Source organism: Methylobacterium sp. P3_A11, assembly GCF_056403155.1.
This window is the reverse complement of sequence record NZ_JBFUGA010000009.1, coordinates 1-95,038: the sequence shown is the minus strand read 5'-3', so window position 1 is coordinate 95,038 and position 95,038 is coordinate 1. Positions and strand designations below refer to the sequence as shown.

Here is a 95,038-nt window from a genome sequence, read left to right as displayed (position 1 = left end):
GTAGAGCGCGGCGTCTTCGGTCCCATCGCCGCGTCATGCACGAAGGCTCGCTTACGCCACTTCGCGACTGTCTTGGGGTTCAGTCCATGCTGGGCGGCAAGATCTTTGAGCGGAGCTTTCGATCGCTGTAGCGTTGCTCTGACCGCGTGCGTGGTCGTGGCGCAGCCGTGAAGAACCTGTCCCATAACGCCTCCCGGTGTGCGGCGGTTACAGCTAAATTGATGCCACCACACCGCGGGACTGCACAGTTAGGCACCGAGCGCGGCCTTGCCGGCGGCGGTGTGGACGGCGTCGGCCTGAGGCCAATGGATGCGGGCGCAGAGCACGTCGCGCAGGTGGCGCTCCAGCGGGTTCGCCCGCGAGAGGCCGGCATTGCCGCACAGTTCCGCGGCACGCTGCACGGCGGCGATGGCGCCCTCCGTCACCGTCAGCTTCACGAAGCCGGCTTCCCGCGGCGCCGGGGGATGCCCCGCATCGACCTCTGCGGCGAGGCCGGTGACGAGGCGCGCGTTGACAGCGAGCAGGCGCTCGTTCTCGCCGACCGCTTCCTGGAAGCGCGGCAGGCTCGCGAGCGGCGCCCCGAGGCTGCCCGGCACGCGCTCGCGCAGGTAGCGGACGAACCAATCCTGTGCCGCCCGCGCGACCCCGTCGTAGAGAGCCGACAAGAGAGTGCAGCTCCAGGCCTGCTGCCACGGGTCGGGGCGCCATTCGCCCGGAGCGCGCAGATCCAGGGCGAAATCGGCGGGAACCCACACGTCTTCGAGCACCACGTCGTGGCTGCCCGAAGCGCGCAGTCCCAGATGGTCCCAGCTTTCCTCGATGCGCATGCCCGGCGCGTCGAAGGGAACGAGAACGTTGCCCGTGCGCGGGTGGGCTTCGTCGGTGCGGACGAAGACGACGCCGTAGGCCAGGCCGGGCGCCCCGGTCGAGCAGATCTTCCGGCCGGCGATGCGCCAGCCCTTGCCGTCCCGGCTGGCGACGGTCGCGGGCAGGCCGCCCCGCGAGGGTGTCCCAAGCTCCGGCTCGACCCGCAGGGCGTTGATCAGAGCGCCCGCGGCGACGGCCTCCTCGCCCACCTTGTCCGCGACCCCGCGGGACCAAGCCGAGTCGGGCCTATGGATCAGGGCATGCTGGAGAAGCTGCATCGACAGGACAAGTGCCGTCGCTGGATCACCGCGGCCGATGGCGCCCACCACCTCGGCGGCCCGTGCGAGCCCAGCTCCACCGCCCCCGAGGCGCCTCGGCACCGTGAGCCCGAGAAGCCCGGCCTCGCGCAGGTCGGCGATGCTGTCGTGCGGGAAGGATCCCGTCCGATCGTACCCGACGGCCCGTCCGGCGAAGGTCTCGGTGAGGGCACTGGCTATGTCGGTGGGCGGGACGGCGACGGTCATGGACGATAATCGTCCACTCCGCGGCGTCGCGGGTCAACGAAAGCTTATTCCGTTTTTCTCAAACGCGGGAAGACAAACTCGTCCACCCGCGGCGAAAATGGGAAAAAGCGTTTCGTTGACTTGGCATTCACCGTAATGAATAGTTTGTGGGCCGATTCCGCAGAGGACGGGCACTTTCAAAATACGAGCGTGCGGATGCCGTACGGCCGTGGGGCCGGATCGATGGCACGCGCGTCCATGCTCTGCGCCGTGTGCACCAAGGAGATCCTGTCGACATGAGCGACGAGCCCTCAAGTCCGGGCGGCATCCGATCCGGCGGCCTGCCCTCGCGTCGCCTACTGCTGCGGACCGGCGCGGCCGCCGTAGCAATGCCCTTTGGCCTTGGGCTCGGTACCGGGCGCGCGTGGGCGCCGGGTCCATCCGCGCTCTTCGATCCTGGCCCGCTCTGCCGGCCGGCGGCGGCCGAAGGGCCGTCCGGTCCGCTGCGGCCGATCAAGCTTGCCTGGAACGCCTCGGCCATCTGCACCGCGGCAGCGCCGCTCGCCAAGGAGCGAGGCATTTTTGCCAAGCACGGCCTCGAGGTCGAGTTCGTGAATTTCGGCGGCTCGACCGAGGCGCTGCTGGAGGCCATCGCCACCGGCAAGGCCGATGCCGGCATCGGCATGGCGCTGCGATGGCTGAAGCCCTTGGAGCAGGGCTTCGACGTGAAGATCACGGCCGGACTGCACGGAGGCTGCCTCCGTCTCCTGGGCTCGAAGGCCGCCGGAATCACCGAGGTCGGCGCCCTCAAGGGCAAGACCATCGCGATCAGCGATCAGGCAAGCCCGGCCAAAAACTTCTTCGGCCTCGTCCTCGCCAAGGCCGGAATCGACCCGGAGAACGGGGTCGAGTGGCGGCAGTATCCAGCCGACCTCCTGAACCTTGCGGTCGAGAAGGGCGAAGCGCAGGCGCTGGCCGATTCCGATCCGCGCACCTGGATCTGGCTGAAGGACCCGCGCTTCGCCGAGGTGTCGACCAACCTCGCCGGCGACTACGCCACGCGTACCTGCTGCGTCGTCGCGGTCCGCGGGAGCCTGATCCGCAACGATCGGGCGGTCGCCACCGCCCTCACACGAGCCATCTTGGAAGGCGGCCATGCCGTCCATGTCGACCCGGAAGCCGCAGCGCGGGCCTTCTCGGGCTACGGCGGCAAAGGCTCGATCGACGATCTCCCCGCGATGCTGCGCAGTCAGCAACACGGCGACAGCCCCGTCGGCGCGAGCCTCAAACAGCAACTCGCCCTTTATGGCGACGAGTTGAAGCAGGTTAACGTCCTCAAACGGTCGACCGATTCGGCGAAATTCGCCGAGCGGATCTACGCCGACGTCCTGAGCTGAAGGGGAACGGAATGGCCGGCAGCCTCACCGTCACCGCAGCGCCCGACGCCGCCTGCGCAACGCCTCGCCGTCCGCTGCGGCCGTCCTGGTCGGGGCTGATCGCCGGGCTGGCCTGGCTCGCCCTCGCGGCGGTCGCCCTCGGCCTGCCGGAGGCGGGCGACTTCCCGCGGACCGGTGCATTCGCGCAAGGCGCCGCCGTGCTCGGCGCTGTGCTCCTCCTGTTATCGCTCATCGTCTCCCGGCTTGGGACACCGGGCGCGCGAATGCGTCACTGGAGCCCGTGGCTTGCCGTCCTCGCCCTCGCGCTCGTCGCGTGGGAATTCGCCACGGCGAAACTCGAATGGCTGCCGATGCCGTTCTTCCCGCCTCCACAGGCGATCCTGGAAGTCTTCCTTGACGATTGGCCGAAGCTCGGCGGCAGCATCCTCAACTCTCTGATCCTGCTTTCCGGAGGTTACGCTTTCGGGGCAGCGGTAGGGTTCACGCTCGGCGTCGCGATCGGCTCGTCGCGGGCGGTCGGCTACTGGGCGCATCCGGTGCTGCGCTTCGTCGGGCCGCTGCCGGCCACGGCGTGGCTGCCACTGGCGTTCTTCGTCTTCCCGTCCTCGTGGTCGGCCAGCACCTTCCTGGTGGCGCTCGCAACCGGCTTCCCGGTCACGGTCCTGACATGGTCGGGGGTGGCGGGTGTCAACAAGGCCTATTTCGACGTGGCGCGCACACTCGGCGCCTCGCGCAGCTTCCTGATCCTGCGCGTGGCGATCCCGGCAGCGCTGCCGCACGTCTTCGTCGGCCTGTTCATGGGGCTCGGCGGCTCGTTCGCGGTGCTCGTGGTGGCCGAGATGCTCGGCGTGAAGTCCGGCCTCGGCTGGTACCTGCAATGGGCTCAAGGGTGGGCTGCCTACGCCAACATGTACGCCGCGCTGATCGTGATGGCGCTGATGTGCTCGTCCCTGATCACGCTGCTGTTCCGCCTCCGCGACCGCCTGCTCGCGTGGCAGAAGGGGCTGGTGCAATGGTAGCCACCGCGACCCGAGAACAGGCTGCTCAAGCCGCCGGGGGGCGCCTGACTGTGGATGCCGTCAGCCACGCCTTCGCGATCCGCGGCGCGCCCCTGCCGGTGCTCGACCGGGTGAGCCTTGAGGTGGAGCCCGGCGGCTTTGTGGCGCTGCTCGGCCCGTCGGGCTGCGGCAAGTCCACCCTACTGCGGCTCGTGGCCGGGCTCGAACTGCCCAATCAGGGCACCATCGCGATCGACGGCGATCCAGTCGAGGACCCGGACCCGTCGCGGCTCCTCGTCTTCCAGGACCCAACCCTCTATCCCTGGCGCACCGTGCGCGCCAACGTCGCGCTCGGCCTGGAGGCCCAGGGCGTCGGCCGAGAGCGGGCCGCGCTGGCCGACGCGGCGCTGCACCTCGTCGGGCTCGACGGCTTCGCCGAGGTCTATCCGCACCAGCTCTCGGGCGGCATGGCCCAGCGCGTTGCGCTTGCGCGCGCCCTCGTCAACGAACCGCGCCTGCTGCTCCTCGATGAGCCGCTGGGCAAGCTCGACGCGCTGACCCGGCTTGCCATGCAGGCCGAGATCCTCCGCCTTTGGCAGGAGAAGCGGTTCACCGCACTCCTCGTCACCCACGATGTCGAGGAGGCGCTTGTCCTGGCCAAGCGCGTGATCGTGCTCTCTGACCGCCCGGCGGCGATCCGAGCCGAGTTGCCCGTGCCCGCCCCTTATCCGCGTCACCGTGACGACCCCGAGATCGTGCGTCTTCGCCGCGAGATCCTGGGTATCCTCGGTCAACAGACTTGACCGGACGCGCCTTTCCTGAGTTCTCCCAAATACGCCTTATCCGTAGGGCGATGCACACCAAGGTCTTGTCCATGTCCGCATCCCGCAGAGTCCTCCTGGCCGCCGGCCTCGCCCTGGCGACCCTGACGGGACCGCTCGGGCAAAGGGCCTTCGCCGAGGATCCCAAGGAGATCCGTCTGGACTGGGCGACCTACAATCCGGTCGGCCTCCTCCTGAAGGAGAAGGGTTTTCTGGAGGAGGCCCTGGCGCCGAAGGGCATCAAGGTCCGCTGGGTCCAGTCGCTCGGCTCCAACAAGGCGCTCGAATTCCTGAACGCGGGCGCGATCGATTTCGGCTCGGCGGCGGGTGCTGCGGCCCTCGTGGCGCGGATCAACGGCAATCCGATCCGAGCGGTCTACGCCTTCTCGCGCCCGGAATGGACCGCCCTCGTCACCCGCAAGGACACCGGCATCGCCAAGCCCGCCGACCTGAAGGGGAAGCGCGTCGCCGTCACCCGGGGCACCGACCCCCACATCTTCCTGATCCGCGCGCTCCAGAGCGTCGGCCTCACCGAGAAGGACGCCAAGCTCGTCCTACTCCAGCATCCGGACGGACGCACGGCCCTCGACCGCGGGGACGTCGATGCCTGGGCGGGTCTCGACCCGATGATGGCGGCGGCCGAGATCGAGAACGGCGACGTGTTGTTCTACCGCGACGCGGCGGCCAACACCTGGGGCTTGCTCGACGTGCGCGAGGATTTTGCGCAGACCCATCCCGACCTGGTCCGGGCGGTGATCGCGGCCTACGAGCGTGCCCGCGCCTACGCGCTGGCCAACCCGCAGGCTCTCAAAGCGGCTCTGATGGCCTCCACCAGGCTGCCTGAACCGGTGATCGCCCGCCAGTTGGAGCGCACCGACCTCTCCCAGCCGACGATCGGTCCGGCCCAGGCTGAGGCAATCAGGGCGGCCGGCCTCGCCCTCCAGCAGGCCGGCGTGATCCCGGCCGGCACCGAGGTGGCGGCGGCGGTCGACGGCCTGCTCGACGCGCGCTTCAATCCCGTCGCGGCCCGTTGAGGCGGGGATGCCGGTGCTGCGGCAAGGTGGCCGCCTCGGTCTCGGGATCGTCCTCGCACTCGCGCTCCCGGTAGCACTCGCGACCGGATGGGAGGTCTCGGTCGATACCGGGCTAGCCTCCGGGCGCCTTCTGCCGCCGCCGAGCCGGATCGGCGCAACGCTCTGGGAACTCGCCGCATCGGGCGACCTCCTGGCCCATATCCAAGCGACGCTGATCCGGGTCGGCCTCGGTTTCCTCGGCGGCGCCGCAGCCGGGATTCTGATGGGCACCGCGGTCGCAGTGCTGCCGCTCGTGCGCCGGATCTGCGACCCGAGCCTGCAGGCTCTGCGCGCGGTGCCGTCGCTTGCCTGGGTCCCGCTCTTCATCCTCTGGTTCGGCATCCTCGAGACGCCGAAGATCCTGCTGATCGCCGTGGGGGTGTTCTTCCCCGTCTATGTCGGGGTGTCCGGCGCGATCGCCTCGGTCGATCGCAAGCTCGTAGAGGTCGGGCGCATCTATCGCCTGTCGCGCGGCGCCATGGCCCGCCGGATTCTGCTGCCCGCGATCCTTCCGGCGACGCTAGTCGGCCTGCGCACCGGCCTCGGCCTCGGGTTCCTGTTCGTGGTCGCGGCCGAGCTGATGGGGGCCTCCGAAGGGCTCGGCTACCTGCTCGTCGATGGTCAGCAACTCGGCAAGCCCGACCAGATCCTGGCGGCGATCATCGCCTTCGCGCTCGCCGGGAAGCTGGCCGATACGCTCTTCGTCGTGATGACGCGGCCCTTGACGCGCTGGCAGGATACGGTGCGGGAGAGCCTGTGAAGGCCGGGTCTTTTCCCGGCCTCCCACCCGCTCGCTTGCCCAAGGGTTAGGTCCCCGTGCTCATCATCGAAGCCCTCTCGAAGACCTACGCGGACGGCACGCAGGCGCTCTCGGGCATCGGGCTGTCGGTAGCGCCCGGCGAGATCGTCGCGCTCATCGGCGGATCCGGCTGCGGCAAGACGACCCTACTGCGACTCATTGCGGGGCTCGATCGGGCCAGCGCCGGGAGCGTCGCGGTCGACGGCGAGACGATCCGCCAGCCCCATCCGTGGATCGGCGTCGTCTTCCAGGAACCGCGGCTGCTGCCGTGGCTGAGCGTCGCCGACAATGTCGGCTTCGGCCTCGCCGGGCTCGGCCGGTCCGCCTATCGCGCGCGCGTCGATCAGGCCCTGGAGCGGGTCGGCTTGTCCGAGCACGGCCGCCGCTGGCCCCGGGAGCTGTCGGGCGGCCAGCAGCAGCGCGTCTCCATCGCCCGGGCCTTCGTCCCGCAGCCGCGCGTGCTGCTCCTCGACGAACCCTTCTCGGCGCTTGATGCGTTCACGCGCCGGGACCTGCACGCGCAGTTGCTCGACCTCTGGGCGGAATCGAAGCCCACGATCCTGATCGTCACGCACGACGTGGGCGAGGCCGTGACGTTGGCCGACCGGGTCGTGGTGATGCGGCCAAGGCCAGGCCGGCTCGACGAGACTGTCGCGATCGAGCTGCCGCGCCCGCGCAATCCCGCCTCGCCGCGCTACGAGGAAGCGGTCCGACGGGTCATGGCAGCCCTCGATCGCTCTCTGCAGCCCGCCACGACGCGCCGCGACCTCGCTGCCGAGATGAGCGCCGGCTGGTGGTAGATCCTCCCGCTGCAAATTGGAGACCTAGACGACATGATGCAGCCTTCACGGTAGTCCACCACTCCGGCTGCACGTGCTGGCAGAGCCCGTTCGCAACGGATGCGGAGGCGCATGCTGCCTTTATCGCGATGGTTAAGGTCGCTGGCTTCGAATGCTTCCTCGGAGATCGTTCAGCGGCCGTGAATCGACCGCGCGGTGTCAGAGCGCGAAAAAGCCCGTTCCGGCTGACCGGGCGTGCTTCTCACCAGAGGCCGTCGTGTCAATGCGGCGCTCCCGGCTCAGAGCGCCAGCTGTTGAGATGGGCACCCAAGCAGCAAGGTAGCACGCTGGCGATGAACGGGTAGACGCCGCGCTGGCTAGCCGCTCACTCTGCTGCGGCAACGACCTTCTTTCGGCCTGGGACCGGTTTTTCGGCCGGTGCAGCTGCAGGCTCAGCAGCCTTCTTCCGCCCGCGGGACTTGGGCGCCTCGGAGATTGTCTCGGCGACCTCGGCCGCCCTCGGAGCCGCTTTCTGACGCAGCTGACCAAGGCCCGCATTTTTCGCGAGCGCAGAACGTTGGGCCGAGTAGTTGGCCGCCGTGGAGGGGTAGTCGCGCGGCAGGCCGAAGCGCTCGCGGTACTCCTCGATCGTCATGCCGGCGCCGCTCAGGTGCCGCTTGAGCGTCTTGTACGGCTTGCCGTCGATGAAACTGATCAACGCGTCCGGCGTGATGGATTTCCGGATCTGCGAGGGTGACGCCTTATCCGCCTTGGGCTCGGCGGAAGCAGACGTCCCTGCGAGCCCGGATAAAGCCGTGTGAACCTCGGCCAGGAGAGCCGGAAGGTCGGCCGGCCGAACCGAGTTCTTCGACACGTAAGCCGCAACGATCGCGGTGGTGAGCTCGATGAAGTCGGTTTGGTCCGACCTAGGAATTGAAGTGCTCTCGTCCATTTGGATCTCCTCGATATGCTGCCGCAACGAACGAGGCCAATGCGAACGTTAGTCAAGTGGTGTTTCAATATTTTTAGAACGCTAGGTCAAATATATACCGATTTCTTGTCAGAGTGCTGATTTGTCCGTCATGCCGCCCCGCCGAAGAACTGATCCTCCCTCGTCCTCGCGGACACCTCTGATACCTTCATGCTGAGTGGGGAAGGTGTCGGATGGCGAAGACGAGACGGGAGTTCACGCCCGAGTTCAAACGGGAAGCCGTTGCCCTGCCGGGGAGCAGCGGCCGGCCGCAGATGCAAGTCGCGGCCGAGCTCGGGATCCAGCCCTCGATGGTGCAGCAGTGGCGTGCAACGCTGAACGGGGCTGAACCCTAACCGCGGCCGCCAGGATCGACCGGGGCCGCTCCGCCAAGCCCGGTCGCCCGCCGTCCGACCAGGCCGCCGAGATCGCCCGTCTGCGGCGTGACCTCGACCGCACGCGCATGGAGCGCGACGTGTGAAAAAAGCCATCGGCATCTTCGCGGAAATGCCCAAGTGACCTTCGCCCTCATCGAGCAGCATGCGTGGACCTGGCCGGTGCGTCTCATGTGCCGCGTGCTCGGAGTCTCTCCCAGCGGCCTCTACGGTTGGCGGTCGCGGCCCGAGAGCGCCCGCTCGGCCTCCAACCGCCAGCTCCTGGACGACGTCCGGCGCATCCATGCCGCCCACCACCGACGCTACGGTGCCCCACGCGCGCATGCTGCCCTGCTGGCCGAGGGCCGGTCTGTCAGCCGTGGGCGGGTAGAACGTCGCATGCGCCGGCATGGCATCCGTGCCCTGGCGGGGCGTCGGTTTCGGCCCTGCGCGACCGACAGCCGTCACGATCTCCCGATCGCGCCCAATCGCCTGAAGCAGGACGTCTCGGCCGCGCGGCCGAACACGGTCTGGCTGGCCGAACCGAAGGACCGCGGAGCGACATCACCGACCTGCCGACCGGCGAGGGCTGGCTCTACCTGGCCGCCGTCCTCGATCTGGCCGCGCGCAAGAGCGTCGGCCGGTCGATGCGCGATCACATGCGCACCGAGCTGAGCGTGGCGGTGCTGATGACGGCCGCCCAGCGGCAGCGACCGGCCGCCGGGCTCATCTGCCACTCGGATCGCGGCAGCCCGTACGCGGCAGAGGCCTACCGGAGGCAGCTTGCCAGCCTGGGGGCGAGGCCTTCCATGAGCCGGCCGGCCCGCTGCTACGACAATGCCCCAATGGAGAGCTTCTTCCACACTCTCAAGGTCGAGCTCGTCCATCAGCGACGATGGTCAACCCGGGACGAGGCCCGACGCAACCTGTTCGCTTACATCGAGGGCTACTGCAATCGGCAACGCATCCACTCGGCGCTCGGCTATCTCACGCCCGAGCAGGCCGAACGGACCGCAAGCTGATCTCCCCGTGTCCGCGAATTCAGGGGGGATCACAGGGCGAATTCCTCCGGCAAACCACACAGCCCGTGGCGCCGCATCACCTTGCCCAGGGCGGGCAGGCTCGTCGTGACTGCGAACGGAATGCAGAGCATGGGACCCGACAGCAGCGGAAGGCTCCACAGGAACGCGGTCGGACTGAACCAGAGCGTCCAGAGACCGAGCACCAGCCCGAAGGCGCAGCAAGGCCAAAGGCGCCTGCTGGCCGTGCCGAGCGCGACACGGCCTCCGTCTCGATCCTGGCAGCCCCATGCCGCGGGCTGCCCCGCCAAGCTCCGGACCATGGCCATTGTTAAACAGCAGCAGAGCACAGAGAAGAGGTTGAGCGAGACTACAAGCTCGACGATGGCGCCTGCGGCGAACCGCACCCGACCGCCGTATCTGCGCGACGCCGAAGCAGACGCGAGGATCTCGGCATAGCCGGCAAGCTTCGGTGCCATAGAGGCGGCGAGCCACCCCAGATAAAGCGCCGCCGCCAAGCCGGAGGGAAACGGATCCACCGCCTGCAGCGCCGCGAGGGGCATCAGCAGCAGCGCGAGGACCAGCGCGGGCGCGGTGAGGAACATCATCACGGCCGCCACGAGCTGGAAGCGGCTCGTCGCAGCCAGCCGGGGCAGAGCCAGTAGCCGGACGTATTGCAGATTGCCCAGGCACCAGCGCGCCTCGCGCTCGACATGGTCGAGCAGCGTCGGGGGGTTGTCCTCGAAGCTCCCGCCCTCGACCGGCAGCACCCTGACCTCGTAGCCGGCCCGGCGCATCAGCACCGCCTCGATCTGGTCGTGCGACAGGATCGGCCCGCCGAAGGGACCCGCCCCGAGAACCGGCAGGCGGCACGATTCGGCGAAGGGGGCAATGCGCACCAGCGCGTTGTGCCCCCAGAACGGGCCGCAATCGGCGGCCCACCACGCCGCCCCCATCGTGTAGGGGCGCATGCCCTGGCGCATACCGAACTGGAAGATCCGCGCGAACGGGCTGAGCGCGGGTGTTCCGACGACGAGGCTCTGGAGGATGCCGATCCGCGGATGGGCCTGCATGATCCGCACGAGGTCGAGGATCCGCTCCCCATCCATCACGCTGTCGGCGTCCAGGGGCAGCATCAGCTCGTAACGCCCGCCCTCCGCCTGGCAAAACGCCTGCAGGTTCCCGGCCTTGAACCCGGTATTGGTCGGGCGGCGCCGGTACGCGATCCGGTCCCGGGCCTCCGGATCCCGCGCGCGCCACGCCGCCACCGCACGCTCTTCGGCTGCGGCAGCCGGATCGTTGCTGTCGCTGAGAACGTGGTAGGCGAAGTGGGCTCCCCATCCGGTGGCGTCGAGGGCCGCCTTGACCTGCTCAAGCCGCGCCAGCGCACGGCCGGGATCCTCGTTGCGCAGCGGCATGACCACCGCGGTGGCGACGTTGATCGGCTCCGACGACGGGATCCGGAAGGGCGCCACGGCCGCGAGCCCTGCGGAACCCCGAGCGCGCAGACACAGACCGATCAGCGCGTTCCAGACGCCCAGAACCGTCCAAGGAAGCATGACCGCGCAGCAGGCGAACAGGGCGAGGTCGACGGCGCTCCAGCCCCCGGCTCCCAACACGACCCCCGCGAGGCACAGCACCGTGAGGCAACTCGTCACGTTCAGGACAAGAAAGGCCCTGCGACGACGATGGAGAATCGCGGCCGATTGTAGGCCCGCCGGTGTCGTGGAATGAAGGCCCTCCTCAAGCTCCACAGCTTGGGACGGGGGTGGGACGTGAAGCATTCTCGGGAATCCGACGCGGCAATTCAGAGCGGAGGGCAGACGCGGGCACTCTGGTATACCGCCGCGGGCCGCGCCGAACTGCGGCACGAGGCGCTGCCGCCCGCCGCGCCCGGCGACGTAGCCGTTGAGACCCTGTGGACCGCCCTCAGCCGCGGGACGGAGAGGCTGGTCTTCCACGGCCTCGTTCCGGACGCGGTCCAGGCGCGCATGCGCGCCCCGGCGCAGGAAGGCGAGTTCTCCTTCCCGGTCAAGTACGGCTATTGCGCGGTCGGCCGGATTTACGCCCCCGGGGAAGGATCTCCGGTTCATGTCTTCGCGCTGCGGCCCCATCAGGAGCGGTTCGTCGCGTCCCGCGACAGCCTCCATCCGATCCCGCCCGGCGTCCCGCCGCGCCGGGCCGTCCTGGCCGCCAACATGGAGACCGCGCTCAACGCGATCTGGGATTCCGGGGCCGGGCCGGGGGATCGCATCGCGGTTGTCGGAGCCGGGGTGGTCGGGCTGCTCGTGGCCTATCTCGCGGCGGGCATCGTCGGCTGCGAGGTCACGGTGATCGACCGCCTGCCCGAGCGGGCTCCCCTCGCCCGACGGTTCGGCGCCGCCTTCGCCGATCCCGGCGCCGCGCCTCCGGGCGCGGCGGATGTGGTGTTCCACACCAGCGCGAGCGCGACAGGCCTCGCCGAAGCCCTGACCCTGGCGGGCGACGAAGGCCGTTTGGTCGAGCTGAGCTGGTACGGCAACCGCGCCGTGAGCGTGCCGCTCGGGGCGGATTTCCATGTTCGGCGGCTCAGCATCGTCTCAAGCCAAGTGGGCCAGGTGTCCGCCTCGCGCCGCCCACGCTGGAGCCACGCCCGTCGGATGGGCAAGGTCCTCGAGCTGCTCGCCGACCCGCGCCTCGACGCGCTGATCTCCGCCGAGGTCGCCTTCGCGGACCTGCCGCAGGCCCTGCCGCAGCTACTCGCCCCCGAGGCGGGCGGGCTCTGCACCGCCGTCCGCTATCAGTCCTGAACCGCAGAAGCCGTCACGGGAGCCCCATCATGTATGCCATCGAGGTCCGCGATCACGTCATGATCGCCCACAGCTTTCGGGGGGCGCTGTTCGGACCGGCCCAGGCACTGCACGGCGCCACCTTCGTGGTCGACGTCGCCTTCTACCGGCCGACCCTGACCGAGGACGGCGTCGTGGTCGACATCGGCCGGGCCGGCGAGGCGCTCAAGCGCATCCTGGCGCCGCTTACCTACCAGAACCTCGACGCGCTGCCACAGTTCGCGGAGATCAATACCACCACCGAGTACCTGTGCGGGCACATCCACCGGGAGATGGCCGCCGTTGCCCAGGCCGGCGGCCTCGGTCCGGGCGGGGACGGCATCGTCCGGATCCGGGTTACGCTTCACGAATCGCACATCGCGCGGGCATGGTTCGAGGGGCCGGTCGCGGCGTGATCGCGGCGAGCCTCTGCGTCCCGGGCGACATCGCCACGCCGACGGGGGGCTACGCCTATGCCCGCCAGCTCCTTGCGCGTTTGCCGCGGGCAGGTGTGGCGGTCTCGCTGCTAGCCCTGCCGGCCTCCTTCCCGTTCCCGGACGCGGCCGACCTTGCGCAGACCACCACCCTGCTGGCCGCGGTTCCCGCTCGGACGGTGCTGCTCGTCGACGGCCTCGCCTACGGCGCGCTGCCGCCTTCCGTGATCGCCGCGGCTGGCCCGCACCGCATCGTGGCCCTCGTCCACCATCCGCTCGGCCTGGAGGCGGGCCTCGATCCCGCGGCATCGGAACGGCTTCTCGCCAGCGAGCGTGCAGCGCTGGCGCTCGCCGCCCGCACGGTGACGACGAGCCGCTTCACCCGCGACCTCCTCGTCGCCGCGTTCGGCGTTTCGCCGGAGCGGATCGCGGTGGCTGAGCCCGGCACCGAGCCGGCCCGGCGGGCGGCAGGGAGCGGGACGGGGCCGGTGCACCTCCTGGCGGTCGGCGCCGTTACCCCACGCAAGGGTTTCGATCTGCTCGTGGACGCCCTCGCCCGTCTGACCGATCTCGGTTTCGCGCTCACCATCGTGGGCGCCCTGGACCGCGCTCCCGACCATGTTGCAGCCCTGCGCGGACGGATCGCGGCCAGCGGCCTTGAGGCGCGGATCTTCCTGGCGGGTGCCGTCTCCGCGGACCGGCTCGCGGCTCTCTACGACCGGGCCGACATCGTGGTCTCGCCCTCCCACTTCGAGGGCTACGGAATGGCCCTGGCGGAGGCCCTGGCGCGGGGCCTGCCAGTGGTCGCCACCACGGGCGGCGCGGCCGCCGACACGGTGCCGCCCGCGGCCGGACGGAAGGTGGCGCCAGGGGATCCGGCCGCCCTCGCCGAGGCTCTGCGCGTCCTGATCGACGATCCAGACCGTCGGGCGGCGGCGGCACAGGCGGCCTGGGAGGCCGGGCAACGTCTCCCGACCTGGCACGACACGGCACGCATCGTTGCGGAAAGCCTTAAGCAGGTGCATCCATGAGCGGCTTCAGCAGTGAGTGGCTCGCCCTCCGGGAGCCGGCCGACCTTCGCGCCAGGGACCCCGCCTTGGTCGAGGCGCTCGCCGGCATCCTCGCCGCCAGGCTCGCGGAGGGCTCGCACAGGGCAGGGGCGCTCGCCGTCGTCGACCTCGGATGCGGCACCGGATCGAACCTGCGCGCCATGGCCCCGAAGCTCGGACCGAGGCAGGCCTGGACCCTCGTCGACAACGACCGCACCCTGCTCGCCGCGGCCCGGGAGGCGCTGTCGGCGTGGGCCGACCGATCGGAGACCCTGGCCGAGCAGTTGGTCCTGGAGAAAGGCGGCCGGGCGATCACGGTGAGCTTCGCGACGTGCGATCTCTCCGCGGATCTAGGGCGGATCCTCGACCCCACGCCCGACCTCGTGACCGCCGCAGCCCTCTTCGACCTCGTCGCACAGGACTGGCTCGACCGCTTCGCCGCAACCGTCGCGGCTTCCGGCGCCATCTTCTACACGGCGCTGAGCTACGACGGGTTCGAGGAATGGCAGCCGCCCCACCCCGCCGACGCCGCGCTGCAGGCGGCTTTCCTGGCCCATCAGGCGCGCGACAAAGGCTTTGGCGCGGCGCTCGGTCCCGATGCCACAGCGGCGCTGGCGCGGGCGTTCGGCCGGGCCGGCTACGCGGTGCGAACCGCCGCGAGTCCTTGGCGCCTGGGACGGGAAGACGAAGGACTGATCAGACAGCTCAGGGACGGCAAGGCGCGGGCCGTCGCGGAGACGGGCCTCGTCCCCGCAGAGGCGATCGCCGCTTGGACCGGGGCGCGGAGCGCGCCGGGGACCGGCGCGGTCGTCGGCCACCTCGATCTGCTGGCCGCTCCGGGATCAGCCGCGGACGAGCATCCGCCGTAGGGTGCCGTCGCGGCGGACGACGTGGTGATGTAGCGCCGCCGCGACGTGGAGGCCGACGAGGGCGACCAGCGCGAAGGCCGAGACAGCATGGGCCTTCAGGATCGCCTCGCCCACCGGCATGCCGCCGGAGATCGGCAGGGTCAGCGGCAGCCACCAGAATAGGTTCACGGGGGCGCAGCAGGCGGAGGTGCCAACCCAGCCAAGCAACGGCACCAGCAGGATCAGCAGGTAGAGCCCGGCGTGGGACGCGCCCGCCGCGCGCCGCTGCCAGGCAGGGATGCCGGCCTCGGGGATCGGAGCCCCGCGCGAGAGCCGGATCAGCAGCCGGGCCAGGACCAGGGCCAAGACGACGAGGCCGAAGGACTTGTGCCACTCGTAGAGCTGGTTCTGCAGCGGCCCCTCGCCGACATTCGTCATCGCGAGGGCTACGGCTACCTGCTCGACGATCAGAAGGGCGACGGCCCAGTGGAGCAGTTTCTGGGTCGCGGAGTAGGCGGCCGGATGCGTCATTACGCGTCTCCTCCCTCTGCGCGGCGGCGCAGGTCGCAATCGAAGAGAACTTCGCCCCCGCCCAGATGGTAGCTCGTGGTGAGGGGCCGCATCGCCTCGCTCAAGGCGGAAATCGGCCGCAAATCGAGGCCGCAGCGGCCCGAGCCCATGAGCATCGGCGCCACCATCAGGTGGAGGCGGTCGATCGCCCCGGCGTCGATGAAGGACGACACGGTGCGAGCGCCGCCCTCGATGAGCACGCGCGCGAAGCCGAGGGATCCGAGCCGCGCCACGATCGCGCGCGGACAGAACGCGGCGTGGTCGGCCATCCGCACGGCCTCGGCGGATCGGGGCACCGCCGCGTTCGACCGGCAGACGACGAGGCGGCGCACGCCGTCCTCCGCGAGGCAGCGGGCCGTCGGTGGGATCCGGCCCGACGGATCGATGACCACCCGGGCGGGGCTCGCCCCGTCCACGCGGCGGACCGTCAGCAGCGGGTCGTCGGCGAGGACCGTGCCGATGCCCACGACGACGGCATCGACCTGCGCGCGGATGCGGTGCAGGTGATCCAGCGCCGGACAGAGGTTGATGTACTTCGAGTCGCCCGAGCGGGTGGCGATCCGGCCGTCCAACGACTGGCCGAGTTGCGCCACCACGAAGGGACGCTGCGCCGTGCCGGCCCGAAACGGCGCGAAGATCGCGCACGACGTCGCACCCATTTCATCGCTGCGCACGCGCGATACATCAAGCGTGGCCGGAGACGGCGGGTGGGCTGCGCCAATCCACTCTGAACCCGTCACGATGGTCATTCGCCGAGCCCCAATCACCGCGCGTGAAGCGGGCTTCCGTGTCAGAGGTATTCGATGGCCACGCTTTGGAAGTATTTAGAACGACGCGATGATCGCGAACAGGCGACGATTGCGCGCGCGATCGCGGAGCTGCGGGCCGGGCGGCCGATCCTTCTCGCCGGGGAGTCCCTCGCGCTGGTGGCCTGCGCGGAGTCGGCCGATGCCACCCTCATGGCGCTCCTTGCCGAGCGGGATGGCCCGGCGCGTCTGGTGCTTCCCGCGCCGCGGCTGCGGCGGCTCGGGCTCGAGGGCCGGTCCGAACCAGGAACCATCGACCTGCACACCCTGGCTCCTGACCGGATCACCGGTCTCGTCCTGTCGCCTGAGGCACGCCTCGACGCGCCCGTCGCGACGGCCTCGTGCCTCGACGAGACCGCGCTCGACCTCATGCGCCTCGCGCATGTATTGCCTGCCTGCATCGTCATGCTCCTGCCCGACGGGGAGCAGGGTCCCGTGGACCTTCTGACCGTCGAGACGGCCGCGATTCACGCCCGTCATCGCCTCGGCGTCCGGATCGTCAGCCGCGCGCCCGTGCCCCTGGAGGGTGCACGGGACAGCGAATTCGTCGTGTTTCGCGGAGGCGACGGTCTGCGCGACCACGTCGCGATACGGGTCGGGCAAACGGCTTCGGACGCCCCCGTAGCGGTGCGTCTGCACTCGGCTTGCTTGACCGGGGACCTCTTCGGATCGCTGAAATGCGATTGCGGCGATCAACTTCGCGGGGCCGTCAGGGACCTCGCGGCGAACGGCGGCGGGATCCTCCTTTATCTCGATCAAGAGGGGCGCGGGAACGGGCTCGCCAACAAGATCCGCGCCTACGACCTCCAGGCGTGTGGCTTCGACACGTTCGAGGCGGACGAGATCTTAGGCTACGGTCTCGACCAGCGCCGCTACGAGTTCGCGGCCGCGATGCTTCGGGATCTCGGTGTGCAGCGGGTCCGGCTGCTCAGCAACAACCCCGCCAAGATCGCCGGGCTTCGGTCCGCCGGCCTCGAAATCGTCGGTTCGCAACCGAGCCTCGGACGGGTCACCGCCGAGAACCTGTTCTACCTGACGCGGAAGCGCGACCGCACCGGACACACCCTGGGCGGCGACATCGCCGAGCGGATCGCCGCGGACATCACCTAGAGCATGTTGTTTTCAGACGGCAGCATATCCTGAGTTGACGAGGTCGTTTGCGCATTCGCTCGGAGCGACGAGATCGACGAGTTGGCCGATCGAGACTTGAACCGACTGGGACACCGAGCGGTGACGACATCTACGCGGCGAGGCCTGTTCTCGCTTGCGGCCGGTGCCGCGTCGCTCCTCGGATCCCGGCCCGCAGCGGCGCTCTGAGATGCTACGGTGCGCGACCGCGATCCCGCGTTCGAGATCCTCAATTCAAGCTTCGCTCGATACAACCCGCGCAGTGTCGGTCGGCTCGCCAAGTCGCACGAGAATTTCGGCCCGAAAATCTACACGCGGGCCGGGCCAACGCGACGAGGACGTCGAGGAGAGGCGAAGGATGACCTGTCGTCGTCGTGCGGGCCGTCCGAACGCCAAGGCTCAGAGCTTCACGCCTTCGAGATAGCCGCGGTTCCAGGTGGGGCTCATCAGGATCTCGTTGACGCAGACGGTCGCCGGCAGACGGGCGACGAACAGGATCGTCTCGGCGAGATCCTCTGCTTGCAGCATCCGGCCCTTGTCGTCGGCAGTCACGGGGACCGGCCGCTTGTCGAGGAGGGGCGTGGCGACCTCGCCGGGGCAGATACAGCAGGACCGGATGCCGTGCCCGCATTCCTCTTGGTTCAGGCTCTCCGACAGCGCCACCAGCCCGTGCTTGGCGGCGGAATACGCGGGTCCGGTGAGTTTCGAGACGTAGCGACCGGCCCAGGAGGAAACGTGAATGATCAGGCCGCTCCGCTGAGCCCGCATCGTCGGTAGCACGGCCCGCGAAGCGTAGAATGGACCGTTGAGATTGACGCCGACGACGGCGTCGATGCCGGCCGGCGTGATCTCGCTCCAACCGCGCTGCGGTACATTGAGGCCCGCCGAATTCACCAGCAGGTCGCATCGCCCGCAGGCGGCCTGGACTGCATCCCAGGCGCGCTGGACCTCGTCAGCCACGCCCATGTCGGCCGGCGCGACCAAAGCCTCGCCGCCCGCCCCGCGGATGAGGTCCGCAGTGTGTTCGAGGGCGTCCCGCCCACGGCCTGTGAGCGCGAGACGCACCCCGGCCTTCGCCAGCACGAGTGCGGCCGCCTGTCCGATTCCGGACCCGGCGCCCGTCACCCAGGCCACCTGTCCCGCGATGTCGCGCATCATGGTGAGCCTGTCCCTACGGCTTGCCGACAAGGGGGCAGCCGCCCTCGCTCATCGGTCGGAATGCCTGATCGGCGGGGATCGTCTCCAACACCTTGTAGAGATCCCACTCGCCCTTCGACTCCGACGGCGCTTTCACCTCGAACAAGTACATCGGATGTATCTTGCGCCCATCCGCCCGGACCGTCCCCTTGCCGAACAGCGGATCGTCCGTCGGGTTGGCCTTCATCCAGGCCATCGTCGCCTGCGGGTCCGTCGACTTCGTCGCAGCCACTGCCTTCAGGTAGTGCAGGAGGCCGGCATACACGCCCGCATGGTTCATCGTCGGCATGCTGTTGCCGTTGCGCGGGTAGAAGCGTTCGGCGAATGCCCGGGTCCCCGGGCTGAGGTCCCAGTAGAACGACTCGGTGAGCACCAGACCCTGCGCCGTTTGCAGGCCGATCGCGTGGACGTCGACGGCGTAGATCAGCAGGGCAGCGAGCTTCTGGCCGCCATCGGTCAGTCCGAACTCGTGCGCCTGCTTGACCGCGTTGACCGTATCGCCACCCGCATTGGCCAAGCCCACCACCTTCGCACCGGAGGCCTGCGCCTGCAGCAGGAACGAGGAGAAATCGGTGGCCGGGAACGGAACGCGGGCGGCGCCCAGGATCCGCCCGCCGCCTTTGTCGATGACCGCGGTGGCCTCGTTCTGCAGCGAGAGGCCGAATGCGTAGTCGGCGGTGAGGAAGTACCACGTGTCACCCCCGCGCTTCAGCATGGCGCCGGCGGTGCCATGCGCCAGGGCGTAGGTGTCATAGGTCCACTGGATGGTGTTCGGGGAGCATTGCTTGCCGGTCAGTTCCGTGGTCCCAGCCCCCGAATCGACGAAGACCTTGTTCTTCTCGCGCGTGACCTGGCTCACCGCCAGAGCCACCGAGGACGTCGGCACGTCGAGGATCGCGTCGACGCCGTCGCGATCGTACCACTGGCGGGCGACGGCGGCACCGACATCCGGCTTGTTCTGGTGGTCGGCCGAGACGATCTCGACCTGCAGATCCGTGTTCGTCTTGCCGAAATCCTCGACCGCCATCTGCGCGGCCACGACGGAGCCTTTACCGCCTGTATCCGCATAGACCCCGGACATGTCGTTGAGAATGCCGACCTTGACGTGGATCGGCTGGGCGGAAGCAGGACCCATCAGGGTGGCAAGGCTGATCGCGGCCGAGAGTAAGCTAGACCGGATCAACGCCATGGCAGACCATCCCCCGCTGCGAAATATTGATTGAGGCAAGGAGGGCACGCTGCGCGTCCCAGCGTCAAGCGCCGTTGCACAGTACGATTCGGCCCGCGCGAAACACAGGGGGCCTTCAGTGCCCTGTAGCTGACGCCGCCCGGGATCACCTCGGGCGGCCTACCGAAACCGCCGACCACGCGCGCCAAGGGGAAGACCCGATGCGGCCGACGGTGGTCCGACAGGTCGTGCAGACACCCGATCAACGGACGTCCTGCGACCGGAGGAATGCCATGACCTCCTCCGCGAACATCTCGGGTTTCTGAAGCTGAGGAACGTGAGCGCAGTCCGGTAGGATCACGAACTTGGCGTCGGACAGACCGTCGGCGAGCTCGCGCGCCATGGCCGGGGGCGTCGCCTCGTCGTGTTCGCCCACGAGCACGAGAGCCGGCACGCGGATCTCGGAGAGGCGCGGGCGCAGATCGAGACTCGCCAGGGCCGCGCAGGCCCCCTGGAAGACGGTCAAATCCGTCCGCAGAAAGGCCGCCCGTCGATCCGCCATCAGGGCCGGATGCGCGGCCTGGAATGCGGGGGAGAACAGGCGGCGCATCGCCGTGTCGGCAATCGCCTGCAGACCCTTCTCGCCGGCCACACCCGCCATGCCGCGAAAGGCATCGCGGCCTGGCTCGGAGAAGCAGGCGCCGCAATCGGCGAAGACGAGGCGGTCGAAGAGGTCTGCGTGGCGGAGGGCGCAGAGCAGCAGCACGAAGCCGCCATAGCCATTGCCGAGCCCAGCCGTCGGACGGCCCCCCGTCGCCTCGCGCACGGCCTCGGCGATCCGGTCGGCAATCGCCTCCAGGCCGCCCGGAACGGGCGCCGAACCGCCGAAACCGGGGAGTTCGGGAACGAAGATCCGGAAATCGCGGCCCAGGTCCGGGACAACCAGGTCGAAACTGGTGGCATCGGCGAGCAACGAGTGCAGCAGGACCAGGGGCGGTCCCTCGCCGGACGCGCCTACCGCAACCTGTCCTCCAGCGAACATCGCCTGCATTCCAGACCTCCCCAACTGCATCGACCGACGGTTGCATGCCGCTGTCGCATTCGGCGTGTCCGGCGGCAATCCGGTTGACGTGATATTTCACGAATGGCACCATGAGTCGATCGAACGAGGCCTTTCGTGCTGCTCCGTGACAACATCTACGCGGCGATCCGCGCCGACATCCTGGCTTGCGTCCTGCGGCCCGGTGCGGAGGTTCGCGAGCAGGAGCTGGCCCAGCGCTACGCCGTGAGCCGCCAGCCGGTGCGCGAGGCGCTGCTGCGCCTGGAGCGGGAGCGGCTGGTGACCGTTCACGCGCGGCAGGGATATCAGATCAACGCGATTTCAGTCGCGGATGCCCGCGATCTGCTGCGCATGCGCCTCGTGCTGGAGCCGGCCTGCGCCGCGGAAGCGGCAGCCGAGGCTTCGGAGTCCGTGCTCGGCGCGCTCGACGATTTCCGCGTCGTCGCCGAAGGCGCCGACTTCATCGCGGAGAATCGCGCCTTCCACATTGCCCTGGCCGAGGCGTCGGGCAATCGGCGCATGGCCGCCACCGTGCGCGATCTCGTCGAACAGGCCGACCGGCTGGTGCGGGTCAGCCTCGATGGCATCCGCGGACGCGATCCGGCGCAGCTGGTGGCCGAACACGTGGGCATCATCGACGCGCTCCAGCGCCGCGATGGGCGCGGCGCCCGGCGTCTCGTGCGCGAGCACGTTGCCCAGGCCGAGCGTCGCATCCTGACCGCGCTGGAGCGCAGCGCGATCGTCCTCTGAACGCCGCGACCCGCCTGAACCGGGGCGCGGCGAGCCACATATGGGAAGAGACGCCATGAACATGCGCGAGCCGGCTCCGTCGATCGAGACGCGGGGCAACTTCATCGATGGGCGGGAGGTCGAAGCCGGCGACGGCACGCTGATCGACGTGCGCAATCCCGCCACCGGCGCGGTCATCGCGCGGATCCCGAATTCCGGCCCGGCCGACGTTGACCGCGCGATGCGCTCGACCCGCGCCGCGTTCGAAGGCAAGGCATGGGGCGGGATGGATGTGCGCGCCCGCGCGCGGCTGGTGAACCGGCTGGCCGACGCCTTCGAGGCCAATCTCGACGCGCTCTATCGCCTGGAGACCACCAACAACGGCCGGCCCGTCAACGAGACCCGGGCTCAGCTGTCGCGGCTGCCGGACTTCTTCCGCTACTTCGCGGGCGTGGCGCTGGCGCGGCGCGACGACGTGATCCCGGTGGAGGGCAACTACCTCAACTACACGCGGCGCACGCCGATCGGCGTCGTGGCCAACTGCACGCCGTTCAACCACCCGCTGATGATCCTGTGCAAGTCGCTCGCCGTCGTGCTGGCGACCGGCTGCACCACGGTGGTCAAGCCCTCCGAGTATACCCCGCTCACCACGCTGAAGCTCGCGCAGATCTTCACCGAGGCCGGCCTGCCGCCCGGCGTGTTCAACATCGTGCTGGGGCTGGGCGCCTCCACCGGCAAGGCGCTCGCCGAGCACCCCGACATCAACAAGCTGGTGCTCACCGGCGGTACCGAGGCCGGCCGGATCGCCGGCTCGGCCGCCGCCAGGGTCTTCGCCCACCAGACCATGGAACTCGGCGGCAAGACGCCCGTGATGGTGTTCGACGATTTCGACGTCGAGCGGGCGGTGAACTACGCGGCCTTCGGCGCCTTCATCGGCGCCGGACAGACCTGCGTGTGCGGCAGCCGCCACCTCGTCCAGGCCTCGATCTACGACGAGTTCGTGGAGCGGCTCGCCGCCAAGACGGCCTCCATCCGCCTCGGCGACCCCTTCGACACCGCGACCCAGCTCGGGCCGGTGATCTCCGAGCGCCAGCGCGAGCGGGTGCTGGCTTACGCCGGCTACGGGCGTGACGAGGGCGCCCGCGCAGTCGCCGGCGGCCGGGCCGCGCAGGTGCCGGGCTTCGAGGGCGGCTATTTCGTCGAACCCACCGTCTTCGCGGACGTGCGCTCCGACATGCGCATCTTCCAGGAGGAGGTGTTCGGCCCGTTCACGAGCGTCACCCGCTTCGAGGACGAGGCGGACGCCCTTCGCCTCGCCAACGACTCGCCGTTCGGCCTCGCCGCGGCCGTCCGCACGCGGGACGTCGCCCGCGCCCACCGGGTGGCCCACGCGGTGAAGGCCGGCATCGTCTGGATCAACGACCACCACCGTCTCGACCCGGCCTCCCCCTGGGGCGGCGTGGGCGACAGCGGGCTCGGACGCGAATGCGGCATCGAGAGCTTCAACGACCACTTCGACGTCAAGAGCATCATGCTGGCGACCGGCGACGGTCCCTTCGACTGGTACCGCGACACGGCCGGCCAGCGTCGCCTGAACTGACCGACGACGGCGCTGGGGGATGAGAGGTCCGCGCAAGACGGACCCCTTCCGCGCCGACCCTGATCCCGCGGAAGGAAACGCCCCATGCCAGAATCCGTGAGTCCGGCCGTCAACGCCGGAGGCCGCCTCGACCGTCTGCCGATCGGCCCGTTCCATCGCCGCATTATGTGGCTGATCGGGATCGGGATGTTCTTCGACGGCTTCGACATCTACATCGCCGCCACCGTGCTGGGGGCGACCCTGAAGAGCGGCTTCTCCACCCTCCCGCAGAACGCGTGGTTCGTCTCGGCCACCTTCCTGGGCATGATGGCCGGCTCGTTCCTCACGGGCTTCTTCGGCGACCGCTACGGACGGCGCTTCACCTACCAGGCCAACCTGCTGGTCTTCGGGCTTGCCGCCATCGGCGCGGCCTTCGCGCCGAACATGACGGTGCTGATCATCCTGCGCTTCATCATGGGCGTGGGACTCGGCGCTGAGAATGTCGTGGGCTACTCGACCATGACCGAGTTCGTCCCGGCACGCTCGCGCGGGCGCTTCCTGGGCCTCATGGCGGTGTTCGTCGTCACGGGCCTGCCGGCCGCCTCCCTGCTCGGCTATATCGTGATCCCGGCCTTCGGCTGGCGGGCGATGTTCGCCCTCGGCGGTGTCGGGGCGCTGGCGGTCTGGTACGCGCGCAAGAGTCTGCCGGAATCGCCGCGCTGGCTCGAAGCCGTCGGGCGCCACGCCGAGGCCGAGACGCTGATGCGGTCGATCGAGGCCGAGGCGAGCCGCGGCGCGCCCCTGCCTCCGCCCGTGGCCATGGCTCCCGTCGTGCAACTCGGTCTCGGGGCGCTGTTCCGGCCGCCGCTCCTGTCGCGCCTGCTGCTGGGCTGCCTGTGCCTCGTGGTGATCAACACCCTGCTCTACGGCTTCGTGACCTGGCTGCCGACCTTCTTCATCCGGCAGGGACTCTCCGTGGCGACCTCCTTCGGCTACGCGCTGCTGATGGGGCTCGGGGCACCGGTGGGCAGCGCCATCGGCGCCCTGACCGCCGACCGCTGGGGCCGCAAGCCGACGATCATCGGGGCTTCGGCGGCAGCGATCGTCTTCGGCATCCTCTACCCGATGACCCTGGATCCGATCCTTCTGCCGCTGGTGGGCTTTGGCCTGACGGTGCCGATCTACGTCCTCGTGGCGCTGCTGTTCGGGATCTACATTCCCGAGTTGTTCCCGACCGAGATCCGGCTGCGGGCCTCAGGCCTGTGCAACACGGTCGGGCGCGGGGCCACGATCGTGACGCCCTTCCTGGTGATCACCTTGTTCGAGACCTACGGCATCGCGGGCGTGACCGGCCTGATGATCGGGCTGCTCGCGTTGCAGATCGTCGCGGTCGCCCTGTTCGGTGTCGAGCCGCGCAGCCAGAGCCTCGAGAGCCTCGAGGCCGGGATCGTGCCGACGGGTGAGACGACGGCGCGGGATGCCGTCCCCCGGCCGGTCGCATGAGCCGATGAGCGCGTCGATCGGTGCCGGCGCCGAGTCTGGGAGCACGCAGGCCAGCCCGCGTTCGCGTCGTGGCGGTGCCTGCGGCGGGCATGTCCTCGCGGGCGCAGGCGGAATGCCGACGACGGCCGGGTCCGCGAACACCGGATCTCGTGGTCGGCGACAATGAGCGAAGGGAGCAGACAGATGAGGTCACGGGTTGCCGGAGCGACGGGCTTGGCCTTCACCGCCATGGTGTCGCTGGCCGGGCTGTCGACGGCAGGCGCGCATGGGCCGGATGCACCGCCCCATCAGCTTTACGCCATCGGCGACCTGCCCCTGGAGAATGGCGAGGCGATCCACGACTTCGCGATCTCGTACGTCACGCACGGGACGCTGAACGCCGACAGATCCAACGCGATCCTGATGGTGACGGCGATCAGCGGAAATCACCACCGGATCGACTTTCTGATCGGCCCGGGCAAGGCCCTCGACACCAACAAATACTTCATCGTCGCGACCGACGCGATCGGCAACGGATTGAGCACCAGCCCGAGCAACAGCGTGCGCCAGCACGGGCCGGCCTTCCCGCATTTCTTTATCCGCGACATGGTGGAGAGCCAGAAGCGGCTGCTCGATCACCTCGGCATCACGCACCTCGTGGCGGTCGCGGGCGCCTCGATGGGCGGCATGCAGGCGCTGCAATGGGGCGTGAGCCATCCCGGCCTGATGGATGCGCTGGTGGCGATCACGCCCATGGCCCGCACGGCGCCCTGGTCGATCGCCGTCAACGAAACGACCCGCAGGGCCTTGATGCTCGATCCGGCGTTCAAGGATGGCGCCTACGGGTCGCAACCGGAGCTGGGCTGGCGCCTGCGTGCCGACATCCTCCAAGTCCTCGCCACCCGCACACCGGACGCGCTGGCCGGCATCGCGCCGCAGGCGCTCGACATCCTGCCCTGGATGCGCGCGCAGGAGGAGGCGGTTCTCAAGACCGGCTTCGATGCCAATGACTGGATCGCGCAGACCTGGGCGTACGACCGTCACAACATCGGCGACACGCCCGGCTATGGCGGCGACCACCGCAAGGCGCTCTCCGCGATCAAGGCCCGGACCCTGATCATCACCGGCGGCGATCTCGACCTGTACAACCCCGTCGCCGAGGCGCGCGAGGCGGGCGCCTACATCCCGAACGCGAGCGTGCTGGCCATTCCCTCCGTCCAGGGTCACACCGCCGGCAGCGCCGCCAAGCCAGCCGACGTCGACTTCATGAACGCGGCGGTGCGCCCCTTCCTGGAGAGCGTCGCGGCCGGGCGCCCGCGATGAGATCCGGGAGCCTCGGAACCGACCCGCACCGTCCTGCCCCCCCGCCGGGACGTCGATGGCCTGAAGTCCCATCCTGCCTGCCTCCCTTCGCTCGGCGGCGAGACGGCGGCCGCTGGGCCGAGACGCGTTTTCCGATACGGCTTCGCCAGCACAGCCATCCCGGCGGCGACTGGGCGGGCTTCGGAGGCGCGGAGCGACCTGTCGCCGCGGCGCTGTGTGCGTGAAGGGGTTTGCTGACGCCGATTGCATCCGCGGGACAGGAGCGTTTCGCAGGCCCGTCGCGATCACGAGGGGGCGGCCTTTACATTCCGGCGCATGGCGGTTCTGATGGAACCCCGCGATCGATGGGCTACCAAAAGCTCGCGACGCACAGGCACCGGGAGGGGGACGATGCAGAACATTGCTTCGTCCGAAGGCCATTGGGGTGAGAATTCTCCCCCCGAGACCGAGCGGGCGGCGGAAGCGCGTCAACTCTACGCACGCAAACGCGCCGCCGAAGCCGCCAGAGAGCGTTGCCTGGTTCTGGGGCAGGTCGTTCAGGCCGAAATCCTCCCGCAACTGATGCTGCTGCATCGCGGTTTCGTGTCCGCCGAGACCAAACCCGTCTTCAAGCCGAACGTGGAACAGGTCGCCGCCTTCACCAATCTGGCACTCGCAGCGGAGGACGCGCCGATCATCGAGGCCTTCACGGCGCTGATGGCGAAAGGCCATCCGTTGGATCGCCTGTTTATCGATCTTCTGGCGCCGGCGGCGGCACTCCTCGGCCGCATGTGGGACGATGATCTGTGCGATTTCGTCGAAGTGACGACGGGGGTCGCGCGACTGCAGAACCTGATCGCCCGATTCCGGGTCGACGGCGATGCTGTTCAGCTTGACGGGAAACGGCGTCTTTTGCTGATGAGCGCCCCCGGCGAGGAGCACACGTTCGGCGTGCGCATCGTCGAGCAGTTCCTGCGCAGGGCGGAATGGTTCGTGTCGATCGGTCTCTCGTCCAGGCCGGACGAGATCGCCGATCTGGTCGCGTCCGAATGGTTCGCCGTGGTGGGCCTGACCCTCAGCAACGAGACACGGCTCGAGCCGCTCGCGCGGGCGATCCGTTCCGTGCGCCAAGCGTCGTGCAACCGAGCCATCGGTGTCATGGTCGGCGGGCCGGTATTCCTGAAGCGTCCCGCACTCGTCGAACAGGTGGGCGCGGACGCCTCGGCAGTCGACGCGGCGACGGCAGTCCTCCTCGCGCAACGCCTGCTCGAATTCGGCACCGACATCGCCAAGCGCGCTTAGCTTCGGCGTCCGGATCCCGAGACCAGGCCCCCGCTCCATCGCCGGCGCGGTTCAGGGCGTGACATTCCCAGCGTCGATTCGCCGTGCTTCCAACCCGGGCTACCGGCGCCGCATCCAAATCGGCCTTCGTGGCTCCTTAAGATCCAGTCGGGCTAGCGACCGACCAGGATCCGGTGGTCGACGTGCGCGTCGAGCGACTGACCGACACGACAAAATTCTGCACCCGCGGTCGAATAAGGACTTCGCGCGGCATTGCCTCGTTCGCGGCCCCCCCGTCGCACAGGGCCGAATCCAAGGCGCCAGGATATGCAGTCGGCGACACGAATGTAAAGCCGTCTTGACGTAAACTCAGATTTACACTCATATCGCGCTTGCAGTGATCCCGGCTGTCGGTCACAGGATTCCCTGTCACCTCGGCGGTACCGGCGACCCTCTGCGATCTGTTGACGTACCCGGCGCACGGATCGGTCGACGATGTCCAAGACCCGTACCTTCGGTGATCTCGCCGTGCCACGCGCCCATTGCGACGCGATAGCGAGCGTCCTCGGCGCCGACGCGTTCGTGAGGCTCAAGGGTCTCCGCGGGTTCGCCAGGAGAGGCCAGGAGGGCGGCGTGATGGCCCTCACATCAGCGACTGACGATCTGGAAGACCGGCTGGAGGGTGTCCAGACACAATTCGCAGCCTAGACTTTCTTACGGCCTGACATCATGGACGCGCCTTCAGGTTCCGAATCCGCAAGAATTCTAGCGCGAGCCTTCGTGGATGGAGTCGTGGAGTCATGCATTCAGAGAGGCGTGCCGATTGCGGCTCGGCTCAGGAAACTGCAGGCCGACCAGGAATTGATCGTCGACGTCTGTCAGATATCCGGCAATCGTCGAGACATTTATCAATTGATACTATCTGAAATAGCAGACCGTTTGAAAGCGCCATGACTTGTAAATCGACATTGAAATTATCCGCCTTTATTTGATCGATTGCGAATATTCTATCGAAATCAGCTTCATGCGAAGTGCGGCCGATGGCGGAGTGCCGCGACAGTGTCGAAAACTCAGTGGTCAGTGTCGCCCGCGATGCTGTGTACCGCGACGTCAGCCTGAATCGTGTTTCGGATCGCGACCCGTATCGTCGTGAAGCGGCGTCGCGTGGGTGATCGACGAGCGTCACTGTCGATGCACCCTCATCAAGATGTCATGGGACCATTTCGAGCGTCCTGCGTTATCGGTCGGTTCGTCATTCCATCAATGGCGTCCCTAAGCCAATCACCCGGCGGCCGGAGGCCGTCTCCCCATCGTGGTACCTATGCCTGCTGAGCGACCGACGCCTGCCTCCCCCTTCGTGCGGGAGATCCTGTCGACCGGCTTGGAAGGATTGGACGACGTCCTGTCGGGGGGGCTCACACGCGGGCGCCTCTACCTCCTGGAAGGCACCCCCGGCACCGGCAAGACGACGCTGGCTCTCCAGTTCTTGCTCGACGGCGTGGCATACGGGGAGAAGGGCCTCTACATCACGCTGTCCGAGAGTGCCGACGAACTCCGCGCCACGGCCGCTTCGCATGGCTGGTCCCTCGACGGGATCGAAATCTACGAACTCGTCAACGAACTCGGCCTCGACCCGGACAGCGAACAATCGGTCCTGCATCCCTCCGAGGTCGAACTCGGCGAGACGGTGCGGGAGGTCATCGACCGGGTCGACGACCTCAAGCCGGATCGTGTCGTGTTCGACAGCCTCTCGGAGCTGCGTCTGCTCGCGCAGAATCCGCTCCGGTATCGCCGTCAGATCCTCGCCCTGAAGCAGATGTTCGCCGCGCGAAACTGTACGGTCATCCTGCTCGACGACGGCACCGCCGACGTGCAGCTCCACAGCATCGCCCACGGCGTGATCCTGCTGGAGCAGTCGCAGCGGGAATTCGGTGCCGAGCGCCGACGCCTCAACATCCTGAAGATGCGCGGCGTGAAGTTCCGCGGCGGCTATCATGACTTCGTCCTCGATACCGGGGGTATCGTAGTCTTCCCGAGCCTGGTCGCGGCCGAGCACCATGCCGCGTTCGATGCGCGATCCGCCTCCACCGGGTCACAGGAACTCGATCTTCTGCTCGGCGGCGGGCTGGTGGCCGGCACCAACACGCTGCTTCTCGGCCCGTCCGGCGTCGGCAAGTCCACCACGGCCGTCCGGTGCATGCTAGCCGACCTGGAGCGCGGCGGACACGCGACGTACTTCCTGTTCGACGAGGGGCAAGCGACGATGCTGACCCGCGCGCGACGACTCGGCATGGACCTGCAGCCTCACCTGGACAGCGGCAACCTTGCCATCGTCCAGATCGACCCGGCGGAGCTGTCGCCGGGCGAATTCGCGTGCCGGGTGCGCGAGGCGGTCGAGGAGCGCCGATCGCGCTTCATCGTCCTCGACAGCCTGAACGCCTACATCCATGCGATGCCGGGCGAGGAATACCTCGTGCTGCAGATGCATGAGCTTCTGAACTATCTGAACCAGCAGGGCGTCATGACGCTCCTGATCCTGGGCCAGCACGGCGTCATCGGCGATGTGAGGTCCGATATCGACCTGAGCTACCTCAGCGATGCCATCCTGCTGTTCCGGTATTTCGAGGCGAAGGGCGAGGTCCGGACCGCGCTGTCCATGGTCAAGAGCCGGATCAACGCCCACGAGCGGACCATCCGGGAGCTGAAGCTCTCGCCCGCCGGCATGCAGGTCGGCGAGGCTCTGACGGACTTCCAGGGCGTCCTGTCCGGCCTGCCGACTTACGGCGGTGCGGTGGACATGCTCGAAGGGAGCGCGGCCGGCGCGGGCACCCCGTGATGGCGCCATCGGAGGACGACGAGGATCGCGTCCTCATCCTGGCCCCACGCGGCCGCGACGCGGCCGTAATGGCCAAGCTGCTGGACAAGGCCGGCGCCGCATCCGTGATCTGCGCCGATGTCGCGGCGTGGCTGGACGGCCTGAAGGCGGCCGCGGGCATCTCGATCGTCACTGAGGAAGCCCTACTCGAGGTCGATCCGGCCGCGTTCGATGCCTGGGTCGAGGCCCAGCCCCCCTGGTCGGACTTTCCCTTCATCCTGCTCGCCACCCGCCAAGCCGGGCGGCGGACGGGCAAGGCCGCGGCCATGATCGAACGGCTCGGCAACGTCGTCCTGCTGGAACGGCCGATCAACGCGGAGACCCTGGTGAGCGCGGTGGGATCGGCCCTCCGCGTCCGGCGACGGCAATACCAAGCCCGCGAGCACATCCGGGAACGCGAGGAAGCCCAGGAGCGCTTGCGGGTCGCCAACGAGACGCTGGAACGCCGCGTCGCCGAGCGCACCCGCGAGGTCGAGGCGGCGCGCGAGACCCTGGCGTTCGCCCTCGACTCGGCCGGGATGGGATCCTGGGACCTCGACCTCGTCCACGACACCGCGCGGCGTTCAACCCGTCACGACGCCATCTTCGGCTACGACCAGCCGCTTCCATCCTGGGGCCGGTCCGATTTCCTGTCCCACGTGGTGCCTGAGGACCGATCAGCGGTCGAGGCGACCTTCGCCCAAGCGATGGAATCCGGCGCCTTGACTCTCGAATGCCGGATCATGCGCCCGGATGGCGCGGTGCGCTGGATCGCAGCCAAGGGCCAAGCCGAGTACCGCCCCGACGGCCAGCCCGTCCGCTTGGCCGGCGTCGTCCTCGACAGGACCGATCAGCGGAACACCGAGGAGGCGTTGCGCCAAGCCCAGAAGATGGAGGCGATCGGCCAGCTGACGGGCGGCGTGGCGCACGATTTCAACAACCTGCTGACGGTCATCGTCGGCGGCCTCGACATGGTCATCCGCAGGCCTGAGAAGACCGAGCGGGTTCTCCGCTTGGCGGAGGCGGCAATGACCGCGGCACGCCGCGGAGAGCAACTCACCCAGCAGCTCCTGGCCTTCTCGCGGCGACAGATGCTGCGGCCGCAGACGCTCAACCCGAACCGCCTCCTCTTGGACTTCAGGCCCCTGGCGGAACGGGCCGCCGGCGGTGCCATCGAGCTGGTCTTCGACCTCGATCCTGCGCTTGACCCCATCAGGATCGATCCCGCGCAGTTCGAGGCCGCGGTGCTGAACCTTGTGGTCAACGCCCGCGATGCGATGGACGGGGAAGGCCACGGCAATCGCATCGTCGTGCGCAGCCGAAACGTGCATCTCGACACCGCGGCGGTGGCCGACCGGGGCATCGCACCGGGCGCCTTCGTCGAGGTCTCGATCATGGACCTCGGGAGCGGGATCGCGCCCGAGAACCTGGCACGCGTGTTCGAGCCCTTCTTCACCACGAAGGAGGTCGGCAAGGGCACGGGCCTCGGCCTGTCCCAGGTCTATGGATTCACCCGGAGCGCCGGCGGGTTCGTCGGCATCGACTCCAAGGTCGGCGTCGGCACGACATTCCGCATCCTGATCCCGCGCTCGGCCGATCCGGCGGGGGAGGAGACAGGCTCGGGCCGGGAGGGACCGCTTCCGCTGCGCCGCGCCGCCGAGGGCGACACGGTACTTCTCGTCGAGGATGACGAGCAGGTTCTGACCATGGCCGTGGAAAGCCTCGAGGAACTTCACTACCGGGTCATCATCGCCCGCAACGCCGTCGAAGCCCTCGATCATCTGAAGGGGGTGGAGCGCATCGACATCCTGTTTTCGGACGTGATGATGCCGGGCGGCATGAATGGGTCGCAACTCGCTGTCGAGGCGCAACAGCTCCGCCCCGGCCTGAAGGTGCTCCTGACCTCCGGCTACGTCGCCGACCTCGACGAAGGCCAGGTCATCGGGCGCGGAGAGCTTCCGGTCCTCAGCAAGCCCTATCGGCGCGACGAACTTGCTCGTTCGCTCCGTCTCGTCCTTGGCGGCAGAACGTCGTGACATCCCGCACCGCCCACTCGCAAAATTGATTTTCCGCCAGACCAGGCTCGCTCGTCGATCTGAAGACAAAGATCGGCGTCCGTTATCTTGCCGTCACGTTATGATCGTTGATCTATCATATTTAGCCTGATGTCGAAATTAGACGGTCAATATGTATCAAATTACATCGATCTAGACTATAAGCAGATTGAATTATTCCCGATAACCGGCATCAGCACACATCGGGAGATCAGAGCTGTCATAGCGCCTCCGGACACACGCTCGAAGCGGGGCGCAAGACGGGTGTGAGCGCCGAGCCGCGCAGGTCTGGCCGAAGGCCGCAGAGGTGTTTCGGCATACAGATCGAAGCCGGCATACGCCCTCTGGCAGCCGCTTCAGCTCGCAATCAGTTCCCGGATGCGGACGGCCAGGGTGTCGACCGCGAAGGGCTTGGTCAGGATCCCCATGCCGGGATCCAGCCGGCTGTTGCCCAGCAACGCATTCTCGGCGAAGCCGGTGATGAACAGAACCTTGAGGTCCGGCCGGTTGACCCGCGCGGCATCGGCCAGCTGACGACCGTTCATGCCGCCAGGCAGCCCCACATCCGTCACCAGAAGGTCGACGCGCGCATCCGACTGCAGCACCTTCAGGCCGCCGCCGCCATCCGCGGCCTCGACCGCCGTGTAGCCGAGATCCTTGAGGACGTCGGCCACCAGCATGCGCACGCTCGGCTCATCATCCACGATCAACACGGTCTCGCCCGCCTCGGCCATCGCCAATGGGCGCCGCTCCAGACCTATGCCATCCGCATCCGCCTCGCCGCGATGCTGCGGGAGATGGATGCAAACCGTCGTTCCCCTGCCGACCTCGGAGATGATCCGCACCTGACCGCCCGATTGCTTGGCGAACCCGTAGATCATCGACAGGCCCAGGCCCGTGCCTTCACCCATCGGCTTGGTCGTGAAGAAGGGATCGAACGCCCTGGCGACGATCTCCGGCGACATGCCGGTCCCGGTGTCGGACACGCAGAGAGACAGATACTGCCCCTCCGGCAGGTCCTGTGCTTCAGACTGGAGGGTGTCGATCCAGCGGTTGCCGGTCTCGATCGTGATCCTGCCGCCGCCGGGCATCGCGTCCCGCGCGTTGATGCACAGGTTCAAGAGGGCATTCTCAAGCTGCGACGGATCGACCAGCGCGAGCCAGAGGCCGCTCGCACCCACGTACTGCACGTCCACGCTCGGGCCGACCGTGCGCTGGATCAGGTCGAGCATGCCACCCACCAGCCTGTTCACGTCGACGGCCTTGGGCGCCAGCGTCTGCCGGCGCGAAAAGGCGAGGAGGCGGTGCGTCAACGCCGCGGCACGTTTCGAGGCGCCCTGAGCGACCGCGATGTATTTCGCGACATCCTTGAGACGCCCCTGGCCGATCCGGGTCTCGATCAGTTCCAGCGAGCCGGAGATGCCCGCGAGCAGATTGTTGAAGTCGTGCGCCAGTCCACCGGTGAGCTGGCCCACCGCCTCCATCTTCTGCGATTGGCGCAGGGCCTCTTCCATGCGCGTGCGGTCCTCGCCGGCCTGCTGGAGGCGGTCGGCGGCGGCCCGCAGGTCGCGGGTCCGTTCTTCCACCCGCGCCTCCAGCGAGGCATTGAGCAGCCGGATCTCGTCCTGCGTGCGGCGTTGCCGGTACGCGGCGAAGGCGAGCAAGGTGGTGGCGAACAGTCCCCCGCCGCAGAGGAGCCAGATCTCCGGAAACGCCGCCGTGCGTTGTGGGGAGACGCGCTCCTCGAAGCGGACGGTCCACGTGCGACCGCCGAGGTCGAGCGTCGCCTCGCGGGTGAGGCGGCCGGCCTTCGCAACCGAGGCGCGTGCCGACCGATGCAGCAGCGTCGCCTCGCTCGGCGTGCCGTCATAGACCGCGAAGGCGGCGTCCTCTTCTGCCTCGGCCGCCACGATGCTGCCGAAGAGGTCATCGGCCCGGAAGGCGCCGAAGACGAAGCCCAGGAATTGCCGCCGCCGCTCGTCGACGTCGGGGGGCACGACTCCGTCGGTATAGACCGGTACGGCGACGAGGAAGCCGGCCTGCTTGTTCGCGTCGATCTCCTGAACGAGTTGGATCCGCGCAGAAGCGGCCGGCTGGCCCGTGTCGCGCGCGCGCTCGACCATGTTGCGACGGATCGGGTCGGACATCACGTCGTACCCGATCGCCGCCCGGTTGCGCGGGTTCGGCGGCTCGGCGAACAGGACCGGGCTGATCGTCGGGTTGTCCGTCGAGGGACGCACCCGAAAGTCGGCCACACCCAGGGCCTCGGCGCGCACGGCGAAGCGCTCCCGCTCGGAAGCGGACAGACTTGGCGTGAAACCGATTCCCAGAAAGCCGGGATACAGGCTCTCCAGATCGAGGCGCCGGACATACGCTCGGAAGTCGGCCAGCGTGACGGCGTCGCCCTTGGCCGCGAACAGGCCGGCGCCGCCGCGCAGAAGGGCGGTGTAGGTGCGGAACTGGTCCTCGATCGTGCGCAGCTCGATCTCGGTGGCGTGCAGAAAGGTCAGGCGGTCCCGCAACTCCGCCGAGCGCCAGAACAGGGCCGTGCTCAGCCCCGTCGCGAGCAGGCCAGCGGCCAGGATCGACGGCGGGATCCACCGCGCCGCCCGCGCCGGTCGAGAGGTTGTGCGAACTGGATCGCCGACGCGATTCTGCGATGGAAAAAATCGAGGCAAGGAATGGGTCCGGACGTACGGAGCGGCCGGTCGTGCCCGGGCGAACGCCCTGGCATGCCAGCCCATGATGGCGTCACCGGGGCAATTCCGACCGGGCCGTGCAACAGTCGCCGGCGAACCGGCCGCGTCGGGTCATCCGCGCGCCTGGCAGGCCGAGGGCGGCAGAGTCGATCGATGCGCCCGGCCACGGGTCCATCCCATGCGGCGTCCCGGGTCACGGCCGCTCTGACCATGGCCCCGCATTCGCGGACCGATCCGTGCAGGCCCCGACCGCGGCTTTCGACGCGCGGTGCCGCCCGGGAAACGGATCGTCAGAGTACCTGCGAGAGGAAGCGGCGCGTCCGCTCATCCTGCGCGGACGCGAAGAAGGTCGCGGGCGGCCCGTGCTCCACGATCACGCCGCGATCGGTGAAATAGATGTGGTCGGCCACGTCGCGGGCGAAGTTCATCTCGTGCGTGACGAGCATGCAGGTCATGCCCTCTTCGGCGAGTTCGCGGATCGTGACCAGAACCTCCTTGACCGTCTCGGGGTCCAGGGCGGCGGTGACCTCGTCGAACAGCATCACGTCGGGCCGCATCGCCAGCGAACGGGCGATGGCGACGCGCTGCTGCTGGCCGCCCGACAGCTCGCCGGGATAGGCGTCCTCCTTGCCCGCCAGCCGCACCTTCGCGAGCAGAGCCCGGGCTCGGACCTCGACCTCGCGCCGATCCTGCCCAAGGACGTGGACGGGGGCCATCATGACGTTTTGCAGCGCGGTCTTGTGCGGGAACAGGTTGTACTGCTGAAACACCATGCCGACCTTGCGGCGCAGCGCCAGCTTGTCGAGCCGCGGATCGGTGACTTCGATTCCCTCGACCTGAATCGAGCCCGCAGTGACGGGGACCAGCGCGTTGACGCAGCGGATCAGCGTCGACTTCCCGGAACCCGAAGGCCCGATGATGCAGACCACCTCGCCCTTGCGCACATCGAAGCTGATCCCCTTCAGGACTTCGAATGTCCCGAAGGATTTGTGCACGTCGACGACGCGGACGATCGGCTGATCGGGTGTCCAGCCGTCGGACGGGGTAACGGCCATCGTCGCAGGCGTCATGCTTTCAACGAGTCTCGAAGCGGCGTTCCAGGGCGGCGGTCAGCCGGTCGATCGGATAGCAGTACAGGAAGAAGCACAGCAGGGCGAAACCGTAGAGCGGCGCGAACAGCTCCGGGCGCCCCCCCTCCGCCGCGTGCACCTGCGCGGTCAGCGTCAGCATCTCGGTCACGCCGACGATCGACGCCTGCACGGTCGCCATCGCGATCAGCGCGTAGACGTTCATCCAGGGCGGCAGCATGCGCTTCAGGCACTGGGGTAGAATGATCCGCCACATGGTCTGGCGTCGGGTGAAGGCCAGGGACTCGGCGGCCTCCCACTGCGTATTCGGGACCGAGCGCACGGCGCCGCGGACGATCTCGGCGACGTTGGCCATGACCGGCAGGCTGAAGCCGAACGTCGCCTTCACCCAATCGGGCAGCGGCACGCGAAATCCGAACACCGTGACCTGAAACGGCACCAGGAACATCACGAAGAACAGCAGCACCAGCCAGGGCACGTTGCGGAAGAACTGGGTGGCCGACCACGCGATGCCGCGCACCACCCGGCCCTCTGAGAGCATGGCAAGCCCGAGGCCGATGCCCGCGAGGGTGCCGAGTGCCATCGCCATCAGCGAGATGGCGACGTTGAAGGCGAAGCCGGTGAGCAGGAGGGGCGCCCACTTGATGACGACCTCCAGCGGCGAGAGGACGGCGACCCCGCCCTGTGCCCAGGCCGGGAGCGCGACGACCGCGACGCCGCACAGCAGCCAGCCATGGACGGGCCGAAGGCGCGCGCCCTGCCCTGCCCCGGCGTGGGCGAACGGCAGCAGCACCGGCAGGTCACCCGGCCGTCCGGCTGGGGCCCTGTCGCCGGGACGATTCGGATCGGCTGCGCTCATCGGCCGTAACCGGGGATGCGCAACGTCCGCTCGACGCGGTGCATGATCCAGACAAGGACGCCGACGAAGACCGCGTAGGTCGCGAGCAGGACGAGCATCATCTCGAGGACGTTCTGCGACTCGGACCAGATCTGCTTGACCGCGTACAGGGTCTCGGGGACCGCGATGGCGTAGGCGAGTGTCGTGGTCTTCAGGAGATTGATCAGGTTGTTGTTCAGCGCCGGCAGGCAGACGCGCAGCGCCAGCGGCAGAACGATATGGCGGTACGCCTTCAGGCGGGTGTAACCCAGGGCCTCCGCGGCCTCGATCGTTGTCCGGGGCACGGCCTCGATGCCCGACCGGAAGATCTCGACGTTGAAGGCGCCCGCGAACAGAGACAGCGAGACGATGGCCCATTGCACGTTGCTGAGGAGCGGGGCGCGCAAGCCATCCGCGGTGCGCAGGTCCGGCAGGATCGTGCCGAGGCCGAAATAGAAGAAGAAGATCTGCACGAGCGGCGGCGTGTTGCGAAACACCACCACGAAGCCGTTCACCAGCCCGCGCAGCAGACGCGACGGCCCGCTCTGCAGGAGCGCGCCGACCGCCCCGATCACGAGGCTGACCAGGATCGTGCTGACCGCGAGCAACAGCGTCATCCGGAGACCGGAGACGTAGCGGTCCCAGTCGTACGGATCGTAGAAGACGGTGAAGTTGAAGCCCGTCGTCTCGTAGAGACGCTGGAACCAGGCCTGGACCGCCTCGATCATCGCAGCCGGTGGCTCGGCTTCGTCGTACGAACCGCCATCAGTTGGTCGCGTTCTTGTACTTCTCGTGCATCGCCTTCGAGTAAGCGGTCGGCTCGATGCCCCACTTTTTCTCTTCGTCGACGATGAAGCCGGTCTTCATCCAGTCCTTGGTGGCGTTCTCGACCATCGCCTGAAGGGTGGCGTTGCCCTGCGCGACCGCCATCATCCACGGCGCATCGAGGATGCCCTTCAGGGGCAGCGCGTAGCCGGCCTTCCAGTCGTCGTCGAGAAGTTTACCCTGGAGCATGCTCTGGTCGTAGACGTAGCCGAGGCAATTGCCTTGCTTGAGCGCGAAGAGCGGCTTCTCGGAACCGTCGAAGGCGATGATCTCCGCCCCATAGGTGCGTGCGACGTCCTTGTTGTACCACGCCCCCGAGGTTGCGCAGAGCGGCTTACCCTTCAGCTGCGCCCAGTCGGTGATGCCGGAGGTCTTGGGCAGCAGCACGTTGACGAAATCCGAATAGTATTGCGGGTCGATGGCCTGCACGACGCGGCGGCGCTCCGGCTTGTCGGAAAGCGTGGCGATCAGCAGGTCGACCTTGCCCTGCTGCAGGAACTCGATCCGGTTGGCCGAGACCACCGGCACGAGTTCGAGCTTCACGCCGAGCCGCTTGGCGAGGTCGGCGGCGAGGTCGGGCTCAAGCCCGATGATCGTCCCGCTCGGGTCGCGGAAGCCGAAGGGCTTGTAGTCAGCCTTGACGCCGACGATCAGGGTGCCCCGCTGCTTGATCGCGTCCACGCCGTCGGCGGCCGCACTCCGGCTGGGCACGGAGAGGGTCGCAATCGCCGTGAGGGCGGCCAGCGCGCCGGCGGCCAGGGTGGTGCGGACGGTGTATCGCATCGGATCGTTCCTGCGCGGATGAACTGATCTTGGCATGGATTCAAGCAATCCACGAGCCATTCGAGCACCCGTTGTCGACGGGAGTCCCGGTTTGAGCAGCTGGAGGCGTTTCCCCGGGGCTCATCTTGCGAAGCGCGCGAGGGCGAACGGTCTCAGGTCGATCCGACCGGCATCGCCGGCCAGTTCCGCCGCGACAGTTTCCCCGATCCCGGCCGAGTGCTTGAAGCCGTGTCCCGAGCAGGCCGACACCACGAGCACCCGATCCAGGTCGGGATGGCGGTCGATGATGAAGCCGCGATCGGGGGTCACCGTGTAGACGCAGGCCGCGGCCCGGACGACCTCGGGTGTTGCGCCGGCCAGCCGGTTCGCGACGCGCAGCCGATACATCGCGTCGGATTCCGACGCGTCGACGACGCGGTTCACCTCGTCGGCGGTGGTGGTCGTGCTGTACTGCTCCGTCGCGACCTTGACGGCGTGCTCTCCCGGCATCGGCGGGAAGCCGTAGAGGTATTCCGTATCGCTCGTCCCGTACATCCAGATGAAGACCGGTGCCGACGGCCCGTACGCGGTTTCATCCGCCAGGGCATACCAGTGCAGGAGCTGGCGCCGGACCGTGAGCAGACGGTCGAACGGGCGGCCGAGCAGCGGTGCCGTCCAGGCGCCGGCGGCAACCACGGCGCGGTCGGCCAGGATCACGCCGTCCGTGGTCTCGATCCGGAGACCGGACCCGTCCTCCCGAAGCCCGAGCACTTCGCAGCCCGTCCGGATCTCGGCCCCGGCCGCGGCCGCGGAGGTGAGCTGCGCCGCGATGCAGCGCTCCGGGAACACGTAGCCGCCGCCCGGCTCGTAATACGCCTTCTCGTCACCCGCGAGATTCAGGAATTGCGGGAACCGGCGGGCGACCTCGGCGCCGTCGAGCACCTCGTGGGCGATCCCGGCGTCCTGCGCGGCGCCGATCGAGCGGCCGACGAAATCCGGCTTGCCATGGTGGGAGGAGACGCCGTGGCCGGGCGCCATGACGAGGGCGCCGCAGGCGTTCAGGAGGGTCTCTCCCGTCGCGGCCTCCAACTCGCGCCAAATGCGATGCGAGGCGGTGACGAAGGGGACGTAGTCGCGCCCCTCACCCACGGCCTGCCGGGTGATCCGCGTCTCGCCGTGGCTCGACCCGAGCGCATGCGGCGGCGCGAAGCGGTCGAGCCCGATCACTGCGGCCCCGCGCTTCGCCAGCTGATAAAGGGCGGCGCTGCCCATCGCGCCGAGCCCCAGCACGGCAACGTCGACCCGGCGGCTCACGGGCGCACGTCCATCGCTGCGCCGTGGCGGGGATCATCCGCGTCGCGGGAGGGCGGCAGATCGGCGGGTCGAGGCATCCTGGATCGATCTCGGACGACGCAACGGGAGATTTCGAGCATGACGCGTCCGCGTTGTTGCGCTTGACCAAAACAGACGGTTTCTTGACCCGATGAGACGCCAGACACCCCAGATGCGTGATGCCGACCGCCCGGCGCCGGGCGACACGCTGCAGGAGATCGGCTTCATCCTCGTTCCGGGTTTCGCGCTGATGTCGTTCGCGTCGGCCTGCGAGCCGTTCCGGGCGGCCAACGATCTCGCGGGACTCCCCCTCTACCGGCTGCGCTATTTCGGTGAGGGCGGGGGTCGGGTGGCCTCGTCGTCCGGAACCGAGGTTCCCATCGAGGATCTGCCCCGCACCCGCGGGCATCTTCATACGGTCTTCGTCTGCGCCGGTGGCGAGCCGACCGGCTGGGACCGGCCCGTGATCCACGCCGCCCTGCGGCGGCTCGCCCGCTTCGGTGTCCGCATCGGCGGCATCTCGGGCGGCCCCTACCTGATGGCCGCCGCGGGATTGCTGTCTGACCGCGCATTCACGGTCCACTGGGAATATGCGGGTGCCACCGTGGAGGCGTTCCCGGATGCGCGCCTGAAACGGGCGCGGTTCGTCGCCGACGTCGATCGCCCGACCTGCGGCGGCGGCGTCGCGCCCCTCGACATGGCTCACACGCTGATCGCCGAACGCCTGGGGCCAGCCTTCGCGCGCCGCGTCTCCGACTGGTTCCTGCATACGGCGGTCGGGGCCGCGGACGATCCGCAGCGTGCATCCGCGGTCGAACGCTACGGCGTCCACCATCCGGCTCTGCTGGCGGTCATCGAGACGATGGAGAAGACGGTCGAGGCGCCGCTCGGCCGCCAAGCCATGGCACGTCTCGCCTCGGTCAGCCCGCGTCACCTCGACCGCCTGTTCCTCGAGAAGCGCGGACTGAGCTTCTCAGCCCAGTACAGGGCCATCCGCCTCGCCCATGGCCGGCGGCTGCTGCGCCAGAGTCCACTCAGGATCGGTGAGATCGCGACGGCCTGCGGCTTCGCGAGCACGGCCCATTTCTCACGGTGCTACCGATCGCATTTCCGCTGCAGCCCCTCTTCCGAACGCTCCCGAGGCGGTCAGGTCGCGCACGCGCAAGACGCGGTGTCGGCTCCGGAACACGCCTGAGAGCGACTGTCCCCCGCTGAGCCTCTGACCGGTCAGCTGCCTCCTGTCGAAGCGGGTGAGCGGACGAGACCATCGCGGAGAACCACGCCACCGTCCCCCGGCTCAAGGCCTCTCTCGACAGGCCCGGAAGCGCCCTCTCGGGCGGCGCATGGCAAGTGCCGGCGCTGGCCCGCTGTCTGTGCAGCGCGCCGACCATTCTCCTGCCCGACGAGCCGACGGAGGGAATCCTGATCCTGCAGACGGGGGTCATCAAACGCGAGGTCCCGACCGAAGTCACCCGCGACCGCTCGCTGATCGACGCGTTCGTCGGTATGACCGGAGCCGCCACCGCAATCCTTTTCTCCCTGGCCAAACCCGGAGCTCTCCGATGGATGCCGCCCCGATCGACGCGCCCGACCTCGCCGGGATGCTGACCGAGATGACCGTGGCCGACGTTCAGGCTGCCTTCGCCCGGGGCGTGACGGCCGAGGCCCTGACCCGGGCCTTCCTGGCGCGGATCGAAGACCTCAACCCGCGCTACAACGCGATGATATTCCTGAACCCGCACGCCCTCGAGGAGGCGCGGACGATCGACCGGCGCCGGGCCGCGGGCGAGCCGCTGGGACCGCTGGCGGGCGTGCCGGTGGCGATCAAGGACAYGATGGACGTCGCCGGCCTGCCCACCACCGCTGGCTGGCACTTCCTCTGCGCCAAAGCGGGGGGCGTCGACCTGATGCCCGCGACGGACGCGCCCGTGGTTGAGCGCATGCGCGCGGCGGGCTGCGTCATCCTCGGCAAAACCAACGTGCCCGTCCTCAGCGCCACGGGCAGCCACGCCAACGACAGCTGGGCAGGCCCGACGCTCAACGCCATGGCGCCGGACCTCCTGCCCGGCGGGTCGAGCGCCGGCACCGCTACCGCCGTCGCCGCCAGCCTCGCGGTGCTGGGGCTCGCCGAGGAAACCGGCGGCTCGATCCAGAATCCCGCCTCGGCGCAGGGCCTCGTCGGCATCAAGCCGACCTTCGCCCTGGTGCCCAATACCGGCGTGGTCCCCCTCGCCGGAAGCACCCGCGACGTGGTCGGACCGATCGCCCGCTGCGTGCGCGACGCCGCGCTGACACTGGATGCCCTGGCGGGCTACACGGCCGGCGACCCGAAGACCGTGGCCGGGATCGGCCGCCGTCCGAAGGGGGGCTACGCCGCCGGGCTCTCCGGGACGGCCCTGCGGGGCAAGCGCCTCGGCCTCTACGGACCGGGCTGGCGCGATCGCGCCCTGTCCCCCGAGACGACCCGGCTCTACGCCCGGGCGCAGGGCGAGATCGCGGGGCGAGGCGCCACCCTGGTGGCCGATCCGTTCGCCGGCAGCGGCTTCGCCGCGCTCGGTCAGCCCGTCGCGGGCCTCGACCATTACGATGCCCGAGGCATCGAGAGCGTGCCGTTCGACCTTCACCTCTATCTGCAACGGCTCGGCCCGCAGGCCGCGTACCGGTCCTTCGCCGCGTTCGCCGCAGCCACGAAGGCGGAGGACCCGTTCGCGCCGGGCGGCGTGCTCGACTGGATGAACCAGGTTCCAGCCTTCGCGCCCTGCCTCGCCGACCCGCTCGCCCCGCCCGACCTGTCGGATTTCCTGGCGGCACGCGAGCGCTACCTGGAGATCTTCACGGACGTGATGACGGAGCACCGTCTCGACGCCCTGGTCTTCCCGCAGACCCGGGACGCGGTACCGGCCCTGCACGGATCGGAGCCGATCCACGAGACGACCGTGTGCGAAATCAACATCGCCGGCCTTCCGGGCGTGGTCGTCCCGGCCGGCCGCTACGTCTCGGGCTCGCCCTTCTGCCTGATCTTCGTCGGGCCGCTCTGGAGCGAGGCCGGCCTCCTCGCGCTGGCTTACGACTACGAGCAGGCGACCCGCTACCGTCAGGCCCCCGCTCTCCCGGCCTGACGCCCCGCGCCGCCGGCCCGGCGGGACCTATCCTGCCGGAAGGGACGGCGCCGGCGGCGCGACGAGGCTCTCCCGGCGCAGGCCGACGCCGCTCGTGCCCTGCGCCAGCATCGCCCGCAGCAAGGCGTCCATCTGATCGGCGGCCGCCTCGATCGCGAGCCCGTCCTGACGGATGTTCGAGATGCAGTTGCGCCGGGAATCGGGCAGGCCCGGCTGCGGACCGAATGTGATGTAGCAGCCCAGGCTGTCGGAGGCCGACAGACCTGGCCGCTCGCCGATCAGCACGACGACGCAGCGCGCCCCGAGGCGAGCGCCGACGGAATCGCCGATCGCCACCCGTCCCTGCCGCGCGACCACGACGGGGGCGAGGCTCCAGCCGGCCCGGCGCACCCGCGCGGCGAGCGCGGCGGCGGCCGGCACGGCGTTGAGAGCGACCGCCGTGGCCGAAAGGCCGTCCGCGATGACGATGGCGACGTCGGAACCCCGTTCGAGCCCGTCGAGGGCCGCCGCCGAGTCCGGGTGAAGCGTCCGGCCCCGGTCAGGCCGGCGCAGGTACTCGGCCCGATCGACCACGTTGGATCGGACCTCCACGGCGTCGAGACCCTGTTCCCGGAGGCCGTCGCGGATCGCGTCCGTGTCGAGGGGGGTCCAGACCGCCTCGCGGGCACGGGCATGGTCGAGGCCGAAGGCGAGCGCCGCCCCGGTCGGCAGACCGGCGCCGTGCGCGCCCAGGGCGATGCGGGCCTGGGTCAAGGCGCGCAGGTCACGCAGCGACGGCGCCCTGGCGCGGGTGGGCTCGGCGGGTTCGCTCATGCCGCCCGTCCGGGCAGGAGCCGGGACGCGGCGGCGAGGGCCTCGGGCAGTTCACCCGCCGCACCGGCGAGCCGGCCCTGCGCGTCCGTGATGCGGACGTCGCGCAGCCACGCCTCGAATTCCGGAGCCGGCGGCCGTCCGAGGGTCTCGCGGGCGAAGACTGCATCGTGATGGGACAGGGACTGGTAGTTCAGCATCACGTCGTCCGCTCCCGGCACGGTGATGACGAAATTGACGCCGGCCGCGCAGAGCAGGGTCAGGAGCGCGTCCATATCCTCGCCATCGGCATCGGCATGGTTGGTGTAGCAGACGTCCACACCCATCGGCAGGCCCAGCAGCTTGCCGCAGAAATGGTCCTCCAGTCCGGCCCGGATGATCTGCTTGCCGTTGTAGAGGTATTCGGGGCCGATGAAGCCGACGACCGTATTGACGAGCAAGGGATCGAACTCCCGCGCCACGGCGTAGGCACGCGCCTCCATGGTCTGCTGGTCGACGCCCCAATGGGCGTCCGCCGAGAGGGCCGAGCCCTGGCCGGTCTCGAAATACATGACCTGCCCGCCCGCCGGGCAGCGGCCCAGCGCCCGCGCCGCCGCGGAGGCTTCGCGCAGGAGGTCGAGGTCCACGCCGAACCCGGCATTGGCTTTCTGCGAGCCTGCGACCGATTGGAACACCAAGTCCACCGGGGCACCCTGGGCCATCGCCTCGATGGCGACGGTGACGTGGCCGAGGCAGCAATGCTGGGTCGGAACGCCGAGGCGCAGGCGCAGCGTCTCGAGGAGTTCGACGATCCGGATGTAGTCCGGCAGCGAATCGGTGGCCGGGTTCACGCCGATCACCGCGTCGCCCGAGCCCATCAGCAGACCGTCGAGGGCCGAGATCAGGATGCCTTCCGATGAATCGGTCGGATGGTTAGGCTGGTTGCGGGTCGCGAGGCGGCCGGGCAGGCCGATCGTGGAGCGGAAGCGCGTCACCACCGGCCGCTTGGCGGCGATGGCGACGAGGTCCTGCAGCCGGCAGATCTTGGAGACCGCGGCGACCATCTCCGGCGTGAGGCCGGGCGACAGGGCGGCGAGCGCCTGCGCGTCGGCGGCGGGGGAGAGCAGCCACTCGCGGAAGGCGCCGACCGTCAGGGAGGAGACCGGCGCGAAGGCACCCGCGTCGTGCCGGCGGGCGATGAGGTCGGAGACCTCGTCCTCCTCAGAGGGGATCAGCTCCTCGGCCAGGAAGGTCTTCAGCGGCAGGTCCGCCAGCGCGATCTGCGCGGCCAGACGCTCCACCGGCCCCTCCGCGCAGAGGCCGGCGAGCTGGTCGCCCGACCGCTCCGGCGTGGCCTTGGCGAGGAGGCTGCGCAAGTCGGGAAAGGTGAAGCGTGTGCCTTCGATCGTCGACGCATAGGCCATGGCGGGCACTCCCGGCGCGCTGTCGGACGTCAGGTAGCCCGATCGTGCCGGATTTCGAGTCCGCCGGGGAGCGGGGACGGCGCCCGCCCCGCGCGGACCTTGCCCGCCCTCAGGCCGGCAGCACGACCACCTTCGTCTTCACCGGAGTCCGGGCGTAGAGGTGGATCATGTCCTGGCTGAGCAGGCCGACGCAGCCGCTGGTGATGCCCGTGCCGATCGATTCGGCGTCGCTGCTCGCGTAGATCGTGTACAGCGTGTAGGCGCCGTTCTGGTAGAGATGGAGCGTGCGGGCGCCGAGCGGGTTGTCGAGGCCGCCGGGCATGCCGCGGGCGTATTTCGCGGCCTCGGGCTGGCGGCGGATCATCTCCTTGGGTGGGGTCCAGGTCGCCCATTCGGACTTGCGGCCGACATAGGCGTCGCCGTTCCACAGGAAGCCCTGACGGCCGACATTGGCGCCGTAGCGCGTGGCGGCGCCATCGCCCTCGATGCGGTAGACGTAGTAGTTGGCGGGATCGACCACGATCGTGCCGGGCGCCTCCGACGAGGCGTACTGGACGGTCCGTCGATAGTATTTCGGGTTGACCTTGCTGACGTCGACCGCCGGGATCGGGAACTTCTCGTTTGGCATCGGCCCGTAGGTCTTCGCCGCCTCGGCCATGAGCAGGGTGTCGGTCGTCCCGCACCCGCCGAGCGAGAGGGCGCCGATCCCGAGGGCCGAGCCGGCCAGGAACGATCGGCGGCTGAGAATCCCCGCCTCGCGCCGCGCCTGCCCGTCGAGGCCACCGACCATGCGATCGTCCGTCATCATCGCCCTGGACTTCCCTGTCCTGCAGCCCGGCGCGGCCACGCGACGTGTCCCCGTCGCGCGAACGGCCAAGCTTGAGAGTGCCGCGTGCCAGCGCGCGCGGCAAGCTTGTCTTTACAGAGTCGAGAGCGGCCGAAATGCGTCGCAAGTGTGGTGGGTCCTCGCGATCTCCGGACTTGGTTGCTGAACGACCGTGCTGAATGAGCCGAGTGTGCTTCGGACGTCGCAGGCGTCCCGGCGCGGGGCGAGGCCGGTCGGCGGCGTCAGAACTGCACGCCGCGGGTCAGGCTGCCGTCCACCACGAGGTTGGTGCCGGTGATGAAGCTCGCGGCCGGGCTCGCCAGGAAGACGGCCGCGCGGGCCACCTCCTCCGGCCGCGCCATGCGTCCGGTCGGGTTCAGCCGGAGCGCCTCGGCGAACAGCGCCGGGTTGCCGGTCTCGATCTGGTGCCAGACGCCGCCCGCGAAGTAGGTGTTTCCGGGGGAGACCGAGTTGGCGCGAATGTTCCGGGGCGCGAGCTGGAAGGCCAACCCCTGCGCGTAGTGGATCAGCGCCGCCTTGAAGGCGCCGTAGGGACCGGCCGCGAAGTCGATCTCGCGCCCGGAGACGCTGGAGATGACGACGATCGCGCCGGCCTCGGAGCGTTCGAGGAACGGCATCGCCGCCTCGACCGCCGACACGGTGCCCATCATGTCGACGGCGAAGCCGCTGCGCCACGCCGCCTCGTCGCTGCCGACCGCCAGGGCGCTCACGTTCGGCACCACGATGTCGAGGCCGCCGAGTTCCTCCGCGGCCTCGGCGATCCAGCCGCGCAGGGCGGCGGAATCGGCGACGTCGAGGGCGCGCCCGGTCGCCGCCACGCCCTTCGCGCGCAGGGCGTCGACCTTGGCGGCGACCTCCGCGGCGTTGCGGGCGCAGAGGGCGACGGACGCCCCCTCGTCCGCCAGCAGGTCCACGATCGCCGCGCCGATCCCCTTGGTGCCGCCGGTCACCAGCGCCCGGCGGCCTCTGAGCCCGAGATCCATGCCATCCTCCTTCGTCGCCGGTCAGGCGTGGGCGATCGCCTTCGTGATCGAGGCGCCGAGCGTGTATTTCGGATCGACCATGTTGCCGAGCCGCACGCGCCCGCACTGCGTGAGCAGCATGTAGGCGTCGATCTCGTCGAAGCCGAAATCGGCCGCGAGCCAGCGGATCAGCTCCCGGTAGGCGATGCGCGCGGCGTCCTCCATCGGGCGGGACGAGCCGATCGTCATGTAGAAGTCTTCGGTCTCGAGCCGCGGCCAGCGGAAGGTCCAGCCCTTGATCAGGTCGATCTGCACCGTCGTGTGGGTGGGGTGCTCCACCGCGACGCCGCAGAGCTCGCCGTCGCCCTGCGCGGCGTGGCAGTCGCCGAGGTAGAGGAGCGCGCCCTTGGCATTCACCGGCAGGTAGATCACCGCGCCGACGCCGACGTCCGGCAGGTCCATGTTGCCGCCGTAGTAGTCCGGCTGCAGCGAGGAGATCGCCTCGATCTCCGGCGAGGTGCCGATCGTGCCGATGAACGGCTGGTAGGGCAGCGTGATCCGGTCGTTCCAGCGCACGCCGTGCTCGGCCGTGACCTCGAGCTTGCGCACCCGCTCGGGGAGCGGCGGATTGAGGAGCGCGGTGTCGCCGGTGGCGACGAGGCCGCCGAATTCCGGCATGATCAGCGTCGTGCCGCAGGGCTGCGGGCCGCGCGGCCGGATCGAGCGGATCGCCACCGCGAGGCAGTCGCCCTTCTCGGCGCCGTTGACGTAGATCGGCCCATTCTGCGGGTTGAGGTAGGGGAAGTTCAGGATCTGCGTCGGGCTGTCGGTCTCGTGGCGGATCTTGCCCTCGAAGGCGTCGTGGGTCTCGACGGTGACGACGGCGCCGGGATCGACGGTCAGCACCGGCTCGGCGAAGGGGCCGTAAACGTAGTGATAGCGGCCCTGCTCGGCCTCGGTGATCGTGTGCTCCCGGCCGGGCTTGCCGCCGGCGACACCCTTGCGGGCCATGATGGACTGGTCGAGCCACTGCATGGTCGTCTCTCCCTTGGTTGTCGGACTTTGTTCTCAGACGGCGAGGTGGCGCCGCACGAGGTCGCGGTCGTCGAGGTCCCGGGCCGTCAGCTCCGCGACGATCCGGCCCTTGTCCATGACGTAGCTGCGCTGGGCCATGGCGCGGATCAGGTCGAGGTTCTGCTCCACGAACACGATCGTCACCCCGGTGCGGCGGTTGAGATCGACCAGGGTGCGGCCGATCTGCTGCACCACCGAGGGCTGGATGCCCTCGGAGGGCTCGTCGAGCAGGATCAGCGCGGGTCCGCCGACGAGGACGCGGCCGATGGCGAGCTGCTGCTGCTGCCCGCCCGAGAGCGTCCCCGCCCGCTGCCCGCGCCGCTCCCGCAGGATCGGGAACGGCCCGAAGGCGCGCTCGTAATCCGGCCGCTCGCCCTTCGGCAGCAGCGACGCGCCGACCGTCAGGTTGTCGGCGACGCTCATGCGCGGGAACACGTCGCGGCCCTGGGGAACGTAGCCGATGCCGAGGCGGGCGCGCCGGTGGGCGGCGAGCCCCTCCACGGCCGCGCCGCGGAACGCGATGCCACCCGCGGAGGCGGGCAAGAGCCCGACGAGGCTGCGCATCAGCGTCGACTTGCCGACGCCATTGCGGCCGATCACCGCCACGATCTCGCCGGGCCGGACCGCGAGGTCGACGCCCTGCAGCACGGGCTTGCCGCCGTAGCCGGCGCGCAGGCCGGTCGTCGCGAGGAGCGGCTCAGGCATCGGCGACGCTCCGCAGCGGCGGCGCGTCCGCCTCCCCGAGATAGATCGCGGCGACCCGCTCGTCCGCGATGATCGCGTCGGTGGTCCCCTGGGCGAAGATGCGCCCGACATGGAGCACGGTCACCCGCTGGGCGATCTGCCGGACAAAAGCCATGTCGTGCTCGATAGCCAGCACCGCGACGCCGTCGCGGTTGAGCGCCTGCACCATTTCGCCGGTGGCGAAGGTCTCGTCCGGCGACATCCCGGCGGTGGGCTCGTCGAGGAGGAGCAGGCGTGGCCTGAGGCTGATCGCCATGCCGATCTCCAGCCACTGCTTCTGCCCGTGGCTGAGGTTGCCGGCGCGGTCGGAGGCCGCCGCACCGAGGTTGAGGAAGGCGAGCAGCCGGCGGATCTCGGCGCCGAGCGAGGCGCCCTCCAGGTGGTGCTGCAGCGCGATCTCCAGGTTGTGGGCGACCGACAGGCTCGGGAAGATGCCCGGCACCTGGAACTTGACGCTCATGCCCCGCCGGATCCGCGCGAAGGGCTTGAGCGCGGTGATGTCCTCGCCGGCGTAGAGGATCTGCCCCCGCTCCGGCGTGTACTCGCCGAGCAGCAAGCGGAAGAAGGTGCTCTTGCCGGCGCCGTTCGGCCCGATCAGGCAGTGGATCTCCCCCGCCGCGAGGGCGAAGTTCACGTCGTTGGTGACGTGCAGTCCGCCGAAATGCTTGCTGAGGGCACGGGTCTCGAGGAGCGGGGTCATCGGCCGGCCTCCCGGCGGCGCAGGCGACCGAGCCGGCGCATGGCCGCCACCACGAGGCCGTCAGGCGCCGCCAGCACCACCACGACGAGGAGCAGGCCCATCACCACGAGGGCATACTGGCTGCCGTAGATCGTCAGCGCCTGGAAGCCGCCGAGCACCACGAGGGTGCCGATGAGCGTGGCCGTCAGGTCGCCGCGGCCGCCGACCGCGACCCAGATCACCGGCAGCGCGGCGGCGGTCAGCCCCATGCTGGAGGGCGTGATGTACTGGCCCCAGGCGGTGTAGAGCGTGCCGCTCAGCCCCGCGAGGGCCGAGCCGATCACGAAGGCGGCGAGCTGGTAGCGCCGCACGTCGTAGCCGAGCATCTCGGCCCGTTCCGGGTTCTCGCGGATCGCCACCAGCACGTTGCCGAACCGGGCGTTCACCAGGATGCGCAGCGCGAGGTAAACGACGATCAGGAGAGCCAGCAGCCCGTAGTAGAGGGCGACGTCGGGAAACAGCACGACGTCGCCGTCGAGCCACGGCACGGTCAGGGGCGGCATGCCGCTCATGCCGTTGTAGCCGTTGAGCCGCGCCGCGCCGATCTTCCATTCCGGGCCGGCGGTCTGCGCCATGAAGCGCTCCAGTGCGAGCGTCACCGACAGGGTGATGATGCCGAGGAAGACCCCGCCGATCCGGCCGAAGAACAGGAAGTAGCCGAGGAGCGCCGCCATGACGGCCGAGAGGGCCACGGCCAGCACCAGCGCCGCCAGGGTGAAGCCGTAGGCGGCGCCGACATTGAGGGTGAGCACCCCGTAGGCGTAGCCGGACAGGCCGAAGAAGGCGGTCTGGCCGAAGCTCAGCGCGCCGCCGTAGCCCCAGATCAGGCACAGGCCGAGCGCCATGAACACCCAGCAGAAGAAGTAGGCCGTGTTGCCGACCGTGTAGCCGTCCGCGAACCACGGGTAGGCGATGGCGGCGGCGATCGCGAGGGCGAAGGCGGTCCAGAAGGCAGGGCCGCGTCCCAGGGTCTGCGGGCCTTCGAGGCGCCGGAGAAGGGTCATCGCCAAAGTCCCCGCCATGGCCTCAGGCCCGCTCGCGCAGGATCAGGCCCGAGATGCCCCGCGGCAGCACCCGGATCACCAGGATCACCGCGAGGAGGAGCCCGATCTGCCCGAAGAGCTGGCCCTGCCAGGTGGTGAGGAGCGCCCGCACCGTGCCGAGCACCAGAGCCGCCGGCGCCGTACCGAGGAAGATGTCGGCGCCCCCCACGACCACGGTCACGAAGGCCTCCATGATGAAGGTCGTCCCCATGGTCGGCACGATCGTCATGGTCGGCGCGTAGAGCCCGCCCGCGAGGCCCGCCAGCGCCGCCCCGAGGCCGAAGGTCAGGGCGTAGACCGTGCGCGTATCGACGCCGAGGGCCTCGGCCATGTGCGGCACCTGGATGGTGGCCCGCGCGAGCGTGCCGAAGCGGGTGGCGTTGAAGGCGAGGTAGAGCCCGGCCAGCACCGCGACGGCGGCGACCATCAGCACCACGCGGTAGGTCGAATAGGAGTAGCCGCCGACCGTGAAGCTGCCGAGCGGCGTGCCGATCCCCGGCATGCTGGAGCCCAGCAGGATCAGCGTGCCCTGCGTCGCCGCGAGGCTGATGCCCCAGGTCGCCACGATCGTGTCCAGGGGTCGCCCGTAGAGGTGGCGGATGACGAGGCGCTCCATCACCATGCCGACGGCCCCGGCGACGAGCGCGCCGGCCAGGATGCCCAGCGGCAGCGGCAGCCCGGCCCGCGTGGTCGCCGCCGTGACGTAGGCCCCGCACATGATGAGTTCGCCGTGCGCGAGGTTGATGACGCCCATCATGCCGAACACCACCGCGAGACCGCAGGCGGAGAGCACGAGGAAGGAGAACGCATCCCCGATCTGGTAGAGGAACGTGAAGGCGTGGGTCAGCAGGTCCATCCGGAGGCCCGATCGTGATGGCTGGGGGCCGGAACCCGGGCTCCGGCGGTGTCGCGTCGTTTCCGGGCCCGGGGCCGCGGCGGCGCGTCTCACGAGCGCGCGCCGGCCCGGTTCAGGCCGCCGCGTCCGCGACGGCGCGTTGCGCGGCGCGCGGACGACCGGCCCGGCGGCTCAGGGCTTCGGCGGGTTGCTCGGCGTGTACTGCGCTATCGGATCCTTCTGGGTCAGGTCGCAGCCGGCCTTCCCGAGCCAGTAGGGCTGGATGTTCTCCCAGGTCTTCGGGAACGAGATCGCGTGCTTCTCGTCGACCTTGGCGAGGTAAATCGTATGGGAGACGTGCTGGCTCTTGGGATCGATGCAGACCTTGCCCTCCGGCGCGTCCACGCAGACGTCGCCCGCCGCGATGACCTTGCGCAGGTCGGCGCGCTTGGTCGAGCCGTTCGCCCGCTCGACCATCTGCTTGTAGAGGTAGACCGCGAGATAGGAGTTCTCGGCCTCCTGGTTGACGTAGGGCTCGTTCGGGAACTTCGCCTTCCACTTGGCGAGGAACGCCTTGCTCGACGGGCTGTCGACCTCCTCGATGTAGTTCGTGGTCACGTACATGTTGGCGAGGCTCGGGGGCTGGAACCGCTTGTGCTCGTAGCCCTGGCCGACATTGACCGACGAGCCCATCGGCACCTTCAGGTTCGCGGCTGCCGCCTGCTCGTAATAGGAGGCCTGCGCGGTCCCGACGAGCAGCGTCATCAGGATGTCGGGCTTGGCCTTCTGGATGTTCTGGATCGTCTGCGAGAACTGCGACACGCCGAGGGGGATGAACTCCTCGCCGACCATCTCGCCGCCGTTCTCTTTGACGATATTGCGCACCCACTCGGCCGAGATCTGACCGAAATTGTAGTCGGCCGCGATCGTGTAGACCCGCTTGCCGAACTTCTCCATCATCCACGGGATCAGCGTCGAGAACTGCTGCTCGGGCACCGCGCCGGTGACGACCATGTGCCCGTCGCAGACGCCGCCCTCGTACTGGTTGTTGTAGAAGGCGAAGCCGTCGAGCTGGTCGACGATCGGCCGGTAGGCCTCGCGCGACGCGCTGGAGAAGCCTGCGAAGACGGCGTTGACCTTGTCGCGCTGGAGTACCCGGCGCATGAATTCCTGATAGCGCGTGTTGTCGGACTGCGTGTCGTAGATCACGAGTTCCAGCTTGCGCCCGGCGATGCCGCCCGCGGCGTTGATCTCGTCCGCGGCGAGCTGGATACCGTGGACCTTTCCGATCGTGGCGATCGCGAAGTCGCCGGACTGATCCTCGAGGACGCCGAGCTTGATCGGGTCGGCGGCCCGAGCCGCCGGTGCGGCCAGGGGTGCGCTCAGGAGCAGGGCGGCCGCCAGGGCGGACAAACGTGGTCCGCGGGAGGGTGTCGGCATCGGGGCGTCCTCGTCTTCGGGGGTTGCTGGGAACTTCACGAGCGGGCGAGGCGCGCGGGCGCGATGGGCGCCGCGATCGGCGGGCGCGCCTGCACCAGGGCTTCGCAATAGGTTTCGAGGGGCTGGCGGGCGCGCATCGCGTCGCGGCGCAGCGCCTCGTAGGCCGCATCGTCGTCGAGGCCGTGCTCGTGCATCACCCGCAGGATCGCCTTGACGACGTGGCGCCGGCCGCGCCGCCGCTCCTCGTGACGCGCGAGGCGCTCCTCGAGGACGCGCCGGCGGTTGTGCTCGTTCACCGCGAGGAACAGGGCCGCATAAACCGAGGCGCCGTGGATCGGCTTGCGCAGCAGCCCGGTGGCGCCGAGCTGGAGCAGGCCCTTGAGGCGGCTCGGAGCCTCCACGCCCACGAGGCCGACCACGGGGACCGGCGGCAGGTCGGAGACGGCGCTCGCCGCGATGCCCGGCAGCGGCAGGTCGCCGTCCACGATGACGATGTGATGCTCGGGATCGAGGATCGCGAAATTGAGCCAGGGCGCGTCACCGGCCGGGAGGACCGAGGCCACGGTGAGCCCGAGCTTCATCAGCGTGCCGGCCAGAACCTCGGTGGCGGTGGTGGGCGGCGCGATCAGCAGGGCGTGCGCGCCGCTGAAATTCTGGATCAGGCGGGGATTGGTCATGGCACCACCCGCAGGTGCGGGCGCCGGCTCACCGGCACCACGCGCGGGTCGCTGCGCACCAGATAGGGGTCGGGCGCCACGGGTTCTGCTGCCTGCGCCACGATGGTGAAGCGGGCGGCTGCCGTCGAGAGTCCGATACGCGGCGTCAGGCAGGCATGCAGGGTCGTCTCGTCGAGGCGCACCCGCCCTTGCGGCGCCTCGAAGTCGCCCGCGCAGGCGGCCCGGCGCACCGCTGTGGCGTCCTCCGTCCCGGCCCGTGCCAGCGCCCGCGCCAGCAGATGGACCGCGAGATACGAGGATTCGGTGTCGGCCGACGCGGTCGGACCTTCGGGAAAGCGCGCCGCATAGGCCGCCGTGAAGGCACGGTTGCGGGGCGTGTCGATCGACGTGAAGTAGACGCTCGAGGACAGGTGCCCCTCGACCGCCTCCGGCCCGAGGGCCTCCAGCTCCGGCTCGGCGAGGCTGCAGCTGGCGACCGGCATCGTCCGCGGCTGGTCGATGCCGCGCGTGCGGCAGGCGCTGCGAAAATCGCGGAAGAACCGGTACGCCGAGGTTCCGATCAGGGTGTTGAACACGAAGTCCGGCCGCGCGGCCAGGATCGCCTCGATCACTTGGTTGAAGGCGGTCTCGCCCACCGCGAAGTAGCGCTCGCCCGCGACCCGGCCTCCCGCGATCGCCAGGGTCTCGCGCAGGATCCGGTTGTTCTCCCACGCCCAGATGTAGTTGGCCCCGACGCAGAACGCCGTCCTGCCGCCCTGGGCGAGCAGGTGCTGCACCAGAGGCACGATGTGCTGGTTCGGTGCCGCTCCCGTATAGATCACGTTCGCGGAGGTCTCGAAGCCTTCGTAATGCGACGGATACCAGAGCAGAGCTTCCCGCTTCTCGAAGATCGGGATGATCTCCTTGCGGCTCGACGACGTGTAGCAGCCCACCACGTGCCGGATCCCCGCGCCGAGGAGCCGTTCGGCGCCGGCGACGTAGCCGGCGAGAACGCCCTGCGGATCGACGAACACCGGCTCGAGGACGACGTCGCCCTGCGCATTCACCTCCTCGACGGCCAGGGTGGCGCCGTTCAGCATCGCCCGCCCGAGAAGGCCATACGGACCGTCCGCGGAGAACAGGATGCCGATCCGGTGATGGCTGTGACCCATGCAATCCTTCAGAACGCAAAAAGCCCGCCAGTGCGTGAGCACTGCGGGCGGCATCGCCAGGACAGTTCGAGATAGATTGGCGCGAAACTGGGCAGCTTTGCCCCACGCCTGAAAACAAGGCTCTTCGGTTATGGCGCCGGTGTCAAGCCCGGGCCGAAGCTTTCGGAAGTCGTGTCCGGCGCGGCCCTCGACCGGGGGCGGCCGAACGGCCGAACGACGGGACGGACCCCGTGTGCGCCGCGGCCGGGGCCGGCTCAGCTGCCGCGGTAGGTGGTGTAGCTCCACGGGGCGATCAGCAGCGGGACGTGATAGCGCCCGTCCGGATCGGAGACCCCGAACCGGACGGGTACGACATCGAGGAACGGCGGCTCCCCGGTCACGCCCGCCCCGGCGAAATAGGCGCCGACATGGAAGGTGAGCTCGTAGATGCCGACCGCCAGTGCCGTGCCTTCGAGCAGCGGGCGGTCGGTGCGCCCGTCGGCATTGGTGACGGCCGACGCAACGAGCTCCGCGGCTCCGCTGGGGGCCAGACGGTTCAGTGCGACGGCGACGCCCGCCGCCGGCCTGCCCGAGGCGGTGTCCAACACGTGGGTCGAGAGATGGCCCATGGCGAAGCTCCTTGCGGGAATGGGGGAACATCGCGTCCGGTGGCCGCGGGGGATGCGGAGGCGGACGCGACACGCGAGACGAGCATGCAAGAACGCGCCCGCGCAACCCGAGAGGGACTGCCAAGTCCCGCACGGGGCGGACGATCCTTCACCGTCAGCCGACCGCCGGCACCGTGTCGCGCACCGCGTCCAGCCAAGCTGGGACGTTCGCGTTGGGCCGATCGGCCTTCGCCGAGGATGGCGGTGCAGGCAGCGCGACCCTGGGCGGATCGGTTCCAAGACCAACCGATGGAGCGATCGTCTTCCATCGAATGCTGTTGCAGGATATCAATATCTCTATCATCATCGATGGTCTAAATTATTGTCTGCATGAGTGATCGATGAATATCTCGTTCGTGCTTGCCGCATCTGCGATTGCCGTCGCGATCGCGACGCCGGCTCAATCCCGCTCCAAGGCGGCGGCTTACCTGATCCAGCAGGAAATCGCGGATGGATGCGAAAGTCGTCACGGCACGATGGACGAGTCCGGAGCTGTAGAACGCGACCTCGACGGTGACGGCTTGCCGGACCTCATCATCGCACACGATGCCATCCGCTGCTCGGGATCGTCCACGCGCAGCCAGAATTGCGGCATGCAGGTCTGCGCGGTGACGTTCTACATGCGGCGGGGTCAGCTCCTGCAAAATGTTCACACCATGCTCGGCGCCGGCATCCGGGTCGGCCCGGAACGGATTCCGAAGGTGCACATGTTTGCCCATGGCGGCAGCCGTGGCTTCGTCCGTTGGAACGGTCACGGCTTTCAGTGACGCGGTCTGGTGAGATCGGCACCACGCACGGATTATTCCGCAAACCGGAATTTTGTACTGTCCAGAACGCGCATTCTGTCAGAAGCGCAGTCGCGGCATCCTGTTCCAACGGCTCGGGGCGAACCCCGACCCCGACGGAGGCCCGCACCCATGAAGCTCTATCACCATCCTCTCTCGGGCCATGCCCACCGCGCGCGCCTGTGCCTGGCGCTGATCGGTGCCCCCCACGAGCTGATCGAGGTCGATCTGAAGGCCGGCGCGCACAAGACGCCGGGCTTCCTCGCGTTGAATCCGTTCGGCCAGGTTCCGGTGCTCGATGACGACGGTACGATCGTGTCCGATTCCAACGCGATCCTCGTCTACGTCGCGAAGCGCCTCGGACGCTCCGATTGGCTGCCCGAAGATCCGCGGGGCGCGGCCGCGGTCCAGCGCTGGCTGTCGGTCGCCGCGGGTGAGATCGCCTATGGTCCGGCCGCGGCACGGCTGATCACGGTCTTCGGGGCCGGATTCCGTCCCGAGGAGGTGATCGCCCGGGCGCATACGCTGCTCGCGCGGATCGAGGCACACCTCGCCGACCGGGACTGGCTGGCGGCCGAGCGGCCGACCATCGCGGACGTGGCGGTCTACAGCTATGTGGCCCGCGCACCGGAGGGCAATGTAGACCTGTCCGGCTACCCGAACGTGCAGGCGTTCCTGCGCCGGACCGAGGGGCTGCCGGGCTTCGTCCCCTTTGCCGAAACCCAGGCCGGCCTCACGGCGGCGGCATGACGGGCGGGTCCGGGCGCGCCCGCGCACCGGACCGGACAGGAGCGGAGGGCGCGGACATGGATCACGGTCGGACCCTGCCGAAGCTGCCGACTTGGCATGCCGGCGAAATATCCATTCAGGAGACGGTCGGCGTCGCCGGGCGGATGGAGGCGATCGGTCGGCAGGTGGTGCGGGACCATATGCCCGATCAGCATCGCGCCTTCTACGCGCAGATCCCCTTCGTCGTGCTTGGAACCGTCGACCGGCAGGGAGACGCGTGGGCCACGCTCCTGGCCGGCGGACCCGGCTTCGTCAGCGCGCCGACACCCACCGCCCTGGACATCGATGCGCGGCCCGACCCCGGAGACCCCGCGGCCGAGGGGATGCGCGACGGGGAGGCCGTCGGTCTCCTCGGCATCGAACTGCATACCCGCAGGCGTAACCGTGTGAACGGGATCGTGCGGTCGTCTGCCGGCGGGGCGTTGCGCGTCGAGGTCGACCAGAGCTTCGGGAACTGTCCCCAATACATCCAGCTCCGCGACATGACCCTCGCCAGGGATCCCCGCGCGCCGGCCGCGGCCCCGGTCGAGGAGATCGCAAATCTCGACGGAGCGGCGCGCGTCATGATCGCGGCCGCCGACACGTTCTTCGTGGCCTCCTACACCGAGCGGGAGGGTCGCCGTCAGGCCGACGTCTCGCATCGCGGCGGCAAGGCGGGGTTCGTCCGCGTCGCCGCGGACGGCACGCTGACCATTCCCGATTTCGCCGGCAACCTGTTCTTCGCCACCCTCGGCAACATCCTCCTGAACGGGAAGGCCGGGCTGGTCTTCACCGATTTCGAGACCGGCGAACTCCTCCATCTGACCGGCGAGGCCGCGGTGATCCTGGATTCGCCCGAGATCGCAGCCTTCCAGGGCGCCGAGCGGCTCTGGACCTTTCGGCCGCACCGGGTCGTGCGAAGGCGCGGCGCGCTCCCGCTGCGCTGGTCGTTCCGGGCAGATAGCTGGTCACCCAACACGCTGACGACCGGCGACTGGACGGAGGCAGACGACCGTGTGCGGGCGGCCGACCGCGCGGCTCGCTGGCGGCCGTTCCGAGTGACGCGGATCGTCGAGGAGAGCCGTGCCGTCCGCTCCTTCCATCTGGCGCCGGCCGACGGCGCCGGCCGGATTGCGCACCAAGCAGGCCAGCATCTTCCGATCCGGGTGATGCTGCCGGGCACGGAGGCGGCGGTCATCCGAACCTACACGCTCTCGGTCGCGCCCTCCGACCCGACCTATCGAATCAGCGTGAAGCGCGACGGGGCCGTCTCGTGCCATCTCCACGACGACGTCCGGGTCGGCGACCTCATCGAGGCGCGCGCACCGGACGGACGCTTCACCCTCGACGCCCATGAGCCGCGCCCGGTGGTCCTCCTGGGCGGCGGAATCGGGATCACACCGCTCCTCGCGATGCTCCGACACGTCGTGTACGAGGGTCTGCGCACCCGCAAGCTCCGACCGACCACGCTGTTTTACGCCGCCCGCTCGAAAGCCGACCGACCGTTCGACGCAGAGCTGTCCGATCTGGCCGCAGCCGCGCAGGGTGCCGTCAGGATCGTGCGCGTCCTGAGCGACGTCTCCGACGCCCGGGCCGGCCTCGATTACGAGGCCGCGGGCCGGATCGACATGGTCCTGCTGACACGCGTTCTGGCCTTCGCCGATTACGATTTCTACCTGTGCGGGCCGTCAGCCTTCACTCAGGCGCTCTACGACGGGCTGCGCGGCACCAACGTGCCGGATGACCGGATCCACGCGGAGGCGTTCGGTCCCTCGACACTGGTCAGGACGGGCGGGCCGGCGGTCTTCGCCCCACCCCGCCCGCCGGCCTCGGCCGAGTCGGTGCCCGTGGCCTTCCTCGAAACCGGGAAGGAGGCGCGCTGGATACCGGGATCGGGCAGCCTCCTCGATCTCGCCGAATCCCGGGGGCTCGCGCCCGAGTTCAGTTGCCGCGAGGGGACCTGCGGGACCTGTCGCACCACGTTGCTCGCCGGCTCGGTGACCTATCTCAAGGAACCGAGCGCCGCCGTGGCGGAGGACGAGGTGCTGATCTGCTCGGCGGTGCCGGCCGACGGGACGGAGCGGATTCAGCTCGCCCTGTGACGCGCGTCGCAGCCCGCACGATCCGCTCTCTCCGGACTTCGCCGACCGGGGCGGCGCACTACGCCTATGAAGACCACCACGGCAGCGGGCGCGGGTTTCGGACCTTCGGGACCGAGAACGGGGAATTCGCCGAAGACGGGCTGATGCACAGTCGGCACAGCAGCATCGACGCGTTGCCCGTCGCGGTATCCGACCGCAGATTCCGCTGGCCCCTCGGGCGCCGGCCGGACGATCATCCGGGGCTCAGTCCTCCTGGCTTCTGATCGCGCCCGGTCCGAGGGGGCGAGCAGGCCTCCTCGGGTCTCAGGGGCGTGGCCGGTGCGCGACGGCGAGGAGCGTGGTCATGGATCGTTGGCAGGCGATGCGGGTCTTCGCCAGGGTCGCCGAAACGGCGAGTTTTGCCGAGACGGCCCGCCTGCTGCACATGAGCCCGCCGGCCGTGACGCGCGCCGTGGCCGCCCTCGAGGAGGCCATCGGAGCCCGGCTCCTGATCCGCACGACGCGTTCCGTGAAGCTCACGGAGGCGGGCGGCCGCTACTACGCGGATTGCCGTCGCATCCTGGCCGACATCGCCGAGGCGGAATCGGCGGCGGCCGGCTCCAACGCGACGCCGTCGGGGACACTCGCGGTCACGGCGTCAGTCCTGTTCGGCAAGATGCACGTGCTCCCGATCGTGACCGATTATCTCGATATCCACCCGACGATGTCGGCGCGGACCCTGTTCGTCGACCGGCCGGTGAACATCGTCGAGGAAGGCATCGACGTGGCGATCCGGATCGGCCACCTGACCGATTCCGGCGTCACGGCCGCCCGCGTCGGCTCCGTGCGCCACGTCATCTGCGGCGCGCCGGCCTATTTTGCGCGGCACGGCGTTCCGACGACGCCGGCCGACCTCAAGCGTCACCGGATCGCGATCTCGACCGGCGCCTGGGCCTCGCCGGAATGGCGGTTTGGGGGCGGCGAGCGCGTCGTCGTCCACCCGGCCCTGGAGGGCAACACCAACGAGGTTTCCATCGGCGCCGCCCGGTCGGGCTGGGGGCTTGCGCGGGTACTGCATTATCAGATCGGCCCCGACCTGGAGGACGGGAGGCTCCAGATCGTGCTCTCCGACTACGAAGAGGCGCCCCTTCCGGTCCACGTGCTCTATCCCGAAGGCCGGCACGCACCCGCGAAGGTGCGCACTTTCGTCGACCTGGCGGTATCTCGCCTGCGCGCCAACCGGACGCTGAACTGAGACCCTGCCCGATGCGCCGCCCGGGCGGACCGGATCCGTCGGGTGCGCCGGGTCACGCGTGGGACGGGGCGCCGCCTTGTCCCTGCGGGCCGTAGGCGATCCGGAACGCGGTCGGGAACGGCGTACCCCCGTCCTCGACAGGCCCCTCGGCCCGCAGCCCGTCGCGGAGCAGGATGCGGCGCAGGATCTCGGGGATCATGGCCCCCGCTACGTATCGGCCGAGGCACGCGTGATGCCCGAGGCCGAAATGGAGATAGGCGTGATCCGGCCGGGTCGGATCGAACCGCTCCGGATCCGGGAGCCAGTCGTCATCGAACATCGCGGACAGGCTGAGCGGCAGAACCACCCGCCCCTTCGCGAGCGTGGCCGCATCGGCGGTGCCGCGCCCGAGAACGTGGTCGGTCTCGACCTGGCGGAACATGAAGGCCACGATCGGCGCGAAGCGCAGCGCCTCCCAGACATACCCGTCGAAGGCTGCCGAACCGGCCGCTGCGGCCGCGCGCGCCGCCTCCAGCACGGCGGGCCGCCGCAGGAGTTCGGCCAGGGCGTTCACCACGGCTTCCGAGGTGGTCTCGATGGCGCCGATCAGCAGCCCGCCGACATTGATCACCACGCGGTCCATGCCGAAGCCCGCCGCCGCCGGCAGGTGCAGCCGGAGCAGCCGGGTCAGGACATCGTCGGGCAGATCGGCGCCCGCCTCGATGGCCGCGACACGGGCCGGGATGAGGGACGCGAACGCCGCGCGCATCTCCTCGCGGGCGCGCGCCGCTTCCGTCTGGATCGCATCGGCGTCGGGCCGCTGGTCGAAGGGCAGGTTGTTGAACTGGTCGAACTGGTTCGCGTAGGACCAGCGCAGCAGGTCGGCGTCGGGGGCCGAGAAGCCGAAGACCTGCTGGACGATCCGCAGGGGCGCCTGGCGCGAAATCGTCGCCACGACGTCGGTCGCGCCGCCTCCGGCATCGAGGGCCGCATCGGTGATGGCACCCGCGAGCGCGCGGATCCGGGCGAGGTCGTCCCAGGCCATCACGGCGCGCATCACCGCCTTGTCGCGGTAATTCACCTCGGTCTCGTCGAGGGCCAGCATGAACGCGCCCATCTTGGGCCTGTAGAGCGCCACCGAGAAGACACGCGGCAGGGACAGGATTTCGGCGACCGCGACGCGGCGGGCGACCAGGACGACCGCGCCGCAATCGAGGACCGGCCGACGCGCCCGGAGTTGCGCGAAGAACGGTCGCGGCGCCTGCCGGATCCAGGCACGCGCGAGCGGCCAGCGTTCCGGCATGGGCAGCGCCTCCAGATCGTCCAGGCAGGGCGCATCGTGGCGGAGGTCATCCGGAACGGCCGAATCCATGCGAATCCTCCATGCGGCCGTGGCTCGGCCCCGGATGGGCCGGCCGGTCGTCGGCCGTCAGTTCAGGGAGATGTCCAGGCCCTCGCGCAGGCGCGCCACGAGTTCGCCCTGCCGGTGCGTCTCCGTCTTCGCGAAGAGAGCCCGCAGTTGCGTCCGGACGGTCGAGATCGCGATGCCGCGATCCCGGGCGTGGGCGTCGAGGGAGCGCCCCGAGGCCACGGCGTTGGCGAGGTGCGCCTCGGCTCCCGTGAGCCCGAACAGGCGCTGGAGACGGATGGTGGCGCCATCCTGGGCCTTGGCCGCACCGGTGCGGATCACGACCGCGAGTTCCGCCTTCACCCGGCTGCCCGTACCGGTTGGACGCCTGGACAGCGGGTGCAGCGAGACCCGATACGGCGTTCCGGTCTCGCCGCAGGTGATCGCGATGGGCTCGGCCTGTGTGATGGTGACGTCGCCGCTCGCGGCGGCCAGGGCCTCGCTGGCGGCACGCGCGAATCGTCGGGAGCACTGGCCGTCCTTGAGGACGAGGCTGCCCTTGTCGAGGGACAGGCCGGTCCGCGTCTGCGCCAGCGTCTCGGCGGCGCGGTTGGCGTGGGCGACGCGCAGTCGGGAATCGGTCAGGATCACCGCAGCATCGAGCAGATCGAGGGCCGAGGCGAGATCGGAGGAGCGCTCGGACGCCTGCCGCAGCAGCGCATAGAATTCGAAAGCCCGGCGCAGGTGCGGGACGAGCATCGCTAGCCGCCGCACCTCTCCGGACCGGAACGGTCCCGCCTCCTCGTCACGCATGGCCGCCAGCGTCGCCATGACGTCGGCCTCCCGGGCGAAGTAGGTCACGAGGCTGTGCTCGATCCCGAAGGGACGAACGACCTCCTTGAACAGCGCGGTCTCGCGGAACTGCGCCGGATCGACCCCCTCCTCCGCGCGGATGACCTTCCCCTGATTGGAGAGGATGTAGGGGAGACGCGGATCCTCCGTGGCGTGGCGGTAGAGGAAGGTGCGATAGGCCGACCGGTCGAAACCGGATACGGCCCACATGGGCTTGCGCGACCCGTCGAGGCTGAAGACGGCGAGCTGTCCGACCCGGCCGCCGACGAAATCCGTCAGATCCTCGAGAAGGGCGGACCATTCTTCCGGCTGGCCGACGCGGTCGTAGATGGATCCGACAAGATGCGAATAGGCTTCGAGATCCTGCATCGCCGTGCTCCACGAAAAGGGATGGTGCGGACGCGAACCAAGCTCGCCGCAGCGGGCTCCTTGCCGATGGTCCGGGGTCACCGGACCTCAAAGAACGTTACAATCGACGACAAACGAATACGCGCGTCGAAAGTAATTAAGGCGATATTGCCGCGCTTCTACAGCATGCGCAAGTATTCCAGCAGCTGGCGGCGCTGCATACCGTCGAGCCGGTCGGTTCCGTAGGCGGGACCCTCATGGCCGCGGTTGGAATTGCCCGGCAGGGTGGTGTCGAACAGGAACGGTCCGAGATCGGAGCGGAAACCGATCCGCTCCTCGTCGAGGATACGGCTGCCGACACGGAATGCCTCGGAGCGCTGGTCGGCCGGCAGGAGGATTTCATACAGGTTCGGCACCGAGCCGTTGTGGAGAAACGGCCCCGTCGCCCAGATCCCGTCGAGGGGACGCGCCTTGTAGACAAGGGGATCGCGATCCGTCCGCTTGGCCAGGAAGGTGGCGACGAGCCCCTTGCCGCCGTCGGTCGAGACGTCGTTGAGCAGCACGTTGCGCGATTCGGCCGCCGCGGCGCCCCGCTTGAGCAGCTGATCGACGATGGCGGCCTGACCCGGGCCGATTCCGGACGGGTCCGACGCCCGGTCGAGGGGAGCCAGGATGGCGCCCGCCACGATCGCCGCGACAAGGTCGAGGCTGCGTGTCTCGGCCGGGAGCGGCGGTGTCGTCGCCAGGAACGGCATCCGGACGCCTTCCAGGATGCCCGTCCGCGCGCGCCGCGACGCCGCGTTGACCGCCATCGTCGGGTCGGTCCCGATCTCGGCCAGGGGCGTCAGGACCACCGACTGGACCCGATCCGCACCCGTACGCGCGATCGCGTGGCAGGACAGGCAGAGCTGGTCGTAGAGGACCTTGCCGGCGGCGGCATCCTGTCTCTGCGCGTCGGTCCGCGGGGCGATCCGTTCCGGCCAAGCCGGAGCCGTCAGGCTGCCGAGCTGGCTTTCGATCCGCAGGAGGTTGACCCGGTCCGCCGAGGTGTCGAACCACAGCGGCGGGAGGGTCGGCTCGCGGATCTCGACGGCGGCGAAGACGCCGAGCACCTCGCCGACGTTGCGGCCCAGTCGCTCGACGGCGAGACTGTTGGGGGCGGACCCGTTCCACTGCACCCGGTCGTGCCAGGAGGTGTCCCACAGAAAGGGATAGCTGACGGGCGCGTTCGGCTCGGCAACGTTCCCGGGCTCGTGCAGGTCGATGCCGGTCGCGCGGTTGAAGATCATCCCGAAGGCATCGAGACGGGCCGGTCCCCAGGAGACTGCCGGACGGCTGGTCGCCACGTAGCTCGAGAACCCCTGGGCGAACCGGGCGAGGCTGGCGCGCAGGCGACGGCGATCGGCCTCCGCCTGGCTCGGGTCCTGCGCGGACAGCTCCGGCGGGATCACGCGGCCGGCGAAGCGGTCGAACCGGGCCGGCTCGTCGACGGTCTGGGAAACGGCACGGCCGAGTTCCTCGATGAAGGCGAACATGTCGGCGTCCGCCGGACCGCCATCCACCTGGATCGCCTGCCCGCGCAGCTCCACCCGGTTCACGTGGCAGGCGGCGCAGGTCATGCCGATCCACTCGCCACGGTCATCGACGTCCTTGGTGAAGCCGATCGGGAGACCCGTCCGCGGAAGGCCGCGCGCGCCGTCATAGGGATTGGGCAGGTAGCCGAAGCGCGTCAGCCCATCCTCGGCGAACAGGCTTTCGCCGTCCGGGCGTTCCAGCGACATGAACCAGGCATAGGGCATGATCTGCGAGCCCTGGCTCGCGCTGTAGAACCAAGCCCTCTCGTCATCGCTCCAGGATTGCGAAAGGAAGAGAGGGCGCGCGTGCGGCCCCGGCTCACCGGCGCCCGTCCGGGACGCCGCGAGCCCGATGAGCGCCGCCAGCGCGAAGCCGTGTGCGATCCGAGGCCGGGTCACGATCGCATCTCGGGCATGGTCGGGAACCCCGCACCGGTCAGGCTGCGCCGGACCCTGCTTACGGGGCAGCAGAGTCGAACGCGTCCCCCAAATGGATGATGCCAGCAATTCTGATTTCGCAAAACCTCTGATCTTAATGTGATCGTAAAAATTGATTTACAAGCTGATGTCGGCTACGATACTGACATTTTTCTAAAAAATGGCAAATATATCTACATAAAATTGTACGTAATATTGAACGTTTTCGCCGCAATGTGAGTGACGACAATCAAAAATCGATGATCTGCGGGACTTGATTTCGAGACCGGCGGCGAAGTCTCTTGCTGCAGATCTTGAATTCTGTCCCGCGGGGTCAAGCCAGCCCCGGAACGGCGCGTGCGGTCGGAGGAGCCATGGACAGCCAGGACAGGTCCGAACCGCTCGGAGACGCGGCACCACGCAATCTGCCGGTCCTGAGCGCGCAGGCGCTCCCATCCGTGCTCGATACGGAGCGGATGCTCACCGAGGAGCTGGATCACTTCTGCGGACCTTGTCCGGATGGCGACGCGCCGCCCTGGCAGCAGCGGGCTGATGAGGCGCGCCTCACGGCCCTCTGCCTCTCTGGGGGCGGCATCCGCAGCGCCACGTTCTGCCTCGGGGCCGTGCAGGCCCTGGCAACCCGGCGGATGCTGGGCGAATTCCACTACCTCTCGACCGTGTCCGGCGGCGGATTCGCGGGCGGCTGGCTGCAGACGTTCATCCGCCAGTGCGGCAGCCTCGACGAGGCGGAGCGGCGCTTGGCGGAGACCGGCAACGAAGCCTTCGCCAAGCTGCGGCGCTACACGAACTACCTGACGCCGGAAATCGGGCTCCTGTCCCGGGATACGTGGGCCGGCATCGTCCTCTACATCCGGAACACCATCCTCAACTGGCTGATCATCTTCCCGCTGCTGCTGTTCATCCCCCTGGGCTTGCTGGCCTACCGGACCGCCCTCGAGGCGGCGAGCCGAACCCTCCTGTGGCTTCCCCTGGCGCTCGGCAGCGCCGCCCTGCTGCTGGCGACCTTCAGCGCCTGCATCCTGCTGCCGAGCCACCGGCCGCGCGAGGCCGGGCGGACGTCCTACGCCTCACCGGACAGGATTGCGGTCCGCATCCTGGCACCCACGATCCTCTGGGCTCTGGCGCTGCCCTTCACGATCCGGGCGCTCTTCGACGAGCCGCTCCCGATCCCGAATCTGACACTGGGCATCCTGAGCGCCGCGTATGTCGCCGTCCAGGTCGCCGGATACGGCTTCGGGCTCGCGTGGCAGACGCAAAAGGGTCATCCCGGATTGTGGCTCTACAGGCGGAATTTCGGCCCGTGGCTCGCCAGCAGCCTCGTCGCGGCCGCCCTCATCTTCCTGGGCGCCCGCTGGAGCATCGATGGGATCGTGAGCCGCAATCCCGCGCCGTTCGATCCAGCGGCGGTGGGCGTTTCCCAGTTCCTGGCCATCCTGGCGCCGCCGGCCCTGATCGTCGCCCACCTGTTCCAGAGTGTGGTCTTCATCGGATTCCGCCGGAGCGCAGAGCGCGCCGACCTCGACCGCGAATGGGTCGCGCGGGTCGACGGGCAGCTGCTGCTTGCCGCCTTCGGCTGGGCGGCTCTGTGCCTGTGCTGCCTCTACCTGTCGGCCGTCGCCCTCGGTCGCGACGAGGCGGACCTCTCCGGGCTCCTCAGCGCTCTCGTCACCCTCGTCACCGGTCCCCTCGCGGCTTTCCTCGGCAAGCAGGTCTTCGTCCGCGCCCAGTCGCTGACCGCCAAGGGGCGGATGGACGATCTCGTGATGATCGGTCTGAGCGTGATGGCGGCGCTGTTCGGAATCAGCTTGTTTGTGCTCATGGGCTGGTCCCTCGGGCGGCTGCTCGGCGCCGCCTACGCCTGGTGGGGGCCCTGCCTGGCGCCCGCCGCAGTGCGGAGCGGCCCTGATTCCGCCTGTGCCATCAACCCCTACGCGATGATCGTCATCCTCGATCTTGGGGTGGCGGCGGTGCTGGCCGGCGCCGTCCAGCTCTTCGGCCGGGTCAACGTGAACCGCTTCTCGATGCACGGGGTCTATCGCAACCGCCTGACCCGGGCCTTCCTCGGCTCCGCCCGGGCGCACCGGGACGCCGACCCCTTCACGGATTTCGACGAGAGCGACAGCCCGCGGGTGGCCGAACTCGGGACGGGCAAGCGGTTGCTGCCGGTCATCAACATGACCCTCAACCTCACCGACATCCAGCGCACGGAGTGGGCGGAGCGGAAGGCCGCCTCCTTCACGGCGACGCCGTTCGCCTGTGGCGCGGCGATCCTCGACCGCGCCGAGATCCCCCGCGCGCCGGGCCAGCCGGACGGTCCGCGCGGGGCCTTCATCCGCACCACAGACTATGCCGGAATGGAGACGCGCGGCGACCGCGTGAGTGCCGGGAAAGGTCCGCTCCTCGGCGGCGTTCTCACGATCTCCGGCGCGGCGGTCAGTCCCAACTGGGGCTACCATTCCTCGCCCTTGATCGCTTTCCTGATGACGCTCTTCAATGTCCGGCTCGGTGCATGGCTGCCCAACCCCGCCGTCGCGCGGGCGGAGGATCTGCGGCTCGCCAAGCCGAAGAACTCCGTGCTGGCTCTCCTGAGCGAACTTGGCGGCCGCAGCACGGACGTCCGCCAAGCCGTCTACCTGTCGGATGGCGGCCATTTCGACAATCTCGGCCTCTACGAGATGCTGCGCCGGCGCTGCGCCCGCATCGTGGTGATCGACGCCGGCCAGGACGCAAACTGCACGTTCTTCGACCTGGGCAACGTCATCCGGAAAGCGGAGGTCGACGGGCTGGCGAAGGTGCAGATGGGCGAGATGCGCATCCGACCGCGCCCAGCAGCCGAACAGGCCGGCCCGCGGGCACCCGCCCTCGGCTTTGCCCGCGGCACGATCACCTATCCGGGCGCCCGGGATGCCGGCTCGCTGATCTACATCAAGCCGAGCTTCCTCGACGACATCCCCGCGGAGGTGCGCGCCTACGGAGCGACCAGCGCGACCTTCCCGCACGAAAGCACGGCCAATCAGTGGTTCACGGAAAGCCAGTTCGAGAGCTACCGCGCTCTCGGGTTCCATCAGGTCAGCCGGATGTTCGGCTCTCAGCTCACGACAATCTCGGAATGGTCGACCTACCTCGACGGCGAGATCAATCGCCGTCCGTGTACCTGATGGCTGGGGACGGCGGGATGATGGCCGCATTTGGTCGCAGCGCCGGACAGGGAAAGAGTGGTTCAGTCTCAGGTTGATTATGTGAGATCGTCGGCATCCTGTGCGGGCGGCAGGAGGTGGACTCGTGATGGCATCCGACCGATCGACCCTGCGCGATCGCGCGGGATCCGCAGGCTTCGCCCGCGATCGTGACGGCGCGGTGCGCTCGGATCGACGTGCTGCGCGCGTTACCCCGCAGCCGGCCGCGGCCTGACGGGAGACCGGCGCATGGACCAGTGGACCCGCCTCGATCCCATCTACGATTCTGAAGCGGCTGCGCGGACGATCTCCGGCTTGGCGGCGGCACGGGCGACTGCGCATGACCGGGACGACGGGTTCCCGGTGGACGACATCGCCGACCTGGGCCGCCTGGGACTGCTCGCCGCCCCCATTCCGGTCGACCAGGGCGGTGCCGGCCTGGGGACGGAGCCCGGCGCCGCCGCCCTCGCGGAAGTGCTGCGGCTCGTCGGCTACGGCAGCCTCGCGCTCGGGCGGCTCTACGAAGGGCACGTCAACGCGCTCCAGCTCATCGCCCGGCACGCTGCCGCCGGCCAGCGGGCGCGCCTGTTCGCCGATGCGCGCGCCGGTCACCTCTTCGGGGTCTGGAACACGGAACCGGCAGACGGCGGCCTCCGGATCGAGGATCGGCCGGTCGGCGCACGGCTCCAAGGTGTGAAGAGCTTCGCGTCCGGCGCGGGTTACGTTACCCGCGCCGTCGTCACGGCGCGGCATCCGGGCCTGTCCGGCACGCCGATGCTGGTGGTGCCGATCGAGGCCGGCGAACGGGCCGATCTCTCGGCGTGGCGGGCGCAGGGGATGCGCGCCTCCGCCACCGGCACCGTCGACTTCACCGGCCTGCCGTTCGACCCGGACGACGTCCTGGGCGAGCCCGACGCGTACTTCCGTCAGCCGGCCTTCTCGGGTGGCGCATGGCGGTTCGCAGCGGTGCAGGTCGGCGGTCTCGAGGCGGTGTTCGACGCCTGGCGCCTGCACCTGGACCGCCTCGGGCGCGGCGGCGACCCGCATCAGTTGGCGCGGCTCGGCGAGGGCGCGATCGCGGTGGAAGGGGCACGCCTCTGGGTCGAGCGCGGCGCGCGGGTCGCGTCGGACTCCGCGCTGTCGCCCGAGCGGGTGGTCGCCTACATCAACCTGGTCCGCCTCGCGGTCGAGCGGGCCGGTCTCGAGGTCCTGCACTTGGCCCAACGCTCCGTCGGCCTCCAGGGCTTCCTGCGCGGCCATCCGCTCGAGCGGCTCTCGCGGGACCTCGCCACCTACCTCCGCCAGCCTGGACCGGACCAGGCGCTGACGACGGCTGCGTCCGAGATCCTCCAGGCCGGCGGGATGGCGGGGGATCTCTGGAGCGAAGGCACGGCTTGCGCATGTCGATGACGGCGCGCGCAGCCGCGCCGCGCGCCGTCTGGCGCGACACGCCGGATCGGTACGGCCGGATCAGCCGCGGGTTTCACTGGCTGATGGCTCTCCTGTTCACGTGGCAATTCGCCGGCGCCCTGCTTTACGTGACGGTCGGCGACATGGCGCTGACCCGCCTCGTGGGCGGCAGCCACTTCACCCTCGGCTTCACGCTGTTCGTTCTGGTGCTCCTGCGCGGGATCTGGGGATTGGCGAATTTCCGGCGGCGACCGGCGCATCCGGGCCGTGCCGGGCGCGCCGCGGCCGCCGGCCACGGCCTGATCTATGGCCTGATGATCCTGGTCCCGAGTCTCGGCCTGCTGCGCCAATACGGATCCGGCAAACCCTTCACGCCCTACGGCATTCCGCTGATGCCGGCACGTTCGACCAAGATCGACTGGATGATGCTGCCCGCCGACCTCTTCCATTACGGGTTGGGCTTCACGCTGCTGGTCGTCGTTCTCGGGCATGCCGCGATGGCGTTCGTGCACCGCCGGCTCTGGAAGGAGGATGTCCTGGCGCGCATGACGTGAGCGCACGCCGTCGTCCCCTCAGGCCGTGACGGCCTCGGCGACGGAGGGGACCCGGTCCGGCAGCGGCGCATCCAGGGTGAAGACCGCCCCGCTCTGACGGTACTGGATCTCGGCCGTGCCCCCCATCTCCGCCGCCAAGGCCCGCTCGATCAGGCGCGTGCCGAAGCCGCCGCGCGACGGCGCCGTCACGGGCGGCCCGCCGATCTCCTCCCAACGGAACCAGAGATGGGCTGGCTTCGCGCCGTCCACCACGTCCCAGTTGAGGATCACCCGTCCCTTGTCGTTCGAGAGGGCGCCGTACTTCACCGCGTTGGTCGCCAGCTCGTGCAGCGCCATCGTGAAGGCAAGCGTCAGCCGCGGCGTGAGCCACACCTCGGGACCGGTGATCAGGAAGCGCTGGGCCGCGCCGCCGCGAAACGCCTGCAACGTCCCGTCGACGATCACGCCCAGCGTCGCGCCGATCCAGCTCTCGCGGGTCAGAACGTCGTGGGCCGCCGAGAGCGACTGCAGCCGGGCGTCGAGGGTCCGGTGCGCCTCCTCCAGGGATGGGGCGTTGCGCAGGGTCTGGTGCGCGATCGACTGCATGGTCGCCATCGAGTTCTTCACCCGATGGTTGAGTTCGTCGGCAAGCAGGGTCCGATGCTCCTCGACGCGCTTGCGCTCGGTCACATCGATGGACACGCCGGCCATGCTCAGGGGCCGGCCTGCCGCGTCGTAGAAGGCCTGCCCCCGGATCTGGAGCCAGCGCAGCTCGCCCTGCGGGGTACGCGCCCGGTATTCGATGTCGTAATCGCTGCGCTCGTCGATCGAAGTCTGGACCGCCGCCTGCATGCGGGGGCGATCCTCGGGTTCAACCGCGTCGAGCAGGTCCGCGTAGCGGAACGGCTCATCCGCGGCCCGCCCGAAATTCAACTTGCAGGTGTCGGACGCCGTGAGCCGCATGTCGGTGAGGTCGAGGGTCCATGAGCCGAGGCGTCCGGCCTTCAGGATGAAGCGCAGCCGCTCCTCGCTGCGGGTGAGGTCGTGGGTGCGGCGCTCCACCTCCTGCTCCAGCGCGGCGCGATCACGCTGCATCTGCGCGAGCTTCTCCCGCTCTGGCGTCACGTCGTATTGCGAGGCGAAGAAATAGGTCAGCGCGCCGGTTCGGTCGAACACCGGCGCGATCAGGACGCGGTTCCAGAATATCTCGCCGCTCTTCTTGTAGTTCAGAATCTCGATCTCGATCGGCACCCGTCGCTCGACGGCCGACCTGATCTTGTCGACATCGTCCTGGTCGGTTTCGGGTCCCTGCAGGAAGCGGCAGTTCCGGCCGATGATCTCGTGATGCGCGTAGCCGGTGAGCTTCGAGAACGCGGCGTTGACGAAGACGATCGGGTTGTCCGGCTGGCTGGGATCGGTGATCAGCATCGGCATCCGCGTCGCCCGGACGGCGGATACGAACGGATCGGAACTCGCGTCGGTGCGCGCAAACTCCGCTTCGAAGCGGGTGCGTTCCAGCTGGTCCGTCAATGCCTGTCGCCCTTGCCACGACTTGCCGATGGYGGCCCTCGGCCGTCCAACGTCACGTTAACACAGAGGCGTTCGCTTGTGCGCAATCATCTCACGGGCCGATACGCCGCAGGGATAGCCGGAGCGGGTATCGGCGACCGCGAACCGAGATGCCCGGCGGCGCGCTCAGGACCGGATCTCGGTCAATTCCAGATCCGCCGGCTCGGCGCGCCGGAACCGCGCGAATCGCAGCGCCAGGACCGGGAGGATCAGCAGGTTCAGCACCGTCGAGCTGACGAGACCGCCGAGGATCACAAGGGCCATCGGGCCTTCGATCTCGCGGCCGGGCTCCCCGGCGCCGAGGGCCAGCGGCAGCAATCCGAGGCCGGTGACCAGGGAGGTCATCAGGATCGGCACCATCCGGTCCGCGGCGCCCTCGGCCGCCGTGGCGGCGTCCCAGGGGCGCCCGTCCCGGGTCACCATCTGCTCGTAATGCGCGATCATCATCACGCTGTTGCGCAGGGAGATGCCCGACAGGGTCACGAAGCCGACGATCGAGCCGAGCGACAAGACCCCGCCGGTGAGCGCCGCGGCGGCCACGCCGCCCACGAACGCGAAGGGCAGGTTGACCAGCACCAGCAGCAGGTTCGCCGCGGAACCGGTGACGATGGCGAGCAGCACCACGATCCCGAAACCGGCGAGCCCGGCATGGACCAGGAGGTCGCGGCGGGCGGCCGCCTGGGCTTCGGCGGCTCCCGAGAAGGTGACGTAGACCCCCTCGGGCAGCCGCACTTCGCGGGCGATCTTGCGCTTGGCCGCCGCCACGAAACCCGCCACGTCGCGGTTCTCGACGTTGGCGGTCACCGCCTGGACCCGTTGCGCGCCGAGGTGTTGGACCTGGTAGCGGCCGGCGCTCTCATAGACGTCGGCGACCTGGGACAGGCGGACGTAGCGCCCGCCGGAGGTCCGCAGCGGCAGGTCGCCGACCGCGCTGAGCCGGCCGCGCACGCGTTCGTCGAGGATGACCAGCACGTTGAAGACCGCGTTGCCGCGATAGGTCTGACCGACGAGGTCGCCCTGATAGGCGGTGCGCACCGCTTCCAGGACCTCCACCGGATCCAGGCCCCAATGGCGCAGATCCACCGGGCGCAGGGCCACGGTGACCTGCGGCAGCCCGGCCGGCGAGGCCTGCTGGACATCGCGGGCGCCTTTCACCTCCGAGAGTTCCCGCGCCACCGATCGGGCCGCCGCCTCGATTCGGTCGAGGTCGCTGCCGACGACATTAATCACGACCGGCGCGGTAAAGCCCGAGACCGTCTCTTCGATCCGCTCGGTGAGGAAGGTCTTGAGGGAGAAAGCCGCCCCCGGGAAGCCGGCGATCAGCTGCCGGATGCCCGCCTCGACCCTGCGCTGGTCGGCCCCGTCGAGGCCGGCATCGAGATCGATGTGGATCTCGCTGTAGTGCGGACCCGCGGTGTCCTCGGCGGCTTCGGCCCGCCCGATCTGCGCCGCTACGGCGCGCACACCCGGAATCCCCTTCAGGTCGGCGGTGATCAACCCGCCGAGCCGTTGCGATTCCTGCAGGGAGGTGCCGGGGACGGCCACCATGTGCAGGATCATGTGCCCTTCCTTGAGGTCGGGGAGGAACACGGCACCGAGGGTCGGCAGGATCGCGGCTCCGGCGAGCGTCACCAGCAGGCTTCCGGCCATGGCGAACCGTGGCGCCCGGCCGATCCCGGCGAGCAGCCCGAGGTAAGCCGCGCGGCTCCAGCGCACCACCGGCGGGTCGCGCGGGACGGCGCCGTCGCCGCGCGCCGTCCGGCCGCCGAGGAGCAGGAGCGCCAGGGCCGGCGTGACCGTGAGCGCCACGAGGAGCGAGGCGACCACCGCCGCGATGTAGGCCAGCGCCAGCGGACCGAACAGGCGGCCGGCCACGCCGGTGAGCGCCAGGACGGGCAGGAACATGAGGATCACGGCGAGCGTCGCGTAGGCGACCGAGGTCCGGACCTCCAACATCGCGGCCAGGACCACGCGGGGCGCACTGCGGCCACCGGTCCGCGCCTCTCGTAGCCGGCGCGCGACGTTCTCGACGCCGATGACCGCGTCGTCGACCACCTCGCCGATGGCCAGGGCCAGCCCACCGAGGGTCATCGTGTTGAGGCTCTCGCCCCAGGCCTGGAGGGCGAGCGCGGCGGCGATCAGCGAGAGCGGGATCGCCGTCGCGCTGATCAGCGCGGCTCGCCAGTCTGCCAGGAAGACGAGGAGCACGACCACCACGAGAACGCCGCCCAGCGCGAGCGCCTGCATGACGTTGCCGGTGGCGACGTCCACGAAGTTCGCCGGCCGGAACAGGTCGGTGCGCAGGGTCGCGCCCTCCCGGTTCAGGACCGGGCGCAACTCGTCCAGCGCGGCCTCGAGCCGGGCCGTCACCGCGCGGGTATCGACCCCGACCTGGGCACCGACCATCAGCAGGACGCCGGGCTTTCCATCCACGAGCGCCGCACTGATCGCGGGCTCGGGGGCGGCCGTGACGGTGGCCACGTCCGAGAGGACCACGCTCGCCCCGCCGTCGTTGTGAAGCACGATCCGGCCCAGCGCCTCCGGGGTAAGGGATTGACCCTCGGTTCGGAGCAGCACCCGCTGGTTCGGCGTGTCGACGAAGCCCGCCCCCCGCACGCCGGTTCCCTTCCGAGCGGCGGCCAGCACGTCGTTGAGGCCGATCTGGAACCGGATCAGGTCGTCGGGGCGGACCTGGACCTGCAGCGCGCGAACGCCGCCGCCGTAGATCGAGACCTGCGCGATGCCCGGCACCGCCTGAAGCCGCCGGCGCACGGTCCATTCCGCCAGCTGACGCAGATCCATGGCGTCGCGGGTGTCGGAAGTCAGCCCGACGAGAAGCACGGTGAGCGTCGAGGAGGTCAGCGGGGTCATGGCGGGCGCCGCAACCCCGTCCGGCATGCGGCCGGCGAGGGCCGCGAGCCGCTCGTTGACCCGCTGGCGCACCCGGTCGACGTCGCTGCCGGGCTGGAACGCCGCAGTGATCACCGACAAGCCCTGGATCGAGGTGGAGCGCAGGGTCTCCAGCCCCGGCAGGCCGCCGACCGCAACCTCGACGGGCTGCGTGACCAGAACCTCGACCTGCTCCGAATCCAGGCCGGTCGCCTCGGTCTGGATCGTCACGGTCGGGGGTGCAAATTCGGGAAAGACGTCGTAGCGAGCCCCCGCGAGGGCGTAGAGGCCGAAGACCACCAGGGCGCAGGCCAGGGCCAGGACGACTCGCGGCAAGCGGACGGCGAAGCCGACGAGGGCGGCCTGCGGACCGCCGCGGCCAAACGCGGACGGCTCAGTCATCGTCGTCGCCCACGACGCGGATACGGCTCTTCATCTCCTCGGAGAGCAGGGCCTGGCCGCCCCGCAGCACGATCTCGCCCCCGTCCGGCAGATCCTCGACCACGAAGGCGTCGGCCGACATCGGGGCGTCCGGCCGGACCGGGTGGCGCACGAAGGCGCCGTCGCCGATCCCCCGATACACCCAGGTTCCGCCCTCCGCGTGGACGACGGCGTCTTCCGGCACGAGGATGCCCTTCACGTCGCGCGGCGCGGGCAGAAATGCCATCGTGCTGGTTCCGGGCAGGAGACCGCTGTCGCCGGAGACGAGGTAGAAGAAGCTCTGCCCCTGGATGCGTGGATCGGTCCGCGTCGCTGCCGAGACCAGGCGCAGGGCGACCCGCTCGCTCTGGGGTGGCACTTCCGCGAAGGCGGCCTGCGGCGCCTCGGGGAGAGATTCCCCGGGCGGCAGCGTGACCTGCACGAGGAAATCGGCCCGTTCGATCAGGCGCGTCACCAGCGGCGTGCGCTCGATGATCGCCTTGCCGAGCACAGTCCCCCATTCCTGGCGCGCGGTGGCGGCGAGGGTGCGCAACTGTGAATCCGCCACCGTCACGGCCGCCTGATCGGTGAGGAGCGTGCCTTCGGCGGTCTCGATCTGCGCCACCGCCACGACGCCGGCGCCGAGATTCCGAGCCCGGCGCGCGGCGCTGGCCGAGACCTCGACCCGGGCGCGGGCGGCCTGGAGCGCCGCGACGGCGCCGGCGTAGCTATTGGTCAGGTCGGTGATGCGGGCGAGGTCGAGGACGCTGCCGTAGGCGGTCAACTCCTGGCGATGGCGCACCGCCGGGCGCGTCTCGACGACAAGCCCGATCCGCGCGCGCTCCGGCGCCGCGAGCCGCACCAGTGTGCGCCCGTCCTCGACAGCGGTACGGGATGCTGCAGGCGGCGCCGGAGCGCTCGAGCCCCGAGACCGCTCCGGTATCAGCGCCGCGACCCGCGTCTGCAGACCGGCGAGGACGGACGCCGATTCAGCACGCAGGCGCGCGCCGGGCGGCGTGGCGGCAAGGCAGGCGGCTGCGAGCAGCACCCCCCCGATGAGCAGCAGCGCCCGGCGCCCACTCACGTCGCGTTCCTTCCCCGACACCGATTGCCGAATCTACCCGGTTTCGGTGCCAGATACACGCGATCGCGGCCAGCTCAAACGGACTGGAGCCGGGGCGGACACGCGTTTCCGGATGCGAGGCGTATGGAACACAAAAGCCCGCCTCGATGCGACGAGGCGGGCTTCCTGAGGGCGAGGATCGTGCGGCGCGCGGATCAGCAGCCGTCGTTCGATGCCGGGGCCGTCTGACGGTCGGCGGCAGCCTTGTTCATGGCTCCCACCGTGCCGGGCGAGGCCGGCTGCTGACCACCGGCGAGGTTCGCGGCGGCCGGATCAGTCGACTTCGATCCCGTGTTGGTCTGCGCCTGCTGATCTGCGGTCTGAACGGCGCCCGCGTTGTTCATGGCGCCGACCGTGCCGGGCGAAGCCGGCTGCTGACCACCAGCCAGATTCTTGCTCGACTTGTCGACATCGGAGCTGCTGGGGTTCGACGCCTGCTGATCTGGGGTCTTCGATTTCGTGGTTCCGGTGCTGCACGGGGCAGCGAGAGCGGGACCGGCAACGAGGGCCAGAAGCGCGACTGCGCCGGTCAAACGTGAGACCTTCATTAAGCGTTCCTCCAGTACTGTACGATGATTCAAATGCCAAATCGTCCCTGGAGTTCCGGCGCGAATACCTAGACTTTCAAAAAGACCGGTGCCGATCCGGCTATTTTCCCGGCGATCGACGCGATCGCGACCCGCGATAACGGACCGTTCTTGAAGGCGATGATGCGGCCACGTCGTCCCCGCCGCGCGCATCGGATGCGGCATCTTAACTCGGGCAGCACCGACGGAGAGAGGTCGCCATCCGCCGGCCTGATCAGCCCTGCCCTGGAGCCCGCCATCCCCGTCATGGCGGCATCGGCCCGGTCGCCCGAAACGCCGGTGCTGGAATCGTCCCGCGGAAGCGCCGTGCGGGGTCCCGATCCCGGGTCGTCCCCGGATCCTGACCGCTGTGCCGACACCTTGCACTCCGACGCGGCCCAGCGCGATATGACCGGGCACGGCGGCGGATCGGGACGATCGCAGGATGGCGGATTTCCGCAGCTTGGAGGTGTTCTACTGGGTCGCGAAACTCTCCAGCTTCCGCCGCGCCAGCGAGAAGGTGAACACCACCCAGCCGGCGGTCTCTCAACGGATCGCAGCCCTGGAGCATGAGTACGGGACGCTGTTCGAGCGCCGCAGCCGAGACGTCGCGCTGACGGAGCGGGGGCGCCTGCTCCTCGGCTTCGCGGAGCGGTTCCTGGCGCTCCAGACCGAGATGAGCGCGGCCCTGCATGAGACCGGCCGGACGCGGGGCACCCTGCGGCTCGGCGTCTCCGAGACGATCGTCCACCTGTGGCTGTCCCGCTTCATCGAGCGCATGCGCGCCGCCCATCCCGGGATCGGCGTCGACATCACGGTCGACATCTCGCCGAACATGCAGGCCGCCCTCGTCGCCGACGAGATCGACCTCGCCCTCCTCGTCGGCCCGATCACCCTGCCGAGCTTCGCCAACCGTCCGTTGTTCAGCACCCCCGTCGCGTGGGTCGCCGCGCCGGGCCTGCTGCCGGGCGACGAGCCCCTCAGCCTCGGCGCGCTCCTGCACCATCCGCTCATCACCTACCCGCGCAACACCAGCCCGTACGTCGAGCTGCGCGACCTCGTCCTGCAGGAGAACCTCCTGCCGAGCCAGATCCACACCAGCGCCTCGCTCGCCACCATCGTGAAGATGGGCATCGAGGGCCTCGGGATCTGCGTGATCCCGCCGGCGGCGGTCGAGGCCGAACTCCGTGCCGGCACCCTGCGCATCCTGCCGGCCGAGCCGAGGCTCTCGGACCTGACCTTCACGGCGATGCACACGAAGCGGGCGGCTCACCACTTCGTGGCGGATGCGGCCCGTCTAGCCCAGGACGTCGCCGAAACCTGGGCCGCCGGCCGATAAGACGGGTTTATCGCGCCCCATTCGCAATCACGATTGGCGTGCCCCGCGGCGCGATGGGATCGTTGCCGCCGGACATGAATCGCTGAAGCGATCGGGATGTTGCGGAATCCGGGGGGCCGACGCGGCCGGCCCGGCGCTCCACGACCAGCCAGGGAGATCGATGCGGTGAGCCAGAACCTGGGCGCCGACGGCGCGCCACCTGACTTCGCCGACGCGGCGGACGCGCGGCGCGCGATCCGCGAGGGTCGGTTCCGGGGCCACACCTCAGGACTCGTCCCCGCCCATGCACAGGGCAACCTGATGATCCTGCCGCGGGCCATGGCGGAGGATTTCCACCGCTTCTGCCAGCAGAACCCGAAGCCCTGCCCGATCCTCGGCGTCTCGCAGCCCGGCGCCCGGTCGCTCCCGACGCTCGGGACCGATCTCGACCTCGCCACTGACGTCTCCGGCTACCGCGTCTACGAGGGCGGCGCGCTCGTGGCGGAGCTGCCCGACCTGACCGGCGTGTGGCGGGACGACCTCGTCACCTTCGTCCTGGGTTGCTCCTTCTCGTTCGAGGCCGCGCTGATCGAGGCGGGAATCCCGCTCCGACACGTCGCCCTCGGCCGCAACGTCGCGATGTACCGGACCTCGATCGAGACCCGACCGTCGGGACCGTTCCACGGCCCGCTCGTCGTCTCCATGCGGCCGATGAAGGCGGCCGACGCCATCAAGGCCGTGCAGGTGACGGCCCGGATGCCGGCGGTCCACGGGGCGCCGGTCCATCTCGGCGACCCGGGGTTGATCGGCATCCGCGACATCGCGCGGCCGGATTTCGGCGACCCCGTCCCGATCGAGCCGGATGAGCTCCCGGTCTTCTGGGCCTGCGGTGTCACGCCTCAGGCGGTGGCGATGGCGGCGCGGCTGCCGCTCTGCATCACCCACGCGCCCGGTCACATGCTGATCACCGACCTCCTCAACCGCGACCTGCCGTTCCTGTGACCCCCCCGGCCGCGTGACGGCCCGTTCGCAAAGGAGTTGCGCCATGTGGGTGAAAGACACGAGTCCGTCGGAACGCCGGGTCCTGGGCGCGGCCTTCGCGGGCTACGGCGTCGATGCGTTCGACTACATGGTCTACACCTTCCTGATCCCGACGCTGGTCGTGGTCTGGGGCCTGACCAAGGTCGAGGCCGGCAACATCGCCACCGCCGCGTTGGTGACTTCGGCGATCGGCGGCTGGGCGGCCGGAATCCTGGCCGACCGCTACGGCCGGGTGGTCGTCCTGCAGGCCACCGTCGCGTGGTTCACCCTGTTCACGGTGCTCAGCGGCTTCACCCAGTCCTACGAGCAGCTCCTCGTGACCCGCGCGCTGCAGGGCTTCGGCTTCGGCGGCGAGTGGTCGGTGGGCTCGGTGCTGATCGCCGAGACGATCCAGGCGCGCTACCGCGGCAAGGCGGTGGGCCTCGTCCAGTCGAGCTGGGCGGTCGGCTGGGCCTGCGCGGCGATCGCCTTCTGGGCGGTGTTCGCCCTGGCGGAGCCCGCCATGGCGTGGCGGATCCTGTTCTGGCTCGGCGCCCTCCCCTCGGTGCTGATCTTCTGGATCCGCCGCAACATCGAGGACCCGGAGGTCTACCGGCAGACCCGCGCCGCCATGCGGGACGTCGGCGACACCGGCAGCTTCCTCGACATCTTCTCCCGGCCGCTGATCGGCCGGACCGTGCTGGCGAGCCTCCTCGCGACCGGCATGCAGGGCGGCTACTACGCGGTGACCACGTGGCTCCCGACCTACCTGAAGACCGAGCGCAACCTCTCGGTCCTGAACACCAGCGGCTACCTGCTGATGCTGATCTTCGGGTCGTTCGTCGGGTACCTGACCAGCGCCTGGCTCTCCGACCGCATCGGCCGCCGCCTCGGCTTCGTCCTGTTCGGCTTCTGCGCCGGAATCCTCGTCCTGGCCTACACGCTGATCCCGATCACCGACCCGGTGATGCTGGTGCTGGGCTTCCCCCTCGGCTTCTTCCTCTCCGGCGTCTTCTCCGGGATGGGCGCCTTCCTGAGCGAGCTGTTCCCGAGCCGGATCCGCGGCTCCGCGCAGGGCTTCTGCTACAATTTCGGCCGCGCGACCGGCGCGATCTGCCCCGCCGTGGTGGGCCATCTCAGCGGCTCGCTGACACTCGGCGTCGCCATCGGCGTCGTGGCGGCGGGCGCCTATTGCCTCGTGATCGTCGCGGCGCTTCTCTTGCCCGAGACGGCGGGCCGCGCGCTCGATTCTTGCAGCGCGGATCCGGCCGAGCCGGGACCCGTTGCGGCCCTATGAGACCCGATCGGCACGCGGAGCGGCGGCGATGACCAGCGTGGACCTGAATTCCGACCTCGGCGAGGGCTACGGCGCCTACGCCTGCGGTGACGACGCGGCGATCCTCGGGATCGTCACCTCGGCCAACGTCGCCTGCGGCCTCCACGCCGGCGACCCCGAGATCATGGCCCGGACCTTCGCGCTGGCGAAGGAGCGCGGCGTCGCCGTCGGTGCCCATCCGGGCTTCCCGGACCTCTGGGGCTTCGGGCGGCGGCGGATGCCCTACAGCCCGGCCGAGATCGAGCGGCTCGTCGCCTACCAGATCGGCGCCGCGCAGGCGCTGGCCGCCTATGCCGGCCACCGTATCACCTACGTGAAGGCGCACGGGGCGCTGGCCAACGTCGCCGCCGAGGAGCGTCCGGTGGCCGACGCCATCGCCCGCGCGGTCCGCGCGGTGGACCGGGAGCTCGCGCTGCTCGCCATCGCGCTGACCGCCCAGGTGCCGGCGGGCGAGGCCTGCGGCCTCGACGTCCACCAGGAGATCTTCGCCGATCGCGGCTACACGCCGACCGGCCTGCTCATCCCCCGCAACCAGCCCGGCGCGATGATCACCGAGTCCGGCGAGGCCGCCGACCGGGTCCTGCGCATGGTCGAGGCGGGCGCGATCCTCACGGCGGACGGGCGGACGCTGCCGACGCCGATCCGCTCGATCTGCGTCCACGGCGATTCCGACCACGCCGTGGCCACGGCCCGGGCGGTGCGGACCCGGCTGGAGGACGCCGGCGTCACGCTGGCGCCGTTCAAGCCGTGAGCGCGGCGCTGGACGAACCCCGCCTCCTCGACGCTGGCGAGGCGGCCCTCGTGGTCGAGTTCGGCAGCACCGTCGATCCCGCGATCAGCGACCGGGTGCTGGCCCTCGACGACGCCCTCGGGGCGGATCCGCCCGAGGGGCTGCGGGAGCGCGTGCCGACCTACCGCTCCCTGATGCTGCACTACGACCCGCTGGTGCTCGACCGCGGGACGCTGGCCGAGCGGGTCCGGACGCTGGTGGCGGGCGCAACTGCGCGGGCGACCCGCCCGATCCTGTGGACCCTGCCCTGCTGCTACGACACGCCCCACGGGGAGGACGTCGCGCAGGTCGCCGAGCAGAGCGGCCTGACGCCGGAGACGGTGGTGTCGACCCATGCGGCCACGACCTTCCGGGTCTACATGTACGGCTTCGCCCCGGGCTTCGCGTATCTCGGCGGCCTGCCGAAGGCCCTGGCGGTGCCCCGGCGGCCGAGCCCGCGGCCGCCGCATCCGCGCAACGCCATCATGATCGGGGGCGGCCTCGCCGCGGTGGCGACCGTGCCGATGCCGACTGGATGGTACGTGATCGGCGCGACCCCCTCTCGCCTCTATGCGCCGGAGCGCGACCCGAGCTTCTTCGTCGGCGCCGGCGACCTGATCCGCTTCGAGCCCGTCGATGCCGCGACCTTCGACGCCCTGACGGCCCGCGAGGCGGCGGGCGAGCCGGTGGCCCGGCGTGGGGAGGCCCGCTGATGCCCGCCCTCGTGATCGAGTCCGCCGGCCCCGGCATCACCCTGCAGGACGGGGGCCGGCACGGCTACCTCCGCTACGGCATCACCGCCGCGGGCGCGATGGATCCGCTGATGCACGCCGCCGCCAACCGGGCGGCGTCCAACCCCCTCGACGCCACCGCCGTCGAGATCTCCACCGGCGGCGTCACCGTCTCGGCGGAGGACGGCGCCGTCGGGATCGCCCTGCTCGCGCCGGGCTTCCGCGTCGCGCTGGACGGGCTGCCCCTGCCCGACACGGTCGCGCTCAACCTGGAGCCCGGACAGACCCTCGTCGTGCGGGCCGGCGATGCGGGCGCCTGGGGCTACCTCGCGGTCGCCGGGCGGCTCGACGTGGCGCCGGTCCTCGGCTCGACGGCGACCCATACCCGCTCGGGACTCGGCGGCCTCGACGGGCGCGGCCTCGCCGCGGGCGACCGCCTCCCCGTCGCCGAGGGCCGGACGTCGGACGGAGCGCCGCAGCGGCTCGTCGCGCCATGGCTCGACCGGGACGGGCGGGAGATCCGGGTCGTGCTGGGGCCGCAGGACGACTACTTCGCCCCCGACCAGATCGAGGCCTTCCTGGCCGGTCCCTGGACGGTCTCGCCCCGGGGCGACCGGATGGCCTGCTTCGTCGACGGCACGCCGCTGAAACACGCCAAGGGCCACGACATTGTCTCCGACGGCGTCGCCATGGGGGCGATCCAGGTGCCCGGCAACGGCCTGCCGATCATCCTGATGGCTGACCGGCAATCCACCGGCGGCTACCCGAAGATCGCCACGGTCATCGGGCCGGATCTCGGGCGGCTGGCGCAGGTCCGGGGCGGGGCGCGCCTGTCGTTCCGGCGCGTCTCGGTGGCGGAGGCGGTCGCGGCGCGCCGCGCCGAGCGCGATCTCCTGCGCGAGGCGATCCCGCGCGAGCCGGTCATCCGCACGGATTTCGCGTCGGATTTCCTGCTCGGCCTCAACCTCGTCGGCGGCGTTACCGACGGCCGCCCCTGAGCGCTTGGCGGCTGCGCGCGGGCGGGCGAGCGTCTAGAGTGCGGCCCCGGCCGGGTTGTCCGGCCTGATCCCGACACACAGGAAAGCCCGCACGCATGGCGCACGCCGTTACCGTCCCGGGGACCCCGCCGGCCCGCAGCAACGAGCCCCTGAACGCCGACAGCGTGCGCCGCGCCCGGATCGACCTCGCCGCCTGCCTGCGCTGGGCCGCCCGCAACGGCCTGGAAGAGGGGATCTGCAACCACTTCTCGGCGGTGCTGCCGGAGCGGCCCGACCTGTTCCTGGTCAATCCCTACGGCCTCGCCTTCGCGGAGGTCACCGCGTCGAGCCTGCTGCTCTGCGACTTCCACGGCAACGTCCTCGAGGGCGACGGCCAGCCCGAGGCCACCGCCTTCCACATCCACGCCGAGCTGCACCGGCTGAAGCCCCGCGCCCGGGCCGCGTTCCACACCCACATGCCCTACTCGACGGCGCTCGCCATGCTGGAGGGCGAGCCGCTGGTGTGGGCGGGCCAGACGGCCCTGCGCTTCTACGGCCGGATCGCCGTGGACGAGGCCTACAACGGCCTCGCGCTCGATTCGTCCGAGGGCCGGCGGATCGCCGAGAGTGCCGGCGAGGCGGACGTCGTGTTCCTGAAGAACCACGGCGTGATGGTGCTGGGCGAGACGATCGCGGAGGCCTGGGACGACCTCTACTACCTGGAACGCGCCGCGCAGGCCCAGGTCCTGGCCATGAGCACGGGGCGCACGCTCAAGGCCGTGCCCGAGGCGATCGTGCAGCGCGTGGCGGCCCAGGAGGCGGCCGGCCGCGCCGAGAGCGCGCGCCTGCACCTGGAGAGCGTCAAGCGGGTTCTGGCCCGGGACGAGCCGGCTTTCCTGGCGTGAGCGCCCGTCAGGGCGCGGCCCGGACCCGGTCCAGCAGCGCGGCGTCGGCGTAGCCGTCGGCCGGCAGGCCGACCGAACCCTGGAAGGCGCGCAAAGCCGCCCGCGTCCTCGGGCCGATCTTGCCGTCGACCCCGCCGGTGGCGAAGCCGCGCTCCGTGAGGCGTGTCTGCAGGTCGCGCCGCTCGTCGGCGGTGAGCGGCCGGTCGCCCCGCGGCCAGTCGTGGACCAGGCCCGGGTCGCCGCGCAGGCGATCCGAAAGGAGCGAGACGGTCAGCGCATAGGCCAGGGCCGTGTTGTAGCGGAGGATCACCGCGAAGTTCGGCTGCAGCAGGAAGGCGGGGCCGCGGATCCCGGCGGGCAGGATCAGGGTCGTCTCGGCCGAGTCCGGCAGGGCGCGGTCGCGGGCGGGCCTCACGCCGAGCGCCCGCCACGCCGCGACGGTGCGGAGCGTCGTCTCGTCGGCCAGCGCCGCGTCGAAGGTCTCGGGCAGCACCGCCTCGCTGCCCCAGCCCGCGCCGGGCTTCCAGCCGTGGCTGCGAAGGTAGTTCGCCGTCGACGCCAGCGCATCCGGCACCGAGGTCCAGATGTCGCGCCGGCCATCGCCGTCGAAATCGACCGCCTCGCGCTGGTAGACGCTGGGCATGAACTGCGTGTGCCCCATGGCGCCGGCCCAGGATCCGGTCAGCCCCGCCGGCATCCGGTCGAGGGGCGCCTGGTTCCAGGCCAGGATCTGGAGCGCCGCCGCCAGCTCGTCGCGCCAGTAGGTGGCGCGGGCGGGATCGCTGCAGCTGAGCGTCGCCAGCGAGCGGACGACCGGCTTCACCACCGCCGCGTTGTCGAGCACGGCGCCGTAGCTCGATTCCACGCCCCAGAACGCCACCAGGATGTGGCGGTCGACCCCGTATCGGGCCTCGATCGCCGCGAGCGTGTCGGCGTGCTCGGCGAGCATGCGCTGCCCGGCCTCGACGCGGGCCGGCGTGACGCTGGCCTCGATATAGTCCCAGATCGGCCGGACGAACTCACCCTGGCTCTGGGTCGCGGCGATCACGTCCGGGTCGGGCGTGAGCCCGGCGAGCTGCGCCTCGGCGAGGCCCTGCGGCACCGCGCGGGCCGTGACCCAGGCGATCAGGTCGGCCCGGCAGGCCTCGAAGGCCTGCGGTGCCGCCGGCACAGCCGGTTCCGGCCCCGCGACGACGCGCGCCGGCACCAGCATGCCGGTGAGAACGGCCACCGCGACCCTCGGAAACCTGCGCGCAGGGCGTCTCCGCTTCGGCGCTTCGCGTACGTCCATGGGCGTCTCCCGGGATCCCCGTATCCCGCGGCGCCACCATAACCGGCCGGGGGCATCGCCTTCCAGACGGACGTCCGCCGCCACCGACGCGTGGGCAGCCGCACCGTGACCCGGGATGCGCGCCCCTCGGCGACGGAGCGCCTCGGCGGAGTCTCGCCCGCGGTTGACGGCGACGCGCGCAGGCGGGACACCCGACGAAAAGCCCGTCCGAGGGGAGCGCCCGGTGTCCGACAGCCGTTCCAACGACCGCCATCCGCCCGCGCGGTTCAATGCCGCCCGCTACGGCCTCGCCGAGAACGCCCGCCTGCGCCCGGACAAGTCCGCCCTCGTGATGGTCGGCGACGGCGTCGCCGACCGCCTGTCCTTCGGGGATGTCGAGCGACAGGTGCGCGCCATCGCGGCGGGCCTGCTCGGCCTTGGCCTGAAGCCCGGCGACCGGGTGATGATCCGGATGGGCAACGAGGCCGACTACGTCCTCGTCTATTTCGGTGCCCTGGCGGCCGGCCTCGTGGCCCTGCCCTCCTCGCCGCAGCTCACCGAAGGCGAGGCGGCGTTCCTGATGGACAATTCGGGCGCCGCTGCGGTGGTGGTTGGCAGCGGCTGCACGGTTTCGGCCGAGGCGCTGGGTGGCCGGCTCCTGCTCGATGCCGCGGCGATCGCGCGGATGAAGGCGGGCTCGCCGCTGCCCGACTATGCCGACACCGCCGCCGACGATCCGGCGATGCTGATCTACACCTCCGGCACCACCAGCCGGCCGAAGGGCGTGCTTCACGCCCACCGCGCCGCCTACGGCCGCCGGCCGATGCTCGAACACTGGCTCGGGCTCAGCGAATCCGACGTGATGCTGCATGCCGGCACCATGAACTGGACCTACACGCTGGGCGTGGGCCTGAGCGACCCGTGGTCGGTGGGCGCCACCGCGGTGCTCTACAACGGCCCGCGCGACCCCGCTGTCTGGCCGCGGCTCATCGCCGAGTACCGCGCCACCCTGTTCGCCGCCGTCCCGACCCTCTACCGGCAGATCCTGAAATACGGCGCCCTCGGCACGCACGACCTGTCGAGCCTGCGCCACGGCTGCACGGCGGGCGAACCGCTCTCGGTGGAGTTGCTCGAGGCCTGGACCCAAGCGACGGGCAAGCCCCTCTACGAGGCCCTCGGGATGAGCGAGATCTCGACCTACATCTCCAGCGGGCCGACCATCCCGGTGCGCCCCGGCTCGCCCGGTAGGCCACAGCCGGGGCGGCAGGTGGCGATCCTGCCCGTCACGGGCGAGCCCGTGCCGCTGCCGGCCGGTGAGACCGGCCTGCTCGCGGTCCACCGCTCCGAGCCGGCCCTGATGCTCGGCTACTGGAACCGCCCCGAAGAGGAGGGTGAGGTGATGCGCGGCGACTGGTTCGCGGGCGGCGACCTCGCCCGCCTCGACGCTGACGGCTACCTCTGGTTCGAGGGCCGCAACAACGACCTGATGAAGGCGATGGGCTACCGGGTCTCGCCCAACGAAGTCGAGGCGGTGCTGTCCACCCATCCGGCCGTGGCGGAGGTGGGCGTGGCCGAACTGTCGGTCCGCGTCGACGTCTCGGTCATCTGCGGCTTCGTGGTCCTCCAGCCGGACGCGGAACCCGACGCGGAGGCCCTGCTGGCGTGGTGCGCCGAGCGGCTCGCGGCCTACAAGCGTCCGCGGGAGATCCGTTTCCTCGACGCCCTGCCGCGTACGCCGAACGGGAAGGTCCAGCGGAAGCGGCTGGCCGCCACGGTGACCGGCTGAGCGGACCGACCCTGTCCTCTCCGGAGCGGACGCCGCCGGGACGAGCCTACAGCAGCGTCCCGCGCAGGATCAGCAAGGCCACCGAGAAGTAGATCACCAGCCCGGTCACATCGACCAGCGTCGCCACGAACGGCGCCGAGGCGGTGGCCGGGTCGAAGCCGATGCGCTGGAGCAGGAACGGCAGCATCGAGCCCGACAGCGATCCGAACGTCACGATTCCGACGAGCGCCGCGCCCACCGTGGCGGCGACCAGCGGCCAGTGCTCGCCGTAATCGTAGAGGCCGAGCTTCTGCCACGCCACGATCCGGATCACCGCGATGACCCCGAGGATCGTCCCGAGCACGATACCGGTCGGCAATTCCCGCAGCGCCACCCGCCACCAGTCGCGCAGTCGGATCTGGTGCAGGGCCAGCGCCCGGATCAGCAGCGAGGTCGCCTGCGAGCCGGAATTGCCCCCCGAGCTCATGATCAGCGGGATGAACAGCGTCAGGACGATCGCCTTCTCGAGCTCGCCCTCGAAGCCCTGCATCGCCGAGGCGGTCAGCATCTCGGAGAGGAACAGCGCGCAGAGCCAGCCGGCGCGCTTCCGGATCATCGTGAAGAAGCCAATGTCCATGTAGGGCTCGGGCAGCGCCTCCATGCCGCCGAAGCGCTGCACGTCCTGGGTCTGCTTCTCGATCATCGCGTCGATCATGTCGTCGACGGTCACGATCCCGATGACATGCCCGACGGCGTCGACCACGGGCAGCGCCAAGAGGTCGTACTTGGAGATCAGCCGGGCCGCCTCCTCGCGGCTCGCCGTCGGCGAGACGGCGAGCGGCCGCCGCCCCGGGGCGACGCTCAGGACGTTGTCGTTCGGATTGCCCGAGATCAGACGGCGCAGGGGCACGGCCTTGGTGAGCGCCCGCGTCCGCGGGTCGAGCACGAAGATCGCGTAGATCGTCTCGCGGGTCTTCTCGACGTGTCGGATGTGCTCCAGGGTCTGGCCCACCGTCCAGGTCCCCGGCACGGTGACGAATTCGGTGGTCATCAGCGAGCCGACCGTCTCCTCGCCGTAGGCCGACAGCCGGTCCACGGCGCCGCGGGTCTCGGCGTCCAGGCGCGCGCGCAGGTCGGAGCGGCCCGGCTCCTCGATCTCGCGGAACACGTCCGTGACCCGGTCGGCCGACATGCCGGACAGGTACGCCGCCACCCGGTCCCGCGGCAGCATCTCGATGATGTCGGCGGCGCAGTCGAGTTCCGGCTGGTCGAGCACCTCGATCGCGCGGTCCACGGGCAGGCCCAGGAGGATCGCGGCGGCGACCTCGGGGGCCTCGTCATTGAGCTTCTCGACGATGTCGGGGGCACGTTCGTCCGAGAGGCGCGCGGCCAGCACGGAAGGATCGATTCGCGTATCGAAGGGCGCGATCTCGTTCATGGCCTCGCCTCGTGGTTACGAGGCGACGCGCCACCGGTCATCCTGGGTCAGGGCCGTGGCCGGCCGCCGCGTCGTCGCCCCGCGGCCGGGCCTCTCAGCGGCTCAGGCGGGTCGACGGCGCGTGGCCAGGCACGGCAGGCACGATCGGTCGGGCACGTCGCTTCGCGGGTCGCTGCTGAAAGGGAGCGCGCCGTCGGAGACGACGTCGCGCGGGTGCGTCGTGCGCCCGCGCGGTTTCCCCGTCAAGCCGAAAGCGTTCGCATCCGCAGCCGTTGCCGAACGGCGCGCCCGGGGGTGGTAAGGCGGCCACGGAAGTGCTGATGGCCACCCCCGGGCTCCCTATGAGAAATATAAGTGTTGTGCTCGCTTGTATTGCGTCCAAGATATTGCCTATATGAGATCCATCAACAGCGAGGAGAAACGCCATGGCCTGGTCCGCCCCGATCGTGTCCGAGATCTGCGTCGGCATGGAAGTCACCAGCTACGAGTCGGCTGAGATCGACACCTTCAACTGAGTCGCTCCCAGTCCGGAGCGCATCGCTCCGGATTTCGTGGTCTCTCAACCTACCTTTCTAGCTCCTGGAGGAAATCATGGCTTGGTCCGCCCCCGTCGTGTCCGAGATCTGCGTCGGCATGGAAGTCACCAGCTACGAGTCGGCCGAGATCGACACGTTCAACTGAGACGTCGACGACATGGTTATTGGCGCTGCTTCATCCGAAGCGGCGCTTTTCTTTTGTTCCAGCCGCCGTATGACCTGACGCGTCCGAGCGCGCGGCTGTCAGATCCCCGGTAGGGCGACCGGCTTCTCAGGTCACGAACACGCCCGCGATCGCCGCACTCGTCAGGTTCGAGAGCGTGCCGGCGAGGATCGCCCGCAGACCGTAGCGGGCGACCTCGGATCGCCGCTCCGGCACGAGACTGGAGAAGCTCGCGAGCTGGATCGCGATCGACGCGAAGTTGGCGAAACCGCAGAGGGCGAAGCAGGCGATCGCCTGCGTGCGCGGGTCGAGGGAGCCGGCCTTCAGGATCGGCGACAGGTTCGCGTAGGCCAGGAACTCGTTGAAGGCGATCTTCTGGCCGATCGCCCCGCCCACCAGGGTCGCGTCTGCCCACGGCACGCCGAGGAGCCATGCCAGCGGGGCGAGCAGCCAGCCGAGAACGCCCTCGAAGGAGGCGGCGGGATAGCCGATCCAGCCGCCGACGGTGCCGAACAGGCCGTCCGCCAGGGCGATCAGCCCGACGAAGGCGATCAGCATCGCTCCCACCGAGACCGCCACCGCCAGCCCCTTCTGTGTCCCGTCGGCCGCCGCCTCGATGATGTTGGCCGCCCGCCGCTCGCCGAACTCCACGCGGGTGCTGGTGATCCGGGTCGGTTCCGTGGAGGGCATCAGGATCTTCGCGTAGACGAGCCCTCCCGGGATCGCCATCACCGAGGCCGCCAGCAGGTAGGTCATCGGCACGCCGAGCGCCGCGTAACCAGCCAGGATCGATCCGGCGGTGGAGGCGGCGCCGCTCGACATCACGGCGAACAGCTCGGCGCCGGTCAGCCGCGCCAGGAATGGCCGCAGCGCCACCGCGATCTCGCTCTGCCCGATGGCAATCGTGATCACCGCCGAGAACGACTCGATCGGCGAGGTGCCGAGGATTCGGCGCAGTCCCGCGCCGAGCAGCCGGGCCAGGGCCTGCATCACGCCGAGATGGTAGAGCACGCCGATGAGCGCGGAGACGTACAGGATCTGCGGCAGCACCCGCAGGGCCAGGATGAAGCCCGAGCCGCCGAACAACTCGAACATCTTCGGCTCGACGAGGCCGCCGAACAGGAAGGCGGTACCACGGTCGCCGTAGGACAGCACGGCCACGACGCCGTCGGCGGCGGATCTCAGCGCCGCTTGGCCGGCGGGGAGGAACAGGACAAGCGACCCGAGCCCGACCTGCAGGGCCAGCCCGGTGACCACGACGCGGGGGTTGATCGCCCGTCGGTTCGTCGAGAACAGGACGGCGACGGTGAGCAGTACCAAGAGGCTGAGGCCGGCATGGATCAGGCGGTCGAGCATCGCGTCCTTCGGGTCCGAGCTTGGCCGCAGCGTATGGAAGGTTCGGGCCAGAGCCCGTCAGTCTGGGGGATCGGGCGCCAGATAGGGCGCGAACAGATCGCGGACCTGTGCGAAGCCCCAGTCCCGGTCGGCCTCCGTCAAGGTCGTGCCCCCTTGGAGGCGGTGGCTCATCCAATGGCTGGACACGATCCAGGCATTGTCGATGAGCCGACCGAGGGCCTCCGACTCGATCCGCAAGCGTCCCGCCCCGACAGCCGCCTCGAAGACGCCGCGGGCCAGCGCCTGGGTCTCGGCCCGGAGGGCGTGGACCCGCGACCGCAGCGCGGGTGCGATCTCCACCATGGCGATTCCGTCGCGATAGATGCAGCGGTAACGCCAGATCAGGTCGAACCATGCCCGCTGGTAGGCGATCAGCGCCTCGGGCGCGGCGGGGTCGGCGGGCATCCGGCCCGCCACCATCACGGCCTCGGCCTCGAACGCGGCGAACACAGCCTCTACGAGGCCGCTCTTGCGGGGAAAATGGTAGTGGAGGTTGCCCTCGCGCATTCCGGAGGCGGCGGCGATCTCCGCCGTTGTCACGTGGCCGAGCCCGCGGGCGTTGAACAGCGCGAGGCTCGCGGCGAGGATCCGCTTACGCGTCCCTGGATTCGGTCCCGGGGCACCGGAATCCGGACCGAACTCCGCACCGATCTCGGTTTTCCGGCCCTCGCCCCGCGGCATGTTCCAGCCCCCGTCTAGGGTGCTTACCCTAGACAATTCCGTCGGCCGGGCCTATCCCCTCCCACGTCCGATCCTGATCGGAGGCACGGGGAGGCGCGGTTTGGCTCAGCGGTTCCAGCTCGCGGGCAAGGTCGCCCTGATCACCGGCGCGGCCAGCGGCATCGGCGCGGCCCTGGCGGAGGGGCTCGCCGCCAAGGGGTGCCGTCTCCTCCTCGTGGACCGGGATGCGGGCGGACTGCAGGCCACGGCCGGCAGACTGCACGGCGTGACCGTCGAGACGCGTACGCTGGATCTCGCGGATGCGGACGCGATCCGGGCGCTGCCCGGCTGGGTCGCGGAGCGGTCCGGGCACCTCGACCTCCTGATCAACAATGCCGGCGTCGCCCTCGGTGGCCGGTTCGATGAGACGCATCTCGACGATTTCGAGTGGCTGCTCGACATCAACCTGCGCGCCGTCGTCCGGATGTGCCACGCCTTCCTGCCGATGCTCCGCACGCGGCCGGCCGCGCAGATCGTCAACCTGTCGAGCCTGTTCGGCCTGATCGCGCCGCCAGGCCAGGTCGCCTACTGCACGAGCAAGTTCGGGGTGCGCGGCTTCTCCGAGGCCCTCCGGCACGAATATGCCGGCACCGGGCTCGGGGTGACGGTGGTCCATCCGGGCGGCGTCGCCACCGCCATCTCGCGCAATGCCCGCGGCCGCCGTCCGCCGAGCGATCCCGAGGCGGCCAAGCGCGCGGCGGTCGAGGATGCGGCGGCCCGGGAAGCCTTCGGCAAGCTCCTGACCCTGGCTCCTGCGGATGCGGCCGCCGCGATCATCCGTGGCATCGAGGCGCGCACGCCGCGCATCGTGGTCGGCAAGGACGCCAGGAACGCTGCGTTGATCCAGCGGCTGATGCCGGTGGGCTACTGGAAGACGATCGTGCGCCTGTCCGGCGGGTCCCTCTGATGGCGAGCCTGCGCGCTTATCTCGGAACCTACATGGTCCGCAGCCGGGTCCGCGGCCCCCTCGCCCGGGCGCGGGACGCGGCCGCGTTCCGCCGGATCTTCGAGGCGCCGGCCTTCCCGGATCCCAAGGGCGTGACCTACGAACCGGGCGTCGTCGGCGGCGTGAAGGGTGAGTGGATCCGGCCCAAAGCGGGTCCCGGCCGGCGGATGCTCTACATCCACGGTGGCGGCTTCATCGCCTGCTCGCCCCGGACGCACCGTCCCGTCACGGGCGCGCTGGCGAACCGCGGCTTCACGATCTTCGCACCCGATTACCGCCTCGCCCCCGAGCACCCGTTTCCCGCGGCGGTGGACGACGTGACGGCCGCCTGGACGGCGTTCAGCGCGGAGGGCGCGGCCTGCGTGGCGGGCGAATCGGCCGGGGGCAACCTCGCCCTCGTGCTGATGGGCGCGGCCCGCGCCCGGGGTCTGCCGATGCCCTGGGCGGCGGCCCTGTTCTCCCCCGCGACGGATTTCGTCTCCGAGGACGGATCGCGCGTCACCAATGCGTGGCGTGACGCCATGTTCGACCCGCAGGCGCTCGCGGCGATCCGGCCGATGTATCTGGGGGATGCCGATCCGACCGATCCCCGGGTCTCACCCCTCTACGGGGATCCGACCGGCTTCCCCCCGCTGCTGTTCCATGTCGGGGAGCGCGAAGTCCTGCGCGACGATTCCGTCCGCATGGCCGAGCGGACCCGCGCAGCCGGCGTCGAGACCGACCTCAAGCTCTTCCCGGTCGTGTCCCACGCCTGGCAGTTCGCGGCCGGCGTTCTACCGGAGGCGCGGGTCTCCCTCGACGAGGCGGCCGCGTTCCTGAAAGCGCACGCGCCCCACGCACCATCCGGGAGCCCCCAGCGATGACCGAGACCGCGCCCGAGACCCTGGCCGTCCTGATCGTCGGCGCCGGCTTCTCGGGGCTGGCGATGGCGATCCGCTGTCGGCAGGCGGGCATCGGCCCGCTGCGGGTGATCGAGAAGGCCGACGGCATCGGCGGCACGTGGCACGACAACACCTATCCGGGGGCGGCCTGCGACGTCCCCTCGCACCTCTACTCGCTGTCCTTCGCGCCGAAGGCCGACTGGAGCCGGATGTACGCGCCGCAGCCGGAGATCCTGGCCTACCTCCAGGACGTTGCGGCCCGCCACGGGCTGATGCCCCTGATCCAGCTGGGCACGGCCTTCACGGGGGCCACCTGGGACGCGGCGCGCGCCCTGTGGCAGGTCGAGACCGACCGCGGGCCGATCACGGCGCGTGCGATCGTCTCCGGAATGGGCGGCCTTCACCATCCCGCCTATCCCGACATCCCGGGTCGCGCCGCGTTCGCAGGCCCGGCCTTCCACACGGCGGCCTGGGACCATTCCGTGGTGCTGGCCGGCAAGCGGGTCGGGGTGATCGGCACCGGTGCCAGCGCGATTCAGGTGGTGCCCGAGATTGCCGCCGTCGCGTCCCACCTGACCCTGTTCCAGCGCACGCCGCCCTGGATCATGCCCAAGAACGATTACGCCATCGCGGAGCGGGCCAAGAGCCGCTACCGGCGCGTGCCGTTCAGCCGGCAACTCGAACGGGCGCGGCTGTTCTGGCTGCACGAGGTGCGCGCGCTGCTGGGCTTCACCAAGGTTTCGAAGCTCACCGGCCAGGCCGAGGCCCTGGCCCGGCGCCATCTCGCCAAGGCCGTCCCCGACAAGGCCCTGCGGGCGAAGCTGACGCCGAACTACCGGCTCGGCTGCAAGCGGGTGCTGATCTCCGACGACTACTACCCCGCGCTACAGCGTCCCAACGTCACCCTGGAGACGGGGAGCATCGCCCGGATCGACGGGTCCGGGGTGATCACCGAATCCGGACGGCGCCACGATCTCGACGTCATCGTCTACGCCACCGGCTTCGACGTGACCGCGACCTTCGCACGGATGAATCTCGTCGGTCGCGACGGCACTAGCCTGACCGAGGCCTGGGCCGGCGGCATGGGCGCCTACCAGGGCATCACGGTCGCGGGGTTTCCCAACTACTTCATGCTGCTCGGACCCAATACCGGGCTCGGCCACAACTCGGTCGTCTCGATGATCGAGATCCAGGTGCAGCACGTCCTCGATTGCCTGAAGGCCCTGCGCCACGGGACCAGGGCCATCGAGGTCCGGCCGGAGGCGCAGGCGCGCTTCCTCGACCGGATCCGTACCCGCCTGGCCGACAGCATCTGGCAGGCTGGCGGCTGCCGCAGCTGGTATCTCGACGCGCGCGGGCGCAATACGACCCTGTGGCCCGACTCGGTCATGGCGTACCGCCGGAGCGCCCGCCGCGCCCGGATGGCGGATTACCGGCTGGGCTGAGCCCGCCACGGGCTCCGGACGGGTCCCGGCCGTCCGCGGCCCTCGACCGCCGGTCGGCGTGTCAGAACGCGAACCCGGCCTCCGCCGCGAAGGCTTCGAGCCCGGGCAGCGACGCGTCGAACAGAGGACGGGCGCCGAACGCATCGCCCGCACGCACGAACAGGGTCACCTTGGCGTTCCGATATGGCCCGAACACGCAGACCAGACGGCCATCGTCCTTGAGCTGGTCCAGCAACGCCTGCGGCCGCACCTCGACGCGGCCGTTGATCAGGATCACGTCGAAGGGCGCCTGCTTCGGTGCACCGGCGGCGATCGGCCCCTCCACGACCTGAGCGGAGGTGCCCAGCCGGACGCGCAGCGCCTCAGCCAGTTCCGGCACCGACTCGAGCGCCGTCACCTGTGCGCCCAGGCGCGCCATCACCGCCGCCGCGTAGCCCGAGCCGCTTGCGACGTCGAGGGCGGTGACGCCCGGCCGGATCCGCAGGGACTGGATCATCCGGGCCTGCACCATCGGGGCCGGCAGGCAGCGGGTCTCGCCGGCGGCTGCGCCGAGAACCAGGGTCTGATCGATATACGCGAAGGGCTCGCGGCCCTTCGGTACGAAGCTCTCCCGCGGCACGGAGTCGAACGCGTCGAGCACCGTGTTGTCGTTCACGTCGAAGGTCCGCAACTGGCAGTCGACCATCATCCGCCGCGCCTGCGCGTAATCGATCATCGATACGTGTCCTCGAACCGGATCGGAACGCCGCGTCGGCCGGGCTCCGGCGAGACAGCCGGCCGCCCCGGCCAAGCCTAAGCTTCCCGGACGGGGGGCGTTTTCGGAGATCGGTGCACAAAACGCAAGGCGAGTGCGCAACGGCGACCCCGATACCGCATCGCGCCGGACTTCGCTGAAACGGCCGGGGGGTTTCGGGGACCGGGAGTCCCGCGGCCGAAAGCGGCCGGCTCCGGTTCGAACATCGTCCGGCCCGGTGTTTCGCGGATCGGGTGGTTCCCGAGCGCGGGAGTAGCCCAGTCGCATTACGTCGGAACCACACTGTCGCCTCGAGCGCCCCCTGCGAGGTCGCGCGGCTGGCATGATCGATGAATAAAGAGTGCAGAATACGGGGACGGTGCGTACGCCGTCCCGATAGGGAGCCGCCATGACGCCGACGAGCCAAGGATTTCTGACCCGCGGACTGACTGCCGCCCTCGCCTGCCTGAGCCTCGGCCTGTTGGAATCCGGCCACGCCACGGCCCAGGAGACAGCCGCAACCGCGGCGCCGCCGCCCAGCGCGCCGGCCGACC

Annotated in this window: 82 protein-coding genes and 2 pseudogenes; 44 read left to right on the top strand and 40 right to left on the bottom strand. The window is 69.7% G+C overall.

The window, feature by feature from the left end; all coding sequences use genetic code 11:
- Together AC1DXK_RS05020 and AC1DXK_RS05015 are read right to left on the bottom strand one after the other, a co-directional pair.
- A partial coding sequence (locus tag AC1DXK_RS05020) for a transposase (protein WP_477297057.1) occupies positions 1 to 185 on the bottom strand: 185 nt, incomplete at its 3' end.
- A gap of 63 nt (positions 186 to 248) precedes the next feature.
- Positions 249 to 1,391, bottom strand: a complete 1,143-nt coding sequence (locus AC1DXK_RS05015; RefSeq protein WP_457106198.1) for an acyl-CoA dehydrogenase family protein — start codon at positions 1,389 to 1,391, stop codon at positions 249 to 251.
- A 275-nt stretch (positions 1,392 to 1,666) separates the two neighbouring features.
- On the opposite strand from AC1DXK_RS05015, the gene AC1DXK_RS05010 reads away from it, so the two are divergent.
- From AC1DXK_RS05010 to AC1DXK_RS04985, 6 genes are all read left to right on the top strand, one after another.
- Entirely contained in the window at positions 1,667 to 2,767 is a 1,101-nt protein-coding gene (locus AC1DXK_RS05010; protein WP_457106199.1) for an ABC transporter substrate-binding protein, read from the top strand.
- Between the two features lie 11 nt (positions 2,768 to 2,778).
- Positions 2,779 to 3,786, top strand: coding sequence for an ABC transporter permease (locus AC1DXK_RS05005; RefSeq protein WP_457106200.1), 1,008 nt, complete (start codon positions 2,779 to 2,781; stop codon positions 3,784 to 3,786).
- Positions 3,780 to 4,568 (top strand): ABC transporter ATP-binding protein, encoded by a 789-nt coding sequence (locus AC1DXK_RS05000; protein ID WP_457106201.1) that lies wholly within the window; start codon positions 3,780 to 3,782, stop codon positions 4,566 to 4,568. The genes AC1DXK_RS05005 and AC1DXK_RS05000 overlap by 7 nt, the downstream gene beginning before the upstream one ends.
- A gap of 71 nt (positions 4,569 to 4,639) precedes the next feature.
- Positions 4,640 to 5,620, top strand: coding sequence for an aliphatic sulfonate ABC transporter substrate-binding protein (locus AC1DXK_RS04995; RefSeq protein WP_457106202.1), 981 nt, complete (start codon positions 4,640 to 4,642; stop codon positions 5,618 to 5,620).
- A gap of 7 nt (positions 5,621 to 5,627) precedes the next feature.
- Entirely contained in the window at positions 5,628 to 6,419 is a 792-nt protein-coding gene (locus AC1DXK_RS04990; RefSeq protein ID WP_457106203.1) for an ABC transporter permease, read from the top strand.
- 56 nt (positions 6,420 to 6,475) lie between these two features.
- Complete coding sequence (locus tag AC1DXK_RS04985; RefSeq protein WP_457106204.1) at positions 6,476 to 7,258, top strand: ABC transporter ATP-binding protein; 783 nt, start codon at positions 6,476 to 6,478, stop codon at positions 7,256 to 7,258.
- 364 nt (positions 7,259 to 7,622) lie between these two features.
- On the opposite strand, the gene AC1DXK_RS04980 is transcribed toward AC1DXK_RS04985, so the two are convergent.
- Positions 7,623 to 8,189, bottom strand: coding sequence for a Ros/MucR family transcriptional regulator (locus AC1DXK_RS04980; protein ID WP_457106205.1), 567 nt, complete (start codon positions 8,187 to 8,189; stop codon positions 7,623 to 7,625).
- Positions 8,190 to 8,401: 212 nt separating this feature from the next.
- Here AC1DXK_RS04980 and AC1DXK_RS04975 point away from each other — a divergent pair.
- A pseudogene (locus AC1DXK_RS04975) lies at positions 8,402 to 9,603 on the top strand (IS3 family transposase).
- A gap of 29 nt (positions 9,604 to 9,632) precedes the next feature.
- On the opposite strand, the gene mdoH reads toward AC1DXK_RS04975, so the two are convergent.
- Positions 9,633 to 11,384, bottom strand: a complete 1,752-nt coding sequence (mdoH, locus tag AC1DXK_RS04970; RefSeq protein ID WP_457106206.1) for a glucans biosynthesis glucosyltransferase MdoH — start codon at positions 11,382 to 11,384, stop codon at positions 9,633 to 9,635.
- Between the two features lie 132 nt (positions 11,385 to 11,516).
- On the opposite strand from mdoH, the gene AC1DXK_RS04965 reads away from it, so the two are divergent.
- The 4 genes from AC1DXK_RS04965 to AC1DXK_RS04950 are packed head-to-tail and all read left to right on the top strand — an operon-like array spanning position 11,517 to position 14,759.
- A complete protein-coding gene (locus tag AC1DXK_RS04965; protein ID WP_457106274.1) occupies positions 11,517 to 12,389 on the top strand; it encodes a zinc-dependent alcohol dehydrogenase in 873 nt (290 codons plus the stop codon).
- 29 nt (positions 12,390 to 12,418) lie between these two features.
- Positions 12,419 to 12,823 carry a 6-pyruvoyl trahydropterin synthase family protein gene (locus AC1DXK_RS04960; RefSeq protein ID WP_457106207.1) on the top strand — a complete coding sequence of 135 codons (405 nt, stop codon included), beginning with the start codon at positions 12,419 to 12,421 and terminating at the stop codon, positions 12,821 to 12,823.
- Positions 12,820 to 13,872, top strand: coding sequence for a glycosyltransferase family 4 protein (locus AC1DXK_RS04955; protein ID WP_477297051.1), 1,053 nt, complete (start codon positions 12,820 to 12,822; stop codon positions 13,870 to 13,872). Before AC1DXK_RS04960 ends, AC1DXK_RS04955 begins: the two co-directional genes overlap by 4 nt.
- Positions 13,869 to 14,759: a class I SAM-dependent methyltransferase gene (locus AC1DXK_RS04950; protein ID WP_477297049.1), complete on the top strand. Its 891-nt coding sequence runs from the start codon at positions 13,869 to 13,871 to the stop codon at positions 14,757 to 14,759. The genes AC1DXK_RS04955 and AC1DXK_RS04950 overlap by 4 nt, the downstream gene beginning before the upstream one ends.
- Here the strand turns inward: AC1DXK_RS04950 and AC1DXK_RS04945 are convergent.
- Together AC1DXK_RS04945 and AC1DXK_RS04940 are read right to left on the bottom strand one after the other, a co-directional pair.
- Positions 14,733 to 15,269 carry a cytochrome b gene (locus AC1DXK_RS04945; protein ID WP_457106210.1) on the bottom strand — a complete coding sequence of 179 codons (537 nt, stop codon included), beginning with the start codon at positions 15,267 to 15,269 and terminating at the stop codon, positions 14,733 to 14,735. The two genes, AC1DXK_RS04950 and AC1DXK_RS04945, sit on opposite strands and share 27 nt — an antisense overlap.
- Positions 15,269 to 15,967 (bottom strand): RibD family protein, encoded by a 699-nt coding sequence (locus tag AC1DXK_RS04940; RefSeq protein WP_457106211.1) that lies wholly within the window; start codon positions 15,965 to 15,967, stop codon positions 15,269 to 15,271. Before AC1DXK_RS04940 ends, AC1DXK_RS04945 begins: the two co-directional genes overlap by 1 nt.
- A 144-nt stretch (positions 15,968 to 16,111) precedes the next feature.
- On the opposite strand from AC1DXK_RS04940, the gene ribA reads away from it, so the two are divergent.
- Positions 16,112 to 17,224: a GTP cyclohydrolase II RibA gene (gene ribA / locus AC1DXK_RS04935; protein WP_457106212.1), complete on the top strand. Its 1,113-nt coding sequence runs from the start codon at positions 16,112 to 16,114 to the stop codon at positions 17,222 to 17,224.
- Positions 17,225 to 17,641: 417 nt separating this feature from the next.
- Here ribA and AC1DXK_RS04930 read toward each other — a convergent pair whose 3' ends face one another.
- The 3 genes from AC1DXK_RS04930 to AC1DXK_RS04920 all read right to left on the bottom strand — a co-directional run bounded on the left by AC1DXK_RS04930 (position 17,642) and on the right by AC1DXK_RS04920 (position 20,658).
- Positions 17,642 to 18,400: an SDR family oxidoreductase gene (locus AC1DXK_RS04930; RefSeq protein ID WP_457106213.1), complete on the bottom strand. Its 759-nt coding sequence runs from the start codon at positions 18,398 to 18,400 to the stop codon at positions 17,642 to 17,644.
- 13 nt (positions 18,401 to 18,413) lie between these two features.
- Positions 18,414 to 19,628, bottom strand: coding sequence for an ABC transporter substrate-binding protein (locus AC1DXK_RS04925; RefSeq protein ID WP_457106214.1), 1,215 nt, complete (start codon positions 19,626 to 19,628; stop codon positions 18,414 to 18,416).
- A gap of 241 nt (positions 19,629 to 19,869) precedes the next feature.
- Positions 19,870 to 20,658: an alpha/beta fold hydrolase gene (locus AC1DXK_RS04920; RefSeq protein WP_457106215.1), complete on the bottom strand. Its 789-nt coding sequence runs from the start codon at positions 20,656 to 20,658 to the stop codon at positions 19,870 to 19,872.
- 126 nt (positions 20,659 to 20,784) lie between these two features.
- On the opposite strand from AC1DXK_RS04920, the gene AC1DXK_RS04915 reads away from it, so the two are divergent.
- The 8 genes from AC1DXK_RS04915 (at position 20,785) to AC1DXK_RS04880 (ending at position 31,930) form a co-directional block, all read left to right on the top strand.
- Complete coding sequence (locus tag AC1DXK_RS04915) at positions 20,785 to 21,417, top strand: GntR family transcriptional regulator (protein ID WP_457106216.1); 633 nt, start codon at positions 20,785 to 20,787, stop codon at positions 21,415 to 21,417.
- 55 nt (positions 21,418 to 21,472) lie between these two features.
- Positions 21,473 to 22,996, top strand: a complete 1,524-nt coding sequence (locus AC1DXK_RS04910; protein ID WP_477297045.1) for an aldehyde dehydrogenase — start codon at positions 21,473 to 21,475, stop codon at positions 22,994 to 22,996.
- 84 nt (positions 22,997 to 23,080) lie between these two features.
- The gene (locus AC1DXK_RS04905) at positions 23,081 to 24,478 is read left to right on the top strand and encodes an MFS transporter (protein WP_457106218.1); all 1,398 of its coding nucleotides are present in this window, start codon (positions 23,081 to 23,083) and stop codon (positions 24,476 to 24,478) included.
- A 183-nt stretch (positions 24,479 to 24,661) separates the two neighbouring features.
- Entirely contained in the window at positions 24,662 to 25,780 is a 1,119-nt protein-coding gene (locus AC1DXK_RS04900; RefSeq protein WP_457106219.1) for an alpha/beta fold hydrolase, read from the top strand.
- A 390-nt stretch (positions 25,781 to 26,170) separates the two neighbouring features.
- Positions 26,171 to 27,061 (top strand): cobalamin B12-binding domain-containing protein, encoded by an 891-nt coding sequence (locus tag AC1DXK_RS04895; RefSeq protein WP_457106220.1) that lies wholly within the window; start codon positions 26,171 to 26,173, stop codon positions 27,059 to 27,061.
- 474 nt (positions 27,062 to 27,535) lie between these two features.
- Entirely contained in the window at positions 27,536 to 27,748 is a 213-nt protein-coding gene (locus AC1DXK_RS04890; RefSeq protein ID WP_457106221.1) for a hypothetical protein, read from the top strand.
- Positions 27,749 to 28,361: 613 nt separating this feature from the next.
- Entirely contained in the window at positions 28,362 to 29,876 is a 1,515-nt protein-coding gene (locus AC1DXK_RS04885; protein ID WP_457106222.1) for an ATPase domain-containing protein, read from the top strand.
- Positions 29,876 to 31,930, top strand: a complete 2,055-nt coding sequence (locus tag AC1DXK_RS04880; RefSeq protein WP_457106223.1) for an ATP-binding protein — start codon at positions 29,876 to 29,878, stop codon at positions 31,928 to 31,930. The genes AC1DXK_RS04885 and AC1DXK_RS04880 overlap by 1 nt, the downstream gene beginning before the upstream one ends.
- Before the next feature lie 374 nt (positions 31,931 to 32,304).
- Here AC1DXK_RS04880 and AC1DXK_RS04875 read toward each other — a convergent pair whose 3' ends face one another.
- The 6 genes from AC1DXK_RS04875 to solA form a co-directional block, all read right to left on the bottom strand.
- A complete protein-coding gene (locus tag AC1DXK_RS04875; RefSeq protein ID WP_457106224.1) occupies positions 32,305 to 34,626 on the bottom strand; it encodes a CHASE domain-containing protein in 2,322 nt (773 codons plus the stop codon).
- A gap of 311 nt (positions 34,627 to 34,937) precedes the next feature.
- Entirely contained in the window at positions 34,938 to 35,717 is a 780-nt protein-coding gene (locus tag AC1DXK_RS04870; protein ID WP_457106225.1) for an amino acid ABC transporter ATP-binding protein, read from the bottom strand.
- 4 nt (positions 35,718 to 35,721) lie between these two features.
- Positions 35,722 to 36,594 (bottom strand): amino acid ABC transporter permease, encoded by an 873-nt coding sequence (locus tag AC1DXK_RS04865; RefSeq protein ID WP_457106226.1) that lies wholly within the window; start codon positions 36,592 to 36,594, stop codon positions 35,722 to 35,724.
- Entirely contained in the window at positions 36,591 to 37,340 is a 750-nt protein-coding gene (locus tag AC1DXK_RS04860) for an amino acid ABC transporter permease (protein WP_457106227.1), read from the bottom strand. Before AC1DXK_RS04860 ends, AC1DXK_RS04865 begins: the two co-directional genes overlap by 4 nt.
- Before the next feature lie 37 nt (positions 37,341 to 37,377).
- Entirely contained in the window at positions 37,378 to 38,220 is an 843-nt protein-coding gene (locus AC1DXK_RS04855) for a transporter substrate-binding domain-containing protein (RefSeq protein ID WP_457106228.1), read from the bottom strand.
- A 120-nt stretch (positions 38,221 to 38,340) separates the two neighbouring features.
- Positions 38,341 to 39,513 (bottom strand): N-methyl-L-tryptophan oxidase, encoded by a 1,173-nt coding sequence (solA, locus tag AC1DXK_RS04850; RefSeq protein ID WP_457106229.1) that lies wholly within the window; start codon positions 39,511 to 39,513, stop codon positions 38,341 to 38,343.
- Positions 39,514 to 39,703: 190 nt separating this feature from the next.
- Here solA and AC1DXK_RS04845 point away from each other — a divergent pair, with 190 nt between their 5' ends.
- From AC1DXK_RS04845 to AC1DXK_RS04835, 3 genes are all read left to right on the top strand, one after another.
- Complete coding sequence (locus tag AC1DXK_RS04845; RefSeq protein WP_457106230.1) at positions 39,704 to 40,726, top strand: GlxA family transcriptional regulator; 1,023 nt, start codon at positions 39,704 to 39,706, stop codon at positions 40,724 to 40,726.
- Positions 40,727 to 40,797: 71 nt separating this feature from the next.
- Positions 40,798 to 41,139 carry an ATP-binding cassette domain-containing protein gene (locus AC1DXK_RS04840; protein WP_457106275.1) on the top strand — a complete coding sequence of 114 codons (342 nt, stop codon included), beginning with the start codon at positions 40,798 to 40,800 and terminating at the stop codon, positions 41,137 to 41,139.
- Complete coding sequence (locus AC1DXK_RS04835; RefSeq protein WP_477297039.1) at positions 41,094 to 42,650, top strand: amidase; 1,557 nt, start codon at positions 41,094 to 41,096, stop codon at positions 42,648 to 42,650. Before AC1DXK_RS04840 ends, AC1DXK_RS04835 begins: the two co-directional genes overlap by 46 nt.
- A 27-nt stretch (positions 42,651 to 42,677) precedes the next feature.
- On the opposite strand, the gene eutC is transcribed toward AC1DXK_RS04835, so the two are convergent.
- The 13 genes from eutC to uraH form a co-directional block, all read right to left on the bottom strand.
- On the bottom strand, positions 42,678 to 43,463 hold the full coding sequence (eutC, locus tag AC1DXK_RS04830; protein WP_457106232.1) for an ethanolamine ammonia-lyase subunit EutC: 786 nt from the start codon (positions 43,461 to 43,463) through the stop codon (positions 42,678 to 42,680).
- The gene (locus AC1DXK_RS04825) at positions 43,460 to 44,863 is read right to left on the bottom strand and encodes an ethanolamine ammonia-lyase subunit EutB (protein ID WP_457106233.1); all 1,404 of its coding nucleotides are present in this window, start codon (positions 44,861 to 44,863) and stop codon (positions 43,460 to 43,462) included. Before AC1DXK_RS04825 ends, eutC begins: the two co-directional genes overlap by 4 nt.
- A gap of 109 nt (positions 44,864 to 44,972) precedes the next feature.
- A complete protein-coding gene (locus AC1DXK_RS04820; RefSeq protein WP_457106234.1) occupies positions 44,973 to 45,671 on the bottom strand; it encodes a L,D-transpeptidase in 699 nt (232 codons plus the stop codon).
- A gap of 260 nt (positions 45,672 to 45,931) precedes the next feature.
- Positions 45,932 to 46,693 carry an SDR family NAD(P)-dependent oxidoreductase gene (locus AC1DXK_RS04815; protein WP_457106235.1) on the bottom strand — a complete coding sequence of 254 codons (762 nt, stop codon included), beginning with the start codon at positions 46,691 to 46,693 and terminating at the stop codon, positions 45,932 to 45,934.
- Between the two features lie 21 nt (positions 46,694 to 46,714).
- Positions 46,715 to 47,707, bottom strand: coding sequence for an acetamidase/formamidase family protein (locus AC1DXK_RS04810; RefSeq protein WP_457106236.1), 993 nt, complete (start codon positions 47,705 to 47,707; stop codon positions 46,715 to 46,717).
- Between the two features lie 33 nt (positions 47,708 to 47,740).
- On the bottom strand, positions 47,741 to 48,451 hold the full coding sequence (locus tag AC1DXK_RS04805; RefSeq protein ID WP_457106237.1) for an ABC transporter ATP-binding protein: 711 nt from the start codon (positions 48,449 to 48,451) through the stop codon (positions 47,741 to 47,743).
- Positions 48,444 to 49,190, bottom strand: a complete 747-nt coding sequence (locus AC1DXK_RS04800) for an ABC transporter ATP-binding protein (RefSeq protein ID WP_457106238.1) — start codon at positions 49,188 to 49,190, stop codon at positions 48,444 to 48,446. The genes AC1DXK_RS04805 and AC1DXK_RS04800 overlap by 8 nt, the downstream gene beginning before the upstream one ends.
- Positions 49,187 to 50,233 carry a branched-chain amino acid ABC transporter permease gene (locus AC1DXK_RS04795; protein ID WP_457106239.1) on the bottom strand — a complete coding sequence of 349 codons (1,047 nt, stop codon included), beginning with the start codon at positions 50,231 to 50,233 and terminating at the stop codon, positions 49,187 to 49,189. The genes AC1DXK_RS04800 and AC1DXK_RS04795 overlap by 4 nt, the downstream gene beginning before the upstream one ends.
- Before the next feature lie 22 nt (positions 50,234 to 50,255).
- Positions 50,256 to 51,128 (bottom strand): ABC transporter permease subunit, encoded by an 873-nt coding sequence (locus AC1DXK_RS04790; protein ID WP_457106240.1) that lies wholly within the window; start codon positions 51,126 to 51,128, stop codon positions 50,256 to 50,258.
- A gap of 171 nt (positions 51,129 to 51,299) precedes the next feature.
- Positions 51,300 to 52,547, bottom strand: coding sequence for an urea ABC transporter substrate-binding protein (locus AC1DXK_RS04785; protein WP_457106241.1), 1,248 nt, complete (start codon positions 52,545 to 52,547; stop codon positions 51,300 to 51,302).
- Positions 52,548 to 52,582: 35 nt separating this feature from the next.
- Entirely contained in the window at positions 52,583 to 53,224 is a 642-nt protein-coding gene (locus AC1DXK_RS04780; protein WP_457106242.1) for an ANTAR domain-containing response regulator, read from the bottom strand.
- Positions 53,221 to 54,375: a transporter substrate-binding domain-containing protein gene (locus AC1DXK_RS04775; RefSeq protein ID WP_457106243.1), complete on the bottom strand. Its 1,155-nt coding sequence runs from the start codon at positions 54,373 to 54,375 to the stop codon at positions 53,221 to 53,223. The genes AC1DXK_RS04780 and AC1DXK_RS04775 overlap by 4 nt, the downstream gene beginning before the upstream one ends.
- A 254-nt stretch (positions 54,376 to 54,629) precedes the next feature.
- Positions 54,630 to 54,983, bottom strand: coding sequence for a hydroxyisourate hydrolase (uraH, locus tag AC1DXK_RS04770; protein ID WP_457106244.1), 354 nt, complete (start codon positions 54,981 to 54,983; stop codon positions 54,630 to 54,632).
- A gap of 380 nt (positions 54,984 to 55,363) precedes the next feature.
- Between uraH and AC1DXK_RS04765 the strand changes: the two genes are divergently transcribed.
- From AC1DXK_RS04765 to AC1DXK_RS04745, 5 genes and pseudogenes are all read left to right on the top strand, one after another.
- Positions 55,364 to 55,789: a hypothetical protein gene (locus AC1DXK_RS04765; protein WP_457106245.1), complete on the top strand. Its 426-nt coding sequence runs from the start codon at positions 55,364 to 55,366 to the stop codon at positions 55,787 to 55,789.
- Positions 55,790 to 55,939: 150 nt separating this feature from the next.
- A complete protein-coding gene (locus tag AC1DXK_RS04760) occupies positions 55,940 to 56,557 on the top strand; it encodes a glutathione S-transferase family protein (protein ID WP_457106246.1) in 618 nt (205 codons plus the stop codon).
- A gap of 56 nt (positions 56,558 to 56,613) precedes the next feature.
- Complete coding sequence (locus AC1DXK_RS04755; protein ID WP_457106247.1) at positions 56,614 to 58,677, top strand: 2Fe-2S iron-sulfur cluster-binding protein; 2,064 nt, start codon at positions 56,614 to 56,616, stop codon at positions 58,675 to 58,677.
- A gap of 50 nt (positions 58,678 to 58,727) precedes the next feature.
- Positions 58,728 to 58,940 (top strand): annotated as a pseudogene (locus AC1DXK_RS04750) (DUF1348 family protein); the annotation flags it as partial.
- Between the two features lie 80 nt (positions 58,941 to 59,020).
- On the top strand, positions 59,021 to 59,911 hold the full coding sequence (locus AC1DXK_RS04745) for a LysR family transcriptional regulator (RefSeq protein WP_457106248.1): 891 nt from the start codon (positions 59,021 to 59,023) through the stop codon (positions 59,909 to 59,911).
- Between the two features lie 52 nt (positions 59,912 to 59,963).
- Here AC1DXK_RS04745 and AC1DXK_RS04740 read toward each other — a convergent pair whose 3' ends face one another.
- The 3 genes from AC1DXK_RS04740 to AC1DXK_RS04730 all read right to left on the bottom strand — a co-directional run bounded on the left by AC1DXK_RS04740 (position 59,964) and on the right by AC1DXK_RS04730 (position 64,411).
- Positions 59,964 to 61,262 (bottom strand): cytochrome P450, encoded by a 1,299-nt coding sequence (locus AC1DXK_RS04740; RefSeq protein WP_457106249.1) that lies wholly within the window; start codon positions 61,260 to 61,262, stop codon positions 59,964 to 59,966.
- Positions 61,263 to 61,319: 57 nt separating this feature from the next.
- Positions 61,320 to 62,459, bottom strand: coding sequence for a helix-turn-helix transcriptional regulator (locus tag AC1DXK_RS04735; RefSeq protein WP_457106250.1), 1,140 nt, complete (start codon positions 62,457 to 62,459; stop codon positions 61,320 to 61,322).
- Between the two features lie 158 nt (positions 62,460 to 62,617).
- A complete protein-coding gene (locus tag AC1DXK_RS04730; protein WP_457106251.1) occupies positions 62,618 to 64,411 on the bottom strand; it encodes a di-heme-cytochrome C peroxidase in 1,794 nt (597 codons plus the stop codon).
- A 392-nt stretch (positions 64,412 to 64,803) separates the two neighbouring features.
- Between AC1DXK_RS04730 and AC1DXK_RS04725 the strand changes: the two genes are divergently transcribed.
- The 3 genes from AC1DXK_RS04725 (at position 64,804) to AC1DXK_RS04715 (ending at position 69,590) form a co-directional block, all read left to right on the top strand.
- Positions 64,804 to 67,608, top strand: coding sequence for a patatin-like phospholipase domain-containing protein (locus AC1DXK_RS04725; protein WP_457106252.1), 2,805 nt, complete (start codon positions 64,804 to 64,806; stop codon positions 67,606 to 67,608).
- Between the two features lie 267 nt (positions 67,609 to 67,875).
- Positions 67,876 to 69,036: an acyl-CoA dehydrogenase family protein gene (locus tag AC1DXK_RS04720; RefSeq protein ID WP_457106253.1), complete on the top strand. Its 1,161-nt coding sequence runs from the start codon at positions 67,876 to 67,878 to the stop codon at positions 69,034 to 69,036.
- On the top strand, positions 69,033 to 69,590 hold the full coding sequence (locus AC1DXK_RS04715) for a cytochrome b (RefSeq protein WP_457106254.1): 558 nt from the start codon (positions 69,033 to 69,035) through the stop codon (positions 69,588 to 69,590). Before AC1DXK_RS04720 ends, AC1DXK_RS04715 begins: the two co-directional genes overlap by 4 nt.
- An 18-nt stretch (positions 69,591 to 69,608) precedes the next feature.
- Here the strand turns inward: AC1DXK_RS04715 and AC1DXK_RS04710 are convergent, their stop codons facing one another.
- The 4 genes from AC1DXK_RS04710 to AC1DXK_RS04695 all read right to left on the bottom strand — a co-directional run bounded on the left by AC1DXK_RS04710 (position 69,609) and on the right by AC1DXK_RS04695 (position 76,118).
- Positions 69,609 to 71,099, bottom strand: coding sequence for an HWE histidine kinase domain-containing protein (locus AC1DXK_RS04710; RefSeq protein ID WP_457106255.1), 1,491 nt, complete (start codon positions 71,097 to 71,099; stop codon positions 69,609 to 69,611).
- Between the two features lie 165 nt (positions 71,100 to 71,264).
- A complete protein-coding gene (locus AC1DXK_RS04705; protein ID WP_457106256.1) occupies positions 71,265 to 74,429 on the bottom strand; it encodes an efflux RND transporter permease subunit in 3,165 nt (1,054 codons plus the stop codon).
- A complete protein-coding gene (locus tag AC1DXK_RS04700) occupies positions 74,422 to 75,531 on the bottom strand; it encodes an efflux RND transporter periplasmic adaptor subunit (protein ID WP_457106257.1) in 1,110 nt (369 codons plus the stop codon). The genes AC1DXK_RS04705 and AC1DXK_RS04700 overlap by 8 nt, the downstream gene beginning before the upstream one ends.
- A gap of 194 nt (positions 75,532 to 75,725) precedes the next feature.
- A complete protein-coding gene (locus AC1DXK_RS04695) occupies positions 75,726 to 76,118 on the bottom strand; it encodes an exopolysaccharide production protein YjbE (RefSeq protein ID WP_457106276.1) in 393 nt (130 codons plus the stop codon).
- 463 nt (positions 76,119 to 76,581) lie between these two features.
- On the opposite strand from AC1DXK_RS04695, the gene AC1DXK_RS04690 reads away from it, so the two are divergent.
- The 7 genes from AC1DXK_RS04690 (at position 76,582) to AC1DXK_RS04660 (ending at position 83,192) form a co-directional block, all read left to right on the top strand.
- A complete protein-coding gene (locus AC1DXK_RS04690) occupies positions 76,582 to 77,475 on the top strand; it encodes a LysR family transcriptional regulator (RefSeq protein ID WP_457106258.1) in 894 nt (297 codons plus the stop codon).
- Positions 77,476 to 77,640: 165 nt separating this feature from the next.
- Entirely contained in the window at positions 77,641 to 78,456 is an 816-nt protein-coding gene (locus tag AC1DXK_RS04685; RefSeq protein WP_457106259.1) for a putative hydro-lyase, read from the top strand.
- Positions 78,457 to 78,499: 43 nt separating this feature from the next.
- Complete coding sequence (locus AC1DXK_RS04680; protein WP_457106260.1) at positions 78,500 to 79,771, top strand: MFS transporter; 1,272 nt, start codon at positions 78,500 to 78,502, stop codon at positions 79,769 to 79,771.
- Positions 79,772 to 79,799: 28 nt separating this feature from the next.
- Complete coding sequence (locus tag AC1DXK_RS04675) at positions 79,800 to 80,561, top strand: 5-oxoprolinase subunit PxpA (RefSeq protein ID WP_457106261.1); 762 nt, start codon at positions 79,800 to 79,802, stop codon at positions 80,559 to 80,561.
- A complete protein-coding gene (locus AC1DXK_RS04670; protein ID WP_457106262.1) occupies positions 80,558 to 81,292 on the top strand; it encodes a 5-oxoprolinase subunit B family protein in 735 nt (244 codons plus the stop codon). The genes AC1DXK_RS04675 and AC1DXK_RS04670 overlap by 4 nt, the downstream gene beginning before the upstream one ends.
- Entirely contained in the window at positions 81,292 to 82,308 is a 1,017-nt protein-coding gene (locus AC1DXK_RS04665; RefSeq protein WP_457106263.1) for a 5-oxoprolinase subunit C family protein, read from the top strand. Before AC1DXK_RS04670 ends, AC1DXK_RS04665 begins: the two co-directional genes overlap by 1 nt.
- A gap of 95 nt (positions 82,309 to 82,403) precedes the next feature.
- Positions 82,404 to 83,192: an aldolase gene (locus tag AC1DXK_RS04660; protein ID WP_457106264.1), complete on the top strand. Its 789-nt coding sequence runs from the start codon at positions 82,404 to 82,406 to the stop codon at positions 83,190 to 83,192.
- Between the two features lie 7 nt (positions 83,193 to 83,199).
- On the opposite strand, the gene AC1DXK_RS04655 is transcribed toward AC1DXK_RS04660, so the two are convergent.
- Positions 83,200 to 84,483 carry a lytic murein transglycosylase gene (locus AC1DXK_RS04655; protein WP_457106265.1) on the bottom strand — a complete coding sequence of 428 codons (1,284 nt, stop codon included), beginning with the start codon at positions 84,481 to 84,483 and terminating at the stop codon, positions 83,200 to 83,202.
- Between the two features lie 223 nt (positions 84,484 to 84,706).
- On the opposite strand from AC1DXK_RS04655, the gene AC1DXK_RS04650 reads away from it, so the two are divergent.
- Entirely contained in the window at positions 84,707 to 86,248 is a 1,542-nt protein-coding gene (locus AC1DXK_RS04650; protein ID WP_477297029.1) for an acetate--CoA ligase, read from the top strand.
- 46 nt (positions 86,249 to 86,294) lie between these two features.
- Here the strand turns inward: AC1DXK_RS04650 and mgtE are convergent, their stop codons facing one another.
- Positions 86,295 to 87,665 carry a magnesium transporter gene (gene mgtE, locus AC1DXK_RS04645; protein ID WP_457106267.1) on the bottom strand — a complete coding sequence of 457 codons (1,371 nt, stop codon included), beginning with the start codon at positions 87,663 to 87,665 and terminating at the stop codon, positions 86,295 to 86,297.
- Between the two features lie 425 nt (positions 87,666 to 88,090).
- On the opposite strand from mgtE, the gene pqqA (AC1DXK_RS04640) reads away from it, so the two are divergent.
- Together pqqA (AC1DXK_RS04640) and pqqA (AC1DXK_RS04635) are read left to right on the top strand one after the other, a co-directional pair.
- Complete coding sequence (pqqA, locus tag AC1DXK_RS04640) at positions 88,091 to 88,180, top strand: pyrroloquinoline quinone precursor peptide PqqA (protein WP_007559223.1); 90 nt, start codon at positions 88,091 to 88,093, stop codon at positions 88,178 to 88,180.
- A 76-nt stretch (positions 88,181 to 88,256) separates the two neighbouring features.
- On the top strand, positions 88,257 to 88,346 hold the full coding sequence (pqqA, locus tag AC1DXK_RS04635; RefSeq protein WP_007559225.1) for a pyrroloquinoline quinone precursor peptide PqqA: 90 nt from the start codon (positions 88,257 to 88,259) through the stop codon (positions 88,344 to 88,346).
- 126 nt (positions 88,347 to 88,472) lie between these two features.
- Here pqqA (AC1DXK_RS04635) and AC1DXK_RS04630 read toward each other — a convergent pair whose 3' ends face one another.
- Both AC1DXK_RS04630 and AC1DXK_RS04625 read right to left on the bottom strand, forming a co-directional pair.
- Positions 88,473 to 89,720, bottom strand: a complete 1,248-nt coding sequence (locus AC1DXK_RS04630; protein WP_457106268.1) for a NupC/NupG family nucleoside CNT transporter — start codon at positions 89,718 to 89,720, stop codon at positions 88,473 to 88,475.
- A gap of 57 nt (positions 89,721 to 89,777) precedes the next feature.
- A complete protein-coding gene (locus AC1DXK_RS04625) occupies positions 89,778 to 90,440 on the bottom strand; it encodes a TetR/AcrR family transcriptional regulator (RefSeq protein WP_457106269.1) in 663 nt (220 codons plus the stop codon).
- A 100-nt stretch (positions 90,441 to 90,540) separates the two neighbouring features.
- On the opposite strand from AC1DXK_RS04625, the gene AC1DXK_RS04620 reads away from it, so the two are divergent.
- Genes AC1DXK_RS04620 through AC1DXK_RS04610 form a run of 3 tightly spaced genes read left to right on the top strand, consistent with a single transcriptional unit; the run spans position 90,541 to position 93,751 of the window.
- Positions 90,541 to 91,386 (top strand): SDR family NAD(P)-dependent oxidoreductase, encoded by an 846-nt coding sequence (locus AC1DXK_RS04620; protein ID WP_457106270.1) that lies wholly within the window; start codon positions 90,541 to 90,543, stop codon positions 91,384 to 91,386.
- Entirely contained in the window at positions 91,386 to 92,288 is a 903-nt protein-coding gene (locus AC1DXK_RS04615) for an alpha/beta hydrolase (RefSeq protein ID WP_457106271.1), read from the top strand. The genes AC1DXK_RS04620 and AC1DXK_RS04615 overlap by 1 nt, the downstream gene beginning before the upstream one ends.
- The gene (locus tag AC1DXK_RS04610; protein ID WP_457106272.1) at positions 92,285 to 93,751 is read left to right on the top strand and encodes a flavin-containing monooxygenase; all 1,467 of its coding nucleotides are present in this window, start codon (positions 92,285 to 92,287) and stop codon (positions 93,749 to 93,751) included. The genes AC1DXK_RS04615 and AC1DXK_RS04610 overlap by 4 nt, the downstream gene beginning before the upstream one ends.
- Before the next feature lie 61 nt (positions 93,752 to 93,812).
- On the opposite strand, the gene AC1DXK_RS04605 is transcribed toward AC1DXK_RS04610, so the two are convergent.
- On the bottom strand, positions 93,813 to 94,466 hold the full coding sequence (locus tag AC1DXK_RS04605; RefSeq protein WP_457106273.1) for a protein-L-isoaspartate O-methyltransferase family protein: 654 nt from the start codon (positions 94,464 to 94,466) through the stop codon (positions 93,813 to 93,815).
- Positions 94,467 to 95,038 lie beyond the last annotated feature (572 nt).

Excerpts from the sequence above, each read along its gene's own strand:
- AC1DXK_RS04800 (WP_457106238.1), bottom strand. The coding sequence starts at position 49,190 with ATGACCCCGCTCCTCGAGACCCGTGCCCTCAGCAAGCATTTCGGCGGA.
- AC1DXK_RS04665 (WP_457106263.1), top strand. The coding sequence starts at position 81,292 with ATGCCCGCCCTCGTGATCGAGTCCGCCGGCCCCGGCATCACCCTGCAG.
- AC1DXK_RS04820 (WP_457106234.1), bottom strand. The coding sequence starts at position 45,671 with ATGATGACGGACGATCGCATGGTCGGTGGCCTCGACGGGCAGGCGCGG.
- AC1DXK_RS04910 (WP_477297045.1), top strand. The coding sequence starts at position 21,473 with ATGAACATGCGCGAGCCGGCTCCGTCGATCGAGACGCGGGGCAACTTC.
- AC1DXK_RS04895 (WP_457106220.1), top strand. The coding sequence starts at position 26,171 with ATGCAGAACATTGCTTCGTCCGAAGGCCATTGGGGTGAGAATTCTCCC.
- AC1DXK_RS04780 (WP_457106242.1), bottom strand. The coding sequence starts at position 53,224 with ATGACCAATCCCCGCCTGATCCAGAATTTCAGCGGCGCGCACGCCCTG.
- AC1DXK_RS04925 (WP_457106214.1), bottom strand. The coding sequence starts at position 19,628 with ATGGCGTTGATCCGGTCTAGCTTACTCTCGGCCGCGATCAGCCTTGCC.
- AC1DXK_RS04805 (WP_457106237.1), bottom strand. The coding sequence starts at position 48,451 with ATGCCTGAGCCGCTCCTCGCGACGACCGGCCTGCGCGCCGGCTACGGC.
- AC1DXK_RS04825 (WP_457106233.1), bottom strand. The coding sequence starts at position 44,863 with ATGGCCTATGCGTCGACGATCGAAGGCACACGCTTCACCTTTCCCGAC.
- AC1DXK_RS04725 (WP_457106252.1), top strand. The coding sequence starts at position 64,804 with ATGGACAGCCAGGACAGGTCCGAACCGCTCGGAGACGCGGCACCACGC.
- AC1DXK_RS04885 (WP_457106222.1), top strand. The coding sequence starts at position 28,362 with ATGCCTGCTGAGCGACCGACGCCTGCCTCCCCCTTCGTGCGGGAGATC.
- ribA (WP_457106212.1), top strand. The coding sequence starts at position 16,112 with ATGGCCACGCTTTGGAAGTATTTAGAACGACGCGATGATCGCGAACAG.
- AC1DXK_RS04605 (WP_457106273.1), bottom strand. The coding sequence starts at position 94,466 with ATGATCGATTACGCGCAGGCGCGGCGGATGATGGTCGACTGCCAGTTG.
- AC1DXK_RS04795 (WP_457106239.1), bottom strand. The coding sequence starts at position 50,233 with ATGACCCTTCTCCGGCGCCTCGAAGGCCCGCAGACCCTGGGACGCGGC.
- AC1DXK_RS04930 (WP_457106213.1), bottom strand. The coding sequence starts at position 18,400 with ATGATGCGCGACATCGCGGGACAGGTGGCCTGGGTGACGGGCGCCGGG.
- mdoH (WP_457106206.1), bottom strand. The coding sequence starts at position 11,384 with ATGCTTCACGTCCCACCCCCGTCCCAAGCTGTGGAGCTTGAGGAGGGC.
- AC1DXK_RS04960 (WP_457106207.1), top strand. The coding sequence starts at position 12,419 with ATGTATGCCATCGAGGTCCGCGATCACGTCATGATCGCCCACAGCTTT.
- AC1DXK_RS05010 (WP_457106199.1), top strand. The coding sequence starts at position 1,667 with ATGAGCGACGAGCCCTCAAGTCCGGGCGGCATCCGATCCGGCGGCCTG.
- AC1DXK_RS04815 (WP_457106235.1), bottom strand. The coding sequence starts at position 46,693 with ATGGATCTCGGGCTCAGAGGCCGCCGGGCGCTGGTGACCGGCGGCACC.
- AC1DXK_RS04705 (WP_457106256.1), bottom strand. The coding sequence starts at position 74,429 with ATGACTGAGCCGTCCGCGTTTGGCCGCGGCGGTCCGCAGGCCGCCCTC.
- AC1DXK_RS04690 (WP_457106258.1), top strand. The coding sequence starts at position 76,582 with ATGGCGGATTTCCGCAGCTTGGAGGTGTTCTACTGGGTCGCGAAACTC.
- AC1DXK_RS04715 (WP_457106254.1), top strand. The coding sequence starts at position 69,033 with ATGACGGCGCGCGCAGCCGCGCCGCGCGCCGTCTGGCGCGACACGCCG.
- AC1DXK_RS04855 (WP_457106228.1), bottom strand. The coding sequence starts at position 38,220 with ATGCGATACACCGTCCGCACCACCCTGGCCGCCGGCGCGCTGGCCGCC.
- eutC (WP_457106232.1), bottom strand. The coding sequence starts at position 43,463 with ATGAGCGAACCCGCCGAGCCCACCCGCGCCAGGGCGCCGTCGCTGCGT.
- AC1DXK_RS04880 (WP_457106223.1), top strand. The coding sequence starts at position 29,876 with ATGGCGCCATCGGAGGACGACGAGGATCGCGTCCTCATCCTGGCCCCA.
- AC1DXK_RS04980 (WP_457106205.1), bottom strand. The coding sequence starts at position 8,189 with ATGGACGAGAGCACTTCAATTCCTAGGTCGGACCAAACCGACTTCATC.
- AC1DXK_RS04890 (WP_457106221.1), top strand. The coding sequence starts at position 27,536 with ATGTCCAAGACCCGTACCTTCGGTGATCTCGCCGTGCCACGCGCCCAT.
- AC1DXK_RS04740 (WP_457106249.1), bottom strand. The coding sequence starts at position 61,262 with ATGGATTCGGCCGTTCCGGATGACCTCCGCCACGATGCGCCCTGCCTG.
- AC1DXK_RS04775 (WP_457106243.1), bottom strand. The coding sequence starts at position 54,375 with ATGGGTCACAGCCATCACCGGATCGGCATCCTGTTCTCCGCGGACGGT.
- AC1DXK_RS04900 (WP_457106219.1), top strand. The coding sequence starts at position 24,662 with ATGAGGTCACGGGTTGCCGGAGCGACGGGCTTGGCCTTCACCGCCATG.
- AC1DXK_RS05000 (WP_457106201.1), top strand. The coding sequence starts at position 3,780 with ATGGTAGCCACCGCGACCCGAGAACAGGCTGCTCAAGCCGCCGGGGGG.
- pqqA (WP_007559225.1), top strand. The coding sequence starts at position 88,257 with ATGGCTTGGTCCGCCCCCGTCGTGTCCGAGATCTGCGTCGGCATGGAA.
- AC1DXK_RS04655 (WP_457106265.1), bottom strand. The coding sequence starts at position 84,483 with ATGGACGTACGCGAAGCGCCGAAGCGGAGACGCCCTGCGCGCAGGTTT.
- AC1DXK_RS04745 (WP_457106248.1), top strand. The coding sequence starts at position 59,021 with ATGGATCGTTGGCAGGCGATGCGGGTCTTCGCCAGGGTCGCCGAAACG.
- AC1DXK_RS04810 (WP_457106236.1), bottom strand. The coding sequence starts at position 47,707 with ATGCAGTGGCTCGACCAGTCCATCATGGCCCGCAAGGGTGTCGCCGGC.
- AC1DXK_RS04990 (WP_457106203.1), top strand. The coding sequence starts at position 5,628 with ATGCCGGTGCTGCGGCAAGGTGGCCGCCTCGGTCTCGGGATCGTCCTC.
- AC1DXK_RS04790 (WP_457106240.1), bottom strand. The coding sequence starts at position 51,128 with ATGGACCTGCTGACCCACGCCTTCACGTTCCTCTACCAGATCGGGGAT.
- AC1DXK_RS04615 (WP_457106271.1), top strand. The coding sequence starts at position 91,386 with ATGGCGAGCCTGCGCGCTTATCTCGGAACCTACATGGTCCGCAGCCGG.
- AC1DXK_RS04755 (WP_457106247.1), top strand. The coding sequence starts at position 56,614 with ATGGATCACGGTCGGACCCTGCCGAAGCTGCCGACTTGGCATGCCGGC.
- pqqA (WP_007559223.1), top strand. The coding sequence starts at position 88,091 with ATGGCCTGGTCCGCCCCGATCGTGTCCGAGATCTGCGTCGGCATGGAA.
- AC1DXK_RS04765 (WP_457106245.1), top strand. The coding sequence starts at position 55,364 with ATGAATATCTCGTTCGTGCTTGCCGCATCTGCGATTGCCGTCGCGATC.
- AC1DXK_RS04860 (WP_457106227.1), bottom strand. The coding sequence starts at position 37,340 with ATGATCGAGGCGGTCCAGGCCTGGTTCCAGCGTCTCTACGAGACGACG.
- AC1DXK_RS04905 (WP_457106218.1), top strand. The coding sequence starts at position 23,081 with ATGCCAGAATCCGTGAGTCCGGCCGTCAACGCCGGAGGCCGCCTCGAC.
- AC1DXK_RS04760 (WP_457106246.1), top strand. The coding sequence starts at position 55,940 with ATGAAGCTCTATCACCATCCTCTCTCGGGCCATGCCCACCGCGCGCGC.
- AC1DXK_RS04610 (WP_457106272.1), top strand. The coding sequence starts at position 92,285 with ATGACCGAGACCGCGCCCGAGACCCTGGCCGTCCTGATCGTCGGCGCC.
- AC1DXK_RS04660 (WP_457106264.1), top strand. The coding sequence starts at position 82,404 with ATGGCGCACGCCGTTACCGTCCCGGGGACCCCGCCGGCCCGCAGCAAC.
- AC1DXK_RS04950 (WP_477297049.1), top strand. The coding sequence starts at position 13,869 with ATGAGCGGCTTCAGCAGTGAGTGGCTCGCCCTCCGGGAGCCGGCCGAC.
- mgtE (WP_457106267.1), bottom strand. The coding sequence starts at position 87,665 with ATGAACGAGATCGCGCCCTTCGATACGCGAATCGATCCTTCCGTGCTG.
- AC1DXK_RS05005 (WP_457106200.1), top strand. The coding sequence starts at position 2,779 with ATGGCCGGCAGCCTCACCGTCACCGCAGCGCCCGACGCCGCCTGCGCA.
- AC1DXK_RS05015 (WP_457106198.1), bottom strand. The coding sequence starts at position 1,391 with ATGACCGTCGCCGTCCCGCCCACCGACATAGCCAGTGCCCTCACCGAG.
- AC1DXK_RS04945 (WP_457106210.1), bottom strand. The coding sequence starts at position 15,269 with ATGACGCATCCGGCCGCCTACTCCGCGACCCAGAAACTGCTCCACTGG.
- AC1DXK_RS04680 (WP_457106260.1), top strand. The coding sequence starts at position 78,500 with ATGTGGGTGAAAGACACGAGTCCGTCGGAACGCCGGGTCCTGGGCGCG.
- AC1DXK_RS04720 (WP_457106253.1), top strand. The coding sequence starts at position 67,876 with ATGGACCAGTGGACCCGCCTCGATCCCATCTACGATTCTGAAGCGGCT.
- AC1DXK_RS04735 (WP_457106250.1), bottom strand. The coding sequence starts at position 62,459 with ATGCAGGATCTCGAAGCCTATTCGCATCTTGTCGGATCCATCTACGAC.
- AC1DXK_RS04625 (WP_457106269.1), bottom strand. The coding sequence starts at position 90,440 with ATGCCGCGGGGCGAGGGCCGGAAAACCGAGATCGGTGCGGAGTTCGGT.
- AC1DXK_RS04995 (WP_457106202.1), top strand. The coding sequence starts at position 4,640 with ATGTCCGCATCCCGCAGAGTCCTCCTGGCCGCCGGCCTCGCCCTGGCG.
- AC1DXK_RS04920 (WP_457106215.1), bottom strand. The coding sequence starts at position 20,658 with ATGCAGGCGATGTTCGCTGGAGGACAGGTTGCGGTAGGCGCGTCCGGC.
- AC1DXK_RS04865 (WP_457106226.1), bottom strand. The coding sequence starts at position 36,594 with ATGAGCGCAGCCGATCCGAATCGTCCCGGCGACAGGGCCCCAGCCGGA.
- AC1DXK_RS04675 (WP_457106261.1), top strand. The coding sequence starts at position 79,800 with ATGACCAGCGTGGACCTGAATTCCGACCTCGGCGAGGGCTACGGCGCC.
- AC1DXK_RS04695 (WP_457106276.1), bottom strand. The coding sequence starts at position 76,118 with ATGAAGGTCTCACGTTTGACCGGCGCAGTCGCGCTTCTGGCCCTCGTT.
- AC1DXK_RS04785 (WP_457106241.1), bottom strand. The coding sequence starts at position 52,547 with ATGCCGACACCCTCCCGCGGACCACGTTTGTCCGCCCTGGCGGCCGCC.
- AC1DXK_RS04845 (WP_457106230.1), top strand. The coding sequence starts at position 39,704 with ATGCGTGATGCCGACCGCCCGGCGCCGGGCGACACGCTGCAGGAGATC.
- AC1DXK_RS04940 (WP_457106211.1), bottom strand. The coding sequence starts at position 15,967 with ATGGGTGCGACGTCGTGCGCGATCTTCGCGCCGTTTCGGGCCGGCACG.
- AC1DXK_RS04870 (WP_457106225.1), bottom strand. The coding sequence starts at position 35,717 with ATGACGCCTGCGACGATGGCCGTTACCCCGTCCGACGGCTGGACACCC.
- uraH (WP_457106244.1), bottom strand. The coding sequence starts at position 54,983 with ATGGGCCATCTCTCGACCCACGTGTTGGACACCGCCTCGGGCAGGCCG.
- AC1DXK_RS04630 (WP_457106268.1), bottom strand. The coding sequence starts at position 89,720 with ATGCTCGACCGCCTGATCCATGCCGGCCTCAGCCTCTTGGTACTGCTC.